The following is a 114212-nucleotide window of genomic DNA, read 5'->3' on the forward strand; positions in this document are numbered from 1 at the left end:
ACCGGGCGGCGGTCTGCCGCCCGGTGCCCCGCCGTCCGGGGTGTCCCGCTCGATCAGGCGGTGGGGGCCCCACCGCGACCGCGGCCACCGCGACGGCGGCGGCGCGGGGCGCCACCGGCCGGGGCCGCCGCCTGCTGGGCGGACCGGCGCGTCGGCTGGGCGGCCGGCTGCTTCGGCGCGCGCTGCGGCTGGGCGGGCGCGGTCGGCACCGGGGAGGTGGCCGGGTCCACCCAGGCCGCGCGCGGCCCGACGAGCCGCTCCACCACCGCGGCACCGGCGGCCGGGGCGGTGTCCGTCCAGCGCGGGGAGATCCCCGCCTGACGGGCCAGGGTGCGCACGTCGCCGCGCTGGTCGGGGGTGGCGACGGTGACGACGAGGCCCTCGGCACCGGCGCGGGCGGTGCGCCCGGAGCGGTGCAGGTACGCCTTGTGCTCGGTGGGCGGGTCGACGTGCACGACCAGGCCCACCTCGTCGACGTGGATGCCGCGCGCGGCGATGTCGGTGGCCACGAGCACCCGCACCGAGCCCTCGGAGAAGGCGCCGAGGTTGCGCTCACGGGCGTTCTGGCTGAGGTTGCCGTGCAGGTCCACGGCCGGGGTGCCGGCGGCGGTGAGCTGCTTGGCGAGCTTCTTCGCGCCGTGCTTGGTGCGGGTGAACAGCACCGTGCGGCCCTGGCCGGAGGCCAGCTCGCGCACCAGCGCCGCCTTGCCGTCGGCGCTGACCTCCAGCACGTGGTGCTCCATCGTGGACACCGGCGCCACGGCCGGGTCCACCGAGTGCGTCACCGGCTGGGACAGGTACCGCTTCACCAGGACGTCCACGCCGTTGTCCAGCGTCGCGGAGAACAGCAGGCGCTGGCCACCGGCCGGCGTGGTGTCCAGCAGGCGCTTGACGCCGGGCAGGAAGCCCAGGTCGGCCATGTGGTCGGCCTCGTCCAGGACGGTGACCTCCACCGCGTCCAGGCGGCAGTGGCCCTGGCGGATGAGGTCCTCCAGGCGGCCCGGGCAGGCGATGAGGACGTCGACGCCCTCCCGCAGGGCGTTGACCTGAGGGTTCTGCCCGACACCGCCGAAGACGACGGCGGTGCGCAGCCCGACGGCCTTCGCGAGCGGGGTCACGGTCGCGGAGACCTGGTTGGCCAGCTCGCGGGTGGGGACGAGCACCAGGGCGCGCGGGCGGGTGGTGCGGCGGGGGGTGCCGGAGGCGGCCAGCCGCGCCACCAGGGGCAGCGCGAAGGCGATGGTCTTGCCGCTGCCGGTGCGGCCGCGGCCCAGGACGTCGCGCCCGGCCAGGGAGTCCGGCAGCGTCGCGGACTGGATGGGGAAGGGGGCGGTGACGCCGTCGGCGGCGAGCACGGCCACCAGCGCGGCGGGCACGCCCAGCTCGGCGAAGGAGCGCTCGTCGGCGACCTGCCCGGCGGGCGGCGCGGCGGGAGCCGGCGCGTCGGGGGCGTCCGCGACGCGCGGCTGCGCGGCGTCGGTGCGCGGGACGGGCACCCCGCCGCCGCGGGCCCGGCGGCGCGCGGGGCGCTGGCCGGGCACCGAGGTGCTGGTGGTGGACGTGCGGGTGCCGCTGGGCGCGGTGGGGTTCAAGGAGTGCCTCTCGGGACGACGGGGGTCGGCCGTGGTGCCCGACCGCACCCGCCCGGGCGCCGGGGGCGCCGTGCGAGGGACCTGCGCGCTGCGGCGGCCCACCGGGCCGGCCGCGCGCTGAACACTCGACCGCGGGCGCGCCGACGGCGTCCCGCTACCTCCAGCGTAACCGGACGTGCGGGCGCGTTGTTCCTGCGCCCGGTCCCCCGGTCCGCAGCGAGGTCGCGGGCGGGGGCGGGCGGCGGCCGACGACCCGCACGGGCGACGGAGGACGCGCACCCCGGTGCCCCTGCTGGTGATGACAGGCTAACCTCACTCGTCGTGGCACCCGCGACGAGCCCGCCCACGGCCACGGCCGTCCCCACCGGCGGCACCTCCCCCCGGCGCCCCGGCCGCGCCAGGCGCACCGGCGCCCTGGTGCTGGCCGCGGCCCTGCTGGCCGTCGCCGTGCTGGCCAGCCTGGCCGTCGGCTCTCGCGACGTCCCCCTGGGCACCGTCCTGGACGCCCTGCGCGGGGTCGGCGAGTCCCAGGACACCCTCGTCGTGCGGGAGCTGCGGGTGCCGCGCACGCTGCTGGGCATCGCGGTGGGCGCCGCCCTCGGCCTGGCCGGCGCCCTCATGCAGGCGCTGACGCGCAACCCGCTGGCCGACCCCGGGCTGCTGGGGGTGAACTCCGGCGCCGCGGCGGCGATGGTCACCGCCGTGGGGGTGTTCGGCCTGACCTCCCGCCTGAGCGTGGTGTGGGCCGCCCTGCTGGGCGCCGCCGCGGTCTCGGTCGTGGTGTACGTGCTCGGCTCGGCCGGGCGCGGCGGGGCCACACCGGTGCGCCTGGCCCTGGCCGGCACCGCCGTCAGCGCCGCCCTGGGCGCGTACACCACCGCGCAGGTGCTGCTGGACCAGTCCACCTTCGACCGCTTCCGCTTCTGGCAGGTCGGCTCCCTCGCCGGGCACGACCTGGACGTCTTCTGGCAGATGCTGCCGTTCTTCGCCGTGGGCATCGCCCTGGCACTGTCGCAGGCGCGCTCGCTGAACGCCCTCGCCCTCGGTGTGGACTCCGGCCGCGCGCTGGGCGTGCGCGTGGGGCGCACCCGGGTGGTGACGGCGCTGGCCGTGACGCTCCTGTGCGGGGCCGCCACCGCCGCCGCCGGCCCGATCTGGTTCGTCGGCCTGGCCGTTCCGCACCTCGTGCGGGCCCTGACCGGTCCCGACCAGCGCTGGGTCCTGCCCCTGTCCGTCGTCCTGGCCCCCGCGCTGCTGCTGCTGGGCGACGTCGTCGGCCGCATCGTGGTCCGCCCCGGAGAACTGGAGGTCAGCATCGTGACCGCGCTGCTCGGCGCCCCCGTCCTCATCGCCCTGGTCCGCCGCCGTCGGCTGGCGCAGCTGTGAGCGCCTCCGCACCCGCGCGCGCGGGCACGCCGCCGCTGCCCGCCCCCGGGACCGGCGTCGCCGCCCGCGGTCGCCGCGGGCGCACCCTGCGCCTGGGGCGCCGCGGCGCGGTGAGCCTGCGCGTGGAGGGCCGCAGCCTGACGGTGTGCCTGGCGCTCACCGCGGTCGTCGCGGCGGTGTCCGCGCTCAGCATGACGACCGGCGACTACCCGATCGGCGTGCCGGGGGTGCTGCGCGCCCTCGTCGGGCGCGGCGAGGGCGCCGACGGGTTCATCGTCCTGGGGCTGCGGCTGCCGCGGCTGGTCACCGGGCTGCTCGTGGGCGTCGCGCTCGGCGTGGCGGGGGCCGTCTTCCAGCTCGTCACCCGCAACCCGCTGGGCAGCCCCGACGTCATCGGCTTCACCCACGGCGCCGTCAGCGGTGCGCTGGTCGTCCTGCTGGTCCTCGACGGCAGCGGCACCGACGTCGCGGTCGGCGCGGTCGCCGGCGGTTTCGCCAGCGCCCTGCTCGTGTACCTGCTCTCCCGCGGGGGCGGCGGCGTGCAGGGCTACCGCCTCATCCTCGTCGGCATCGGCACGAGCGCCGCGCTGCAGGCGGTGAACAGCTACCTGCTCACCCGCGCCGAGGTGGAGGCGGCCCAGGCGGCGCAGGTGTGGGTCACCGGCAGCCTCAACGGCCGCGGCTGGGAGCAGGCCACCCCCCTGGGTGCCGGGCTGCTCGTGCTGCTGCCCGTGCTGCTGCTGCTGAGCCGCGCGCTGGGGATGCTGGACCTCGGCGACGACGCCGCGCGCGCCCTGGGCGTGCGGGTGGACGGGGTGCGGGTGGCCGTGCTCCTGCTCGCCGTCACGCTCACCGCGCTGGCGGCGATGGCCGCCGGTCCCGTGGCGTTCGTGGCGCTGGCCGCCCCCCAGGTGGCCCGCCGCCTCACCGGGACGGTCGGTCCCGGGCTGGTGGCCGCGGGCCTGACGGGGGCGCTGCTCGTGGTGGTCAGCGACTTCGCCGCGCAGCGCCTGTTCGCCCCCACCCAGCTGCCCGTGGGCGTCGTCACCGGTGCCGTGGGCGGCGTCTACCTGGCGTACCTGCTCGTCGGGCAGTGGCGCCGCGGGCGCGGCTGACCGGCCCCGGGGGCGACCGCCCGACCGACGACCCGACCGACGACGCCAACGACGAGGAACGGCTGAGCAGTGGCGAAGCACGCGCGCACCACCCCCGGGGCCGGCCCCGGGACCCCCGGCGGCAACCGCCTGCGCGGGGAGGACCTGACCCTCGCCTACGGCGAGCGCACCATCGCCACCGGTCTGGGCATCGAGGTCCCCGACGGTTCCTTCACCGTCGTCATCGGCCCGAACGCCTGCGGCAAGTCCACCCTGCTGCGCGCGCTGGCGCGCATGCTCACCCCCGAGCGGGGTCACGTGTACCTGGACGGCTCGGTCATCCAGTCGATGCCGTCCAAGGAGGTCGCGCGCCGCCTGGGGCTGCTGCCGCAGACGGCGATCGCGCCGGACGGCATCACCGTCGCCGACCTGGTGGCCCGCGGTCGCTTCCCGCACCAGAAGCTGCTGCGCCAGTGGACCCGCGACGACGAGCGCGCCGTGGACGCGGCGATGGCCGCCACCCGGGTGCTCGAGCTCGCCGAGCGCGGCGTCGACGAGCTCTCCGGCGGTCAGCGCCAGCGCGTGTGGATCGCGATGGCCCTGGCGCAGGAGACGCCGCTGCTGCTGCTGGACGAGCCGACCACCTACCTCGACATCGCCCACCAGATCGAGGTCCTCGACCTGTGCGCGCAGCTGCACGAGGAGCAGGGCCGCACCCTCGTGGCGGTGCTGCACGACCTCAACCACGCCTGCCGCTACGCCACCCACCTGGTGGCGATGCGCGACGGGCGGGTGGTCGCCGAGGGCGAACCGGCCGGGATCGTCACGGCCGAGCTGGTCGAGGAGGTCTTCGGGCTGCCGTGCGTGGTGGTGCCCGACCCCGAGACGGGCACGCCCCTGGTGGTGCCGCGGGCGCGCGCGAGGCGCGGGCCGCGGGCCGCGGCGGTCTGAGGCCGCGGCACCGGGCGGCCGCGGAGCGGGCAGTAGCGTGGGCGACGTGCCCCCCGCCGTGCCGACCGCGCCGACCGCCGGACCACGGGGCCGCAAGCGCCTGGGGCTGGTGGTCCACCCCACCCGCGACGTGAGCTCGCACGTCGGCCTCGTCGTGGACTGGGCCCGCGGGCACGGTGACGAGGTCGTCGCCCTGCGCGCCGACGCCGGGCGCCTGGGTGGGCGCGGCGCGGACGTGGTGCTGGTCGGCGAGGAGGAGTTCGCCCGCACCGCCGACGCCGTGGTCAGCCTCGGCGGGGACGGCACGATGCTGGGGGCCCTGCGCCTGGTCGTGGGCCGCGGCATCCCCGTGCTGGGGGTGAACCTGGGGCACCTGGGCTTCCTGGTGGAGCTGGAGCCGCGGGAGCTGCCCGGGGCGCTGGAGCGCATCACGGCCGGCGACTTCACCGTCGAACCCCACCCGTGCCTGCGACTGCGCACGCCGGGGTGCGAGCGCGTCGCCTTCAACGACGTCGCGCTGGCCCGCACGCCCGGGCGCGGCACCGTGGTGGCGGCGCTGTCGGTGGCCGACCAGCGCATCGGCTACCTGCGCTGCGACGCCGTCGTCCTGGCCACCCCGACCGGCTCCACCGCCTACAGCTACGCGGCCGGCGGCCCCGTGGTCTCCCCCGGCGCCGACGCCCTCGTCGTCACGCCCGTGGCGCCCATGTCCGGCATCGGCCGGCCGATCGTGCTGGGCGTGGACGAGCCGGTGCGGCTGGAGCTGCTGGAGTCCTCCGGCCCGCCCGTGCTGGAGGTCGACGGCATCGCCTGCGGCGAGCTGGCCGTGGGCTCGGTGCTGGAGGTGCGCGCCGAGCGCGACGCGGGGCACGTCATCCGGCTGGACTCCGCCGGGCACGGCCGGCGCTCCCGGGTGAAGCTCAGCCTGCTCGACCTGCCGCTGCTGCCCGACGAGATGCTGGAGCTGGTGCCGCAGGCGATGCGGCGGCACGAGGCGGCGGGGCCGGACACCCCGCACCCGCACCAGCGCTGAGGCGCGCCGGGCCGAGGTGGGGGACGCGCCCACCGGGCTCGGCTCAGGGAGCGGTGGTCGCCTCGGCGACGATCTCCGCGCCCGCCCCCGCGGTGGCCGCGGGGTCGGCGACGACGGGGTCGGCGGCGACGACGTCGGAACCCTCGGCGCCACCGGTCCCCCCGGCCGCCTCCCCCGACCCGCTCGTGCTCGTCGCGGTGGACGTGGCGGTGGACGTCGCGGTGGACGTCGCGGTGGACGTGCTCGCCCGGCGGGTCGCCTCGTCCGTGGCGGAGGCGGTGGCCCCGTCCGTCGCGGTGCCGGTCGACGTCGCGGTGGCGGTGCCGGTCGCGGTGCCGGTGGCAGTAGCGGTGGCGGACGGACCGGTGGTGCTGCCGTCCGTGACCTGCGGCGCGGGGGTGGTGGGTTCCTGCGTCAACGAACCGCCCACGATGCTCGTGCTCACCTCGGACTCCCGGCCCTGGCGCTGCGCGGCGACGCTGCGGCCCTCGACGTGCTCGTAGGCGGCGATGCCGCCGACGGAGATCACGAAGGCGAGCACGCCGAGCAGCACCGCGTGCCGGAAGCCGAACCGCCGCGCGGACACGGGCGCGGGGACCGGCTCCGGCTCTGGCCCGTCGTCCGGGACCGGGGGGTCGGTGCGCTCGGGGTGCTCGTCCTGCGCCGCCGGCACCGGGGAGGGGCCGTGACGGCGCTCGTGGGCGCGGCGGGCGGTCTCGGCCAGCCGCTCCCGGCTGACCGTGAGGTAGTGGTTGTAGACGGCTGCCGCGGTGGAGGCCGCGATGCTGCCGACGGCCGCGCCGACCAGGGTGCTCACGGGGCCCAGGCTGCGCAGGCCGGCGATCAGGACCGCCGAGGTGGTCGCCGCCAGGGCGCCACCGGCGATCTGCAGCCAGTTGATCGTCAGGCGGTTCCGCTCAGGGGTCTGCTCGCTCATGCTGAGGTCATCGTCCCACCCCGCGGCGGTGCCCACCGCCACCGGTGGGCGCCGTCACGGGGAGGGTTCGTGGAGCCCCGGTGAGCGCCAGCGGTGGCCGCCCACCACCGCCTCGGCCACAGTGGCGCCATGACGATCCTCGTGCAGGACCTGAACCAGTGGAAGGGCGCCGCCGTCACCGACGTGACCGATCAGAAGATCGGGACCCTGGCGTCGGTGTACGTGGACGCCGCCACCGACGAGTGGCTGTTCGCCGCCGTGGAGACGGGGCTGGTGGGGTTCAAGAAGGTGGTGCTGGTGCCGCTGGACCAGGCGGCCGTGGGGCGCCACGACATCCGGGTGGCCTTCCCCAGGGAGACGGTGAAGGCCTCCCCGGAGTTCGGGACCGACGAGGAGCTGGGCCCCGACGACGAGCCGCGCCTGTACGCCCACTACGGCATGGCGTACTCCCCGGCGGACACGCCCAGCGGGCGCCGGCTGGCGCGCCGCTGAGCGTCCCGGGCCGGGCGGCTCCACCCGCGCCCCGCGCCGTCAGGCGCGGGCGCGCTGGGTGGCGTCGCGGACCTCCCCGACCAGCTCCTCGATGACGTCCTCGAGGAACACCACGCCGGTGACCGACCCGCCCGCGTCGACGACGCGGGCCAGGTGCGCCCCGGTGCGGCGCATCGAGGCCAGGGCGTCCTCGACCTCCTCACCGGCACCGAGGGTGCCGAGCTGGCGGATGCGCTTCTCCGGCACGGGCTGGGTGTAGCGCTCGTCGTCGGCGTAGAGCAGGTCCTTCAGGTGCAGGTAGCCGTGCAGGTCGCCGGCCGCGTCCAGGACGGGGAACCGGCTGAAGCCGGTGCGCGCGACCAGGGCCTCCACGTCCGCCGGGGTGGCGCCCACGGTGATGGTGCGCAGGTCCGCCAGGGGGACGGCGATCTCCCCGACGCTGCGGTCGGAGAACTCCAGCGCACCCGTGACCAGCCCGTTGGGGTCGCCCAGGGTCCCCTCGCGCTGGCTCTCGGCGACGATGGACTGCACCTCCTCGACGGTGAAGGCGCTGGCGACCTCGTCCTTGGGTTCCACGCCCGCCAGGCGCAGCACCGCGTTGGTCAGGCCGTTCAGGGCCCGGATGACGGGGCCGATCGCCCGGCCGATCGCCACCAGCGGCGGCGCCAGCAGCAGCACCGCGCGGTCCGGGCCGGCGATGCTGAGGTTCTTGGGGACCATCTCGCCGAGCACGACGTGCAGGTACACCACGACGGTCAGGGCGATGACCACCGCGACCGGGTGCACGAGGCCGTGCGGGACGTGCAGGGCCTCGAAGAGCGGTTCCAGCAGGTGAGCCAGGGCCGGTTCGGCGACGGCGCCCAGCCCCAGGGAGCACAGCGTCACCCCGAGCTGGCAGGTGGCGAGCATGAGGGAGACGTGCTCCATGGCGGCCAGCGCGGAGCGGGCGCGGGCGCTGGTGGGGGCCAGCGGCTCGATCTGGCTGCGCCGCGCGGAGAGGACCGCGAACTCGGCGCCGACGAAGAAGGCGTTGCCGAGCAGCAGCAGCACGCCGACCAGCAGGGACAGACCGGTGCTCACGCGCGGCCCCCCGTCGCAGCGGGAGCGACGTGGGCGCCGGAACCCGCGGGGCCCTCGTCGGTCGCGGGGGCGGAGACGGAGGCGGCGTGCGCGCCGGACTGCGCGGCGGCGGCGACCACCGCGGCGGCCTCCACCGTCGACAGGCGCGGGCGCAGGCGCAGGCGGTCCACGCGGCGGCCCTCCATGCGGGTCACGCGCAGCACGGCGCCCTCCACCTGCACCTCGTCGCCCACGAGCGGGATGCGGGCCAGGCGGCTCATGACGAAGCCTCCGAGGGTCTCGTACTCCGGGGCTTCGGGGACCTCCACGCCGGTGCGGTCGCGCACCTCGTCGGGACGGGCCAGGCCCGGCACGGTCCAGGAGCCGTCGCGGTGCTGGCGCAGCCCGCCGCGGTCGCGGTCGTGCTCGTCGGAGACGTCGCCGACGATCTCCTCGACGAGGTCCTCCAGGGTGACGACGCCGGCGGTGCCGCCGTACTCGTCGAGGACGAGGGCGAACTGCAGGCCCTTCTGCCGCAGCTGCAGCAGCAGCGGCTCCAGGCGCAGGGAGTCCGGCACGCGGCGCACGTCCTGCATGAGGGCCGCGGCGGGCACCTCGTGGCGGCGGTCGACGGGCACGGCGACGGCGGCCTTGACGTGCACGACGCCGCGCACGTCGTCGTCGTCGTCACCGGTGACGGGGAAGCGGGAGTGCCCGGTGCTGCGCGCCAGGACGATCACGTCGGCGGCGGTGTCGTCCAGGCGCACGGCCTCCATCCGCACCCGCGGGGTCATCACGTCGGCGGCGGTCTGGTCGCCGAAGACGAGGGTGCGGCTGAGCAGGTTGGCGGTGCCCTGGTCCAGGGTGCCCATGTCGGCGGAGCGGCGCACCAGCGAGGCCAGCTCGCGCGCGGAGCGGGCTCCGGACAGCTCCTCCTGGGGCTCGACCCCGATGGCGCGCAGGAACCGGTTGGCGCTGCCGTTCAGGACGGCGACCAGCGGGCCGGTGACCCAGGTGAAGCCGCGCTGCAGGGGCGCGGCGACGCCGGCGGTGGGCAGCGGCAGGCTCAGCGCGAGGTTCTTGGGGATCAGCTCGCCGACGACCATCGAGAAGGCCCCGGCGATGACGACGCTGGCGATGGCGGAGGTGGTCGCCGCCGCCCCCTCGGACAGTCCCGCGGCCGTCAGCGGCACGTCCAGCAGGGTCGCCAGCGAGGGCTCCATGAGGTAGCCCAGCAGCAGCGTGGTGAGGGTGATGCCGACCTGGGCGCCGGACAGCTGGGTGGACAGGGTCCGCAGCGCCGGCAGCACGGCGGCGGCGCGGCGGTCACCGCCCTCGGCGGCCCGCTCGACCGTCGAGCGGTCCAGGGTGACGAGGGAGAACTCGGCGGCGACGAACACGGCCGTGCCGAGGGTGAGCAGGACCCCGACGAGCAGGAGGAGCCACTCGGTCAGCACGGGGGCTCCACGGGCGACGACGGACGGGGGTGGGGAGGGGGGCCGCTGCGCGGCCCGGGAGATGAGTCCATGGCGCCTGGATTCTACGAGGACGGGGCCCGGACGCGCCCGCGCGAGCCGGGCCCCGCGCGCCGCGCGCGGGGCCCGGCCGCCGCTCAGCGGGGGCCGAAGTCGGCCTTGCGCAGGGTGGCGTGCACGCCGACCGTGCGGTCCACGACCTGCGAGGCGTGGAAGTCGCCCGCCGCGCTGAGGTAGGCGTACGCCACCGGCCCCGGCAGGCCCAGGTCCTCGGTGAGGAAGGACATGGCGTTGCGGACCGCCACGCGCATCGCCTCGCCCAGGTCGGTGCCGTTGCCGCCGCCCTCGGGGCCGTCGGGGTCCGACAGCCCCACGGGGATCCAGTGCTCGGGGGTCTCGGCGAACGGGTACTCCCCCGCGATGCGCGGGGCGCCGTCACCGGGTCGCACCACGCTCAGGCGCACGGTGGCGCGCAGCGAGCCCTCCATCGCGGTCAGCGCCACCTCGCCGTGCCCCTGGGCCATGTGCGGGTCGCCGACGAAGAACATGGCGCCGGGCACCTGCACCGGCAGGTAGAGGGTGGAGCCGACGACGAGGTCCTTGACGTCCATGTTGCCGCCCGCGACGGTCGGCGGCACGGAGTCGACCAGCGCGGAGGTGTCGCGGGCCACGCCCATCATCCCGAGGAACGGCGCCAGCGGGAAGCGCGGTCCCGCGGTCCCCGGCATCACCCCGACGAGGTCGCCGCCGGAGGTCGCCACGGGGGTGAAGACGCTGACGTTGCCGCCGGCGTTGAAGTACTGCGCCAGGGCGGGGTCGTCCTGCCAGGCGCCGGGCAGCTCGTCGGGCAGCGCGCCCTTGCCGTGCCGGTTGGAGATCACGCCGTAGGGCACGCGCAGCGCCAGGTCGAGCACCTCGACCTTGAGCACGTCACCGGGCTCGGCACCGGTGACGGCGACGGGGCGGCTGACGACGTGCGGTCCGGGGCCGTCGTGCGGGACGCGGGCGGCGATCTCCACGGCGTCGTCCAGGACGTCGTGCTCGTCCACCCCGAAGGAGGTGAAGTAGCCCAGCGGGTCCTGGCCCTGGTCCTCCAGGACGCCCTCGTGGGAGACGGTGTCGAGGGTGACGACGGTGCCGGAGCGGACGACGGCGACGGGTTCGGTGTCCCGGTTGGGCAGCCGGCCCCAGAGGACGTTCCCGGCGGTGGAGGGCACGTACGTGCCGCGGCGGGGGCCCCGGCCGCGCTGCAGGGTGCGCAGCGCGCCGGTGCCGGGGCTCGCGGTGGCGGCACCAGCGGTGGACAGGGCGGCGGGGACGGTGGACAGGCCGGCCGCGGCGACCAGGAGGGAACGGCGGCGGGGGTGCTGGGTGGTCACGGGTGCACTGCACCAACGGCGCGTTCCGCGCGGGTTTCCCGTCCGTTCCGCCCACGTGACGCGCCGTTTCGCGCACGTGACGAGGTGCTCACCGGTGCGCGGCTGGGAGGAGAGTTCAGAAGAGGGTGTCGCCCGAGAGGAAGGTGACGAGCGGGTCCACGCACCGGCGCGCCGCCCGCAGCAGCGAGTCGTGCCCGCACCCGCCGGCCACCAGGGCAGTCGCCGACGGCACGGCCGCCGCGAACTCGGTCGCCGCCACCCGGAAGTACCCGGGGCTGCGCTCGCCCGTGAGCAGCAGGGCCCGCGCGGGCAGGCCGGCGTAGGCGTCGACCGGGGAGTCCAGCTGCAGGCCCGCGCGGGTCTCCCGCAGCACCTGCGGCAGCCGCGCGGCGGTCGAGCGCCCCCACCCGGTGCGGGCCAGCACCCCGCCGACGAGCCGCTGCACCCGCTCGGAGCGGCCGGCGGCGGTCAGGCCCAGGGAGCCGGCGCGCAGGTGCCGGTCCAGGTGGGCCAGCGCCAGGTCCGGTGAGCCGGTCGCCAGCGCCCGCGCGGCCTGCTCCAGCGCCTCCTCCGGCACCGTGCCGTCCAGCGGCAGCACCGCGTCGTAGACGGCCACCCGGTCGATGCGGCGCTCCAGCAGCCCGCCGGTGGCGAGCAGCGCCACCAGGCCGCCGAGGCCGTGCCCGAGCACCCGGCGTGCGCCGGTGGCGGCCAGGACCGCCCCGAGCAGGGCGACGTCGTCGGCCACGGCGTAGCGCGTGCCCGGCTTCCCGGCCGCTTCCCGGTCGTAGCGGTGCACGGTGAAGCGGGTGCCCAGCTTCTCGGCGAGCCGGGCGTGGTCGGCCGCCGGGCGGGCGCCGTGCACGAGGACGAGACCCGGCCCGGCGCCACCGGTGGTGAGCTCGACGGGTGAACCGTCCGCGCGGCGCACCCCCTCGAGGATCACCGCGCCGCCCCCCGGCGCCGCCGGGCAGCGCGCACCGTCCCGCTCACCGGCCGGTCACCAGCCCGCGGGCAGCGGACGGCCCTCCTCGTACCCCGCCGGGGACTGCAGGCCCACCACGGCGCGCTCGGCGAACTCCGCGACCGTGCGCGCACCGACGTAGGTGAACGAGGAGCGCACCCCGGAGGTGATCTGGTCGATGAGGTCCTCCACGCCGGGCCGGGCGGGGTCCAGGTGCATGCGCGAGGAGGAGATGCCCTCCTCGAACAGGCCCTTGCGGGCGCGCTGGAACGGGGAGTCGGCGCGGGTGCGGGCGGCCACCGCGCGGGCGGAGGCCATGCCGAAGCTCTCCTTGTAGGGGCGCCCGTCGGCGTCCACCGCGAGGTCGCCGGGGCTCTCGTGGGTGCCGGCGAACCACGAGCCGACCATCACCTGGCTGGCGCCGGCGGCCAGGGCGAGCGCGACGTCGCGCGGGTGGCGCACCCCGCCGTCGGCCCACACGTGCGCGCCGAGCTCGCGGGCGGCGGCCGCGCACTCCAGCACCGCGGAGAACTGCGGGCGGCCCACGCCGGTCATCATCCGGGTGGTGCACATCGCGCCCGGGCCCACGCCGACCTTGACGATGTCGGCGCCGGCCGCCACGAGGTCGCGCACGCCCTCGGCGGTGACGACGTTGCCGGCCGCGACGGGCACCTGCGGGTCCAGGCCGCGCACCGCGGCCAGCGCCTCGAGCATCTTCTCCTGGTGGCCGTGGGCGGTGTCCACGACGAGGGTGTCCACGCCCGCCTCCAGCAGCGCCTTCGCGGTGCCGGCGACGTCGCCGTTGATGCCCACCGCGGCGGCCACGCGCAGCCGGCCGGCGGCGTCCAGGGCCGGGGCGTAGACGGTGGAGCGCAGCGCGCCCGTGCGGGTCAGCGCCCCGGCGAGCACCGGGCCGTCGCCGTGGTCGCGCACCACGGGGGCGAAGCGGTGCCGGGCGGTGTGCAGGACGTCGAAGGCGGCCTGCAGCCCGTCGCGCTCGACGGCGTCGGCGTCGAGCGTCACCGGCGAGCCGCTCATGACGGAGGCGACCTGCGTGAAGCGGTCCACGCCGGCGCAGTCGGCGGACGTGACCACGCCGAGCACGTGCCGCTCGTCGTCGACGACGACCGCGGCGCCGTGGGCGCGCTTGGGCAGCAGGTTCAGGGCGTCGTGCACGGTGTCGGTGGGGTGCAGGACCACGGGCGTCTCGAAGACGGGGTGGCACCCCTTGACCCGGGCGACGACGTCGGCGACGACGTCGACGGGGATGTCCTGCGGCAGGACGGCCAGGCCGCCGCGGCGGGCGACGGTCTCGGCCATGCGGCGGCCGGAGACCGCGGTCATGTTCGCCACGACGAGCGGGACGGTGGTGCCGGTGCCGTCGGCGGAGGCGAGGTCCACGTCCAGGCGGGAGGCGACCGAGGACCGCCCCGGCGCCAGGAAGACGTCGTTGTAGGTCAGGTCGTGGGCGGGCACCTGCCCGGTGATGAAGCGCACCGACCCAGGGTAGGCGCGCGACGGCCCCGGTCGGATCGGGTGGAGGGCTCGTGCACGCCGCCCGCGCCCGGGCCGGGCCCCGGCGCCAGCACCTACCCTCGGGGACCATGAGCACGGGCCCCTCCCCCGCCGGCGGCGCCGCGGGCGCACCCACCCCCTCCCGCACGGCCGTCGTCGTCGAGGACGAGCCGACCATCGCCGACGCCGTGGCGCGGCGCCTGCGCGCGGAGGGCTACACCGTCGAGACGGCCGGGGACGGCCCCGGCGGCGTGGAGCTGTGCGAGCGCCTCGACCCGGACGTGGTGGTGCTGGACGTCATGCTCCCGGGCTTCGACGGCCTGGAGGTGTGCCGGCGGGTGCAGGCCTCGCGCCCCGTGCCGGTCCTGATGCTCACCGCGCGCGACGACGAGACGGACAAGCTCGTCGGCCTGGGCGTGGGCGCCGACGACTACATGACCAAGCCGTTCTCCATGCGCGAGCTCGTCGCCCGGGTGAACGCCCTGGTGCGGCGGGTGGAGCGGGCCCGCCAGCTCGTGGGCACCCCCGCCGCGTCGGGCACGCTCACCTTCCCCGTCGAGGGCGGCGAGCTGGTGGTGGACCGCGACCAGCGCCGGGTGCGCCGCTCCGGGGCGGAGGTGCACCTGACGCCGACCGAGTTCGACCTGCTGGTGTGCCTGGCCGCTTCGCCGCGCACCGTGCTGACGCGCGAGAAGCTGCTGGAGGAGGTGTGGGACTGGGCCGACGCCTCGGGCACCCGCACCGTGGACAGCCACGTCAAGGCGCTGCGGCGCAAGCTGGGCGCGGACCTGGTGCGCACCGTGCACGGCGTGGGCTACGCGTTCGAACCCGGGGACCCGCCCGCCGGCCGGGAGGCCCCGTGAGCGGCGGCGAGCGCGGCGCGGGGCCGGCCGAGCACGCCGGCTCGGGGCTGACGGGCCCCATCCCGCTGACCGGCGCCGCCCGCGACGCGCGGGTGCGGGCGCGGCAGAGCGTGCACGGCGACGCCGGGCGCACCGCGGTCCGCCCGACCTCCCGACGCGCGTGGCCCGACGTGCGCCCCCTGGACCCCGTGCACTCCCTGAAGACGAAGCTGGCGCTGCTGGTGGCGGCGTCGGTGACGGTGGCCTCGCTGCTGGTGTGGGCGGGGCTGCGGCTGGACGCGCTGCGCGTCGGGCCCCGCTACACCCTCCCGCTGGCCATCGTGATCACCCTGGTGTTCACGCAGCTGCTGGCGCGCGGCATGACGTCCCCGTTGCGGGAGATGACGGCGGCGGCGCGCGCCATGGCCACCGGCGACTACTCCCGGCGGGTGCGCTCGACCAGCAGCGACGAGGTCGGGGAGCTGGCCGACGCCTTCAACCGGATGGCGCAGGACCTGGAGGCCGTGGACCGCGAGCGCCGCGAGCTGGTCGCGAACGTCAGCCACGAGCTGCGCACGCCGGTCTCGGCCCTGCACGCGGTGATGGAGAACCTCGTCGACGGCGTCACCGAGCCGGACCACGAGACGCTGAGCACGGCGCTGGCGCAGACGGAGCGGCTGGGCCGGCTGGTCGAGCAGCTGCTGGACCTGTCACGGCTGGACGCCGGGGCGGTCTCGCTGGACCGCGAGGAGCTGGCGCTGGAGCCGTTCCTGGGGCAGGCGACGCGCGCGATGTCGATGACGGGCCGCGACGTGCGCTACGTGCTGGACGTGGACCCGGCGGGCCTGTCGGTGGAGGTGGACTCCGCGCGGCTGCACCAGGTGGTGGCGAACCTGCTGGACAACGCCTCGCGGCACTCCCCGGCCGGCGGCACGGTGACGGTGTCGGCGCGCGCGGCGGGGCCCGTGGTGCGCATCAGCGTGCAGGACGAGGGCCCGGGCATCGCCGACACCGACCGCGAGCGGGTGTTCGAGCGCTTCCAGCGCGGCAGCGCGCGCACCGACGGCGGCACCGGCCTGGGCCTGGCGATCGCGCGCTGGGCGGTCCAGCTGCACGGCGGCACGATCCGGGTGGGGCCGACGCCGCCGCAGGGCGGGTGCCGCATCGACGTGCACCTGCCGCGCGAGGTGCCGCCGGGGCGCTGAGCGCGGCGGTGCGCAGGCGCGCCGCGACGCCGCGGGGCGCGGGATGCCGTGGGGCGCGGGATAAGGTGGCGGTGCGCCCGCGTAGCCCGACATCGAGGAAGAAGGCGACAACGCCGTGCCTCAGCAGCCCTCGCCCCACGAGGACAAGCTCGCCACGTTCGGCCCGAACGAGTGGCTCGTCGACGAGCTGTACGAGCAGTACCTGAAGGACAAGCACTCCGTCGACGAAGCGTGGTGGGACTTCTTCGCCGACTACACCCCCGCGGAGAACCCGGCGGGGTCCACCACCGCCGCGCCGGCGGCGAACGGCTCGGCCAACGGCTCGACCGGTACCGCGTCCGCGAGCAACGGCTCCGCGAGCAACGGCTCCGCCGGCCAGGCTCCGGCGGCGGCGGTGCGCGAGCCCGCACGACCCTCCGCCCCGGCCCCGGTCGGCAAGACCGACGGCCCCGCCCCGGCGCCCGGCGGTGCCCCGGCGGCGGTGCCGACCGGCGGCGGCTCCGCGTCCACGGCCTCCGGCGCGCGGGCCACGACGCCCCCGCCCGCACCCGTCGCCCCCTCGCCCGCCGCGGCGCCCGCGAAGAGCCCCGCGAAGGGCCCCGCGAAGAGCTCGGTGCGGGCGGCGTTCCCCGAGCAGGACGTGGTGGAGAAGCTGCGCGGCCCGGCCGCGCGCGTGGTGACGAACATGGAGGAGTCGCTCGAGGTCCCCACGGCCACGAGCGTGCGGGCCGTCCCGGCGAAGCTGCTGGTGGACAACCGCATCGTCATCAACAACCACCTCAAGCGGGCCCGCGGCGGCAAGGTCTCCTTCACGCACCTCATCGGCTACGCCCTCGTCGAGGCGCTGGGGCAGATGCCGTCGATGAACGCGGCGTACGCGCTGGACGAGAAGGGCAAGCCCGCGGTCCTGCACCCGGCGCACGTCAACCTCGGCATCGCGATCGACCTGCCGAAGCCGGACGGCTCGCGCCAGCTCATGGTGCCGGCGGTCAAGGAGTGCGAGGGCAAGGACTTCGCGGAGTTCTGGGCCGCCTACGAGGACGTCGTGCGCCGCGCCCGCGCCGGCAAGCTCACCGCGGACGACTTCGCGGGCACCACGATCAGCCTGACCAACCCCGGCACGATCGGCACGGTGCACTCGGTGCCGCGCCTGGTGAAGGGCCAGGGCGCGATCATCGGCGTGGGCGCGATGGAGTACCCGGCGGAGTACCAGGGCGCCAGCGAGGAGACCCTGACCCGCCTGGCGGTCAGCAAGGTCATCACGCTGACGTCCACCTACGACCACCGGATCATCCAGGGCGCCGGCTCCGGCGAGTTCCTGCGGATCGTGCACAGCAAGCTGCTGGGCGAGGACGGGTTCTACGACCGCGTCTTCCAGGCGCTGCACATCCCGTACCAGCCGATCCGCTGGACCGCCGACATCTCGGTCTCCCACGACGACCAGATCAACAAGACCGCCCGGGTGGTGGAGCTCATCCACGCCTACCGGGTGCGCGGTCACCTCATGGCGGACACCGACCCGCTGGAGTACCGCCAGCGGGTCCACCCCGACCTGGAGATCGAGTCGCACGGCCTGACGCTGTGGGACCTGGACCGCGAGTTCCCCACCGGCGGCTTCGGCGGCAAGGCGCACATGAAGCTGCGCGACGTGCTGGGCGTGCTGCGCGACTCCTACTGCCGCACCGTCGGCATCGAGTACATGCACATCCAGGACCCGGAGCAGCGCCGCTGGATCCAGGACCGGGTGGAGCGCCCGTACGCCAAGCCCAGCGCCGCCGAGCAGCTGCGCGTCCTGCGCCGCCTGAACGCCGCGGAGGCGTTCGAGACGTTCCTGCAGACGAAGTACGTCGGGCAGAAGCGCTTCTCGCTGGAGGGCGGGGAGTCCGTCATCGCCCTGCTGGACGCGCTGCTCTCGCGCGCGGCCACGGCGGGCCTGGACGAGGTGTGCCTGGGCATGGCCCACCGCGGCCGCCTGAACGTGCTGACGAACATCGCCGGCAAGAGCTACAGCCAGGTGTTCCGCGAGTTCGAGGGCGTGCAGGACCCCCGCACCGTGCAGGGCTCCGGCGACGTGAAGTACCACCTGGGCACCGAGGGCACCTTCACCGGCGAGGACGGTGAGCGCACGAAGGTCTACGTCGCGGCGAACCCCTCGCACCTGGAGGCCGTCGACCCCGTCCTGGAGGGCGTGGCGCGCGCCAAGCAGGACCGCCTCAACATGGCGGGCGCGTCCTTCCCGGTGCTGCCGGTCCTGCTGCACGGCGACGCGGCGTTCGCCGGGCAGGGCGTGGTGGCCGAGACGCTGAACCTGTCGCAGCTGCGCGGGTACCGCACCGGCGGCACGGTCCACGTGGTCATCAACAACCAGGTCGGTTTCACCACCGCGCCGGCCTCGGCGCGCTCGTCGGTGTACGCCACCGACGTCGGCCGGATGATCCAGGCGCCGATCTTCCACGTGAACGGCGACGACCCCGAGGCGTGCGTGCGGGTGGCGCAGCTCGCCTTCGAGTTCCGCCAGACGTTCGACAAGGACGTCATCATCGACATGGTCTGCTACCGCCGCCGCGGCCACAACGAGGGCGACGACCCCTCGATGACCCAGCCGCTGATGTACAACCTCATCGAGAAGAAGCGCAGCGTCCGCAAGAGCTACACCGAGCAGCTCATCGGCCGCGGCGACATCTCGGTCGAGGACGCGGAGGAGGCGCTGCGCGACTACTCCGCGCAGCTGGAGCGCGCGTTCGCCGAGACCCGCGAGTCCAGCCCGGACAGCACCGGCGACGGGCGCGGCGGGCTGGAGCGCCCCAGCGCGCAGGAGGCCGACGACCAGGCCCCCCTGACCACCCGCCCCACGGCCGTGGACGTGTCGGTGCTGCAGCACATCGCGCAGGTGCAGGCCAACCCGCCGGAGGGCTTCACGGTCCACCCCAAGCTGCGCCAGCTGCTGGACAAGCGCCTGCAGATGACGCGCGAGGGCGGCGTGGACTGGGGCTGGGGCGAGCTGCTGGCCTTCGGCTCGCTGCTGATGGAGGGCACGCCGGTGCGCCTGGCGGGGCAGGACTCCCGCCGCGGCACGTTCGTCTCGCGGCACGCGGTCCTGACCGACCGGGTGACCGGCGACGAGTGGACGCCGCTGCTGTACCTGGGCCGCGAGGGCGCCGAGCAGGCGAAGTTCTGGATCTACGACTCGTTGCTGAGCGAGTACGCGGCCATGGGCTTCGAGTACGGGTACTCCGTGGAGCGCCCGGACGCCCTGGTGCTGTGGGAGGCGCAGTTCGGCGACTTCTTCAACGGCGCGCAGACCGTCATCGACGAGTTCATCGCCGCCGGTGAGCAGAAGTGGGGCCAGCGCTCCTCGGTGGTGCTGCTGCTGCCGCACGGCTACGAGGGCCAGGGCCCGGACCACTCCTCGGGGCGCATCGAGCGCTTCCTGCAGCTGTGCGCGGAGGACAACATGACGGTCGCCGTGCCCTCGACGCCCGCCAGCTACTTCCACCTGCTGCGCCGGCAGGCGTACGCCCGCCCGCGCCGGCCGCTCATCGTCTTCACCCCGAAGTCGATGCTGCGCCTGAAGGCCGCGCAGTCGGCGGTGGAGGACTTCACCACCGGCACCTTCCGCGAGGTCATCGGCGACGAGGGCGGGCTGGACCCGAAGTCGGTCGACCGCGTCCTGCTGTGCAGCGGCAAGGTCTACTGGGACCTCGTGGCCGAGCGCACCAAGCGCGGCGACACCCGCACCGCGGTGGTGCGGGTCGAGCAGCTCGCCCCGCTGCCGGTGGACGCCCTGCTGGAGGTGGCCGCCACCTACCCGGACGCCGAGCTGGTGTGGGTGCAGGAGGAACCGGCCAACCAGGGCGGCTGGCAGCACGTGGCGATGAACCTGTTCGCCTCGGGCACCCGCCTGCGCCGCGTCTCGCGCCCGGCGTCGGCCTCGCCGGCGGCGGGCTCGGCCAAGCGCCACCAGGCCGAGCAGCAGCAGATCGTGGCGGAGGCCTTCGACCGCTGACGCCCGCCGGGGACCGCGCACGACGCCCCCGCCGCCCGCCCCGGGCGGCGGGGGCGTCGTCGTACGCTGGGCCGGAGCGGAGGAGGTGGACCACGTGGCGGTGACGACACCGGAGGCCGGTCGCCCGGTCTCCTGGGACGAGTACGACGCGCTGCCGGAGGACCCTCGTGTGGAGTACGTCGACGGGCACCTGCTCGTGGGCCCGAGCCCGACGCGGTGGCACCAGGAGCTGTGCATCGACCTGCTCACGGCCCTGCGCGCCGCGCTGCCGCCCACGCACGGGGTCATCACGGCGTGGGAGTGGCGGACGGGGACGGATGCGTTCACCCCCGACGTCATGGTCTACGACACCGCCGCCGCGACCGACGAGCGCCGCTTCACCGGCACCCCCGCGCTGTGCGTGGAGGTCCTGTCCACCAACCGCCGCGACGACCTGCTCCTGAAGATGACGAAGTACGCCGCGGCCGGCCTGCCCCGCTACTGGATCGTCGACCCGCGCGAGCGCACGCTGAGCACGTTCGCGCTCGACGACGGCGCCTTCCGCCCCACCCACGTGCTGCGCCCGGCCGACGGCGCGGTGGAGCTGGACCTGGGCGTGGCCCGCCTGCGGCTGGACGTCGCGGCACTGCTGGCCCCGTAGGCGCACTACCCTGGCTCGCGCACTCCCCCACCGACGACAGGAGCACCACACCCGTGCGCGAGGACCAGCTGTGAACGGCCGCTACGACGTGCGGGTGTGCCTGGTGGGCGACGAGTTCGTGACCGGCGTGGGCGACCCGCGCGCCCTGGGCTGGGTGGGCCGGGTCTCGGCGCGCACCCCCCGCGAGGACCGCGACATCACCCTGTACCCGCTGGGCGTGCCGGGCGAGACCACGACCGACCTCAACGCCCGCTGGCGCGACGAGACCACCCGCCGCTTCGCCGGCGGCGACGAGCACCGCCTCGTGGTGGGCCTGGGCCACGCGGACCTGGACGCCGGCACCACCCTGGCGCGCAGCCGGCTGAACCTGGCCAACGTGCTGGACGAGTGCGAGGCGCGCGGGCTGCCGACCCTCGTGGTGGGGCCCACCCCCGTGGCCGACGAGGACCGCAACGACCGCATCGGCGACCTCGCCGACGCCTTCGCCGACGTGTGCGCGCGCCGGCGCGTCGTCTACGTCGACACGTTCTCCCCGCTGGCCGAGCACGAGGACTGGTACGCCGACCTCGCCGCCGGTGACGGCGTGCACCCGGGCCAGGCCGGGTACGGGCTGCTGGCGTGGCTGGTGCTGCACAGCGGCTGGTACGACTGGCTGGGCGTGCCGCAGCCCTGATGCCGCACGGGCGGCGCCGCGTCACAGCACGCGGCGCCAGTAGCGCTCCGGGGCGTCGAGGAAGAAGCGCCACTCGCGGACCAGGTCGAGCTCCTCCCACTCCACGGCGGTGATCCCGCGCTCGTCGAGCTGGAGCACGTTCGCGCCGGGCACCGCGGTCAGCAGCGGTGAGTGCGTCGCGCACAGCACCTGCCGGCCCTCGGCGGCCGCCGCGGCCAGCGAGGCCCCCAGCAGCAGCTGGTTGTCGAACGACAGCGCCGACTCCGGCTCGTCGAGCAGCAGCACCGCGGCCTCGCACACCCAGCGGCTGCGCAGCAGCACCTCGGCGAACCCCTCGCCGTGGCTGAGGTGGTGCAGGGGGTGCGGCCGGGGTGGCCCGTCCCCGGTGCCGGTGGTGTCCTCCAGGTAGGTGTAGAAGCGGTGCGCGGTCTCCGCGCGCAGCAGGAACGCCGCGGCTCGCCGCCCCGGTGAGCGCACGGCGCGCAACCGGGCGGCCAGTCCGGAGCGGTCGCTGCCCCGGCCGCGATCGGCGCCGGCCCGGTGGGCGGCGGACCCGCCCTCGGGGTGCACGCCCAGCAGCTCCGCGACGGCCTCCACGACGGTGGACTTCCCGGTGCCGTTCGCTCCCACGAGGAAGGTGACCCCTGCGGGCAGGTCCAGCCCCTCGGTGAGCAGCTGCGCCACCGCGGGGACGCGGTCCGGCCACGCAGCGGGGTCCACGGTGGCGTCCGGGTGACGTTCCAGGCGGCGCAGGGGCCGCGGACCCGTTGGCATGGGTCAACATTGCCGGATGCCCGGTCCCGACGCAGCCTCCCCCGCTCTCCTGCTCGGTCCGCTGCTGCGCCACGTCGACGGCACCCGGGCCACGGTGTGGGTGGAGCTGGACGCGCCGGCGACGGTGGTCGTGGAGGTGGACCTGCCCGACGGCGGCACCGCCACCGGCACCACCTGCACGTTCACCCTGCACGGGCACCACTTCGCCCTGGCGGTGGTCGAGGGCCTGCCACCGGGCCGTCGCCTGCCGTACCGCGTCCTGGCCGGCGGCGAGCGCCTGTGGCCCCCGCTGGACCCGGCGTGGTCCTGGCCGGCCAGCGAGGTCCGCACGCCCGCCGAGGGTGCTGCGCTGCGCCTGGCGTTCGGCTCCTGCCGGCGCGCCGGGGACGACGGCGCCGAGTCGCTGCGCCTGGTGGGTCCCGACGCCCTGAGCGCGCTGGCGCACCGGATGCGCGACGAGCACGCCGCGGAGGACCGCTGGCCGGACCTGCTGCTGTTCGTCGGCGACCAGGTGTACGCCGACGACCCCACCCCGGCGATCGTGGAGCGGCTGCGCGAGCGGCACCGCGACCGCGCCGACGGTTCCGGCGAGGTCCGCGACGAGATCGGCGACTTCGAGGAGTACACCTGGCTCTACCACGAGACGTGGGGGCCGGAGGCGGTGCGCTGGCTGCTGTCCACGGTGCCGACGTGCATGCTGCTGGACGACCACGACCTGCGCGACGACTGGAACACCTCCGACGTCTGGCGCCGGCGGGTGAGCGCGCAGCCGTGGTGGCGCGACAGGGTGGCGGGCGCGTTCGCCAGCTACTGGGTGTACCAGCACCTGGGCAACCTCTCCCCCGACGAGCTCGCCGGTGAGGAGCTCCTCGCCCGGCTGCGCGCGAGCGGGGACGACACCGAGCGCGACCGGCTCGTCGACGAGTTCGCCCTGCGCGCGGACGCGGACCCGGCCAGCGCGCGGTGGAGCTTCTCCCGCGACCTGGGCGCCGCGCGCCTGGTGGCGGTGGACTCGCGCTGCGCGCGCCGCCTCGAGCCGGGCGCGCGGCGCATCACCGACGAGGCGGAGTGGGCGTGGGTGCGCGAGCAGGCGCTGGGCGCTCCCGCGCCGCACCCGCGAGCCGAGCCGCCGCGGCACCTGCTGCTGGCCACGACGCTGCCGGCCTTCCTGCTGCACGCCGTCCACCACGCCGAGGGCTTCGACGAGGCCGTCGCCGACGGGGTGTGGGGGCGGCGCGCGGCCGGCTGGGCCGAGCGGTTGCGCCAGGGCGCCGACCTGGAGCACTGGGCGGCGTTCCGGGCCTCGTTCGGCGAGCTGGTGCAGCTGCTGCGCGAGGTGTGCGGCGCTGAGCGCCCGCCGGCGAGCGTGCTGGTGCTGTCCGGCGACGTGCACTGCAGCTACACCGCACGGGTGCGGGTGGGGGTGCCGCGGGCCGGGGCGGCCCTCGGCGCGGGTGCGGGCACGGTGGTGCACCAGCTGGTGATGTCGCCGTTCCGCAACCCGCTGCAGCGTTCCGTGAAGGTCGCCAACCGGGTCCTGGACTCCGCGCCGGCGCGGGCGCTGACCCGCGCGCTGGCCCTGGCCGCCGGGGTGCGCGAGCCCGACGTGTCCTGGCGCGTGGAGAACGGGCCGTGGTTCGGCAACGGCGTGATGACCGTGGTGCTGGACCCCGACGGCGGTGCGGCGGTGGAGGTGGAGCACGCGGTCCAGCGCGGGGCCCGCCCGCGGCTGCGGCGCACGCTGCGCGAGGAGCTGAGCACGCCGCGGCACCCCCGTGTGACATCTGCGTAACGACCACCGCCCGGGGGCACCGGTGTGCGCGAGCTGTCCGCGGCGTGGTCCACACTGTCCTGGCTCACCACGAACCCGGAGGTACCCCGTGCTGCTCCGCACCCCCCGCAAGTCCTTCCTCGGCGTCGTCGGCACGTTCGCCGTCGGCGCCCTGGCCCTGGCCGGGTGCGGGTCCGACTCGCTGTCCGGCAGCGCGGGCACCGCCTCGTCCTCGGCGCCCGCCGCGGCGGCCGAGGTCGCCGCCGACCCGGCGCTGACCGCGATGCTGCCGCAGTCCGTGCAGGACTCCGGCGTGCTGCGGGTGGGCACCAACGCCGAGTACGCGCCCAACGAGTTCGTGCGCGACGGCGAGGTCGTCGGCATGGACGTCGACCTCATGGACGCCGTGGCGGCCAAGCTGGGCGTGGAGGCGGAGTACCAGAACGCCGGGTTCGACACCCTCATCACGGGCGTGCAGGGCAACCGCTACGACGCCGCGATCTCCTCGTTCACCGTGAACGCCGAGCGGCTGGAGCAGGTGAACATGGTCCAGTACTTCAACGCCGGCACCCAGTGGGCGGTGCGCGAGGGCAACCCCGACGGCATCGACCCGGAGAGCGCCTGCGGGGTGAGCGTGGCCGTGCAGAACGGCACCGTGCAGGCCGACGTGGACCTGCCCGCCCGCCAGCAGGCGTGCGCCGACGCCGGGCAGCCCGCCGTCGACGTGGTGCCCTTCGACTCCCAGCAGGACGCCACCGCCGCCCTCGTGCAGGGCCGCGTGCAGGCGGTGGTGGCCGACTCCCCCGTCGTGGCGTACGCGGTGCAGCAGAGCGAGGGCCTCGAGCTGCTGGGCGAGATCTACGACGCCGCCCCGTACGGGGTCGTCGTGCCGCTGGAGCAGACGCAGACCGCCGAGGCGATCTCGCAGGCGCTGCACGCCCTCGCCGAGGAGGGCGCCTACGAGGCCGCCCTCGAGGCGTGGGGCGCGCAGGACGGCGCCGTGGACGAGTTCCCGGTGAACCCGGCCCCGTGAGCCCGCAGGACTCCGTCGAGGACGCCCGCCCCGGGCGCATCGACGCGGTGGAGGTCCGCCACCCGTGGCGGTGGGTGGCGCTGGCGGTCATCGCGGTGCTCGTCGCGATGCTCGCCCACCTGCTGGTGACCAGCCCGGCGTTCGACTGGGCGTTCACCCTGGAGGTGATGAACCAGACGGCGGTCATCCGCGGCCTGCTGCTCGGCACCCTGCTGATGACGGTGCTCGCCATGGTCATCGCTGTCGTCGTCGGAGTCCTGATGGCCGTCGCCCGGCTCTCGGACAACCCGCTGCTGTCCGGGGCGGCGTGGGTGTACACCTGGTTCTTCCGCTCGGTCCCCCGGTACGTGCTGCTGTTCCTGACCGGCAGCCTGGGCGCCCTGTTCGCCGGGGGGCTCTCGCTGGGCGTGCCGTTCGACTTCCTGCTCACCGACGCCTTCGGCACGCCGGAGCTGCGGTTCCTCAGCGTGGACCAGGCCACCGTGTACGCGTGGCTGGGCGGCTACGCCGGTGGCGTCCTGGCGCTGGGGCTGTCCGAGGCCGCGTACATGGCGGAGATCGCCCGCGCCGGCCTGCTCAGCGTCGACCGCGGCCAGCACGAGGCCGCCGCCGCACTGGGCATGACGAAGCGCCAGGTGATGCGCCGGGTCGTGCTGCCGCAGGCGATGCGCGTCATCGTCCCCCCGACGGGCAACGAGGTCATCGCGATGGTCAAGGACACCTCGCTGCTGAGCGCCCTGCCGGTGACCGTGGAGCTCTTCTACCAGGTCACGCAGATCAGCGGCCGCACCTACCAGGTGCTGCCCGCGCTGGCCGCGGCGGTGATCTACTACCTCCTGCTGACCAGCGTGCTCATGGTCGGGCAGCACTTCCTGGAGCGGCGCTTCGGCCGCGGGTTCGGCGGCGGCGCCGCCCGGCCCGCCGCAGCCGGCGTCGCCGTGGGCCCGGGGGCGCAGAAGTGAGCGCGCCCGAGGTCCAGGTGCCCCGCGTCCAGGCGCCCCTGGTCCGGGCGGTCAACGTCCACAAGTCCTTCGGGCACGTGGAGGTGCTGCGCGGCGTCGACCTGGACGTCCACGCCGGTGAGGTCGTGTGCCTGCTGGGGCCCTCCGGCTCGGGCAAGACGACGTTCCTGCGCTGCATCAACGCCCTGGAACGCATCGACGGCGGCCGCATCCGGGTGGACGGCGACCTCATCGGCCTGGAGGAGCGCGGCGGCCGGCTGCACCGCCTGACCGACGAGCGCCTGGCGCGGCAGCGCCGCGACATCGGCATGGTGTTCCAGCGGTTCAACCTGTTCCCGCACATGACGGCCCTGCAGAACGTCGTGGAGGCGCCCGTGCGCGTGCGCGGCGTCGCCAGGGCGCAGGCGCGCGAGGAGGCGCTGGCGCTGCTGGAGCGGGTGGGCCTGGCCGACCGGGTGCACAACTACCCCGCGCAGCTGTCCGGCGGGCAGCAGCAGCGGGTGGCGATCGCCCGCGCGCTGGCCATGCGGCCCAAGCTCATGCTCTTCGACGAGCCGACCTCCGCGCTGGACCCCGAGCTCGTCGGGGAGGTGCTGGCGGTCATGCGCGAACTGGCCGCGGACGGCACCACGATGATCGTGGTGACCCACGAGGTGCAGTTCGCGCGCGAGGTCGCCGACCAGGTGGTGTTCATGGACGGCGGGGTCGTCGTCGAGCGCGGCACCCCCGCCGACGTCATCGGCGCCCCCCGCCACGAGCGCACCCGCGCGTTCCTGTCGCGGGTGCGCGAAGGGGGCTGACACCGCCGCCCTCAGCGGCTCACAGGGTGAAGGTGCTCACCGCCGCGCGCAGTTCCTGCGCCGCGCCGGAGACCTCGTCGGCCGCCGCCTGCGTCGCGCCGGCGTCGGCGGTCGTGCGGGCCGCCGCCGAGGCGATGCCGGAGATGTTGTCGGTGATCTCGGCGGAGCCGTTGGAGACCTCGGTGACGTTGCGGACCATCTCGCTGGTCGTGGCGGACTGCTCCTCCACCGCGGCGGCGATGGTGGCCTGCAACCCGTCGATGCGGGCGATGACCTCGGTGATCCCACTGATCGCCGACGCCGCCGACGCCGCGTCCGCCTGCGTCGCGTTCACCCGGCCGACGATCTCCTCGGTGGCCCGCGCGGTCTGCTGCGCCAATTCCTTGACCTCGCCGGCGACCACGGCGAAACCCTTGCCCATCTCCCCCGCGCGGGCGGCCTCGATGGTCGCGTTCAGGGCCAGCAGGTTCGTCTGCTCGGCGATGGAGGTGATGAGCTTGACGACGTCGCCGATCTCGCGGGAGGACACCGACAGCCGCTCGATGGTGGCGCGGGCGTCCTCCGCGGAGGCGACCGCGGCGGAGGCGACCTGCGAGGCGTCGGCGGTGGAGGAGGCGATCTCGCGGATCGCCGCGCTCATCTCGTCCCCGGCTGCGGCCACCGTGCTGACGTTGGCGGCGATGTCGCTGGAGGCCAGCAGCACGACGTCCGCCTGCGCGGAGGACTCCCCCGCTCCCGCCGACAGGCGCTGAGCGACCTCGCCGAGGCTGCCGGAGGCGTTCTGCAGGCCCGTCACGCTGTGCCCGATGGCGCGGATGGTGGTGGAGACCTGGTCCAGGGCGGTGTTCAGCGCCTGCGCGGTCTGGCCGACCTCATCGCGGCTGCTGACCTGCACGCGCTCGTCCAGGCGCCCGGCGGCCAGCGCCTCGGCGACGCGGCGGGTGCGGCCCAGGGGGCCGGCGATCGAGCGGGAGATGACGACGGCCAGTGCCGCACCCAGCGCCACGGCGAGCGCCGTCACGCCGATCAGCAGCGCCCGGGCGCGCTCGTAGGCGGCTGCACCGGCGGCGGCGGCCTCGTCGGCCACCCGCGTGGCGGTGTCCTGGACGACGCCGAGGGTGTCGCCGGTGGAACCGTGGGCGATGCCGCCCTCGGCCACGGGGACGGACTCGTCGTTGCGGGTGGTCATGAACCGCACCTGGTCACCGGTCATCGCGATGTCGACGAGGACGGCGGTGCCGGACGCGTACTCCGCCAGGGCGGCGTCGACCGCCTCGAGCTGGTCGGCGGGGACCTGCGGGTCGCTGGCCTTGTAGGCGTCCCAGGAGTCCAGGAGAGCCGCCTGGTCCTCCTCGAAGGTCGCCTTCGCATCGGCGGTGGGCACCAGGGCGAGGGCGAAGAGGCCCTTGGTGGCGCGCTGGGAGGCGGTGGCCACCTCGCCGAGGGCCTGCTGCCCGGCGACGCTCTCGGCGCTCATCACCCGCAGCCGCTCCTGGGCGTGCGAGAGCTGCACGAGGCCGACGGCGGCCACCGTCAGCAGCAGCAGGCAGACGACGCCGATGCTGCTGACGATCTTGGTGCTGACCTTGAGGTCGAGCAGGAACCGCGGCACGTCGTCTCCTCGGGCTGGAACGGTGACGCGCTCGCCGGCAGTGGTGGCGCTCACACCTCATCGGCCTGCGCGTCCTCGTCCTGAACGCTTCCGCGGAGGGGTCTCGGGACGTGCGCCCGGTGCGCCGGCCCGTCCGGCTCAGCGCGAGCAGTGCCGCCGGCGCGGCGGGCGGGTCAGGACCGCTCCGCCCACCCCGGCGCGACCTCAGGCAGCTGACCGGTCCGCAGCACCTCGGCCGCCACGTCGCGCAGCTTGCGGTTGGTGTGCTGCGACACCTGCCGCAGGTCGGCCAGGGCCTGCTCGCGGGTGGTCTTGCGCAGGGCCATGAGGACCCCCACGGCGGCACCGATGTCCCGGTTGGAGGCGACGGCCTCCTCCAGGTTCACCGCCCGCTGCCGGTGCGCGAACGCGGACACGCCCGCGGCTCCCACCGCCAGGACGACGTCGGCCAGGGCGCGGCGCTCACCGTCGAAGGCCCCCGGGGAACCCGCGTACAGGTTCAGTCCGGCGGACCACTCCAGGTCCTCGTCCGGCACCAGCGGCGAGGACAGGACGCTGCCGATGCCGAGGGTGGCGAACCGCTGCACCACCCCGGGCCAGCGCTGCTCGGCCGAGACGTCGGCCACGTGCAGCTGCCGGCCGGTGGCGATGGCCTCCAGGCAGGGGCCGGTGCCGGCGGCGTACTGGACCTCGTCGGCGCGCCGGGGCACCGCGCCGGCACCGGCCACGGTGGTGCTGCGCGGACCGCGGCGCACGGTGACGGTGCCGCCGAGCAGGCCGGGCACCGCCTCCAGGGCCGCTCGCACGACGGCGTCGCAGGCGTCGGGGAGCTGGTGGGCGCCGTCCACGGCGGTGCGCAACCGGTGCACGACGCCGGCGAGGGCGACGACGGCTTCACGGGGAGTCGCCGGGTCGCTCACCGACGTCACTGCGGGCCTCCTACCGACCGTGGCAGAGGCTCTTGCTTGAACCGTGTGCTCTGAGACTAGTGGATCGGGACACCCGCCCGGCACGCAGCACCACGGCCCTCAGGCCGGTCCGCCGCCCGTCCCCGGTGGCGCCACCACGAGCTCCCCGGAGCGCGCCCGCGACACGCACGGCATGACGAACCCCTCGCGCTCGGCCTCGGTCAGCACGAGGTCGCGGTGCTCCGCCTCGCCACCGACCAGCCGCAACCGGCACGTCCCGCAGGTGCCGGAGGCGCAGGAGGCGTCCACGGCGATCCCGGCGCGTCCCAGCGCCGCCAGCAGCGTGGTGTCCGCCCCCACCTCCACGCGGGCCCCCGTCGGCGCCCACACCGCGGTGAAGGGCTCGCGGCGCCCGCCCAGGGGGTCCACGCCGGCGAAGTCCTCCACGTGCACGCGACTGGGCCGCCAGTGCACCGTCAGGGCCAGGACCTCCTGCACGAGCTCGCTCGGCCCGCAGCAGTACACGCGGGCGTCGTCGTCGGGTTCGGCCAGGTGCGGCCACAGGTCCAGCCGTCCGTGCACGGAGCTGTGGTGCAGCACCGTGCCGTCGGCGGAGAACTCGTCGAGGAACGCCGTCTCCCGCGGGCTGCGCGTCAGGTACAGCACGGTGACGTCGGCGCCGCCGCGGGCGCGCAGCTCGCCCACCATCGAGCGCACGGGCGTGATGCCGATGCCGCCGGCGATGAACAGGTAGCGCTTCGCGCGGCGCAGCGGGAAGGCGTTGGCGGGCTCTGACACGGCCAGCTCGTCACCGACGGCGACGTCGTCGTGCATGCTCACCGACCCGCCGCGGCCGGCGGCGTCGCGGCGCACGCACAGCACGTACCGCTGCGGGGCGCGCGAGCCGGGCTCGACGAGGCTGTAGCTGCGCCGGTGCCCGGCGGGGGTGCTCACCGCGACGTGCGCACCGCTGCGGTACCCGGGCAGCGCGCCGCCGGCGGGGTCGAGCAGGACGAAGCGGCGCACCGACGCGGTGAGGTCCTCCGTCTCCGCGACCCGCAGGCGCAGGTCCTCAGGCACGCAGCTCACCCCCCACGGCCAGCGTGCCGCCGGTGAGGACCCGCACGTAGAACCCCATGAGCTCGTGGCCGAAGCAGCGCGACAGCAGCTGCGGCACGGGCAGGTCGCGTCGCCCGGTGCCCGGCTCCACCTCGGTGGCGGCGCAGCGCACCGTGGGCTGCTCCCCGCGCACCCGCACCCCGTCGAGGGTGAACTCGGCCCCCACCAGGTCCAGCTCGGCGAAGGCGGGCAGGCCGTCGACGTGGACGTTGGCGCGGAAGCGCAGCGGGTCCACCGGTGCGCCGGCGCGCCGCTCCAGCTCGCGCACCGAGGCCAGGTTCAGCACCGAGACCAGCTCCATCGCCTCGTCGCCGCCGGGGGCGGTGTCGGTGAAGCGCCGGCCCTCCTCGTGCGCCCACACCGGCAGCACGCCCGCCGGCAGGTCCAGGACCCGCGCGAACAGCTCCAGGACCCGCTGCACGCCCTCCCCGGTGCGCAGGTCCGCGCGCAGCACCTCGTGCTCGCGCACCGCGACGGTGAAGGCCCCCGTGCCGGTGTCCAGGTGGGTGCGCAGCCCTGCCAGCCGGGCCTCGTCGACGAGCACGAAGAACTGCCGCTTGGAGATGCCGCGGCGCACGCCCGGCGCGTACTCGCCACCGGGGCGGGCCAGGGCGAAGGCGCGGTCGAAGGGGAACGCCCGCCCCGCGCTCAGCTCCACCTCGCGCAGCGGCTGCGGGCTCAGGCCCTTGACCGGGTACACGTGCAGCGCCTCCACCCGGCCGACCGCGCCGCCCCCCGCCACCTGCCCGCTCGTCACGGCGCCACGGTAGCGAGCGGGTGCGCTCCCGCCGCGCCCCGGCTGCGCGCGGCGCCCCGACCACTACCCTGCTCACCGTGACGAGCCCCCTGAGCACGGCGAGTGAGAAGACGGCCGGCGAGAAGCGGGTCCTGGTCGCGGCCCTGGAGCGGCAGCGCCAGGCCGTGCTGTGGAAGCTGGAGGACCTCGACGACGAGCGGCTGCGCCGGCCCCTGGTGCCCTCGGGCACCTCGCTGCTGGGCATCGCCAAGCACCTGGCCTCCGTCGAGAACGGCTGGTTCGGGCGCACGTTCGGGCGGGCGAACGAGGAGGTGCCCGACCAGGCCCTGGCCGAGGACCCGCACGCGGAGTGGCGCGTCCACCCGTGGGAGACCACCGAGGGCGTGCTCGCCTACTACGCGCGGGCGCGCGCCGCCTCGGACGCGGTGGTCTCCGAGCTGAAGCTCACCGACCGCGGCACCACCCGCGACGGCGACGCGGTCTCGCTGCGCTGGGTGCTGGTGCACATGACCGAGGAGACCGCCCGGCACGCCGGGCACGCCGACGTCCTGCGCGAGCTGCTCGACGGCCGCACCGGGGACCGCCCCGGCGCCTGAGCCGCCCGCACCCGGGCGGTGGCCCCGGCGCACTTCCCCACGGACGGGGACGAAGGTCCCTGCCCCGGCTGCCGATGGGAGTGCGTGGCCCCTCGTCTGCGCTCCCTGCGCTCCCAGCTCCTGGTCCCCGGTGTCGGGGCCGTCGTCGTCACCGCCGGTCTGCTCAGCGCGCTGAGCGCCTGGCAGGTGGGCGACCTCGCCGACGCCACCTCCGGCGACGTGCGCGCGATGTCCGAGCAGTCGCTGCGCGACGCCGGCGGGCAGGTGCTGACCACGGTCGCGACCCAGTCCGCCGCCGTGCAGTCGCAGCTGGACGGCGACCTGCGCGCCACCGACGAGCGCCTGCTGGCGCTGGGTGCGCCGCGCCTGGCCGGCAGCACCACCTGGACCGCCACGAACCAGGTCACCAAGGAGCCCGTGCAGGTCACCGTGCCGCAGCTGCTGTTCGGGGACACCTCGCTGGGCCAGGTGACCGACCCCGCCCAGACCGTGCCGGCGGTGGACGCCGTGGCCGCGCTGACCGGCGCCCCGGTCACCGTGTTCCAGCGCGTCAACGAGGCCGGCGACATGCTGCGGGTGGCGACGACCGTGGTCGGCGCGAACGGGAAGCGCAACATCGGCACGTACATCCCCGCCGTCAAGGAGGACGGCAGCCCCACCCCGGTGGTGGCCTCGCTGCTGGCCGGGGAGACGTACCACGGCACCGCCGTCGTCGCCGACGAGCCGTACGTCACCGTGTACGAGCCGCTGCTCATCGACGGCGAGGTCGCCGGCGCGGTGTTCGTGGGCCTGCCGCAGGCGGACGTCACCACGGACCTGCGCGCCCGGCTCGCCGAGGCGACCGTGGGCCGCACCGGCCAGTACGCCGTCTTCTCCAGCGCCGCCGCCTCGCGCGGCACCGCCGTGGTCGCCCCCGAGGGCGCCGCCGACGGCGACGCGATGCTGCAGGCCCGGGACGCGGACGGCGAGCCCTACGTGGAGCGGCTGCTGGAGCTGGCCGCGGACCTGCCCGACGGCGGGTTCACCACCACCACCGTCGAGCTGCCCTCCGGCCCGCAGACCGTGGGCGTCTCCCGCTACGCCGCCTACGACTGGGTGGTGACCAGCTGGCTGCCCGAGGCGGACACCGCGGCGGTCACCGACCGCATCCAGGACGAGCGCGCCGCCCTGGTGCGCGACAACGTCCTGGCCGGGCTGGGGATCGCGGCCGTCCTCGGCGTGCTGATCGCCGTGCTGGCCCGGGGCCTGGTGGGCCGCATCGAGCGGCTGACGGGCGTGCTGCGCCGCGTCGCCGCGCGGGACCTGTCCGTGGGCGCGACCGCCGACGAGCGCACCGACGAGATCGGCGAGATGGGCCGCGCCCTGGACGACGCGGTGGCCGGCATGCGCGAGGCCGTCACGGCGATGAGCCGCGGCGCCGGGCGGTTGAGCGGGACCGCCGCCTCCCTGCAGGGCGCCAGCGCGCAGCTGGCCGACGCGGCCGAGAGCACCGCCACGGACATCACGCAGGTCGCCGGGGACGCCGGCGGCGTCTCCGAGGGCGTGCGCGACGTCGCCGAGGCCGTGGAGCAGCTGCGCGCGGCGGCCGACGAGGTCTCCTCCACCACCAGCGGCGTCACGGTCGTGGCGGGCGAGGCCGTGCAGCTGGCGCAGGCCGCCACGGGCACCGTGGAGCGCCTGGGCGGCTCCTCCCAGCAGATCGCCGACGTGCTGCGCACCATCACCGCGATCGCCGGGCAGACGAACCTGCTGGCCCTGAACGCCACCATCGAGGCGGCGCGCGCCGGCGAGGCCGGCTCCGGGTTCGCCGTGGTGGCCGAGGAGGTCAAGGAGCTGGCCCGCCAGACCGCCCAGGCCACCGAGGAGATCGCCCCCACGCTGACGGCCGTGCAGGCCGAGGCGGCCGCCGTGCGCGCGGACATCGACTCCATCTCCCGCACCATCGCGCACATCGACGCCCAGCAGGCGACGATCGCCTCCGCGGTGGCGCAGCAGCTGGCCACGACCACCTCGATCGGCGCCACCCTGCACAGCGCCGCCGCCAGCTCCGGCGGGATCGCCGGGGCGCTGTCGGTCGCGGCGGGCTCCGTGGCCGGCACCACCGCGCAGGTCGGCTCGGTGCGCGAGGCGGTCTCGGAGCTGGGGCAGGTCGCCGAGGACCTGGAGGCGGTCACCCGCCGGTTCACCCTCTGAGCGCCCTGCGCGGGGGTCGGCGCGAGGGCCGGTGCAGGACCGGCGGGCGGCCGCTCACCCCCGCAGCCCGGCGCGCCGGGCCGCGACGGGCACGTCCTGGCGCGGCACCCGGTGCCGGCGCCGGTCCAGCTCCAGGGTGAGGGCGTACCCGTAGACGGTCAGCGCCGTCAGCACCCACAGCCACAGGCACACCGCGACGGCACCGCCCACGTGCGTGTAACCGCCGAACGGCGAGCCGAGGTCCACGGGGATGGCGAGGAAGAGCACGAACCCCTGCAGGAACCCGGAGACGAACGCCCCGGTGGCGTAGGCGCCCCACAGCGTCGCCCACCAGCCGGCGCGCACCGGCCCCAGCACCCGGTACACGTACACCAGCACCGGGGAGACCACGAGCCAGTCCACGTTGAGGGCGACGTACACCGCCAGCGCCGTGCGGGCGGTGCCGGTGCCGAACCAGCCGGCCAGGAACGGGGCCACCTCCAGCACCGCGAGGAAGCCCACCGGCGCTAACAGCAGCAGCGGAGCCGCGCGCAGGCGCACCCGCCACGCCCCGGCGCGCCCGCGCACCGGTTCGGGGGCCGGCTCGGGGAAGCGGACGCTGACCCGGGTGAAGCCGCGGCGCAGGCCCTCCCCGTACACGGTGGCGGGGACCAGCGCGAACAGGACCGACCACCAGCCGACGTCCACCCCGGTGCGCACCAGGTCCTGCACCACGCGACCGGCGCCCTGCGCCGTGGGCAGGGCCTGCGCGACGGCGTCGCCGAGCTCGACCACGCGCTCCGGGCCCAGCGCCACGGCCAGCAGGCGCACCGCCACGACCAGCGAGGGCACCAGCGCCACGGCGGCGTAGAAGGTGACCCCCGCGGACACCAGGAAGAGGTCGTGACCGTGCAGGCGGGTGCGCACGTCGGCGAGCAGCGAGCGCAGCCGCGAGACGCGGCCGGCCTCGGCGGTGCGGTTCACACGCCCACCGGGGCGCTCTGCGCGGGCAGGTGCACGGACGCCCGGGTCGGGGGCGGCGGGGGCGTGGCGCGCGGGGCCCGGGCACCGCGGTAGGCGCGGCGGTAGGCGGTCGGCGTGGTGCCCACCAGGCGCAGGAAGTGCTGGCGCAGCATCGCCGCCGAGGAGAAGCCGCAGCGGCGGGCCACCTCGTCGACGCTCTCGTCGCCGTCCTCCAGCAGCAGCCGCGCGGCCCCGACGCGCTGCTCCAGCAGCCAGCGGTGCGGGGTGACGCCCGTCTCGGCGCGGAAGCGGCGCGCGAAGGTGCGCGGGGACATCGCGGCCGCGCGCGCCCAGCCGGCGATGTCGACGTCCTGGTCCAGGTGGGCGGCGGCCCAGGTCAGGGCCCGCTGCAGGGACTCGTCGGCGCAGGGGCGCACCGGCGCCTCGACGTACTGCGCCTGCCCGCCGTCGCGGTGCGGGGGCACGACCATGCGCCGGGCGATCGCGGTGGCCACCGCGCTGCCGTGGGCCTCGCGCACCAGGTGCAGGCACAGGTCGATGCCGGCGGAGGTGCCGGCGCTGGTGGCGATGGGCCCGTCCTGCACGTACAGCACGTCGGGGACGACTTGCACGGCGGGGAACTCGCGGGCCAGCTGCGCGGCGTAGCGGTGGTGGGTGGTGGCGCGCCGGCCGTCGAGGTACCCGCCGCGGGCCAGGGTGAAGGCGCCGCTGCACAGGCTGGCGACGGTGGCCCCGCGGGCGAGGGCGGCGTCCAGGTGCGGGGCCAGGACGGCCACGTCCGGGCCGCGCAGCGCCCGCGAGGGGCCGATGAGGACCAGGTCGGCGTCGTCGACCCGGTCCAGGCCGTGCTCGGGGACCAGGGTGAAGCCCTGCGCGGAGCGCACCGGGGCCCCGCCGGGCGAGCACACCGCGAAGTCGAAGGCGGGCACGCCCTCGTCGGTGCGGTCGATGCCGAAGACCTCGCAGCCGATGGCGAACTCGAAGGTCGAGAAGGCCTCGCCGACGACCACGGCGATCGAGCGCAGGAGGGGCACGGGGGCAGTCTGCCAGCGCCGGGCGAGGTTGGCAGGATGGCGACGAACATCGGCAGGACTGCCACTCGGCGCACGCGGCGCACCGCGCCACGCTCAGCGCATGACCTTCTCCGACTGGTTCTGGCTCGCCGTCCTCGTCGTCCCCCCGCTGCTGGGCCCGCTGGCGTGGGCAGGCCGGCCGGGCACCCGCGCCCCGCTGGAGTGGAACCTCAGGCCAGCAGCCCGAGGCGCCGCAGCTCGACCCCGAGGTCGTGCGGGTTCGTGGCAGCCTGCTGGGCGTCCTCCAGCGTGACCACGCCGTCGCGCACCAGCGCCACGAGGTGCTGGTCGAAGGTCTGCATCTGGTAGTAGGAGCCCTCGCGGATCAGGTCGGTGATGTGGTGGGTCTTGTCCGGGTCCGCGATGGCGTCGGCGATGCGCCCGGTGTTCACGCAGATCTCCATCACCACGCACCGCCCGCGCCCGTCCGCGCGGGGCACCAGCCGCTGGCACACGATGCCGCGCAGCGAACCCGCCAGCGCCAGGCGCACCTGCTTCTGCTCGTGCGGGGGGAAGAAGTCGATGATGCGCGAGATCGTCTCCGCCGCGTCGATGGTGTGCAGCGTCGACATGACGAAGTGACCGGTCTCCGCCGCCGACAGGGCGGCCTTGACCGTCTCCGTGTCGCGCATCTCCCCCACGAGGATGACGTCGGGGTCCTGGCGCATCGCCGCGCGCAGCGCCGTGGTGAAGTCGGCGGTGTCCAGGCGCACCTCGCGCTGGCTGATGATCGAGCGGTTGTCGTCGTGCAGGATCTCGATGGGGTCTTCGATCGTCACGACGTGGCTCTCGCGGACGTTGTTGATGTGGTCGATCATCCCGGCCAGCGTCGTCGTCTTGCCCGAGCCGGTCGGGCCGGTGACCAGCAGCAGCCCGCGGTGCTCCAGCGCCAGCTGCTCCAGCACAGGCGGCACCCCCAGCCCCGACAGCGGCACCGCCTTGGCCGCCACCCGCCGCAGCACCAGGCCCACCGACCCGCGCTGGCGGAAGGCGTTGACGCGGAAGCGCCCGCCGCCGCCGGGCAGGCTGTGCGCGAAGTCGGCCTCGCTGGTGCGGGCGAACTCCTCCACCAGGTCCGGGCGCAGGATCTGCCGCAGCATCTCCTCGGTGTCGTCCGGCGTCAGCGCCGGGGCCTGCAGCTGGCGCAGCCGGCCGTCGATGCGCACCCGCGGGGGGGAACCCGCCTTGCAGTGCAGGTCCGAGCCGCGCAGCTCCACCAGCGCCCGCAGGTAGGGGGTGATGAGGGGCTCGGTGCCGCCGTGGGCCACCCGTCCCGCGGGGAGCACCGGGGTCTGCGCGATCGTCACCCCGGCGGCATCGGGACGACGGACCGCCACCTTGAGCACTCCTCACCCCGTGGGAGCATGGACGCCGGAGATGTCGACAGGGAGGAGCAGCTCATGAGCAAGCGTGGCCGCAAGCGCCGCTCGCGCAAGAGCAACGGCGCGAACCACGGCAAGCGCCCCAACGCCTGAGCACAGGCGCACGAGAGGCCCCGGACCAGCAGGTCCGGGGCCTCTCGTCGTGGGTGGCTCGGGCGGGCTCAGCGCACCGACGCGCTGACCTCGGTGATCTGCACGAGGATCCGCGCGCGCAGCTGCGTCGGCGCCGTCTCGCACGGGCACCCGTCCCGGATGACCCGCTTGAGCTGCTCGTCCTCGGCGAGTTGCGCCACGCAGCTGGCGCACTCCAGCAGGTGCGCCTTCAGCCGCTCGCAGTCGAGATCGGCCATCTCCCCGTCGAGGTACTCGAACGCCCGCTCGAGGACCTCGCGGCACTCCTGCTTCAGCGGCGGCCCGCCCGCGGCGGTGACGCGCTCCGGCTCCCGGGGGGTGCTCACGAGGCCCCCTCCGCCTGCCGCACGGCCCCCGACACGCCCCGGCCCACCGCGTAGTCGCGCAGCATCTCGCGCAGCAGGCGACGGCCCCGGTGCAGGCGCGACATCACGGTCCCGATGGGGGTGCCCATGATCTCGGCGATCTCCTTGTAGGCGAAGCCCTCCACGTCGGCGAGGTACACCGCCATGCGGAAGTCCTCCGGGACCTGCTGCAGGGCCCGCTTGACGTCCGAGTCCGGCAGGTGGTCCAGCGCCTCGGTCTCCGCCGAGCGCAGGCCCGTGGACTGGTGCGACTCCGCCCGCGCCAGCTGCCAGTCCTCGATCTCGTCGGAGTGGGACTGCTGCGGCTCGCGCTGCTTCTTGCGGTACGTGTTGATGTAGGTGTTCGTGAGGATCCGGTACAGCCAGGCCTTGAGGTTCGTGCCCGGGGCGTACTGGTGGAACGCGCCGTACGCCTTGGCGAAGGCGTCCTGGACGAGGTCCTCGGCGTCCGCGGGGTTGCGCGTCATGCGCAGCGCCGCGGAGTAGAGCTGGTCGAGGAAGGGCAGAGCGTCGCGCTCGAAGCGCGCCGCGCGCTCGTCGGCGGTCTCCTCCGAGGGTGCCCTCGAGGTCTGTTCGGTCATCGGCACCGAGCCTAGGCCCTCGCCGCGCCGCGCGCTCAGCGCACCCGGCGCGCTCGCGGGACGCCGCCCGGGACGCCTGCCCGGCGGTCCCACCGCCGCGCGGGACGCGGTGCGAGCACCGGTCTTCTCAGCCACAACCATGACCGCCACAACGCCCGCCGGACGGGCACCATTCCGGCGCCGGTGCACGGCCGGGGGCGCCCCTCAGGCACCCGGCGGTGGCACCGGGTGCCTGCTCAGGGCCGTGGCGGCCCGCTCGCGCGCCAGCGCCTCCAGCAGCGCGGCGACGTCCTCGGCCTCGTCGAGGGTGGGGTCCAGCCAGGCGTCGCGCAGGTCGCGCGGCACGACCAGCGGCACCGGCCCGGACAGCCCGTCCGGGCCCGGCCCGGCGGCGGTGGTCACGACCGCGAAGCTCACCAGCCACCGCGCGGGGTCGCCGGGCGCCCTCGCCGGGTCCTGCCAGAACTCGTACACGCCCGCCAGCGACAGCACCGAGCCGTCGGCGGCGGAGACCGCGAGCGGCCGCGCGCCGGTCTCGTCGCCGGCCGGCCGCTGGTGCCAGGCGTCCACCGGGACCAGGCAGCGGCGGGCCAGGGCCGCCGGCGCGGACGACGGCTCGCGCAGCAGCGTCTCGGCGCGCACGTGCGCGGCGGCCGGGCCGCCGGAGGCGTCCCGCGCCCCCGGGGGCACCAGGCCCCAGCTCAGGGCGCGCAGCGACCGGGCCGGCGGGGCGTCCGGCTCACCCCTGCGGAAGCGTTCCAGGACCACCGGGGGCCGGGCGCCGGGGACGACGTCCGCCCGGAGCGCGGCACCGCCGGGGTCGAGGGCCTGCTCCTCCACCTCGAACTCCGCGACCAGCTCCTCGACGTCCCGCCGCAGCAGGTACCCGTTGACCACGCGCCACACCCTGGCACGCGCCGCCGACAGCACCCCGGCACGACCCCCGGCGGGTGCGCCCGGAGCGCCGGTGCGGTAGGCAACTCCCATGACTCTGGTGCGACGTGTGGCCCGACCGATGCTCGCCGCGGTCTTCATCAAGACCGGCATCGACCAGGTGCGCAGGGCGCCCGACCTGGCGCCGGCCGCCGAGCCGGTGGCCGAGCGGCTCGCCGGCCCGCTGCACCTGCCGCAGGACCCGGTGCTGCTGGTGCGCCTGAACGGCGCCGCCATGGCCGGGGCCGGCGTGCTCTTCGGGCTGGGCCGGGCACCGCGCCTGTCCGCCGCGGTGCTGGCCGCCACCGCCGCCCCCACCGCCTACGTGGCCCACCCGTTCTGGACGGAGAAGGACCGGGCCGTGCGCTCGGAGGTCCTGGGCGACTTCCTCAAGGACGTCGGCCTGCTGGGCGCGGCGCTGCTGGCCGCCGTGGACACCGCCGGCAAGCCGGGCGTGCTGTGGCGCGCCGGGCGCGCCGGTCGCGACGCGAAGCGGCTGGCCGCGCACGCCGCCGAGTCCGGCCGCAAGGACCTCGCGCTCGTGGCCGCCAAGGCGGGCTGACCCGCGCCCCGCTCCCCCGACGGCCCCGGGCTCGAGGCCGTCGGGGGGTCGAGGACCGTCGGGGGGTGCTGCGAGGATGCGGGCGTGAGCCCGACGACAGCCGACGCCGTCCCCCCGTCACGACCCGGCCGGTCCGCGCCCGAGCTGTGGCCCGCCCCCCGCGCGGCCGGCCCGCTGGACGCCGTGGTGCCCGTGCCCGGCTCGAAGTCGCTGACGAACCGCTACCTCGTGGTGGCCGCGCTCGCCGAGCGGCCGTCCCTGCTGCGCGCGCCCCTCATCTCGCGCGACACCACCCTGATGGCCGACGGCCTGCGCGCCCTGGGTGCGGACGTCGTCGAGGGCGGCCACGGCGCCGAGGGTGTGGAGGCCGGCGACTGGCTGGTGCGCCCCGGGCCCGTCACCGGCGGCGCCCGCGTGGACTGCGGCCTGGCCGGCACCGTCATGCGATTCCTGCCGCCGGTGGCGGCGCTGGCCGAGCAGCCGGTGGAGTTCGACGGCGACGCCCGCGCCCGCGAGCGCCCGATGGGTGCGGTGCTGGACGGGCTGCGCCAGCTCGGCGCCGTCGTGGAGGACGGCGGCCGGGGCCTGCTGCCGTTCACGGTGCGCGGGCCGGCCGGTGGGCTGCGCGGCGGGCCGGTGCGCATCGACGCCTCCGGCTCCAGCCAGTTCGTCTCGGCCCTGCTGCTGGTGGGCGCGCGCTGCCGCGAAGGGCTGGAGGTCGTCCACGACGGCCCGGAGCTGCCCAGCGCCCCGCACGTGCGGATGACGGTGGAGGTGCTGCGCGACGCCGGCGTGCTCGTGGACGACGCCACCCCCGGCCGCTGGGCCGTGGAACCCGGCGAGGTCAACGCCCTGGACGTGCAGGTCGAGCCGGACCTGTCCAACGCCGGCCCGTTCCTGGCCGCGGCGGCCGCGGCGGGCGGCCGGGTGCGGGTGCCGGGGTGGCCGCAGTCCACCACCCAGGCCGGTGACCTGCTGCGCGACGTCCTGGACCAGATGGGCGCCGAGGTGTCCCTGGACCGCGACGGCCTGCTGGTGCGGGGCACCGGGGAGCTGTACGGGCTGGACCTGGACCTGCACGAGGCCGGTGAGCTGGCCCCGGTGATCACGGCGCTGGCGGCGCTGGCGTCCACCCCCACGCGGCTGCGCGGCATCGCGCACCTGCGCGGGCACGAGACCGACCGCCTGGCGGCCCTGGTCACCGAGGTCAACGCCCTGGGCGGGGACGCCGAGGAGACCGCGGACGGGCTGCTGATCCGCCCGCGCCCCCTGCACGGCGGGGTGTTCCGCACCTACGCCGACCACCGGATGGCCACGGCGGGGGCCGTGATCGGCCTGGCCGTGGACGGCGTGCTCGTGGAGGACGTCGCCACGACGGGCAAGACGCTGCCGGACTTCCCCGGCATGTGGACGGCCATGCTGCGGGGCGAGTGAGGCGGTGGGGCCGCAGTGAGCGAGCGCCGCCGCCGCTACGACGAGGACGACGTCCGGGTCCGCCCGAACCCGCGCGGGTCGCGCCCGCGCACCAAGGAGCGTCCCGCGCACGCCGACGCGGTGCCGGCCCTGGTGGTGGCCGTGGACCGGGGCCGCTCCACGTGCCTGGCCGAGCCGGGCACGCCCGCCGAGCGGACGGTCACGGCGATGCGCGCGCGGGAGCTGGGCCGCACCGGCGTCGTGGTGGGCGACCGGGTGGGCCTGGTGGGCGACACCTCCGGGCGCACCGACACCCTGGCGCGCATCGTGCGCATCGACGAGCGCCGCACGGTGCTGCGCCGCACCGCCGACGACACCGACCCGGTGGAGCGCGTGGTGGTGGCCAACGCCGACCAGCTCGTGGTGGTGACGGCCGTGGCCGACCCCGAACCGCGCGCCCGGATGGTGGACCGCTGCCTGGTCGCGGCGTACGTGGCGGGCATGCGCCCGCTGCTGTGCCTGACCAAGGGCGACCTGCGCCCGGCGCAGGAGGTGCTGAGCACGTGGGCGCCGCTGGGCCTGGACGCGGTGGTGACCTCCCGCGGCCCCGGCGGGGAGCTGGTGGGGCTGGAGGACGTGCTGGAGCGGCTGCGCGGGCGCACCAGCGTGCTGGTGGGGCACTCCGGAGTGGGCAAGTCCACGCTGGTCAACGCCCTGGTGCCGGACGCCGGGCGCGCCACCGGGCACGTCAACGCCGTCACCGGCCGCGGCCGGCACACCTCCACCTCGATGGCGGCGCTGGCGCTGCCCGGCGGGGACGGCTGGGTGGTCGACACCCCCGGCGTGCGCTCCTTCGGGCTGGCGCACGTGGACCCCGAGGCGGTGCTGCACGCCTTCCCGGACCTGGCCCCCGGGGAGGAGCAGTGCCCGCGCGGGTGCACGCACGACGAGGACGAGTGCGCCCTGGACGAGTGGGTCGCCTCCGGGCGCGCGGGCACCGCGGGCCCGGCGCGGCTGGCCTCGTTCCGGCGGCTGCTGGCCGCGCGGCGGGGCGAGGAGCGCGAGGACGAGCGGCCGCGCGAGCGGGACCGCGACCACGGGCACGACCGGGACTGATCCGCACCGTCACGGGCAGACGGTGGTGCGGACCGCCTCGACCAGCTGCGCGGCCTGCTCCTCGGTCAGCCCCTCCACCCCGCCGCCGCTGAAGCGGCGCTGGACGTCGGAGACGACGGTCGCGGGGTCCTCGCCCTCGCTGAGGTCCAGGCACACGCTGTCGGCCCGACGCGCCAGCGCGTCGCGGTTCTCGGTGAACCGGGGGTCGATCCCGACGGCCAGCTCCACGAGGCGGTCGAGCTGCTCGGCGCTGGGGGAGGTCAGGGCCGGCTGCGGGGGCTCCGGGACGCTCGGCGCCGGCGCGCTCGACGCGGCGCGGGACAGCGACGCCGTCGCCGCGGGCGCCCGGCCGGCGCCGGTGGCGCAGCCGCTGACGAGGACCGCGGTGAGCACGGGCACCAGCGGCACGACGATGACGGGCAGTGGACGGGGCACGGGACCTCCAGGGGCTGCGGCGCCCGGCCGGTGCCGGGCCCTCAGAGCAGCGTGGCCCAGTAGTCCCAGAACGCGACGCCGACCAGGGCGGCGATCGCCGCGATCGTCAGCACGGTGAGCAGCACCCGGTAGTCCACGACCGCGCGCGCCACGCCCCGCAGGGGCCGCGGCACCGGCAGCAGGCCGCGGTCCAGGCCGTCGGCCAGCGAGACCCAGAAGGTGGCGGTCACCACCACCCACACGACCATGCAGTACGGGCACAGGGCGTGGATGGTGAACAGGGCTGCCACGACCAGCCAGCCGACGAAGACCATCCCCAGCGCCAGTCCCGCCAGCAGAGCGCGCTCCACCCACCGCGGCAGCACCGTGCCCGACAGCAGCAGCGCCCCCAGCGTCGCGGTGACGGCGAAGGCGGCGATGCCGAGCAGCGGGTTGGGGAAGCCGAACAGCTCCGCCTGGGGGCTGGTCATCACCGTCCCGCAGGAGATGAAGGGGTTGAGGTCGCAGCTGGGCCGGTAACCGGGGTCGGCGGCCAGGCGGAACCGGTCGACGGTGAGGACCATCGAGGCCAGGAGGCCGATCGCACCGCCCAGGAGGAGCAACAGGCCTCGGGCGCGCGGTGACACCGGCAGGTGCGACAGGTGCTGCTCGTCGTCGTGCTCGCGCTCCCGGTCGTGGTCGTCGTCGTGCCCGTGCTGCCGCGTCGCCGCCGTGGTGCCGGCCATCGCTCCTCCGTGATCGTCCGTGCGTGCTCGTCGGGTCGGCGCCCGGCCGGTGCCGGGCGTCCTCACAGCATCCTCGGCGCACCTGGGAGCGCGCTGGACGGGCCGGAGGTCCCGGCCCGTCGCCCGGAGCGGCAGCGGGGTCGGGGTCGAGGTCGGCGATAGGTTCGGCCCGTGCCCCCCACCTCCTCCTCCCCCGCGCCGTCCTCGGCGACCCGGCCCCGCTACGACGACGACCTGCGCCTGGCGCACGTGATCGCCGACCAGGTGGACGGCGTCACGATGGACCGCTTCCGGGCGCTGGACCTGGCGGTGGAGACCAAGCCGGACCTGACGCCGGTCACCGACGCCGACCGCACCGCCGAGGAGCTGATCCGCTCCTCGCTCAAGCGCACCCGCCCGCGCGACGCGGTGCTCGGCGAGGAGTTCGGCCTGGTGGGGCACGGGCCGAGGCAGTGGGTGGTGGACCCGATCGACGGCACGAAGAACTTCGTGCGGGGGGTGCCGGTGTGGGCGACCCTCATCGCCCTGCTGGACGACGGTGAGCCCGTGGTGGGTCTGGTCTCGGCCCCGGCGCTGCAGCGACGCTGGTGGGCGGCGACGGGATCGGGCGCCTGGACGGGGCGCAGCCTGTCGACGGCGACGCGCATCTCCGTCAGCGGCGTCACCGACCTCGCCGACGCCTCCTTCGCGTACTCCTCGATCAGCGGCTGGGAGGAGACCGGCAGCCTGGAGGGCTTCCTGCAGCTGTCGCGCATGGTGTGGCGCACCCGCGGCTTCGGCGACTTCTGGTCGTACATGCTGCTGGCGGAGGGTGCGGTGGACATCGCCGCCGAGCCGGAGCTGGCGCTGCACGACATGGCCGCGCTGGTGCCGATCGTGACCGAGGCCGGGGGCCGCTTCACCTCCCGCGCCGGCGTGGACGGCCCGCACGGCGGGAACGCGGTGGTCACCAACGGGCACCTGCACACCGCGGCCCTGGAGCACCTGGGCCTGCCCGAGCAGCCGCCCGCGCCGTGAGCGCCCCGGCGGTGGTCCTCGACCCGCGCGAGCGCCGGCTGATCGTCTGGGAGGTCGTGGCGGTCTTCGCCGTGTCCCTGGGGATGAGCGGGGTGCGGGCGCTGGTGCGGTTCATCGGGCTGGTGACGGCGCCGGAGGCGCTGAACGCGCAGACGTCGACGGTGCTGGGCAGCTACGCCCCGGACCGGCCGTGGCTGGACCTGGCGCTGCAGCTGGTCTCGGTGGCCTCAGGGCTGGCGCCGGTGCTGCTGGTGGCGTACCTGCTGGCGCGCGGCGGGGAGTCGCTGCGCACGCTGGGGGTGGACGGGCGCCGGCCGGGCCGGGACCTGCTGGGCGGGGTGGGCCTGGCGGCGCTGATCGGCGGCTGCGGGCTGGTGCTGTACGTCGGCGCCCGCGCGGCGGGCCTGAACACGAACGTGGCGGCGTCGGCGTTGCCGGACGTGTGGTGGGCGGTGCCGATCTCCGTGCTGGCGGCCGCGGAGAACGGGATCCTCGAGGAGGTGCTGGTCGCCGGGTACCTGCTGCACCGGCTCTCCCAGCTGGGGGTGCGCTGGCTGCCGGCGCTGGTGATCAGCGCCGTGCTGCGCGGTTCGTACCACCTGTACCAGGGGCTGGGCGGCTTCATCGGCAACGTGGCGATGGGCCTGGTGTTCGGCTGGGTGTACCAGCGGTGGGGGCGGGCGATGCCCCTGGTGATCGCGCACACCCTGATCGACGTGGCCGCCTTCATCGGGTACGCGCTGCTGGTGGGGAAGGTGAGCTGGCTGCCGGGGTGAGCACCCGGTCACCTTCCGCAGCGACGTGTGCTCCGGACAGGGGACGGTTCGTGGAGGCTTCGTGCGGATGAGCACGGCGGCCGCCGGGCGACGCGCTGCCGCACTGCCGTCGGCGGCGCCCTGACCTAGCGTGGAACGGGTCCACCGGACATCGACGTCCTCCGTGCCCGATCCGCAGGAGCCGCCCGCAGTGCCCTCGTCGCTCAGCTCAGCCCTCCCCTCGATCAGCCACTCCGTGTGGCTGACCCTCGCCGTGGCCGCCGCCTCGGCCGCCGTCGCCGTCCTGGTCGGCGAGCTGGCGGCGTTCGCGGTGCGCCGACTGGGCCACCGCCGCCCGATCCTCGTCACGCTCGGCTGCCGGGTCCGCCGGCCGCTGGCGGGACTGCTGGCGATCGTCGCGGTGCTCGTCTCGCTGAACATCTACACCGGCGAGGCGGACTGGCGGCCACCCACGTTCTTCGTGCTGAAGCTGATGACGGTGGCGTTCGTGGCGTGGCTGGCGGTGGTGGCCGCCAACGCGGTGCAGGACGTCGTGCTGCGCCGCTACCCGATCGACGTGGAGGACAACCGGCGCGCGCGTCAACGGCGCACGCAGGTCACCCTCCTGAAGCGGGTCGTGGTCGCGCTCATCGTCGTGGTCGCCGCCGCGTCGATGCTGCTGACCATCCCGGGCGCCCGGGCCGCGGGCGCGAGCGTGCTCGCCTCGGCCGGTCTGCTGTCGGTGGTGGCCGGCCTGGCGGCGCAGACGTCGCTGGCGAACGTGTTCGCCGGCCTGCAGATCGCCTTCACGGACGGCCTGCGCGTCGACGACGTCGTCGTCATCGAGGGCGAGTGGGGCAACGTCGAGGACATCACCCTGACGTACGTGGTGGTGCGGGTGTGGGACCAGCGCCGGCTGATCCTGCCGTCCACGTACTTCACGACCACCCCGTTCGAGAACTGGACCCGCAACTCCGCCGACGTCATCGGCACCGTCGAGTTCGACGTGGACTGGCGCGTGCCGGTGGACCGGCTGCGGGCGCACGCCGAGCGGTTCGTGCACGAGCACCCGCTGTGGAACGGCAAGGCCTTCGGCCTGCAGGTGCTGGACGCGACGAACTCGTTCGTGCGGGTCCGGGCGCTGGTGAGCGCGAACTCCGGCGGGCAGCTCTTCGACCTGCGCTGCGCGGTGCGCGAGGAGGTCGTGGGGTTCCTGCAGCGCGAGCACCCGCAGGCGCTGCCGAGGGTCCGCATCAGCTCGGCCGACGCCGCGGGCGGCGGTGCGGGTGGGAACGCGCACGACGGCGCGGGCCTGCCGCGGCAGGGGTCCCGCGGGGCCGGGCGGGACAGCGTGCACGACCCCGCGCCCGGGCTGGACGGCGTGAGCACCGAGCCCGGCGCCCGGCGCCGCTGACGACGCGGTCGCAGGGCCCGTCGGAGGCGTTCCGGCGCCCCCGCTCGTTGTGGTGCAGCTCACTCCCTCAGGGGTGGCGTTCCCGGTCAAGGCGAGGTAGTTCGCGGGACGAAGAACAGGCACGTGCCCCTCGACGCCCTGATCTCCTCGCTCGGTCTGCTCGCCGCCGCCATCGGCATCGCCACCGGTGTCCCCCAGATCCTCCGCCTGCTGCGCTCCCCCGACGCCAGCGGCCTGTCCTTCTCCTCCTCGGTGCTCGGGATGCTCGGCGCCGGCACCTGGCTGACCTACGGCCTGCTGCTGATGGACCCCGCCCAGCTGGTGGGCAACGTCCCCGGCCTGGGGTGCGCCGCGGTCACCGTCGTGCTGGCCGCCCGCCGCCTGGGCCTGCCGCTGCGGCACGCCGGCACCGCCGTCGCGGCGTGGGTGCCGATCGTCGCCGCGGCGCAGCTCCTCGGCGGCGCCACGCTCGTCGGCGCGCTGGCCACGGCGGTCTCCCTGGTGCGGATGGTGCCGCAGGTGCGCACCGCCTTCGGCAGCGGCTCGCTGGCCGGCCTGGCGCCCGGCACGTTCGTCCTGACGCAGTTGTCCGCGACGCTGTGGACCGTGTACGGCGCGGCGACCGGGCAGCCGTCCGTCGTGGTCTGCTCGGTCGTCTCCGCGGTGCTGGCCGGCGTGGTGCTCTCGCGCCGCCTGCCGCCGCGCCACGTGGTGCGGGCCCTGCACGCGGGCCGCCTCGGGCTGCCGGGTCAGCTGCTGGTGCGCCCGCTGGTGGCGCTGGCCCGCCCGGGGGTGGCGCTGGCCGCCTGAGCCGCGACCGGTCCGCCACCGGGCCGGGCCCGCGCCGGAGTGGCACGCTGCGCCGGTGACGGGTCACGCGGACGCGGAGCGGCAGCTCGACCGCGCCGAGCGCCTGCAGCGGGCGGTGGCGCGCGACGGCCCGGCGTGCGTGTGGTGCGGCCGGGAGCTGAGCGGCCTGGTGCGGGCGACGACCGACCACCTGGTGCCCCGGGTCCAGGGCGGGCCGTCGTGGCTGGAGAACGAGGTGGCGGCGTGCCGGCGCTGCAACGGCGAGCGCGGGCACGCCTCCCCGGTGGACTGGCTGCTGGAGTGCCGCGCTCGCGGCTGGCCGGCGGACCCGGCCTGGCTGCGCCGGCGGCTGGAGGAGCTGGACGCGGCCGTCGCCGCCCGCGGTGGTCAGCGCCGCGCGCGCCCGTACGTGCAGGCGCAGCTGCGCCGGGTGCGCCGCCTGGCCGGGACGGCCTGAGCGACGCACCCGGCGGGGTTCAGCGCAGGAACCACTGCCCCGGTTCGGCGAGGCGCTCGACGTCGTCCGGGCCCCAGGTGCCCTCCGCGTACGGCAGCACCTCGGGGCGCTCGTTCGAGAACCGCTCGATCGCCCGCCACGCCGCGCGCAGGCCGTCGACGCCGGTGAACAGCGAACGGTCGCCGGTCAGGACGTGGTCGATGAGGTGCGCGTACGGCAGCGCCGGCTCGGTGCCCTCGAACCGGTCCAGGGCCAGGCTCGCGGTGCCGCGCACCGTGCCGCCGGCCACGCCGGGCCGGCGCACCGCGGTGCCCACGTCCAGGGAGCCGCCCTCCAGCAGCGAGAAGCTGATGACGGCCGGCTCGCCGCCGGGCTCCTGGCCCGCGTACGGCCCGTCGGCGGGGGGCTTGAGGACCAGGGTGATGCGCTGCTCGTCCGCGGCCATCTTCTTGCCGCTGCGCAGCAGGAACGGCACGCCGTCCCAGCGCTCGTCGTCGATCCACAGCCGCGCGGCGGCCAGGGTGTCGGTCGTGGAGCCGTCCGCGACGCCGTCGATGTCGACGTAACCCTCGAACTGCCCGAGCACCACCTCGCCGGGGTCCAGCTCGCGGAAGCGCTGCAGCGCGGCGTCCCGGGCGGCCTGCACGGTCTCGGGGCGCAGGTCGGCGGGCGGTTCCATCGCGACGGTCGCGGCGAGCTGGAACAGGTGGGTGACGATCATGTCGAGGAAGGCGCCGGTGGCGTCGTAGAAGTCGGCGCGCTGGGCGACGTCGAGGGTCTCGGCGATGTCGATCTGCACCTGGGCGACGTGCTCGCGGTTCCATATCCCCGCCAGCCACGGGTTCGCCAGGCGGGCGTGGATGAGGTCCTGGGCGGCCTCGAACGCGAGGAAGTGGTCGATGCGGAAGACCTGCTCCTCGGCGAAGACGCGCTGCACCTCGGCGTCCAGCTCCTCGAAGCTCGCCAGCGACGTGCCGTACGGCTTCTCGTAGACGACGCGGGCTCCGGCGGCCAGGCCGTGCGCGTCGAACGCCTTCGTGACGTCGAGGAACGCGCCCGGCGGGATCGCCAGGTAGTGCACGAGCTGCACCTCGTCCTCAGCGGCGCCGAGCTGCTCGCGGGCCTCGGCCAGCACGTCGAGCAGGGTGCCGGGGTCGTCGGCGCCGAATCCGCCGCTGGCGAAGAGCAGGTGCTCGGCGAAGTCGTCCCAGGGGCCCTCGGACGGCTGCGGGCCGAACTCCTCCAGCGCCTCCTTGATGTACTGCCGGAACTCGTCGTGGGTCTTCTCGCCGCGGCTGCTGCCGACGATCCGCCACTGCTGGGGCAGCCGCCCCAGGGCGGCGAGCTGGAAGAACGCGGGCATCACCAGCCGGCGCGACAGGTCGCCCGTCGCCCCGAACATCACGAACACCGTGGGCTTCTCGCCGCGCTGAGCCTGCTGGGACTGCTGCTGGGACTGCGCTGTCTCGGTCACGGGGCAGACGGTATTGCCCGCGGCGCCGCGGCGCAGAGTAGGGTGCGGATCGTGACCACCACGACGACCTCCGTGCGCCCGGGCCGCCGCCCGCGCGCGCTGAGCGGTGCGTGGTGGTGGGTGTCGGCGGTCGCCTGACGCTCCCACGTCCCGGTGGCCGCCTCGTCGAGGAGGCCCACCACCCGGGACGACCCCCTCGACGGCCGGCCGCGCCAGCCCCACCGAGGAGGAACCCCCCGTGCCGCACCACGACCCCGCCGCGCTCGTCGACGAGCTGCTGCGCGGCGACGCGCCGTTCGCGCTGCTGCGCCGCCTGGACCCCCGCACCGGCGAGCCCGGACCCGTGGAGGTGCTGCGCGGGCCGGTGAGCACCGTCGAGCACCTCGCCGACGTCCCCCTGCCCGCCGGGGCGCCCGGCTCCACGAGCCTCGACGCCCTGGCCCTGGTGCCGTTCCGGCAGCTGCGCGAGCGCGGTTTCGAGGTCCACGACGACGGCACGCCCCTGCAGGTGCTGCGCGTCGAGCACGCCGAGGAGCTGGGCCTGGAGGACGCGCTGCGCGTGCTGCCCGACGCGGAGGTGCCGCTGCGCGACGTCGCGCCCGACCTGTCCGACGACGACTACGCCGCCGTGGTGCGCCGCATCATCGACGACGAGATCTCCCAGGGCTCGGGGGCGAACTTCGTCATCCGCCGCGACGTGGACGGCGTGATCGACGGCTTCACCGCGACCACCGCGCTGAGCCTGTTCCGCCGCCTGCTGGTGGCCGAGCAGGGCGCCTACTGGACGTTCGTGGTGCACGTGCCCGGCGAGGACGGGACCAGCCGGACCCTCGTGGGCGCGAGCCCCGAGGTGCACGTGCGGATGGCCCGCGGCGAGGTCGTCATGAACCCCATCTCCGGCACCTACCGGTACCCGGTGACCGGCCCGGACGCCGACGGCCTGGTGGAGTTCCTCGCCGACCCCAAGGAGGTCGAGGAGCTGTTCATGGTGGTCGACGAGGAGCTGAAGATGATGTGCTCCGTCGGCGACCTGGGCGGCACCGTGCACGGCCCGTACCTGCGGGAGATGGCGAACCTCGCGCACACCGAGTTCGAACTGCGCGGGCGCTCCACGCTGGACGCGCGGGAGGTGCTGCGGCAGACCATGTTCGCCGCCACCGTGACCGGCAGCCCGCTGCAGAGCGCGTGCCGGGTCATCAAGCGGTTCGAGCCGTCCGGGCGCGCCTACTACGCCGGGGCGCTGGCGCTGCTGGGTCGCGACGGCGACGGCGCGCAGACGCTGGACTCCCCCATCCTCATCCGCACCGCGGACGTGCGCACCGACGCGGCCGGCACCGGCCGGGTCCGCGTCTCGGTGGGCGCGACGCTGGTGCGCGGCTCCACCCCCGAGGGCGAGGTCGCCGAGACGCACGCGAAGTCGGCCGGCGTGCTGCGCGCCCTGGGGGCCCTGCCGCCGCTGCCGCGCCGCGAGGACGCCGGTCCGGGAGCGCCCGCGCGGCGGGTGCCGCTGGTGGCCGACCCCCGGGTGGTGACCCTGCTGGCCTCCCGCCGCGACCGCCTGGCGAGGTTCTGGCTGGAACCGCAGCGGCAGCCGCAGGGTGCGCCGCTGGGCGAGGCGCTGGTGGTGGACGCCGAGGACACGTTCACCGCGATGCTGGTGCACCTGCTGGCCTCGGCCGGCCTGCGGGCGCGCGTGCTGCGGTACGACGACGCGGACCTGGACGCGGCGCTGGCCGCGCACCGCGGCCTGGTCGTGCTCGGCCCCGGACCCGGCGACCCCGAGGACGCCACCGATCCGCGCATCGCCCGCCTGCGGGAGCTGGCCCGCGACCTGAGCGCCTCGGCGCGCGACGGCGGCAACCCGCTGCTGGGGGTGTGCCTGGGCCACCAGCTGCTCGCCGGCACGCTCGGCCTGCCGCTGCGCCGCAAGGACGCCCCGCACCAGGGCACCCAGCTGGAGGTGGACCTGTTCGGCCGGCGCGCCACCGTGGGGTTCTACAACTCCTTCACCGCGCGGGTGGACGAGGCGGCCGCGGCCCGCCTCGCCGCGCAGGGCACCGAGGTGTCCACCGGGCCCGCCGACGAGGTGGTGGCGCTGCGCGGTGCGGGCTTCGCGGGCATCCAGTTCCACCCCGAGTCCGTGCTGACGCTGGAGGGCCCGGACCTGCTGCGCACGGTGGTGCAGCCGCTCGTCGGCGGCTGACCGGGCCCCGTCCGGCGTCCACGCCGCGCCCGGCGCGCCTCCTCGCCCCGGCCCCGCACCCCCGGCACCGTGGTCGTGCACCCCCGGGAGCGGCCCGGGGCCGAGACGCGCCGGGCGCGACGGGAGCGACGTGGACGACTGCTGGCACACCTTCAGCCCGCACGACCGCCGGCGGGCTGCGACCACGGGCACCGCCCACCCGCACGCGCAGGTGCTCTCCGCCTGCCTGGACTGCGGGCGCGTCGTGGACCTGCTGACCCCGCTGCCCAGCCCGCAGGGCGCCGCGCTGTTCGACCTGGCCGAGCCGCCCCGCTGAAACCACCCGATGGGCGGCGGCGAGGCGCCCCGGACACGACGAAGGCCCCGGACCGAGTGGTCCGGGGCCTTCACCTCCTGCGTAGCGGGGACAGGATTTGAACCTGCGACCTCTGGGTTATGAGCCCAGCGAGCTACCGAGCTGCTCCACCCCGCGTCGGTGAGTCCAGGTTACGACACCGCGACCGCTGTGCCAAATCGGGGTGACGAGCCGGGCCCGGCGGCGCGCGAGCAGGAACGACGAAGGCCCCGGACCGTGTGGTCCGGGGCCTTCACCTTCTGCGTAGCGGGGACAGGATTTGAACCTGCGACCTCTGGGTTATGAGCCCAGCGAGCTACCGAGCTGCTCCACCCCGCGTCGGTGAGACCAGGTTACGTCACTGCGCACGAGAGACCAAATCGCGGGAACGCCGGGCCGGGGCGGCGCTGCCGCCCCGGCCCGGCGCCGGGTCCTCCCGCTCAGGACGCCGCCGTCTCCGCGGGCTGAGCCGCACCGGCGGACGAGGCCGCCGCCCCGGTGGCCGCGAGCGCCTCCTGCGCCGCCGTGGCCGACTCCACCGCCACCCGCAGCCGCTCCTGCGCCTCGCCGTACGCCGCGAAGTCCTGCTCCGCCAGCGCCGCCGCCGAGTCCTGGATGGCGGAGCGCGCCTGCTGCAGGGCCGCCTGCAGCTGGGCCTGCGGGTCGCCGCTCACCGGCACCGAGGGGGCCGGGGACGGGTCGGTCGTCGGCTCCGGCGACGACCCGCCGTCCTGCGCGGGCGTCTCGTCGACGGGCGCGACGCCCTCGTCGCCGGCGGTCGCGCCGGAGTCACCGCCGAACACGTCGTCCAGCGCCTCGTCCAGCGTGTCGGCGATGGCGATCTGGTCGCCGAACACCGCCACCACCTTGCGCAGCTGGGGGAAGGAGTTCTCCCCGGTGCTGCGGGCGTAGATCGGCTCCACGTACAGCAGCCCGCCACCCACCGGCAGGGTCAGCAGGTTGCCGTAGATGACCTCCGAGCCCTGCCCGAGGCTCAGCAGGCGCACCTGCTCGGCCACCGCCGCGTTCGACTGGATGTCGTTCTGGATCTGCACCGGGCCGGCGATGACCGACGACTGCGGCAGCTCCAGCAGCCGGATGGTGCCGTAGCTGTCGCTCTTCTCGCCGTCCGTGGCGCCCGCGTCGGAGTCCACCGCCGCGAAGCCGGTGATGATCTGGCTGCTGGACCCCTGGTTGTTGGAGGTCGGCACGTACGTCGTCGTCAGGCTGAACGCCGCCTCCTCCTGACCGGGCATCTCCAGGGTCAGGTAGTACGGCGGCTGCGCCGGGCGCTGCTGCCCCTGAGCCACCTCGGAGGTCGGGTCGGCCGGCACCTCCCAGAAGTCCTGGCCGGTGAGGAAGGAGCGCGGGTCGGTGACGTGGTACCGCGCCAGCACCTCGCGCTGCACCTTGAACATGTCCTGCGGGTAGCGCAGGTGGGCCATCAGGGAACCGTCGACCTCCGACAGCGGCTCCACCGCACCGGGGAACGCCCCCATCCACGCCTGCAGCACCGGGTCGGTGTCGTCCCAGGCGTAGAGCGTCACCTCGCCGGAGTAGGCGTCCACGGTCGCCTTGACCGAGTTGCGCACGTAGTTGACCGTGCGGTCCTGCAGCGCCTGCACGCTCTGCGTCTGCGTGAGGGAGTCGAGCGTGACCTCGCCGAGGCGCGTCGTGGACGAGTACGGGAAGGAGGCCGAGGTGGTGTACGCGTCCAGGATCCACAGCACGCGGCCGTCCACGACCGCCGGGTAGGCGTCGCCGTCCAGCGTCAGCCACGGGGCGACCTTCTCGACGCGCTCGCGCGGGGTGCGGTCGTACAGGATCTTGGAGTCCGCCTCGACCTGGTCGGACAGCAGGATGTTCTGGTCGGCGAACTTCAGCGCGTACACCGCCTTGCGCAGCAGCCCGCCCACCGGCACACCGCCCTCACCGGTGTAGGTGGTGCGGGCGTACCCCTCCGGGGAGTTGTCCGGGTAGTCGATCTCGACGGGGGTGTCGCTGCCGCCGACGATCGAGTAGTCGTCGGTCTGCTCGCCGAAGTAGATGCGCGGCTCGTACTCGCCCAGCAGGCCCGTGGAGGGGATGTTGGACTCGAAGTACGACGGGCGCCCGTCCGGGGCGCGCTCGTTGCCGCGCGCGGCGACCACGCCGTAGCCGTGGGTGTAGACGGTGTGCAGGTTGACCCAGGTGCGCTGCGACTCGCTCAGGCCCTCGAGGTTCAGCTCGCGGGCGGCGATCACGGTGTCCTGGGTGCCGCCGGCCAGCGGGTAGCGGTCCACGTCCAGCGGGTCGGGGAAGGCGTAGTAGTTGCGCTGACCCTGCGTCTGGCGGAACGCGGTGGACACGACGTTGGGGTCCAGCAGCCGGATGCCGGGGATGGTCTCGGCGTCCTCGCGCAGCTGCCCGGCGGTCACCGTGGTGTCCGGCTGGTACTCGCTGACCTCCGTGTCGGCCAGGTCGTAGGCGTCGCGCGTGGCCTCGATGTTCCTGCCGACGTACTCCGCCTCCAGCGCCTGCCGGTTCGGGGTGACCTGGAAGCGCTGAACCGCCCAGGGGTAGATGCCGCCCACGGCGATCGCGCTGACCACCAGCAGCCCCGTGCCGATGGCCGGCAGCCGCCAGGAGGCGCCCGCGGCCGCGGCCACGAACAGCAGCGCCACGACCACCGCGACGATCGCCAGGATCGCCCGGGCCGGCAGCACCGCGTGCACGTCGGTGTAGGAGGGCCCCACGACGTCCGCGATGCGGATGTTGTCCGACTCGCTGACCATGACCTGGTAGCGGTCCAGCCAGTAGCCGGCACCGCGCAGCACCAGGAACAGCGCCGCCAGCACCGCCAGGTGGATCCGGGCCTCGCGCGTGGTGCGCGGGCCGCCGCCGGCCAGCCGCAGGCCCCCGTACAGGTAGTGGGTCGCCAGCGCCGCCAGCCCCGCCAGCACCACCGCCGCCGACAGGAAGCTCACCAGGAAGCTCAGCCACGGCAGGGTGAAGACGTAGAAGCCCTGGTCCAGCCCGAACTGCGCGTCCCGCTCCCCGAAGGAGGTGCGGTTCACCCACAGCAGCAGCGTCTCCCAGCGGCTCATCGCCACCGACCCGCCGAACAGGGCCGCGGCCACCGACAGCACCACCACGACCAGGCGCCGCAGCGGCTCCAGCGACTCGCGGTAGCGGTCCAGACCGGCCTGCTCGGTGGAGATGGGCGCGTAGACCGGCCGCGTGCGGTACCCCAGCACCAGCGAGACGGCGACCGCGCCGCCGAGCAGCAGGGCACCGGCCGCGAACAGGGCCAGCTGCAGCCACAGCTTCGTGGTGAAGGTGGACAGGAAGCCCAGCTGGTCGAACCACCACACGTCGGTGGCGATGCGGGCGCCGATCACGACGGCCACGACCAGCGCGGCCAGGACGAGCACCGTGGGCAGGGCGGCACCGCGACGTCGGCGTCGCAGCACCGGCCGGGCGGGACGGCGGGGAGGGAAGCTCACGAGGAGGGAACGTACAAGCCGCCGCCCGGGTGCCCGTGACCGCGGATCGTGACACCACCGTTGCCACCGGTGACCCGTCGGCCGTTCGACCCGGCGCCCGGGAAGGGCGTTCCCGAGGCGCCCCCCGACGGGGGGACAGCCCGTGCGGGACGCGCGCGCGCTCGCCGGGCGCCGCGCCGGGCGTGCCACCATCGGGGCCGTGAACGAGCTGCACCCGACCACCACGCCCACGCCGGCCTCCAGCTCCCTGTGGCGCACCGTCGCCGAGGTCGAGCGCTACGTGGCCGCCGACGGCTGGGGAGCGCCGCTGCGCCTGTTCGCCCTCGTGCGCACCGCCGACGCCCTGGCCCGCGACCCGCACCTGGCCCGGCGCCTGCCCGAGAACGTCGTGGCCGAGGCGCACGCCGACCCCGGCCACCTGACGTCCGTGGAGCAGGACGGCCTGCCCGACGTCGCCGACCTCGACGAGCTGCTCGGCCAGCTCGCCTGGCCCCCCGGCGTCGACGGCGCCGCCCTGGTCGTCGAGCGCCTCCTGGTGCCGCCGGACGCCGAGGCCGAGGTGCGCGCCGCCACTCCCGCCGACGACGAGCAGGCCCGCGCCGCAGCCCTGGCCGCCCACCCCCTGGCCGAGGAGGTGCGCATCGCGGTGGGGGTGCTGCGCGGCGGCGGGCACGAGTGCGCCGTGCGCTCGCGCTCGAAGGACTCCGACGGCGAGGTCGCCACCGGCGCCGACCTCGTGCCGGGCCTCGTCAGCGCCCTGCAGGCGACCCTGCAGGGGTGAGGGCCGGGCCCGCGGGGTGACGGACCCCCCGCCGGGGCCGCCCGCCCGGGCCGTTCAGCCGGCAGCCGCGACCTGCGCGCACGTCGCCACCTCGTCGCCGCGGCCGTCACCGATCGCCTCCACCGCGGTGCGGGCCTCGTGCAGCGTGGCGACCCCCACCACCGTGATGCCGTCCGGGACCGCGCCGGCGACCTCACCGCACTCCCGGGCGGGGGCCAGGAACCACGTCGCCCCCGCCCGGGCCGCGCCGATCACCTTCTGCCGCAACCCGCCGATCGGCAGGACGGTGCCGTCCACCGCGATCGCCCCCGTGCCGGCGACGTGCTCACCGCCCGTCAGCGCGCCGGGGGTGAGCAGGTCCACGACGGCCAGCGCGAACACCGTGCCGGCGCTGGGGCCGCCGATGTCCTCGATGGCGATGTCCACCTCGACCGGGGAGTCGTACTCCACGTCGGGCACCACGCCCAGGAGCGTCTCGCCCTCCGGGGCGTAGGTGCGCGTGGTCACCTCCAGCGGCTCACCGGAACGGGTGATGCCCAGGCTGACCTCGGCCCCGGCGGGCAGCGCACCCACCGCCGCCTTCAGGGCCTCGAAGTCCGCCACCGGCGCGCCGTCCACCGACTCGATCACGTCCCCCGGGCGCAGCACCCCGGCCGCCGGGGCCGCCGCGGCGACCTCCTGCACGCGGCGCGTGGTCGTCGCGTCCACGTCGATGCCCAGCTCGGTCAGGGCGGCGACCTGGGCGGCCTCCTGCGAGGACGCCATCTCCGCGGCGCTGAGCGCGTCGGCCTCCTCCTGCGTGGTGCGGGGGGCGTAGTAGAGCTCGCGCGGCACCACGGAGACCTGCGGGTCGCGCCAGGCCAGCAGCACCTCCCACAGCGACTGCTCCAGGCCCGGCCCCCCCCGCAACGACACCGTGGTCAGGTCCAGGCGGCCCTCCGTGGGGTACGTGGGCGCCCCCGACACCTCCACCAGCGCCTGCTCCCCGCTCCCCCGCCCGTCGTCCTGGGCGTCGTCCTGCTCCGGCTCGGTCAGCACGTCGAGCACCGGGCCGGGGCTGAGGCTCACGTACGGGACGTCGAGCACGCCCACCAGGGCGACGAGCGCGACCGCGCAGAACGAGGAGGCCGCCAGGAGCACGCCGCGCGGGGAGGTCGACCGCCGCTGCCGGTCGCCGCCGGCGGGCTCGGCACCGGTCCCGCGGGAGGACTCGTGCGCGGGGTCCTGCGCGGGCGGCGTCGCTGGCGGCACCCGAGCACCCTACGGCCCCGCCCCGGGGGCGTTCGCCCGCAGCGATCGGCCGCCCCGTCGGGGCCCGCGGCGGAACCGCACCGGGCGGCCGCTCGTCGCTCCACGAGCGGGAGGGCCAGAATGGGTCCGCACCCGGCGGACGATGCGGAGGATCACCGTGGACCAGCGAGGCGACGAGGAGCCCCAGGGCCCCGAGGACGACCGCGACCGAGACCCCCGCGAGAGCGGGGACGGCACGCCCGGAGACGACACCGAGCGGAGCGCGGGCGGCCAGCCCGGTTTCCGCCCCTCGGGCACCCCGGGCAAGCAGCCCGGGCAGGGTGGTGGTGGCGGCAACCCGCTGGAGGACCTGCTGGGCCCGCTGCTGGGCGGGCTGGGCGGCGCCGGTGGGCTGGGCGGCGGTGGGCAGGGCGGTTTCCCCGGGCTGCCCGGCGGCTTCCCCGGCGGGATCCCCGGCCTGGGCGACGGGCCGCTCGACCCCGCGCTCATGGGGCAGGTCCTGGCGCAGCTGCAGAAGTTCCTGTCCACGCCCGGCGACGCCCCGGTCAACTGGGACGTCGCGCACGACCTGGCCCGCCAGGCGGCCGCCGGGGCCGGCGACCCCACCCCCGGCGCCGCCGAGCGCCGAGCTGTCGAGGACGCGCTGCGGGTGGCCGACCTGTGGCTGGACGGCGTGACGGACGTCGAGCAGGCCCCCACCACCGCCGAGGCCTGGAGCCGCGCCGAGTGGGTGGAGCGGACCATGCCGGTGTGGCGCCAGCTCGTGGAGCCCGTCGCGGCGAACGTGGCCGACGCCATGGGCCAGGCGATGACCTCGCAGGCACCGCCGGAGATGGCCGCGATGCTCGGCTCGGCCGGGGCGATGCTGCGCCAGGTCGGCGGCGGCGTCTTCGGCATGCAGGTCGGGCAGGCCATCGGCACGCTCGCCGGTGAGGTGCTCAGCACCACCGACATCGGGCTGCCGCTGGCGCCCAGCGGGCGCGCCGCGCTGCTGCCCGCCGGGGTGAGCGCCTTCGCCGAAGGGCTGGAGGTGCCCCTGGACGAGGTGCGCCGCTACCTGGCGCTGCGCGAGGCCGCCCACCAGCGCCTGTTCGCCCACGTGCCGTGGCTGCGCGGTCACCTGCTGGGCAGCGTCGAGTCGTTCGCCCGCGGCATCTCCGTCGACGCCGACCGGATCGCCGAGGCGGCCCGCTCGGTGGACCCGGCGAACCCGGAGTCGCTGCAGGAGGCGCTCGGCTCGGGCATCTTCGAGCCGGAGAGCACCCCGGCGCAGAAGGCCGCCCTGGCCCGGCTGGAGACGGCGCTGGCCCTCGTGGAGGGCTGGGTGGACCACGTCAGCGACGAGGCCGCAGGGCGCGTGCTGCCCCACTCGGCAGCGCTGCGCGAGACGGTGCGCCGGCGCCGGGCGACCGGCGGGCCCGCCGAGCACGCCTTCGCGGTGCTGGTCGGCCTGGAGCTGCGCCCGCGGCGCGCGCGCGAGGCGACGGCCCTGTGGGAGCAGCTGCTGGCCCGGGGCGGGGCCGCGGCCCGCGACGCCGTGTGGGACCACCCCGACATGCTGCCGACCACCGAGGACCTCGACGACGTCGCGGCGTTCGTGGAGCGCCGCCTCAGCGGCGGGCAGCGGCAGGACGAGGACGCGATGGACGCCGCGCTGCGCGACCTGCTGGACGGGGGCGGCCGGGGGACGGCCGGCCAGGACGGTCCCGACGACCGGGGCGAGCCCGGCGGCGACGCGGGTGACGGCGATCCCGGCTCGCAGGGCCCGGCGCGCTGAGGGCACCCGGCGCTCCCGCCCGCAGCGCTCAGCCGGTGCTGCGGGCGGGGTCGGGTGTGCCCTCGCCGGCCGTCTCGCCCCGCGCGGGGCGGGTGAGCTGCTCGGCCGGCGCGTCGTCGGCCTCGGCCTCGGGGTCGCGACCGGCGACGTGGTCCAGGCCCGCCAGGAAGCCGCGGGCGCGCTCGGTGCGCGGGTAGGACTCCAGCAGCGCCCAGAACGCCCGTGAGTGCGTGGGCACGAGCAGGTGGGCCAGCTCGTGCAGCAGCACGTAGTCCAGCACCCAGCCGGGCACCCCCTGCAGCCGGGTGGACAGCCGGATGCTGGCGTCGGCGGGGGTGCACGAGCCCCAGCGGTGCTGCTGGTTGTCGACCCACGTCACCGACGCCGGCCGCGCCAGGTCGTCCAGGTGGCGGTGCGAGAGCTCCCGCGCCCGCTCCAGCAGGTCGTCCTCGGCCGGGTTGCGGCGCCGGTCGGCCGCGTCCAGGCGGGAGACCATGCGCTCGACCCACTCGCGCTCCTCGGCCCGGGAGAAGCGGGCCGGGATGAGGACGACCGTGCGCTCGCCGTCGCGGTAGGCGGAGACGGTGCGCGAGCGCCGTCGGCTGCGCCGCACGTCCACGAGCGGACCGGTGCCCGTGGCCGGCGCGGCGCCGCCGGTGACCGTGACCACGGCGCCGCCGGCTGGCCCCGCCTGGTCGGCCCTCATCCGGGCAAGGTACCGTGCGCGCCCCGCGCTGGGGAGGGGTTCGCCCCCACCGCGGTCTCCGGCGCGCCCCGGTGGCCCGCTGGGGGCACGATGCCCTGACGGCCGCCGGAGAGCCCGGTGGCCGGCGAGGTGATCAGGAGGCGCACCGTGGCCGACGAGACCTACCAGGGCGAGTTCTACTGCGTGAAGTGCAAGGAGAAGCGCCAGGCCGAGGGCCGGGTCGTGGAGACCAACGGCCGCCGCATGGCCAAGGGCCAGTGCCCGGTCTGCGGCACGAACCTCAACCGCATCCTCGGCAAGGCCTCCTGAGCGCCTCCGCCCCAGCGGGCCCGCCCTGACGGGCGCACACCGCTGAGCGCACCCGCCGGGCCCGGGGCTGTGGACGGCGCGGGCCGGGTGCGGCGGCGCTGCGGCAGGGTGTGCGCGTGCCCGCTCCCGCCCCCAGCAGCCGCTCGACCCTGCCCCTCGCCCGCCGCCCCGGCGGCCGGTTGCAGATCGGGTCCTCACCGCGCAGCGGCAGCGTCGCCGGTCCCTTCGCCGAGGCGGACCTGACGTCCCTGCTGGCTCCCGGGGGCGCCGGGCCGTCCGAGCGCCGGGCGCAGCGGGTGCTCGACGACCTCGTGGCGGTCGGCGCGGTCCCGGCCGGGCGGGTCCGCTCGGGTGCCGACGGGCTCGCCGCGGCACCGGGCACCGCGGGCTGGGCGGCGGACGCGGTGGCGTGGTCGTCCTACGACCCGAGCGGGCCGGTCGCGGTGCAGCGCCTGGCCGGGCGGCGCTCGGCCGTGGTCGCCGTCGTGGGCTGCGGGCGCACCGGGGCGGGCCTGCTGTCGCTGCTGGCGGCCGCGGGCGTGGGCGGGTTGCTGGCGCAGGACGCGGCGCCGGTCGCGGCCGGCGACACCGGCCCGGCGGGCCCCCGCCCCGAGGAGCTGGGCCTGCCGCGCGGGCCGGTGGCGCTGCGCCGGGCGCGCCGCGTCGCCGGGCGGGTGCACCCGGCGGCGTCCGCCCGCGCGGACGAGCCGGCGCGGGCGGACCTGGTCGTCCTCGTGGACCACCACGCCGCGGACGCGGTCGCCGCCGACGGGCTGGTGGCGGAGGGGGTCCCCCACCTGTCGGTGGTGCTGCGCGACACCGACGCGCTCGTGGGGCCGCTGGTGCTGCCCGGCACGACACCGTGCCTGCGGTGCCTGGACCTGCACCGCACCGACGCCGACCCCGGCTGGCCCGGGGTGCGGGACCGGTTCGTGCGCGGCACCGGCGGGACGGTGGAGGAGACGGCGACGGCCTCGGCGCTGGCGGGGCTGGCGGCCCTGCAGGTCCTGGCGCACCTGGACGGCGGCAGGGCCGCCTCGACGGGGGCGACGCTGGAGCTCCTGCTGCCCGAGGGGGTGGTGCAGCAGCGCCCGTGGGCTCCGCACCCGCAGTGCGGTTGCGTGGACCTGCCCGTGACCACCGCGCCGACGGACCGCCCGCCCGCGCCCCGCTGAGGTCAGCGGGGCGCGGGCGGGCTGGTGACCGGGTTCACGCGGTCGCGGCCCTGCCCGCATCGGCGCCGGCACCGGTCGTCACGGCGGCGACGGCCAGCTCGGCCCGCGCGGCGAGCCGCTCGGCGCGGCGCACGGCGACCTCCGCGCGCCGGCGCGCCCGCAGCGCCCGCACCAGGCGCGCGCGCTCGGCGGTGCGCTGCGCCTCGGCGAGGCGTTCGCGGAACAGGACTTCCTCGGCGTACGGCACTTCGTCCCTCCTGGACATCGGGGGTCCTCCCGGGGTGATCGGGCCGGGTGGTCGAGCTGGGGTGGTCGGGCGGTTCACGCGGCGACCGGGTGCTTGCGGGGGCGTCCGCGCGGGCGCTTGCGCGGGACGACGACGCCGGCGAGCACGAGCTGCCCGCCCCACACGCCCCACGGCTCGCCGCGCTCCAGGGCGCCCGCGAGGCAGGCGGCGCGCAGCGGGCAGTCGGCGCACAGCGCCTTGGCCAGCTCCACGTCGGCCGGCGACTCGGCGAACCAGAGCTCGGAGTCGTGGCGTCGGCAGGGCAGGGGGTCGGTCGCGTGGCGGCGCTGCACGCCGCTCACCTCCTTCTGGCGGTTCGGCTGCCCGGCGGGCTGCGGGCGGTGGGGGCCGGCGCTGGCGCCGGTACGGGTGCGGTCGGTCGCGGTGCTGGCGGTGGTGGCGGTGGTGCGCACGGTCATCTCTCTGGGTTCTCTGCGAGGCGGTGGTACTGCCGGGAGGAGAGCCCGCAGACGCAGAAAGGCCGCGGACCCGAGGTGTCGGGGTCCGCGGCCAGGAGAGCGCCGGTCTGGTGGCTAGACCGGTGGACTCGTGAGCGTGGTCCCCGAGGACGGGACGGTGGAACGGGCGCCGAAGACGGCGGAGGAGCGCTTGCCGCCGAGGACGCGGTACTCGTCCGCGGCACCGCGCAGGCGCGCGGCGGGGGCGTCCAGGCGCACTCCACCCGTCATCTGGACCGGGGTGGAGGCGTGGCTGCGCCCCCAGGCGAGGGCGGAACGGCGCAGGGCAGCGGGCGTCGCGTCGCACGCGGTGCGCGTGCCGACGTTCGCGATCGTGGTGGTGTCCATCGGTGCTGCCCTCCTCCCCGCTCTGCGCGGTGTGATGCGCTTCACGCGCTGTCGTGATTCGACTCTAGGGGTACCCGGCCGGGCGCCACAACGCCTTTTTCCGCCGAGAGCGGAACGAACCCGCCCGGGGACATCGAGAGCCATGGAACCTGTTGCACCGCAACAACTCACCCCGAGGATCCCCCGCCTCACCCGGTGGTCAGGACCGCCAGGACGTCCTCGCCGTACTTCTCCAGCTTCGAGGGCCCCACCCCCGGGATGCGCGCCAGCGCGTCGGTGTCGGCCGGCATCGCCTCGGCGATCGCGGTGAGCGTGGCGTCGGTGAACACCACGTACGCCGGTACCGACGCCGCCCGGCTCGTGCTCGCGCGCCACTCGCGCAGCCGCTCGAACACCGCCTCGTCGTAGCTGGAGGGGCAGTCCGCGCAGCGCCCCAGCTTGCGCTCCACCGCGGCCGTCAGCGACGCCCCGCACACCCGGCACTGCACCGGGCCGGACCGCTTCGCCGAGCGCGGTGACGCAGAACGGGCGCGCGGCGCCCCACCGGCGGCCTCGGGCCGCAAGTTGTCCAGGAACCGCGAGGGCTTGCGGCTGGCGCGCCCGCCGGGGGTGCGGGAGTTGGCCCAGGAGACGTGCACGGCCTCGCGGGCGCGGGTGACGCCCACGTACAGCAGCCGGCGCTCCTCCTCCACCTCGTCGGGGGTCTCGGCGAAGGAGATCGGCAGCAGCCCCTCGCTGACCCCGACCAGGTGCACGACGTCCCACTCCAGGCCCTTGGCGGCGTGGAACGACGCCAGCGTCACCCCGTCCACCGTGGGCGCGTGCTGGGCCGAGGCGCGCTCGATGAGCTCCTCCACCAGGTCGGCCAGCTGCGCACCGGGCCGGGTGACCGCCAGCTCGTCGGCCAGCACCACCAGCGCCTGCAGCGACTCCCACCGCTCGCGCACCGACCCCGCCGCGCTGGGCGCGCGCTCCGCCCAGCCCGCCGACGTCAGCACCGCGCGCACCTCCGCGCCGAGGTCGTGGCCGGGCAGCGCCGCGCGCGTGGCCCCGCGCAGCAGCACGATCGCGTCGCGGACCTCCTTGCGCGAGAAGAACCGCTCCCCGCCGCGCACGACGTAGCCGACGCCCGCGTCGGCCAGCGCCGACTCCAGCGCCTGCGACTGCCCGTTGGTGCGGAACAGCACGGCGACGTCCTTCGCGCTGCGGCCGGCACGCACCTCCGCGGCGATGCGGGCGGCCACGCCGGAGGCCTCGGCGACGTCGTCGTCGTAGGCGGTGAAGGTCGGCGCCGGGCCGGAGGGGCGCTGCGCGATCAGCTCCAGGCGGGCGCGGGCGTGCCGGCCGGAGGCCATCGACAGCACCGAGTTCGCCAGCTGCACGACCTCCGGGGTGGAGCGGTAGTCGCGCACCAGGCGCACGACCTTCGCGCCCGGGTGCCGGCGCGGGAAGTCCAGCAGGTGCTCGGGGGTCGCCCCGGCGAAGGAGTAGATCGTCTGGCTGGCGTCGCCCACGACGCACAGGTCCTCGCGCTCGCCCAGCCACAGGTCCAGCAGCCGCTGCTGCAGGGGGGAGACGTCCTGGTACTCGTCCACCACGAAGTGGCGGTACTGCTGGCGCACGGTGGCCGCCACGTCCGGGCGCTCGTCGAGGATGCCGGCCGTCAGCAGCAGGACGTCCTCGAAGTCGATGACGGCGCGGTCGGTCTTGACCTCCTCGTAGGTGCGCACCACCCGCGCCACCGTCGGCAGGTCCAGCCCGCCGGGCTCGCCGCGGCCGGCGCGGGTGGCCGCCGCCACGTAGTCGTCGGCGTCCACGAGCATGACCTTGGTCCACTCCACCTCGGCGGCGAGGTCGCGCACCCGCGCGCGGTCGGAGGACAGCCGCAGCCGGTTGCAGGCGTCGGCCACCAGGGGGGCCTTGTGCTCGGCGAGGTTCGGCAGGGTGCCGCCGATCGCCTGCGGCCAGAAGAACTGCAACTGGCGCAGCGCGGCGGCGTGGAAGGTCCGCGCCTGCACGCCCGCCACGCCCAGGTCCCGCAGCCGGGTGCGCATCTCCCCCGCGGCGCGGGCCGTGAAGGTCACCGCCAGCACCCGGTTGGGCACGTAGGCGCCCGAGTGCACGCCGTAGGCGATGCGGTGCGTGATGGCCCGCGTCTTGCCCGTGCCCGCACCGGCGAGCACGCACACGGGGCCGTCCAGGGTCGTCGCGACCTGGCGCTGCTCGGGGTCCAGGCCCTCGAGCACGGAGTCGGCGGACACGGCGGCGGGGCGGAGGTCGGGTGCGGTCGTCATGGCGGGGACATCCTCTCAAGCGCCGCAGACGCCCGGGGCACGAGCGGGCCGCCGGCTGTGGACGCGACGGCGGGAAGAGAGCCGGTGCCTCCCCGGTTGCAGCCCGCGGAGCGGGAACGACCCGCGCGGAGGAGGAGCAGCAGTGTCGACGATCGAGGCACCGGCCGCGGGCAGCGTGACCATGTTCACCACCACCTGGTGCGGGTACTGCCGCCGCCTGAAGTCCCAGATGGACCGCGAGGGCGTCAGCTACTCGGAGGTCAACATCGAGGAGGTCCCGGACGCGGCCGAGTTCGTCATGCAGGTCAACGGCGGCAACCAGACCGTGCCGACCCTGCTCTTCCCCGACGGCACCGCCGCCACCAACCCCTCCCTCGCCGAGGTGAAGGCCCGCCTGGGCGCCTGAGCGTGAGCACCACCCACCGGCCCACCGGTCCCGCGCAGTTCGCGGGGCGGTGGGCCGCGTCGCTGCCGGCCGGCGCGCGCGTCGGCGTGGACGGCGCCGTGGACGCCGACACCGCCTGGTACGCCCGGCACCTCGCCGACGCGCTGCGCGCGCAGGCCCGCCCCGTGCTCGTCACCACGTGGAGCGGCTTCTGGCGGCCACGCTCGCTGCGCCTGGAGCGCGGCCGCGACGACCCCGACGCGTTCCACGACGACTGGCTCGACGTCGCCGGCCTGCACCGGGAGGTGCTGACGCCCCTGGGGGAGCCGACGGGGCGCCGGTGGGTGCCGTCGCTGTACGACCCGGCCACCGACCGCGCCTCCCGCGCCCCGCGCGAGGAGGTGCCCGACGACGCCGTGCTCGTCCTGGCCGGCCCCTTCCTGCTGCGCGAGGACCTGCGGCACGGCTTCGACGCCGTGCTGCACCTGAGCACCTCCGACGCGGCGGTGCGCCGGCGGGTGGACGCCGCCGACACCGAGCGGGTCCTCGGCGGCTGGCACCGCTACCTGGCGGAGTCCGGGCCCGTCGATCGGGCCGACGCGGTGCTGCGCTGCGAGGACCCGCGCCACCCCGCCGAGCTCGTGCGCGGCTAGGCCGGCTCGTGCGGATCACGGCGTGAAGCGCTCGGTCCTGCCGGCGGTCTCAAGGGGTCAACGCAACACTTCCTTGATCAAGGTGAGGGGAAGGGGCTGTCGTGCCGCACGGGGACTTCGAGAAGCTGACACCGTTGATGATCGAGGCGCTGTGGCAACGTCTGGGCACCGGCATGGCCGCCAAGCCCGCCGCCAGGGCGCTGGGGTTGGGCATGAGCACGGTGCGCTCCTACCTGATCCGCTGCGGCGGCATCCGCCCCGCCCCTCGAGCGCGTGGTGCGGGCAAGCTGAGCTTGGCCGAACGGGAGGAGATCTCCCGCGGACTGGCCGCTGGGGACTCGTTGCGCGCGATCGCCCGCCGCCTGGGGCGGGCACCGTCGACGATCAGCCGGGAAGTCGCAGCCAACGGCGGTCGGCGCCGCTACCGGGCGCTGAGGGCGGATGAGCGGGCGTGGGCGAAGGCGAGCCGCCCCAAGCGGTGCAAGCTCGCCGTCAGCGAGCGGTTGGCTCACCTGGTGGCGGCCAAGCTGCTCAAGCGGTGGTCGCCGCAGCAGATCGCCGGCTGGCTCAAGACCGCCTTCCCCGACGATGAAGGCATGCAGGTCAGCCACGAGAGCATCTACCGCACGCTCTTCGTCCAGACCCGTGGAGCGCTGCGCAAGGAGCTGACGCAGTACCTGCGCACCGGCCGGGTCCTGCGCCGCCCGAAGGGTGCTCGCCTGCCGGATGGGCGCGGGGCCCGGCCGGGGACGGTGCACACTCCGAACGCCCCGCCGAGGCAGAGGACCGTGCCGTTCCCGGGCACTGGGAAGGTGATCTGGTCTTCGGCAAGGGCATGAGTCCGGTCGCGACGCTGGTGGAGCGCTCGACGCGCTTCGTGATGCTGGTGGCTCTGCCGGAAGGACATCACCGCGCCGACGCCGTTGCTGACGCGCTCAGCGCGGCGGTGAGCACGCTGCCGTCTCACCTGGCGAAGTCGCTGACCTGGGACCTGGGGCACGAGATGGCTCAGCATGCCCGCTTCAGCGCGACCACGGGCATGCAGGTGTACTTCTGCGACCCGAAGTCGCCCTGGCAACGCGGGTCCAATGAGAACACCAACGGGCTGCTGCGCCAGTACCTACCGCGCAGCTTGGACTTCCGAACGCTGACGCAGGCGGACTTCGATGCCATCGCTGCTGAGCTGAACGAACGGCCTCGACAGACCCTCGGTTTTCGGTCACCCTCGCAGGTGCTGGCGGAGGTGTTGCGCTGACCGCCTGAGCCCGCACCGATGACCGCGCGTTCGGGCGAGGGGGGCAACGAGCAGCCGCAGCCACGCCCTGCTCCGACTTCGACGCGAGGTGCCCGATGACACGCTCGGCCAGTGGAGAAGTTCTACCGCCCCGTCGCCCTGCGGATCTGCGCCGAGCGGGGTGAGCAAGATCCGCTCTGGGACGACGACCCCGACCACACGGAGCCGGTGAACCCGGCCGAACTCGGTGCAGCGGCGAGCTCGCCGAGCAGCCTCGGGCAGGGAACGAGCGCTTCAACGCTCTGGCGTGGACCGACTACCGCTGGCTCGATGCCGACGAGGAAGGAGCCCGGCAGCAGGAAGGCCTGCGCTTGGCCCACCCGCTGCAGAACGAGCTACCCGGTGTCGGGATCAGCTACGGCCAGATCAGCCACGGCCACGACGGTGACGACTGGCCCCTGCGGCAGCGCCGGGGGCGGTGACACCAGTGCCCGACGCACGGTCACTGCCCACTGCCGGCCCCTGAGTAACGTCGCTCTCCGATGCACCCGTCCCACCATCGGGTCACAGCACAGCGATGTCCACGACTACCAGGGCCACCGCCACCACGGCGAGCACCATGCTCACCACTCGCACCGCACGGCTCTGCTCCCCCCCGGGCAGCATCAGCTCCGCCCCAACCAGGAGGAGGATGCAGCCCGTCACCACGTCACGCGTGTTGCTCGCCTTCACGAACAACACGACCGCGAGGAACACGATCACGACGCCGACGCAGGTCCTGAAACCGAAGCGCTCCTGCATGGCGGGAGAGGCCTTCTGGTCCTGCTCAGCGCTCATCCCCGGATGCTTGCAGACTTCGACGGCGGTGACGACGACCTTCCGGTCACCCCGCTGACCAGGACGTCGCCGACGCTCGGACATGCCGAGCAGCCGGTGCGGGTCTTTCAACGCCGATGCTGATCATTCAATCGAACGGCCGATGCCCCCGCCTGCGACCACCCGGAAAGGTCGACGATGTGGAGGCGTTCGCCACCACGACGACCTCAACCGGATCGCAAGCCGGACACCGAGCCGACCACCGAGGAGACGCGGTGCTCTCCCTCGTCCTGCCGATCCTCGGCATGGCCGCCCTCGACAGCCTCAACCCCTCGGCGATCGCCGTCACCCTGCTGCTGATCCTGCGCGCCACCGACCACCGCGACCACAGCACCCACCCCGCCCGTCTCGTCCTGCCCTACGTGGCCGGCATCCTCCTCACGATGCTCACCGGCGGTGCCCTGCTGCTCCTGGGCCTGGACGCCGCTCTCAGTGCGGTGCAGGAGTCGATCTCCCAACGCACCACCTACGCCATCCGCCTGACCGTCGGCGCCGTCCTGCTCCTCATCGGGACCCTGACGCCCACCCGATCCCGGCGCCCACCCCGCACGAACGGCGCCACCACCGCCTCCCCGGTACGGCTGCTGCTGCTGGGCCTGGCCGTCACCGTCGTCGAACTGCCCACTGCCGTGCCCTACCTGGCCGCTCTGAGCCTGATCGGCAGCTCCGACCTGACCCCGATCCGGTGGGTCCCGCTGCTGGTGGGCTACAACGTCGTGGTCGTCCTGCCCCCGCTGGTCCTGCTGGTCGCCAGTCGCCTGGCCGGGGCGCGGTTCCAGGCCCGGGCCCACCGCCGATCGCAGTCCCTGACACGCTCTGGACGCGGCCTGGTCCTCACCCTGGCCTTCGTGGTGGGTCTGTACCTGACCGCGGACGCGGCGTACTACTTCGACTTCTTCGGGCTGGTCGACGTCCCGCAACCCCACCCGGCGAGGCAGGGCTGAGCGTGACCGGCCGCTCAGTGCGCTGCTGATCAGCTACCGGACGGAGGTGACCACCTCACGGTCATCCCGCTGTCACGCAGCAGCGGGTCCAGGCGTCAGGCAGGACGCGCCCGATGGTGCGCGCCAGCGCGTAGGCGAGGGTGGCGACCTTCCACCCGCTGCGCTCACCGAAGCGGTAGTCCGCAGCCGGCACCAACCGCTGCGCCAGGTCCGGGCGCTGGTGGGCGAGGTAGCGCCGCGCTCTGCCCGCGTGCGTGGGCGCGGAGGCGATCGTGATGCTGCCCGCTTGCTCGAGCTGGCCCAGGCAGTGCTGCACGTTCTGCCAGGTGCTGCGCGCGTCCTCCTCCAGCTCGATGCGCTCTGCCGGCACCCCGAGCACGTCTCGGGCGTGGCTGGCCATGACGCGTGCCTCGCTGGGCTCACCGGGGGCGCCGGTGCGCCCGCCGGTGAAGAGCAGCCGGCCGTGCACCGGGTGCATCGAGCGCACCGCGATGTCGGTGCGCCAGCGCTGCACCGGGTGCAGCTGCCCGCCGGGGCGGCTGGGGCTGCCGAGCACGAGCACCACCTGCGGGCCCGGCACCGGCCGGGCACCGCCCTCGGGGCCCTGGCCCCAGCCGCGACGGGAGGCGTGCCACTGCACCAGCTCGGCGATCAGCACCACCGCCGCGGGCAGGGCCGCAGCAGATGACGCGGCGGCCACCGGAAGTGACAGGCGCAGCGAGCGAGGCACATGACGAGCATCCGGTCAGGCGTCGCCGTCAGCGGGGGCGACACGCACGGTCATCCCGCGATGAGGGTCGCTCTCGTCACCGGCCTCACAGAGCCAGGTGCAGCCGCAAGGCGTCGTCGAGGGCGTCCAGCGCCTCGAACGGCAACCGCCCCAACGCCGGCCCCAGCCGGTCCACCGAGACGGCGCGGACCTGCTCGGCCTGGGCCTTGGAGTCGACGTGCAGTCCGGTGTCCTGAGCGGTGAGCAGGACCTGGAAGGGGAACACCCTGGCGGTGTTGCTGGTCACCGGGACCACGGTGATCACGCCCCGGCCCAAGCGTTCGGCGGCCGCGTTGGCCCGGTCGTTGCTGACCACGACCGCGGGCCGGCGCTTGCTCGCCCCACTGCCCTGAACGGGATCGAAGTCGACGAGGCGGACTTCTCCGCGGCGCATCAGCGCAGTCCGTCAGCGGTGGCGCCTTCCCACACCTCACGCTCCCCGGAGTCGTCCCAGTCCTTCCAGGCGGCGGCGTAGTCCTGTTCCAGCTGCTGGTGGGTCAGGGCCCGGATGGCCCGCTGGACCGCTGCGGACCGAGACGGCAGACCGGCCTCGCGGACGTGCTCGTCGAGGGCGGCGACGTCGGCTTCGGACAGGCTGATGCTGAGCTTCACGAGCCGATGCCACTGAAGTAGCAACGCTGATGCCACCGTCCGGTCGTCCCGCGATGAGCGGATACCCGACCAGCGAGTAGCACAAGTGCTACCGTAGTGCCATGACCACCGTCGGGCTTCGCGAACTCCGCCAGCAGGCATCCGACCTCGTTCGCCGCGTCGAAGCCGGCGAAGAGATCACCATCACGGTCGCCGGCCGGGCCAGCGCCCGCCTGGTACCAGCGAACGCACGTTCGTGGCGTTCCTGGTCCGACGTCGAAGAACTGTTCGCCGGACCGAGCGACCCGACCTGGGAGCAGGACCGGGAGTTGATCGACACCGAGACCACCGATCCGTGGGCGCGGCGGTGAGAGCCGTCCTGGACACCAGCGTCGTCATCGCCACCGACATCGCTCCCCTGCCCGGCGAACTGGCCATCAGCACAGCGACCCTGGCCGAGCTGCACTTCGGCGTGCTCGTGACCACCGACACCGCAGTCCGCGCCGAACGCCTGCGACGGCTGTCCATCCTGCAGCGACGCTTCGATGCGCTACCCCTCGACGAGGCCGTGGCCGCGAGCTACGGCCAGCTCGCCGCCGCCGTCGCCGCCGCGGGCCGCCGACCACGGGCCCGGACGATGGACCTCCTCATCGCCGCCACCGCCCACGCTCACGACGCCCGCCTCTACACCCGCAACGCGGCCGACCTGGAGGGAGCAGACGACCTCCTCGAGGTCGTCACCGTCTGAATCCCCACGTGCAGCCGCGCGGTCTAGGCCCAGGCGTCGTCGCCGGGCACCGGCAGCGGGCCGCCGAACCACGCCTCGATGAGGTGGCGGGCGATCGAGACCGACGGTGGCGGCAGCACCCGGCCCGCGCGCACCTCCTCCGCCAGTTCCTCGCGGCTGAACCAGCGCGCCAGGGCGATCTCCTCGCCGTCGACCCGGATGTCCGTGGTGACGGCGCGCGCGGCGAACCCCACCATGAGCGAGGCGGGGAACGGCCACGGCTGGCTGCCCAGGTAGCGCACGTCCTCCGGGTCGGCACCGACGACGATGCCGGCCTCCTCCAGCACCTCCCGGCGCACCGTGTCCTCGAAGCACTCCCCCGGCTCCACGAACCCCGCCAGCACCGAGTACCTGTTCGCCGGCCACACCGGCTGGTGCCCCAGCAGCAGCCGGTCGTCCGGGCTGATCACCGCCATGATCACCGCGGCGTCGGTGCGGGGGAAGTGCTCCTTGCCGCCCGGCTCGGCCCGCACCCACCCCGCGGTCGTCACCGTCAGCGGCTCACCGGTGCGCGGCGAGAAGCGGGTCACCGCGTGCCAGTTGCCCATCGAGACCGCCTCGGTGAGCAGGCCGGCGTCCCGGTCGCCGAGGACGTCACCCACCTCCCGCAGGCCCCGCCACTCCTCACCGCCGGCGGAACCGTCGGCGACCTCGGGCTCGGCGTCCGCGGAGACCACCGCCACGAACTCCTCCCGCCCGTCGGTGCCCAGGTACAGCACGAGGTCCTCCGGGCCGGGTACCGGCACCTCGCCCGGAGCACGCAGCACCAGCTCCAGGCCCTGCACGGTGCGCACCACCGGGGCCCGGCCGGCGTGCACCCGCAGCACCCGGGTGGCGGGCGCCGCCCACAGCCGCTCCAGCAGGCCGGGGTCCGTGCGGCGCGCGCCGGCGCGGTCCAGCCGCTGGCGGGACAGGGCCAGGTCGCGCAGCGGCGGCGCCGGCAGCGCCACCCCGCGGGACCCGCTCGGCTCGGACGGGGCGGCGCCGACGGCGTGGTTCGTCACCGCTCCACCCTACGGAGCGCACCGCGCTCTACCGTTGCCCCGTGCCCCCCCGCTCGCCGCAGGTCCTCGCAGCCCTCGCCACCGCCGCCGTGCCCGGCCTCGAGGTCGTGGCCGCGGGGCCGGCGCAGGACGACGGCGCCGACTTCGACGCCGCCGTCGTCGTGGACGCCGCCCACCGCCGCTTCACGGTGCGGGCCCCGCGCCGGCCCGCTGCCGCCGCCGCGCTGGACGCGGAGCTGGAGCTGCTGTCCGGGCTGCACGAGCCGCTGCCGTTCGCGGTGCCCCGCGCCGCCGGCACGGTGGTGCTGGGCGAGGGCGGGCGCTGCGTGGTCACCCCCGAGCTGCCCGGCAGCCCCCTGCACCCGGAGGACCTGCGCCCCGGCCCCGGCCTGGCGCGCTCGGTGGGCACCGGGCTGGCCGCGCTGCACCAGATCGACGTCGCCGTCTTCGCCGACGCCGGCGTGCCCGTGTACGACGCCGAGGAGTACCGGCGCCGGCGCCTGTCCGAGCTGGACCGCGCCGCCGCCACCGGCCACGTCCCACCGCGGCTGCTGACGCGCTGGGAGGTGCTCATGGAGGACGTGGCGCGCTGGCGCTTCGCCGCGACCCCCGTGCACGGCGACCTCGTCGGCGAGCACGTGCGCACCGACGGCGAGGCCCTCACCGGCATCACCGGCTGGGTGGACGCCAAGGTCGCCGACCCCGCCGACGACTTCGCCTGGCTGGCCGTGGGCGCCGACCCCGACGCGCTGGAGTCGGTGCTGGAGGCGTACGCCCACGCCCGCCACGACCCCCTGGACCCCGACCTGCTGCTGCGCGCCCGCCTGGCCGGGGAGCTGGCGCTGACCCGCTGGCTGCTGGTGGGCCTGCGCACCGAGGACGAGGAGATCGTCGAGGACGCCCGGCGGATGCTCGACGACCTCGACGCCCACGCCGACGCCGTGCCGCTGGGGGTCTGAGCTGCCCGGGCGCGCGGCGCGGCCCCTGCGGCTGGCGTCGGTCAACGCCGCCTCCGGGCGGGACCTGGCCACCGGGCGCGTCGACGCCGACCGGCTCGCCGCCGCCGTGGCGGCGCTGGGCGCCGACGTCGTGGCCGTGCAGGAGGTCGACCACCTGCTGCCCCGCAGCGGGGGCACCGACCAGACCGCGGTGCTGGCGCGCGCCTGCGGCGTCACGCGCGGCGGGGCGCGCTTCGCCGCCACCGTGCACGGCACCCCCGGCTCCCCCGACACGTTCCGCCCCGCCGACGAGACCGTGCCGGGTGAGCCCTCCTACGGCGTGGCGCTGCTGACGCGCCTGCCGGTGCTGCAGTGGCGCGAGCTGCGGATGGCCGCCAGCGCGGCCCGGCTGCCGCTGGTGCTGCCGCCCGGCGCGGGCAGGCGGCTGCGCCTGGTGCCGGACGAGCCGCGCGCGGTCGTGGCCGCCGTCGTCGACGCCCGCGCCCCCGGCGAGCAGGCTCCGCGCCCGGTCACCGTGCTGGGCACCCACCTGTCCTTCTCACCGGTGCGCGCCCTGGGCCAGCTGCGCGAGCTGCGGCGCTGGGCGGTCGACCTGCCCCGGCCGCTGGTGCTGCTGGGCGACCTGAACCTGCCGCCCGGCGTGGTGGGCCGCGCCCTGCCGTGGCGGCCGCTGGTGGCCGGGGCGACGTTCCCGGCGCCGTCACCGCGCGTGCAGCTGGACCACGCCCTCGGCGACGGCCTGGGCGCCGCGGTCGGCGGCGGGCGCGTGGAGCGCGTCGGCGGCAGCGACCACCGCGCGGTCGTCGTGGACCTGCGGCTGTGAGGTGACGGCCGCGAGCCGGCACCTGCGCGGTGGCGCGGGGGCGGGCCTCAGACCTCCCGGTCCGTCACCGGCACCGAGGTCACCAGCGCCTCGAGGTCCCCGGCGCCGAACAGGTCCACCGGGCGCACCGTCTCGCCCGTGGAGGCGTAGAAGAAGGCCGCGCTGACGTCCTCCAGCGGCACCCCGTGCCAGCGCGACCACGCCAGGCGGTACACGGCCAGCTGCACGTCCCGGGCCCGGGCCGCCTCGCCGACCGGCGGGCGGCCGGTCTTCCAGTCCACGACGTCCCAGCGCACCCGCCCGTCCGGGCCGGTGCTGCGGAACACGGCGTCGATGCGACCGCGCACCGCGATCCCCGCCACGGGCGTCTCCACCGACACCTCCACCGCGACCGGGTCGCGCTCGGCCCACTCGCTGTCCAGGTAGTGCCGCTGCAGCGCCGCCAGCTCGCGGTCGTCCGCGGCGTCCTCGTCGGCCGCGCCGGGCAGGTCCGTCAGGTCCAGCAGTGCGCTGGCGGTGAAGCGGTGCTCCAGCCAGGCGTGGAAGGCGGTGCCGCGACGGGTCGCCGGCCGCGGCGGCTGCGGCACCGGGCGGCGCAGCTGCAGGGCCAGCGCGTCGGGGTCCTGCGCCAGCGCCACCAGCCGGGACGCCGACAGGTGCGCCGGCAGCAGCACCCCGCCGGCACCGCCCGCCGCGGTGCGCTCGCTCAGCAGCAGGTGCACCTGCTGCGCCCAGCCGGCGGCCTCCTCGTCCGGCGCCGGCGGCGGCGGCGCACCGGCCACCTCGCGCACCGCCCGGGCCCCCTGCAGCACCTCCGCCCGGCGCGGCGCGAGCGGGTCGACCGGCCACACCGCGCGCTGGGGCGTCGCCGTGCGCGGATTGGGCTCGCCCTCCTGCGGCGCGGGCACCGGCGGCAGGCTCACCACGCCCGGCAGGCCCGGGCCCTGCAGCACCTCGGTGAGGAACCGGGACGGGCGGCGCGGTGCGGTGGCGTCGTCCCAGTGGGCGCCGCTGAGCAGCAGCTCCTCCTTGGCGCGGGTGAACGCCACGTACGCCAGCCGCCGCTCCTCGGCCATCTCGTGCTCGCCGCACGCCTCGCGGAAGCGCACGCGCTCGACGTCCAGCTCCTTCTGCGTGGCGGCACCGTCCAGGTCCAGCTCCGGCAGGTGCGAACGGTCCCCGCGCAGCGGGTACGGCAGCACGCCCAGGCCGCTCAGCCAGCCCGACGACGTCTCCGCGCCGGCGGGGAAGACGCCCTCCACCAGACCCGGCACCGCCACGACGTCCCACTCCAGGCCCTTGCTGGCGTGCACCGTCAGCAGCTGCACCGCGTCGGAGGAGACGTCCACCGCACCCGGTTCCAGGCCGCGCTCGCGCGACTGCGCGGCCGCCAGCCAGGACAGGAACCCGCCCAGGCCGGGGCGCTGCGCGCTCATCGAGAACGACGCGGCCGCGTCGGCGAGGGCGTCGAGGTTGGCCCGCTCGAACGCCGGGGAGCTGCCCGGGCGGGCGGCGACCTCCACGTCCAGCAGCAGGGCGCGCTCCACCTCGCCCACCAGCTCGGGCACCGGCACGTGCGTGCGGGTGCGCAGGTGGCGCAGCACCCCCGCCAGGCGGGCCAGCCGGGTGTGCGCGGCCGGTGACAGGCCCCGCCCGCCCGAGCCCCGCCACGACGGCGGGGGCAGCTCGTCCAGCGCCTCGACGAGGCTGGCGTCCTCCACCTCGTCGGGCAGGACCACCGCGGGGTCCGCGGCGGCCTCCCCGGCAGGCACGGGTCCCTCGGGAGCGTCGGGGGCGTCGCGGCCGCTGCGCAGCCGCTGCAGGTGCCGCGCCCACTCCCCCAGGGCCGCCAGGTCGCGCGGACCCAGCCGCCAGCGGGCCCCCGTCAGCAGCCGGGCGAGCTGGTCGCCGCGGCCGGGGTCGTGCAGGACGTGCAGGGTCGAGACCACGTCGACGACCTCGGGGGTGGACAGCAGGCCGCCGAGGCCGACGACCTCCACCGGCAGCCCGGCCTCGCGCAGCGCCCGGTGCAGCACCGGGAACTGGCTGCGCTTGCGGCACAGGACCGCGGCGGTGCGGCGAGGCCGCGGCGAGGCGCCGGGCACCCGGCGCTGCACGGCCAGGCGCTCGGAGTCGGCGCGCCACACCTCGGCCAGCCGGGCGGCGACCTCCGCGGCCTCCTCCTCCACCGTCGCGGCGAACGCCGTGCGCACCCGGCCGGTGCCGGCGCCCGGGCGCGGGCGCAGCCGCACCACCGCGGCGTTCGCGCCCGCCCCGGCCGACAGGGGGTCGGCCACGACGTTGGCGACGGCGAGCACCGCCTCGTCGTTGCGCCAGCTCGTCGCCAGCGGCGCCACCCGAGCCGGGGAGTCGTCGGCGCGGCGGAACTGCGCCGGGAAGCTGGCGAGGTTGCCGGCGCTGGCGCCGCGCCACCCGTAGATCGACTGGTGCGGGTCGCCCACCGCCGTCACCGGGTGCGCGTCGCCGTACAGGGCGCGCAGCAGCGCCAGCTGCGCGTAGCTGGTGTCCTGGTACTCGTCCAGGAGCACCACGCGGTGCGCGGCGCGCTCGGTGGCCGCCACGGCCGGCACCTCCCGGGCCAGCCGGGCCGCCAGCTGGACCTGGTCGCCGAAGTCGAGCTGCTCGGCGTCGCGCTTGCGGCGGGCGTACTCGCGCAGCAGCGGCACGATCGAGCGCCGGGCCCGCTGCACCGCCAGGACCTTCGCGACCTCCGCGTACGGCTCCCCCGGCACGTGGACGCCCAGCTTCGCGACCGCCTTGTCGTCCCTGGGCAGCGCGCGCACTCGCGCCTCGAAGCCCTCGACGAAGCGCTCCAGGTCGCCGGGGTCCACCAGGTGCTCGGCGCACTCGCCGGACAGCTCCAGCAGCGCCGCGGTGAGCGTGGAGGGCGCCACCTCGACACCGGGCAGGTCCCCGCGCCAGGTCTCCACGACCTCCGCGGCCAGCTGCCACGCCCCCGCCTCGGACAGGACCGTGGACTGCGGCTCCACGCCCAGGCGCAGGCCGTGGTCGGTCACCAGCGACGCCGCGTACGCGTGGTACGTCGACACGACCGGCTCGCCGTCGCCCAGGCCGTCACCCGGTGCGCCGCCGGCCGGCCCACCACGGGCCGGGACGCCCAGCCCGTGCGCGCGCAGGGCGCGCAGCCGCTTGCGCACCCGCTCGGCCAGCTCCCCGGCGGCCTTGCGGGTGAAGGTCAGCCCCAGCACCTCCTCGGGGGCGACCAGGCCGTTGGCGACCAGCCACACCACCCGCGAGGACATCGTCTCGGTCTTGCCGGATCCGGCGCCGGCCACCACCAGCAGCGGCTCGACGGGCGCCTCGATGACGGCGACCTGCTCGGGCGTGGGGCGCGGGCGGCCCAGCCGCTCGGCGATCTCCTCCGCCCCCAGGCGCGGCACCGGCACCCCGGCCGCACCACCGGCGCTCGTGGTCGTGGTCACCGTCCGTCCTCCTCGCACACGCTGCGGCCCTCGTCCTGGGCGGGGCAGCTGTTGCGCACCGGGCAGGTGGAGCAGTGCGGTCCCACCACCGCCTCGAACACCGGCGCGGACATCCCCTCGGCGGTGCGGGCCACCAGGTCCGCCGCCCAGCGCGGGTCCTCGTCGGCCTCCAGGGGCTGCTGGCGCTGCACCCCGACCTTCTTCGTCGCGCTGCCCAGCTGCACCAGCGCCGCACCGCCCGTGCCCGCCAGCTCCGGGCCGAACGCGCCCTCGGCGGCGACGAGCTGGTAGACGCCCAGCTGCGGGTGCCGGGCCAGCTCCGCCTTCGACGGCGGCGTCCTGCCCGTCTTGAGGTCCACCACGACCGCGCGCCCCTCGGCGTCGCGCTCCAGGCGGTCCACCCGGCCGCGCACCCGCGCCCGGCCCACGACCACGTCGACGTCCTGCTCGACCGCCACCAGGGCCCGGCCCTCGGCGCGCACCTGCCGGTGGTACTCGGCCAGCTTCAGCAGGACCTGGTCCGCGCGGGCGCGCAGCCGCGAGGTCACCCAGCCGTCCGGCAGCCCCAGCGTGGGCCACAGCAGGTCCAGGCGGCGCTGCAGCTCGGCGGCGTCGGCCTCCGGCGCCTCGGCGGCGATGCGGTGCACGAGGTTGCCCAGCGACTGCGCCCCCGAGTCGCCCGGGCGGGCGCCGGAGGACTCCAGCAGCCAGCGCAGCCCGCACCGCTCGAACGACTCCACCCGCGAGGGCGAGACCGGGACCTGCTCGCCGTCCTCGCGCAGCGGGCCGTCGTCGGTCAGGTCGTCCACGCCGTACCAGTCGGCCGGGTCGGCGCCGGGCACGCCGGCCGCCGCCAGCTGCGCCAGGTGGGCGGCCGCGGACCGCCGCCGCTGCGGGGTCTCGGTGGCCGGCGGGGCGCACAGCACCTGGCGCAGGCGCGCCACCAGGGCGGGCAGCGACACCGCCCGGGGCACCTGCGCCAGGGGCCGCTCGCCCTCCTCGTCCACCGCGGCGTCCTCCTCGCCGCGCTCGCGCGCGGCGACGGCGCCGACGAGGTCCAGGAAGGCCGAGGGCCGCTCGTCCTCGGCGCGCACCGCCGTCACCACGAGCTCGTCGCGGGCCCTGGAGACCGCCACGTGGAACAGGCGCAGCTCGTCCTCCAGCACGGCCCGGCGCGCGCCGGGGCCGTCCGCGTCGCGGCCCTCGACGACGTCCACGAGGGCCTGCGCGCCCAGCACGGAGCCGCGCAGGCGCAGGTCCGGCCACACGCCCTCCTGCACCCCGGCGACGACCACGACGTCCCACTGCCGGCCCACCGCCCCCTGCGGGGTGGTCAGGGTCACCGCGCCGGTCTCGGGGGCGCGGTCGGCGAGGGTGTCCTCGGGGACCTCCGCGGACTGCATCTGCTCCAGGAACCGCCCGGCGCCGCCGGCGCCGGGGAAGCGGTCGACGTAGCGGCCGGCGGCTTCGAACAGGGCCAGCACGGCGTCCAGGTCGCGGTCGGCCCGGGCCGCCTCGGCGCGCGCCGAGGCGCCGCGGGCCAGGGCGGCGCGCTGCCAGCGCGGCCCCAGCCCGCTGGCCTCCCACAGCGCCCACAGGACCTGCTCGGCGTCGGCGCCGGGCGCGGTCGCGGCCGCCCGCCCGGCCTGCAGCACCGCGGCCAGCCGCTGGGCCGGGCGCAGCGCGGGGTCCTCGTCCGCCAGGAGCGCCACGTCGGCGGTGGCGGGGTCGTCCGCGCGGTGCGCGCCGGCGAGCACCCCGGCCAGCGCGGCGGCGAGGACGGCGTCGCTGGTGCGCCCGCCGCCCGCGGCGAGCTCGGCGCGGCGCAGGCACTGCCGCAACCGCCGCAGCGCCACCACGTCGGCACCGCCCAGCGGGGAGGTCACGAGGTCGCGGGCGAGCTCGACGGTGAGGCCGGCGGGGTGCAGCACGACCTCCATGGCGCTCAGCAGGGGGCGCACGGCGGGCTCGTCGCGCACCGGGACCTCCGCCAGCGGGACCGCCAGCGGCACCCCGGCCGCCGACAGCCCGCGGCGCAGCGCGGCCGTGTGGCCGGCCGAGCGCACCACGACGGCCATGGACGACCACGGCACGCCGTCCAGCAGGTGGCGGCGGCGCAGCCGCTGGGCGATCCAGGAGGCCTCCTGGGTGGGTGAGCCCAGCACGGCCACCTCCACGCCGCCGGGGGCCGGCCCCGCGCCGGGGAGGCGGCCGGGCAGCGCGGCGCGCTGCGGGGCGCCGCCCAGGGCGCCGATGCGGGTGGCCACCGCCGCGGTGACCGCGCGCACCAGCGGCTGCTGGCGGTGCGCGGTGCCCAGCACGACGGTCGGGGCGGGGCCGCCGTCGGCTGCCCGGAACCGCTCCGCCAGGGCCGAGGCCGCCCGGGCGTCCGCACCGCGGAAGCCCTGGGTCACCGAGTCGGGGTCGCTGACGAGGAGCAGGTCGCGCCCGCCCCCGGCCACCGCCTCCACCAGGCGCAGGCCCGCCTCGGACAGCTCGTGGGCGTCGTCGACGGCGACCAGCTGCCAGCGGTCGCGCTCGGCGGCCAGCAGGTCCGGCGAGGACAGCAGCTGCGCGACGGCCTCGTCGACGACGGACGCGGGGTCGTAGGCGTTGGCGCGGGCGGGGTCGAAGGCGGTCACGCCCACGTACTCCCGCAGCACCGACGCGGCCGCCGCCCACTCGGGGCGGCCGTGCTGCGCCCCCAGCTCGGCGAGGTCCTGCGGGCCCAGGCCGCGCTCGACGGCGCGCATCAGCAGGTCGCGCAGCTCGTTGCGGAAGCTGCGCAGTCCCCAGGCGTCGCGCGGGACGTCCGGCGGCCACTCGGGGGCGCGCACCGCCTCCAGCCGGCCGGCGGCGCGCAGGGCGTCCTCGAACGCGCCGGCGACGGAGTCGTCGACACCGGCGGCCGTGGCCTCCAGGTGACCGGCGAGCAGCTCGGCGAGGATGGAGTCCTGCTCGGCGCCGGAGATCAGGCGCGGCGGCGGGTCGCCCCGGCGGGCGTGCCCGACGCGCAGCAGGCCGAACGCGTACGACTGCGGCGTGCGCGCCGCGGGCTGGCCGAGGGTGCGCCGCAGCGCCAGGGAGAGCTCGTCGCGCAGCTCCCCCGCCTCGCGGCGGCTGGGAGCCAGCACCAGGACGCGGTCGGGGGCGATCCCGTCGCGCTCGACGCGGGCGGCCACCAGGGCGCGCAGCGTGGTGGTGCGCCCCGTGCCGGGCGCGCCCCGCAGGACCACCGGGCCGCTGCCCGGGCGGCCGGCGACGACGGCGCGCTGCGTGGCGTCCAGCTCCGGGTGCAGCAGGCCCTCGCGCGGTTCGCGGCGCAGCAGCGGCACCGGCGCGCGCCGCCGCGCCGCGCCGCCGCCGGGCCCGCTCCACCCGCCGGACGGCGCCCCGCCCCCCGCGTCCCCGCCCGCGTCCTCCGTCAGCACACCCGTCATGCCACCACACCCCTCCGACACGTCCCGGGGACCGGCGCGGGGCTCACGGGCCCTCGAACCCGGCGGCGTCCCAGCGGGCCGCCCCCAGGTCCACCCGCACCAGCACCGGGTCGGCGTCGTCGCGGCGCAGCGGCACCCCCTCGGCCCGCCACCGCTGCACCGCCCGCGGCGCCAGCGGCGGCGCCGCGCTGCCGTCGGCGCGCAGCACCCGCCACCACGGCACGTGCGAGCCGAACCGGCGCAGCACGTTCCCCACGAAGCGGGGCCCGCGGTCGCCGACCAGCTCGCCGACGTCGCCGTAGGTCAGCACGCGCCCCGCGGGGATCGCCTCGACGACCTCCAGGACCTCCTCCGCCCGCGCCGGCAGGGCCGGCGCGCCGCGAGCGCCCACCGCGGGCGTCAGGGGTTCGGCCAGGGGTTGGGCAGCGCGCCGTCCAGCCCCTTGGTCTGCTGCACCATCACGGGCGCGAGACGCCCGGCGCCGGGGTTCGGCTCGTGGCCGTGGCCCAGCAGGTGCCCGACCTCGTGGTTGACGAGGTACTGGCGGTACCCGGTCCGGTCCTCGCCGTAGTCGGCGATCGCCTCCACCCAGCGGTACCAGGTGAGCACCGCCGCGTCGCCCACCCGGCACGACAGGGTGCCCATGGTGCGCAGCGGCCGGCACAGCGCGGCGGAGGTGTCCGGCGTGGCGAGCACCAGGCGCAGCTCCGCCTCCCCGTCGGTGCGCTCGAAGCTCGTCGCGCCGCCGGCGCCCCAGCCGCGGGGGTCGTTGAGCACGCCGAGCGCGAAGCCGGCGAACGCGGCGGGGTCGAGCAGGCCGGCGCTCACGAGGTCGCGCTCGACCTCCACGCGCAGGGTGCGAACGCGCGCGGAGGGCGGTGCCGGCACCGAGCCGGGCACCACGTCGAGGACGCCACCGCCGCTCTGCGGGACCTGCCGCTGCAGCACCCCGGCCGCCACGTCCGCCTCGGTGAGCCCGGGCGGCAGAGCGGGGGTCGGCGTGGGCGTCGGCGTGGCCGTGGGCGTCGGGGCGGGCGGGCTGCCGGTGGTGGCCGCCGCTGCCGCGGGGGCGGGCCCGCCGGTGGCGTCCCGGGCACCGGTGCAGCCGGCCCCGGCGAGCACGGCGGCCCCGGCCAGCAGCAGACCCCGCCGGGAGGCCTGGTGGGAGGGCGGGCGTCGGTCGGAGAGCGGGCGTCCGGCGGGCACGCACCGAGCATGCCACCCGCCCGGCGGCGACGGCCCCGTCCGCTGGCGGCGAACTCGCCCCGCACCGGCGCGGCCGGTGCGCGCGGCTCCGACTAGCCTCGCGGGACGACCGCACCCCCGAGCACGGGCGGTGCCGGCCCGATCGACGACCCGGGAGGGACAGCGGTGGAGGTTCGGATCGGCGTGCAGAACGTGGCGCGCGAGCTGGTGTTCGAGTCGGCGCAGACCAGCGAGGAGATCACGTCCGCGGTCACCGCGGCGCTCAGCGAGGGCACCGTGCTGCAGCTGAAGGACGAGAAGGGCCGCACCCTCGTCGTGCCGGTGGCCTCGCTCGGCTACGTGGACGTCGGAGCTGCGGAGGTGCGCAAGGTCGGCTTCGGGCTGTCCTGACGCGACCGAGCCGGCGCCCTGCGCGGGCCTCGCGGCGACGGCGCCACCACGCCGCGGGCGCACTCCGGTGCGCCCGCGGCGTCGCCGTCGGTGGCCGACGGTTACCATGGTCGTGTTCAGGGTTGCCCGGTCGTCAGTAGCGATCGGCTGCCGACTGCCGCGACGCGGCCGCGCACCGCAGGACGAGCCCGTGACGGGACGCCGACGAACCTCTCGGAGTCCTCTGCCGCAGGGCGCCCGGTGCCCGGGCCGCCGCCGCCCCGCACGGGAGACGCATGACCGACGCAGCGGGGTCCACCACGACCCCCCAGACCACCGACACCACCGGCACGAGCCCCGCGGCCGAGCCCGCCGGCTTCGCCGCGCACGGCGTGGACGAGCGCATCGTCCGCGCCCTGACCGGCGCGGGCATCACCAGCCCGTTCCCCATCCAGGCGATGACGCTGCCCGTGGCGCTGTCGGGCCACGACATCATCGGCCAGGCCAAGACCGGCACGGGCAAGACCCTCGGCTTCGGCGTGCCGCTGCTGCAGCGCACCGCCGTCCCCGGCGACCCCGCGTACGACGCGCTGGCGGCACCGGGCAAGCCGCAGGCCCTCGTCGTGGTGCCCACGCGCGAGCTGGCCACCCAGGTCGCCGGCGACCTGACCACCGCGAGCCGCGTCCTGGGCACCCGCATCCTCACCGTCTACGGCGGCCGCGCCTACGAGCCGCAGATCGAGGCGCTCGCCAAGGGCGTCGACGTGGTCGTGGGCACCCCCGGCCGCCTGCTGGACCTGGCGCAGCAGAAGCACCTGGACCTCTCGCACGTCACCTGCGTCGTCCTCGACGAGGCCGACGAGATGCTGGACCTGGGTTTCCTGCCGGACGTGGAGCGCCTGCTGGGGCAGACGTCCCCCGCCCGCCAGACCATGCTCTTCTCCGCGACGATGCCCGGGGCCGTGGTGGCGCTGGGGCGCTCGTACATGCGCCAGCCCACCCACATCCGCGCGGTGGACCCCACCGACGACGGCGCCACCGTGGCCGCCATCACGCAGTTCGTGTACCGCACGCACGCGATGGACAAGGTCGAGGTGCTCGCCCGCCTGCTGCAGGCGGAGGGCCGAGGCCTGACGATCGTGTTCAGCCGCACCAAGCGCACCGCCGCGTCGGTGGCCGAGCAGCTCGCCGAGCGCGGCTTCGCCGCGGCCAGCATCCACGGCGACCTGGGCCAGGGCGCGCGCGAGCAGGCGCTGCGCGCGTTCCGCTCCGGCAAGGTCGACGTCCTGGTGGCCACCGACGTCGCCGCCCGGGGGATCGACGTCGAGGACGTCACACACGTCGTGAACTACCAGTGCCCCGAGGACGAGAAGACGTACCTGCACCGCATCGGGCGCACGGGGCGGGCCGGCAACACCGGCACGGCCGTCACGTTCGTGGACTGGGACGACCTGCCCCGCTGGGCGCTGGTCGACAAGGCCCTGAGCCTGGGCTTCGGGGAGCCGGCGGAGACGTACTCCAGCTCCCCGCACCTGTTCGAGGACCTCGGCATCCCGCAGGGCACGAAGGGCCGCCTGCCGCGCACCCAGCGCACCCGCGCCGGCCTGGAGGCCGAGCAGCTGGAGGACCTGGGCGAGGTCGGTGCCGCCAAGGGCCGCCGCCCGCGCAGCGGTGACAAGCCCCGCGAGGACCAGCCCCGCGAGGTGCGGGCAGGGCGGGGGCGCGGCGGCGACGCGCCCGAGGCGCCCGACGCCGGCACGGCCGACGCGGGGAGCACCGACGCGGGGAGCACCGGGAACACCGACGAGCAGCGGCCCCGGCGCAGCCGTCAGCGCCGGCGGACCCGCAGCGGTGGGGGCGGTGCCGCCGCCGCGGCCCAGGAGCCCGTCGCCCGGGAGGCCGCCGCACCGGCGGCCGGGGACCCCGGCGACGCGCCGGCCGAGGACGGCGTCCCGCGCCGCCGCCGGCGCACGCGCAGCCGCGCGTCGGCACCCGGTGACGCGGCCGCCGTGGCGGAGCCGGTGCCCGCCACCGACTGACCCCGAGCTGCGATCACGGCCCCACCCGCGCAGGGTGGGGCCGTGCCCGTTCGTCCCTCGACCTCGCTCCCGCAGGCCGGCGGGAGCCCCGTGGCGGTGTCCGCGACGCTGCACCGGGGCCCCGCTCTGGAGGTCGCGCTGCTGTCCGCCGGGCTCCTGGAGGAGCTGCACCCGCTCCTGCGGCAGTTGGCCGCCCACGACCCGCGGCCGCGCTGGCAGCGCGCCGCGGCCGCCGCGGCGCTGCTGCGCGCGGCGGGCACCGACCCGTGCCGGGCGATGGTGCTGGCGGCCCGCGAGCGCGCCGTGGACGGCGACGTGCACGTGCGCGCGGACGGCGCGGACCCCGACACCGCGGCGCTGCGGCACGCGCTGCGGGTGTCCAGCGTGCTGCGGGCCGCCGCCGCGGCCGGGCGCGCGCCGGCGCCGCGGGACGCGCAGCGCTACGTGGGCGAACAGCGCTCCAGCGCCGTGCTGCTGGGCGCCGAGCCCGACGACCTGCCCTGTTCCCTGGAGGAGGTCGAGGCGGACGTGGAGCGGGTGCGCCGCGACGCCACGGGGGCGCGCCCGGCCGGGGCGCTGAGCGCGGTGGGCGGACGGGCCCCCTCGGTCCGGCGGGTGCCGCTGCCGGGGCCGGGGGACGCGCCGGGGCCGTGGCGGCGGGCCGGTGAGCTGGCCGGGGCACTGCTGCCGGGGTGGGCGCGCGAGCTGTTCGTGCCGGTGCCCGGCGAGCTCGACGGGCCGCAGCTGCGCGAGGCCCTCTGCTCCCTGCCGTCGCTGGAGGCCGCGGCGGGGTTCAGGCCTCGCCCGTGACGAAGGCGCGGACCGCGTCGGCCACCAGCTGCACGGCGATGGCGGACAGCAGCAGACCCGCCACGCGCGTGACGAGCAGGACGCCGGAGTCGCCGAGCACGCGGTGCACGACCCCGGCGAAGCGCATCGCCAGGTAGAGGGTGACGTGCACGGCCAGCACCCCGGCGGCGATGGCGAGGTGGTCGTCCCAGCCGCGCGACTGCTGCACGTAGACCATGGTCGCCACGATGGCGCCGGGACCGGCCAGCAGGGGCGTGCCCAGGGGCACGAGGGCGACGTTGACGCCGACCGTGGAGGTGGGTTCGTCGCCCTTGCCGGTGAGCAGCTCCAGCGCGATGAGCAGCAGCAGCAGCCCACCGGCGGCCTGCAGCGCCGGCAGGCTGATGTGCAGGTAGTCCAGGATGCGCTGGCCGAACAGCGCGAAGGCGACGATCACGCCCAGGGCCACCAGGACGGCCTGGCGGGCGGCGCGCGAGCGCTCCGCGGTGGTGAAGGGCGCGGTGAGGCCGAGGAAGATCGGCACGGTCCCCAGCGGGTCCATGATCACGAAGAGGGTGACGAAGGTCTCCCCGAACAGCTGCCAGTTCACGAGCCGGGGACCTCGCCCGCGGCACGGTCAGCGCTCTCGGCGCGGACCGCACCGCCGGACCGTGAGCGCAGCTCCTGCAGCACGTCCGGGTCGGTGGTGTTCTCGCCCAGCAGGTTGCGCTTGCCCGTGCCGTGGTAGTCGCTGGAGCCGGTGACCAGCAGGCCCAGGGAGCGCGCCAGGGCGCGCAGGTGGCGGCGCTCGGCGTCGCTGTGGTCGCGGTGGTCGACCTCGAGGCCCACGAGGCCGGCGGCCACCATCTCCTCCACCTCGGCGTCGCCGACGCAGCTGCCGCGCTTGGAGGCGGCGGGGTGGGCCAGGACGGGCACGCCGCCCGCGGCGCGCACCAGGGTGATCGCCTCGAGGGGGTCGGGGGCGGTGTGCGGGACGAAGTAGGGGCTGCGCCCGGACAGCAGCGTCGCGAAGGCCTCGTCGCGGTCGGCGACGACCCCGGCGGCGACGAGGGCGTCGGCGATGTGCGGGCGGCCGATGGTGGCCTGGCCGTGCACGTGCGCGAGGACGTCCTCCCAGCGCAGGCCGGTGTCGGCGGTCATCCGCTCGACCATGGTGCGGGCGCGGGTGCGCCGGGAGGTGCGGGAGGCGTCGAGCATGCCCTCCAGCGCCGCCTGGGCGGGGTCGTGCCAGTACGAGAGCAGGTGCACCGACACGCCGTGCGCCAGGCAGCTGACCTCCATGCCGGGCACGACGCGCACGCCCAGCCGCTCGCCGGCACGCAGCGCCTCGGCCCAGCCGCTGGTGGTGTCGTGGTCGGTGAGGGCCACGACGTCCAGACCGGCCCGGGCGGCGGACTCGACGACCCCGGAGGGTGGTTCCGTGCCGTCGGAGGCGGTGGAGTGCGTGTGCAGGTCGATGCGCACCGGGCGAGCTTACCGGTGAGCGGGTCCGTCCCCCGCGGCGCTCAGGCCCACTGCACGCGCGGCGACATCGCCCCGCACGGCGCGTCCGGGACGGGGCGGCGCTCGCGCAGGTCGACGAGCTCGAGGTCGTCGAGCAGCGTGGCCCCGGCACTGGCGGGCCACAGCAGCGCCCACAGCCACACCCCGCCCGCCTCCCCCACCAGCACGGCCCGGTCCCCCTCCGCCGGCACCGGCCACAGGGGGGTGGCCGCCCCCGCGGCGTGCGCGCGCGCGGCGGGCGGGCCCGCGACGAGCCCGTCACCGGGGTCGACGTCGCCCCGCCCGGCCAGGTGCGCGCCCAGGCCGGTGCCGGGCTGCTCGGAGACCACGAGCAGCTCCGCCACCGAGGGGGCGGGGTGCGGGCCGTGGCGCTGGCCGTGGTGGGGGCCGCTGGCGGCGACGACGACGGCCTGCGCCGCGTGCCGCTCGTCGCGCACGCAGCGGGTGCCGGTGAGCAGCCAGCCGGGCGGCAGCGGCCACGGCAGCCACACCGGGACGTCGGAGTGGCGGGCGAGCCACTCCAGGTGGGCCGCGTCGGCGGGCTGCGCCGGCTGCAGGGGCACCACCTCGCCGTGGGCCGCGCAGGTGGCCGAGGAGTGCCAGATGCTGGGCGCCCGGACCGCCTCGTCGCAGCGGGGGCACCTCGCGGTACCGCTCATGCCTCACCGTCCTACGCTCCGCGCACGGCGTCAACCCAGGCGTCACTGTGCGTGATCAGCGCTCCGGGGGCGGACAGCCGGCGCCCGCCGGGGGATGATGGCCCGGTGACCGCCGCCGCGACCCAGTCGACCACCACGCCGGCCACCACCGCCGGCACCACCGCCGGGCAGGACCCGGGGCAGCCCGTGGGCGAGCTGCTCGACGCGCAGCACCCCGAGGGGCAGGAGACCGCCGCGCCCGCCGAGGACGCCGAGGACGCGAAGTCGCACCGCACGGTGCCCCGCTCGGCCGCCTTCCGCCGCTTCATCGCCCAGGGGTGGGGCCCGCGCCCGGCCGAGGACGACGAGCCCGCGGAGGCAGCCCCGTACGCCGCGCGCCGCCGCGAGGTGCTGTCCTCCCTCTTCCCCGGCGAGGTGCTCGTCGTGCCCGCGGGGCCGCTGGTGCGCCGCTCCAACGACTGCGACTACCGCTACCGGCCGCACTCGGCGTTCGCCCACCTGACCGGCCTGGGCACCGACCGCGAGGCCGACGCGGTGCTCGTGCTGCACCCGCGCGGCGCGGGCGGCGGTGACCTCGGCGGCGGCGAGCAGGGCGGTGACGGCGGCCACGAGGCCGTGCTGTACCTGCGCCCGCAGGGCAGCCGCGACTCCGAGGAGTTCTACGCGAACGCCCGCTACGGCGAGCTGTGGGTGGGCCCGCGCCCGAGCCTGGCCGCGCAGGAGGCCGTCACCGGCATCACGTGCCGCGACGTGGCCCTGCTGGCGGAGGAGCTCGGCACCTCGGCCGCCGCCGCGGGCACCGCGGGCCTGCGGGTGGTCGCCGACGCCGACCCCGCCGTCACGGCCCTGCTGGCGCCGCTGCGCACCGCGCCCGCCGAGCACGTGCGCGCCGCCGACGACGAGCTCGCCACCGCCCTGTCGGAGCTGCGGCTGGTCAAGGACGAGTGGGAGGTGCGCCAGCTGCGCGAGGCCGTGGCGGCCACCGTGCGCGGCTTCGAGGAGGTCGTGCGGGCGCTGCCGCGGGCCGTCGGGCACCCGCGCGGCGAGCGCGTGGTCGAGGCCGCCTTCGACGGCACCGCCCGCGTGGAGGGCAACGGCGTGGGCTACGAGACGATCTCCGCGGCCGGCGACCACGCCTGCACGCTGCACTGGATCCGCAACGACGGGCCGGTGCGCCCCGGGGACCTGCTGCTGCTGGACGCCGGGGTGGAGGCGGACTCCCTGTACACCGCCGACGTCACCCGCACCCTGCCGGTGCAGGGACGCTTCAGCGAGGCCCAGCGCCGCGTCTACCAGGCCGTCCTGGACGCCGCCGACGCCGCGTTCGCGGTCGCGAAGCCGGGGGTGCGCTTCCGCGAGGTCCACGAGGCCGCGATGCGCGTCATCGCCGACCGCCTCTCCGCGTGGGGGGTGCTGCCGGTGGACGCCGCCACCTCGCTGGAGCCGGAGGGGCAGTACCACCGCCGCTGGATGGCCCACGGCACCAGCCACCACCTGGGCCTGGACGTGCACGACTGCGCGCAGGCCCGGCGGGAGATGTACCTGGACGCCGAGCTGCGCCCCGGCATGGTGTTCACCATCGAGCCCGGCATCTACGTCAAGGCGGAGGACGAGCTGGCCCCGCCGGAGCTGCGCGGCATCGGCGTGCGCATCGAGGACGACGTCCTCGTCACCGCCGACGGCGTGGAGAACCTCTCCGCCGCCCTGCCCCGCGACCCGGACGCGGTCGAGGCGTGGATGGCCTCGCTGCGCGGCTGAGCGGACGGCCGCGCAGGTGCGGCGGAGCGGCTCAGCGGGCGGGGCCCTCGCCGGTGCCCTCCCGCTGGGCGTCCTCCTGGGCGCGCCGCTCGGCCTCCCGGCGGGCCCGGCGCTGCTCCTCGACCTTCTCCGCGTAGGTGGGGCCGGACAGGTCCGGTTCCGCCGGGGTCTGCTCCTGAGCCTCGCCCTCGGGACGCTGCCCGGCGGGCGGGGGCGGCGGTGCGGCGGGCCCCGTGCCGGGCTGCGGCGGCGGCATCCAGCCCTGCGGGGCGCCCGCGCGGGAGGAGGGGTCGGGCGCGCCCCACGGTCCCTGGCCGGCGGCGTGCGAGCCGGGCGCGGGCGGCGGGGCGCCCCAGGCGCCCTGCTGCGGGCCCGCGCCGCGGCCGAAGCCGTTGGGCAGCTTGGACAGCACCTGCCGCGCCTGGCCGGACATCTGCGGCATGCACAGCACGAGGTACTCGCCTGCGACGATCTGGCTGGCGGAGGTGAAGTCGCGGCGCCCGCCCGTCAGCGCGTAGGAGATGACGGCGAAGAGCATGCCGAACCCGGCGCCGATGAGCAGGCCGGTGAGCAGGCCCGCGGTGCCGCCGTTGCCGAACACCGAGAGCATCAACCCGATGAGCAGGCCGAACCACGCCCCCGAGGCCGCGCCCGCACCGGCCGCGCGCCCGTAGGTGAGCCGGCCCGTCACCCGCTCCACCATCTGCAGGTTGTTGCCCACGATGGTCACGTTCTGCACGGGGAAGTGCTCGTCGGAGAGGAAGTCCACGGCCCGCTGGGCCTCCGCGTACGTGGCGTAGCGGCCGATCGCCTCCCCCTGCGGCGGTGTGGGGGCGCTCAGGCGCTGCTGGCCACCCATGGGCCCGAGGTTGGACATGGCGACATCCTCACCGGTTCGACTGGTGCCGCCCGCACCGGGCGGGGGCGGGGGCGCTCGCGCCCCTCACCCGCCCCAACGCGCCCGGAGCGGTGATCGTGCCCGCGCCGGGCGCGCGGGTCGGGACGGGCTCAGGCGCTCTGGCGCTTGACGCCGGCGCGCTCGCCGGCCTTGCGGGTGGCCTGCACCTCGGTCTCGGCGCCCGCGGTGGACAGCTCGCCGCCGGCGGTCTCGAGGTGGGCGCGCACGAACCAGTGGTACTGCTCCAGCACACCGGTCTGGCTGGTGAGCAGGTCCTCGGTGACCGGGTCGATCTCACCGGCGGCCTCGATGGCGGAGCGGTGGTCCCTGATGACGCCCGCGTACACGAGGTCCAGCGCGCCGAGGTGCTCGATGGCGCCGGCGCGGCCGATGGAGTAGTCGTCCCAGTCGCGGTCGGCGACCAGCGCGGCGGGCGTGCCCACGGGCGAGGAGCCCAGGGTGGCGATGCGCTCGGCGACGGCGTCGGCCATCTCGCGCACGGCGTCCACCTGCGGGTCGAGCATCTGGTGCACGGCGATGAAGTGCGGCCCCACGACGTTCCAGTGCACGTGCTTGAGGGTCAGGTGCAGGTCGGTGAGGGCGTTGAGGCGGTTCTGCAGGATGGCCGCGACCTCGCCGCCCTGCTCGTTCGAGAGTCCGGGGACGGTGTAGAGGGGGTTCCCGGACGCCTTCAGCTTCTTGCTCTCCTTGGCCATGGCGCCACGGTAGGAGGGCACCGGCGCTCCCGCGCGCCGAGATCCGCCCGGCCCCGCGCACGCGGGGCCCTCTAGCCTGAGGCGCGTGACCGGTTCCCCCAAGCGCGTCTTCGCCGCCCGGCTGGCGGGCACGTCCGTGTTCGACCCGCAGGGCGACCAGGTGGGCCGGGTCCGCGACGTGGTGGGCGTGCTGCGCCCGCGCGGGCCGCAGCGGATCATCGGCCTGGTCGTGGAGGTCCCCGGCCGCCGCCGCGTCTTCGTGCCCATGACGCGCGTCACCAGCGTCGACACCGGGCAGGTCCTGACCACCGGCCTGGTGAACATGCGCCGCTTCGAGCAGCGCGGCACCGAGACCCTGCTGCTGGGCGAGCTGCTGGACCGGACCGTGCAGCTGACCGACGGCAGCGGGGTCGCGACCATCGAGGACGTCGGCCTCGAAGCGGTGCGCCCGCGCGACTGGCGGCTGACCGAGCTGTTCGTGCGCCGCGGCACCGCGCCGCGGGGGCTGTCCGGGCGGCTGCGCCGGCGCGGGGAGACCATGACGGTGGACGTGGGCGCCGTGGTGGGGCTGACCACCACCGAGCTGGACCAGGGCGCCACGAACCTGCTGGCCGCCTTCGAGGAGCTGCGCGCCACCGACCTGGCGGACGTCATCCACGAGCTGACCCCCAAGCGCCGCGTGGAGGTCGCCGCCGCGCTGGACGACGAGCGCCTGGCCGACGTGCTGGAGGAGCTGCCCGAGGACGACCAGGTGCAGATCCTCTCCGCCCTGGAGGGCGACCGCGCCGCGCACGTGCTGGAGGAGATGCAGCCCGACGACGCCGCGGACCTCCTCTCGGAGCTGCCGCCGGAGCAGGCCGAGCGGCTGCTGGCCCTGATGGAGCCGGACGACGCCGCACCGGTGCGCCGGCTGCTGGCCTACGACGAGCACACCGCCGGCGGCCTGATGACCTCCGACCCGGTGGTGCTGGCCCCGGACGCCACGGTGGCCGAGGCGCTGGCGCACGTGCGGCGCGTGGAGCTGACGGCTCCGCTGGCCTCGGCCGTCTACGTGTGCCGCCCGCCGCTGGAGACGCCCACCGGCCGCTACCTGGGCACCGCGCACCTGCAGCGGCTGCTGCGCGAGCCGCCCCAGACGCCGCTGGGGCAGGTCATCGACAAGGACGTGGAACCGCTGGACCCGGACGAGACGCTGCAGGGCGTCACCCGGCAGCTGGCCGCGTACAACCTGGTCTCGATGCCGGTGGTGGACGAGGACGGGCACCTGCTCGGCGCGGTGACGGCCGACGACGTGCTGGACCACCTGCTGCCGGACGACTGGCGCGACGCCGAGGAGGAGGTCTTCGAGGTGGGTCGTGGCTGAGCGCTCCCCGCGCCGCGAGCGCCAGCGCGCCGAGGCCGTGGGGCTGGACACCCCGCGCGAGGCGCGCCGGCAGCTGCTGGTGCGCCCGCAGGTGGACCCGGACGCCTTCGGGCGGGCCAGCGAGGCGTTCGCCCGGTTCATGGGCACGGGGCGCTTCCTCGTCTACATGACGGCGTTCGTCGCCCTGTGGCTGACGTGGAACACGCTCGCGCCCGAGAGCGCCCAGTTCGACCCGGAGGCGCTGAACTACACGCTGCTGACGCTCATCCTGTCGCTGCAGGCGTCCTACGCGGCACCGCTGATCCTGCTGGCGCAGAACCGCCAGGCCGACCGCGACCGCGTCCTGAACGAGCAGGACCGCGCCCGCGACGAGCGGGCCCTGGCCGACACCGAGTACCTCACGCGCGAGGTGGCGGCCCTGCGCATCGCGCTGCGCGACGTGGCCACCCGCGACTTCGTGCGCTCGGAGCTGCGCAGCGTGCTGGAGGAGCTGCGCGAGGAGGACGCCGAGCGGGACGGCCGGGAGCCGGGCAAGCGCAAGGGCGGCAAGAAGCGCAAGCGCGCCGGTGAGGGCGCAGAGGCGTCCGGTGCGGCGCGGGGCGCGGCCGGGGACGGCGCGCCCGCCGGGGAGCCCGCGGCGGACGACGCGGACGACGCGGCGGGTCCCCCCTCCAGCTGAGCCCCCGGCGTGCCGATGCACTGCCCGTGACGACTCTCGACGACGCCCGTTCCGGTGCGCCCGCGCCCGCGGGCCAGACCCGCAGGCGCCTCGGCGACGTGCTCGTCGAGAAGGGCCTGCTGCTGCCGGAGGACCTCGACCACGCGCTGAACGAGCAGCGCACCGGGGAGGGCCCGCGCCGGCGCCTGGGGCAGATCCTGGTCGACCTCGGCCTGGTCTCCGAGGCGGAGCTGGCGCTGTGCCTGGCGGACCTGCTGACCCTGGAGCACGTGGACCTGTCCAAGGTCAGCATCTCCCCGGACGTGGTGCGGCTGCTGCCGCGCGCGGTCGCCGAGCGCTGCCGCGTGCTGGTGCTGGACAAGACGCCCGAGTACCTGCTGGTGGCCGCCGCCGACCCCACCAACGTGCTGGCGCTGGACGACGTCAAGCTCTACACCCGCACCCCCGAGCTGCACGTCGTCGTGGCGGTGGACTCGCAGATCCGCGACCACCTGGCCCGCGCCTGGTCGCTGACCGAGGACACCTCGCAGGTCAGCCGCATGGTCGAGGAGGCCGGCGACGACGACGCCGAGGACGCGCTGGCGGCCCTGTCCGGCTCGGTCGACGACGACGCCCCCATCGTCAAGCTCGTCAACCGGATCCTGTCCGACGCGGTGCGGCTGCGCTGCTCCGACATCCACCTGGAGTCCCAGCGCGACCAGCTGCGGGTGCGCTTCCGCGTCGACGGCCTGCTGCGCGACGTGATGAGCGCGCCGAAGCGCGTGGCACCCAGCGTCATCAGCCGCATCAAGATCATCTCCGGTCTGGACATCTCCGAGCGCCGCGTGCCGCAGGACGGCCGCACCCGCGTGACCGTCGACGGCGCCGCGATCGACTGCCGCGTCTCGACGCTGCCGGCCCTGCACGGGGAGAAGGTCGTCATCCGGCTGCTCACCCGCGGCGACGACGTGCCCAGCCTGGAGTCGCTGGGCTTCGAGCCCGAGCAGCTGGACGTCTTCAGCCGGGCGCTGACCGTGCCGCAGGGCCTGGTGCTCATCACCGGCCCCACCGGCTCGGGCAAGACGAACACGCTGTACGCGGCCATCCACGCGACGATGAGCCCGGAGAAGAACATCATCACGCTGGAGGACCCCGTCGAGGTCCAGCTGCCGGGCATCACCCAGGTGCAGGTCAACACCAAGGTCGGCATGACCTTCTCCGCCGGCCTGCGCTCGGTGCTGCGCCAGGACCCCGACATCGTCCTCATCGGTGAGGTCCGCGACTCCGAGACCGCCGAGCTGGCGCTGAAGGCGTCCATGACCGGTCACCTCGTGCTGACCACCCTGCACACCAACTCCGCCGTCGGGGCGCTGACCCGCCTGGTGGACATGGGCGCCGCCCCGTTCCTGGTCGCCAGCTCGCTGACGGCCGCGATCGCGCAGCGCCTGGTGCGCAAGCCGTGCGACTCCTGCGCCGACGGGTACATCCCGGACGAGGACACCCTGGCGCTGCTCGGCCTGACGATCGAGGACATCCTCGACGCGACCCCGCTGCGCGGCACCGGCTGCCCCGACTGCGGCGGCACCGGCTACCGCGGGCGCACCGCCGTGTACGAGGTCCTCGACGTCACGCCCAGCGTCCGCAAGGTCCTCATGAGCACGCCGACGGAGTCGGCGCTGACCGAGGAGGCCGCCCGCATCGGCATGAGCACCCTGCGCACCTCCGCGCTGGCGAAGGCGATGCGCGGGGAGACGACCTTCGAGGAGGTCGTGCGCGTCACCGCCGGCTGAGCCCACCGGCTGGGCCCACCCGGCGCGGGACCCGCGGGGGGTGCCGCGCCGGGCGCGGACGTACCCTGGCGGCGTGCTGCCCACCCCCGACGCCGTCCGCACCGCGCTGGCCGCGGTAAACGACCCCGAGCTGCACCGGCCCATCACGGAGCTGGGCATGGTCGACCGCGTGGACGTGGGCGACGACGGTGTCGTGTCCGTGCGGGTCCTGCTGACGACCGCCGGCTGCCCCATGCGCGAGAGGCTGACCTCGGACGTGAGCGCGGCCGTGCGGGGCGTGGCGGGCGCGCGCGGCGTGCGGGTGGCCTTCGGGGAGATGACGCCCGAGCAGCGGGCCGAGCTGACGGTGAAGCTGCGCGGCACCACGCAGGCCGCACCCACCATCCGGTTCAACGAGCCGGGCAACCTGACGCGCGTCTACGCCGTCGCCTCCGGCAAGGGCGGGGTCGGCAAGTCCAGCGTGACGGTGAACCTGGCGGCGGCGATGGCCGCCGACGGGCTGCGGGTCGGCGTGCTGGACGCCGACGTGCACGGCTTCTCCGTGCCGCGCCTGCTGGGCGTCACCGGCCGTCCGACGAAGGTGGACTCGCTGATCCTGCCGCCCACCGGGCACGGGGTGCGCGTGATCTCCATCGGCATGTTCGTGCCGGGCAACGAGCCCGTGGCCTGGCGCGGGCCGATGCTGCACCGGGCGCTGCAGCAGTTCGCCTCCGAGGTGTTCTGGGGCGACCTGGACGTGCTGCTGCTGGACCTGCCGCCGGGCACCGGCGACATCGCCATCAGCGTGGGGCAGCTCCTGCCGGGCGCGGAGGTGCTCGTGGTGACCACGCCGCAGGCAGCGGCCGCCGAGGTCGCCGAGCGGGCCGGGGCGGTGGCGGCGCAGACGTCCCAGCGCGTGGTGGGCGTGGTGGAGAACATGAGCTGGCTCGAACTGCCGGACGGTCAGCGCATGGAGCTGTTCGGCTCCGGCGGCGGCGAGCGGGTGGCGGCCTCGCTGACCGAGCGGCTGGGCACCCCCGTGCCGCTGCTGGGCCAGGTCCCGATGGACGTGACGCTGCGCGAGGGCGGTGACGCGGGGGTGCCGGTGGTGCTCAGCGCGCCGGACTCCCCCGCCGCCGTGGCGCTGCGGGAGCTGGCTCGGGGCCTGGCCGTGCGGCCGCGGGGTCTGGCGGGCCGGCGGCTGGGCGTCAGCGTCGCCTGAGCGACCCCCGCCCGGGCGCTCCGGTGGAGCGCCCGGGAGCACGCCTCAGGTGGCGTCCTCGTCGTAGGGCGCGGCGGCCGGCGCGGGCTCCTTCTTCTTCAGGTCCACCCCATTGGCGGCGGACCCGCCGCTGGAGGAGCCGCCGGTGCCGTTGCGGGGCGCGGAGGCCGCGCGCGAACCGCTGTTCTTCTTCGGGGCCGGCTCGTCGTCCCAGACGTCGGAGAGCGCGTCGCGCACGATCCGCCGCGGGTCGTACTGGCGCGGGTCGAGCTTCTGCCAGTCGATGTCGTCGAACTCGGGGCCGAGCTCCTCGCGCATCTGGGCCTGCGCGCCCTTGGCGAAGCGGCGCACCGACTTCACCAGGTGGGCGAGCTGCTCGGCGTACTGGGGAAGCCGCTCCGGGCCGAGGATGACCAGGGCCACCACGAGGAGGACGACGAGCTCGCCGCCGTTGATGCCGAACACGTCGCGATCCTAACCGTCGGCTTCGAGCGTCACGGGCACCTCGAGGTCCTGACCACCCCTGCGGACGGTCAGCGTGACGGTGTCGCCGGGCTGGCGGGCGCGGATGTCCACGATGAGCTCGGCGGGTTCGGTGACCGGGCGGCCGTCGACGGCCAGCACGACGTCCCCGGGCAGCAGCCCCGCGCGGTCCCCGGGACCGCCGGCCTGCACCGCCCCGGGCTGGTCCAGGACCTGGACGCCCTCGCCGCGGTACTGGCTGTCCAGGGAGACCCGGATGACGGGGTGCACGGCACGGCCGGTCCGGATGAGCTGCTCGGCGGTGCGCCGGGCCTGCTCGGAGGGGATGGAGAAGCCGAGCCCGATGCTGCCGGCGCTGCCGCCGACGACGGGCACCGAGGCGATGGCGGAGTTGACGCCGACGACCTGGCCGCGGGCGTCGAGCAGCGGGCCGCCGGAGTTGCCGGGGTTGATCGCGGCGTCCGTCTGGATGGCCTGGATGTAGGAGGCCTCCCCCGCGCCGTCACCGCCGGCGCTCACCGGGCGGTTCAGCGCCGAGACGATGCCCTCGGTGACCGTGCCCTGCAGCCCCAGCGGAGCCCCCACCGCGACGACCCGGTCACCCACGACGACGCTGCCGGAGTCGCCCATCGTCAGCGCCCGCAGGCCGGAGCGCTCGACGCGCACGACGGCCAGGTCGTAGGAGGCGTCGGCGCCCACGAGCTCGCCGGGGGCCTGCGCACCGTCCTGGAACAGGACGGTCACGCCGTCGTCGTAGGCGCCCGCCACGACGTGGTTGTTGGTGAGCACGAACGCCGCGGAGCCGCCGTCCACGCCGGCGTCCAGGACGAAGCCGGACCCCGTCCCGGCTCCCGAGCTGCCCTGGACCTGCAGGGACACCACGCTGGGCAGGGCCGCGGCGGCGATGGCGGCCACGCTGCCCTCCGGCCGTTCGGTGGTGCCCGGGGCGGGCGCCGGCAGGGTGACGGAGGGGTACGTGCGCGCACCGTCCCAGCGCTCCTGCAGCAGGGCCCCGGCGAAGCCGCCGGTGACGCCGAGCAGCAGCACCGCCGAGCCCGCGCCGAGCAGGCGGGCGGCGCGCCCGTTGCCGCGGGGTGCCGGCGGCGGCCAGGGTGGCCCGGCGGGCGCCGGCCAGGACGGTTCCAGCTCGCCCGGCGGCGCGGGTTCCCCCCAGTCGGCGTCCGGCTGCGGGGGTCCGGCCCACGGGTCGCGGGGTGCGTCCGCGCCGGGGGTGCCGGTGCGCTGGTCCCGGTCCTCCGGCAGGGGCGGACCGCTCACGGGGCGGCCGGCGCGGTGGCCACCGCACCGGGCGCGGACGGGGTCGCCGGAGCCGGCTGGGACGCCGTGGGGGACGGGGTCGCCGGGGCGCTGGACGGGGTGGTGCGCAGTTCCGCCACCGGCGCGGGGCCGCTCGCGTGCTGCCCGCCGAGGACGAGGAACCCGGCGATGCCCACACCGAGCAGGGAGAAGGTGCCCGCCAGCGCCGCGGCCACGGGGCGCCGGCGGGCGCGGCGCCCGGGACGGGCCGGCGGGCGCAGCCGGCCGGCGGGGCGCAGCGCCTGCGGGCGGGTGGCGTCCGGGCGGCCGGGCGGGGCCGCACCGACGGCTGGGCGCGCGGGCACCGCCATCGGCCGGTCGCGCGGCGGCAGCGGGCCGGCGGGACCACCGATGTCCAGCAGCCGCACCAGCAGGTCACCGGACAGCTCCGGCTCGGGCAGGGCGCGCAGGCGGGCGCGGACGAGCCGCTCGGCCTCCACCGCCTCGGCGCACTCGCAGCAGGCGCGCACGTGCTCACCGGCGCGCAGCGCCGCGTCGGGGGCGAGCCGCCCGTCGACGAGCGGGCTGACCCGCGCGCCGAGGTGCGGTCCGCTCACGAGCGCTCCTCGCCCAGGGCCAGACGGGCGGGGGGCGCCGCGGGCGGCCGCGGGGCGCGGTGCGCCAGGGCGGTGCGCAGCTGGGCGCGACCGCGGTGGATGCGCGAGCGCACCGTGCCGAGCTTCACGCCGAGGGTGGCGGCGATCTCCTCGTAGGAGAGCCCCTCGATGTCGCACAGCACGACCACGGCGCGGAAGTCCGGCGGCAGGGAGTCCAGCGCGGCCTGCACGTCGTCGTCGAGGTTGCGGTGCTCGAAGGCCCGCTCGGGGCTCACGTCCGTGCTGGGCAGCTTCTCCCCGGCGTCCTCGGCCAGCGCGTCGAAGCGGATGCGCTGCTTGCGGCGGACCTGGTCGAGGAAGAGGTTGGTGGTGATGCGGTGCAGCCACCCCTCGAAGGTGCCCGGCTGGTAGCTGGACAGGGAGCGGAAGACGCGCACGAACACCTCCTGCGTGAGGTCCTCGGCGTCGTGGCGGTTGCCCGTCAGCCGGTAGGCCAGGCGGTACACCCTGCTGGAGTGGTCGCGCACGACCTCCTCCCACGTCGGTGGCGCCCACGTCGAGGCGGCGACCGGCGCCGGCTCGGCCGCCGGGGCACCGCCCGGGTCGTCTGGCACGGGGTTCCTCCTGGCACGGGCGGGGAAGGGAACCGCGAACGGCACCGCCACTGCTCCCATCGTCCCCCACTCCTCCCGCCGGGGCCACTCCCGGCCGTGTGATCCAGCCCATCGGCTCCACCGGTCCCAACGGGCGTCGTACGCGGCCGGTTCCCGCGTCACCCGTCCGGCGGTCCCCGGGCTGTGAGCGGACCGATGCACTAGGTTGCCGGGGTGCCCCCGCCCGCGAAGCAGCCCGCCAGCTGGGCCTACGCCGAGCAGTTCACCGCCGAGGACGAGGTGCTGCAGGACGCCCGGGCCCGCGCGGCCGAGCTGGGGTGCGAGCCGGTCTCGCCCGGGGTGGCGGCCGCGCTGACGGTCCTGGCGGCCACCGCGCGGGCCCGCACCGCGGTGGAGGTCGGCACGGGCACCGGCGTGTCCACGGTCAGCCTGCTGCGCGGGATGGCCCCCGACGGCGTGCTGACCACCATCGACGTGCACGGGGAGCGCCAGCGCGCCGCCCGCGAGGCGGTCGCCGACGCGGGGGTGCGCACCAACCGCGCGCGCATGATCCCCGGCCGGGCGCTGGAGGTGCTCCCGCGGCTGACCGACGCCGCCTACGACCTCGTCCTGCTCGACGGCGACGAGCGCGAGTACTCCGCCTACGTGGAGCAGGCGCAGCGGTTGCTGCGCCCGGGCGGGCTCCTGGTCGTCGACGACGCCCTGTGGCAGGGGCGGGTCGCCGACCCCGCCGCGCGCGACGCCTCCACGGTCGCGCTGCGCGAGGTCGGGCGGGTCCTGGCCGAGGACGAGCGCTGGGTCTCCGCGCTGCTGCCGGCCGGCGAGGGCCTGCTGCTGGGCGTCAAGCGCGCCTGAGGCGCCGGGCGCGCGGGCCGGCTCAGGCCAGCGACTCCAGCCAGCGCAGCAGCAACCGCGCCCCGAAGCCGGTGGCCCCGCGGTTGACCTCGTGCTCGGCGGCGTCGGCGCGGCCGGGCCCGGCGATGTCCAGGTGCGCCCACCGGCGCCCGCCGGTGAACGGCTGCAGGAACTGCGCGGCGAGGATCGTGCCGGCCCCCGAGCCGGGCGCGGTGGCGACCTGCCGGGCGTCGGCGACGTCCGAGCGCAGCAGCTCGGCGTACTCGGGCACCAGGGGCAGGCGCCAGACCCGCTCCCCCGAGGCCTGCGCCGCGGCCTCCAGCTGCGCCGCGAGGTCGTCGTCGGTGGCGAACAGCGCGGCGTGCCGCTTGCCCAGGGCCAGCGGGGCCGCGCCGGTGAGCGTGGCGACGTCCACGAGCACGTCCGGCTCCAGCGCGGCGTGGGCGTGGGCGAGGGCGTCGCCGAGCACCAGCCGCCCCTCGGCGTCGGTGTTGTTGACCTCGGTGGTGCGTCCGCCGTGGTGGCGGACCACGTCGCCGGGGCGGTACGAGGAGCCGCCGAAGGAGTTCTCGGCCAGCGCCAGCAGGCCGGTCACCCGCACGGGCAGCCGCAGCCTGGCGGCGGCGGCCACGACGGCCAGCACCACGGCCGCGCCCGTCATGTCGGTCTTCATCGACACCATCGACTCGCGCGGCTTCAGCGCCAGCCCGCCGGTGTCGTAGGTGATGCCCTTGCCGGCGAGGACGACGTGCGGGGCGCCTGCCGCGGCGCGCCCGCGCGGGCGGTGGCGGACCTCCACCAGGGCTGGCGGGGACGGCGACCCGCCGCCCACGGCCAGCAGCCCGCCGAAGCCCTCGCGCCGCAGCTGCGCCTCCTCGCGCACCCGCACCGCCAGGCCGTGCTCGGCGGCGGCGGCGCGGGCCTGCGCCACCACCCAGGCGGGGTCCTTGAGGTTGGAGGGGGTGGCCGCCAGGTCCCGGGCCAGGACGCTCGCCGCGGCCAGGGCCTCACCGCGGGCCACCGCGGCGGCGGGGACGTCGCCCACGAGGACCAGGCGGCGCTCGGCCGGCTCGTCCGCCGCCCGGGCCCCGGCGACGGGAGGGGCGTACGCGGCGAGCAGGAAGCCCTCGACGACGGCCCGCACGCCCTCGGCGCCCACGCCGTCGGCCAGGGTGGTGGCGACGTCCCCGGCGGTGCCCGCGGCACGGGCCAGCGCGGCCCCCGCCCGGCGCAGCTCGTCCGGGGAGGAGGCGCCGACGCCCAGCACCAGCAGCCGGCGGGGTGAACCCGCGGGCGCCGGCACGGGCAGGCGGGTGCTGCGGCCGGCCTCGCCGGAGACGTCCTCCGCCGCGCACAGGGCGGCCAGGTCGACGCCGTAGCGCACGGCGGCGTCGGCGGCGCCCGGGCGGGGCTGCACGCCGTCCTGCCCAGGTGCCACCGGCACGGCCAGGACGTCGCAACCGGTCAGGTCGGCCCCGGCCAGCGGACCGGGCACCACGTGCACGGACGGCGGGCTCCAGCGCCGCAGCTCGGGCTGCGCGGCACGCACGGGACCGGGGTGGGGAGTGCTCACGGGGCGTCCTGCCTGCTGTCGACGACGGGCCTTGCGACGGGTCCGCGGCGGGGCGCCGCGGGACGGGGCACGGCGGGACGGGCACCTCGCGGCGCCCGTCCCGCGGCCGCGCTCCTCAGCCCACGACCGAGGTGATGGCCTCCCCGAGGGCACCGGCCTCGTCGGGGGTCATCTCGACGACGAGACGGCCACCTCCTTCCAGCGGCATGCGCAGGACGATGCCGCGCCCCTCCTTGGTGACCTCCAGCGGACCGTCCCCGGTCCTCGGCTTCATGGCCGCCATCGGCGTGCGTCCTCTCTCGTGGTCCTCGTGCGCCCGCCGGTCGCGACCGGGTGCCGCGGCCGGGGTGTGTACCTCCATCATCCCCCACGGCACCCCGTGTCGTGCGCCCGGGCACACCGGGCGATCACCCGGACGGCCCGCGCGCGCCGTCACGGCGGCCAGTCCGCCGGCGGGGAGAACCGCCACAGCCAGGCCGTCCACACGACCTGCAGGGCCAGCGAGGCCAGGACCAAGGCGCCCAGCGCGCCGCGGCGGCGCGGGTGCAGGCCCACCAGGGCGCCCAGGGGGAACAGCAGGACGAGGTAGCGGAACAGGCTGGTGAACGGGTCCAGCACCAGCAGCAGGTACCCGACGTACGCCAGGCACCACGCGCGCAGGTCCGCGCCGAGGACGGCGGTGCGCCGGCCGAGCAGCCACGCGACGTACGCGACGACCGCGACCACGAGCAGCGCCGGGCCGGCGACGGCGCCCAGGACGTGCTGGGACACGTCCCACCAGGGCCGCAGCCAGACGACCTCGCCGCCGCTGCGCCAGGCGCCCATCGTGGCGGTGTAGGCGTCGGCACGGCCGGTGAGCAACCACGCCGCGGCCGGCCACAGCAGCCCGGCCGCCCCGGAGCACCCCAGCAGCACCAGGGCGCGCAGCGCCTCGCGCCCGCTCAGCACCGCCCCGCGGCGGCGCCCCGCCCGCGCGCGCAGCAGCAGGTGCACCACCACCACCGCCGACAGCGGCACCGCCACCGGGCGGGTCAGCCCCAGGGCCAGGGCCACGGCACCGGCCGGCAGGTACCGCTGGCGCTGCAGCAGCAGCAGGAACGCCACGAGCAGCGCCAGCGCGGGCCCCTCGGTGTACGGCACCTGCAGCACCACCGAGGGGGGCGAGACGCAGAGCAGCACCGCCGCGCTCCACGCCCCGCGCCGCGCCGCGCCCGCCGTGCAGCGCGCCGCCAGGGCCCAGTGCAGCAGGGCGCGCACGCCCACGGCCGCGGCGGCCCCCGCCACCAGGGAGACGAGGGACCCGGCCCACGCGAACGGCAGGCCGGTGGCCACCAGCAGCCGGGCCAGCAGCGGGGCCAGCGGGTAGAAGGCCAGCTCCGACTGCACGGGGTCGCCGTCGGCCCCCAGCGGCACCGCGTCCGGGTAGCCGTCCAGCGCGATGGAGCGGTACCAGGTGGCGTCCCACAGCACCAGCAGGTCCGCGTAGCCGGGGTCCTGCGGCGTCCAGGCGCTGGGCTCCTGGAAGCGCGCCACCTCGGCGAGCACGAACGCCGAGAACAGCCGCGCGAGCGCGTAGACGACCAGCACCCGCGCGGCGGCCGGCAGCCGCAGCCAGCGCAGCAGCAGCCGCTGCCCGGCCCACCGCTGCCGGACCCGCCACCGACGCACCCCGGGCCCGGCGGACCGCTCGGGCGCTGCGGCGCGGCGGACGGCGGGGCCCGGCGCGCTCACCGGCGCCCCTCCAGCTCGGGGCGGGCGGCGCGCAGCACCGCCTCGAAGGCGAGCCGGCCCAGCAGGGCGGGCAGCGGCCCGCCGAGGGTGGCCAGCAGCGCCAGCGCCCGCGGGCGCACCAGGATCCGCTCGGTCCACTCCACCCGGGTCCGCCCCGGCCCGTCCTCGCGCACGACGAGGTCGACGACCCCGCCGAGCACGGCGCCGACCTTGCGCACCCGCACGCGCCCCTCGCGACCGGGGGCGGGCGGGGTGCGCGAGACGACGACCATCTCGTCGTCGAGCACGAACGGGCCCAGCCGGCTGACACCGGCGAAGCGCTCCCCCGGCCGGCCCGGCGTGCCGCCGCGGCGCTGCACGGCGGTGGCCGGCACCCACGCGCTCTGCCGGGGCCAGTCGGTGAGCACGTCGAAGACGCTGCCCGGTTCGGCCCGCACGGCGGCGCGGGCGGTGAAGACGACCTCCCCCCGCCGCCGGTGCCTCAGTCCTCGGCGCTGCGCCACGCGGCGAGCTCCTCGTCGCGCTCGCGGATCTCCTCGCGCAGCCGGTCGAGGACGGCGTCGACCTCGTCCATCCGGTAGCCGCGCAGCGCCGTGGAGAAGCGCACCTCGTCCACGTCGGCGGCCAGCACCGGCCCCTCGGGCAGCCCGCGGAAGGGGCGGGTGCCGGTGGCCGGCCCGAGCGCACCGCTGACCCGGCCGGTGGCGACGGCGGCGACCGCGCCCACGGCGAGCAGGACCAGCACGAGCAGCACGAGCGTCACGGCCGCCCCCCGCCGGTCCCCCCGGGCAGGTCGCCGCGGCGCTCGCGGGGCAGGTCGCTGGGGTAGTCGGCGAAGGTGCCGACGATCTCCGAGCTGGGCAGCGACACCCGGTCGCGCGGGGCCAGCTCCAGGTGGTCCAGGGCCTCGGCGGGGTCGTCGGTCCAGTGCACGACCTCGAAGACGAGGGGGCGGGCGAAGCGCCGCTCGACGAGCCCCTCCAGCCAGGTGCGCAGGCCCGCGTAGTGCCCGTCCAGGTCCAGGACGGCCAGCGGCTTGGTGTGCAGGCCGATGGTGCGCGCCACCCAGATCTCGAAGAGCTCCTCCAGCGTGCCCAGCCCGCCGGGCAGCACGATGAAGGCGTCGGCGCGGGCGTCCATCTCCGCCTTGCGCTCGCGCATGTCCTCGGTGACGACGAGCTCGCTCAGCCCCTGCGGCGGCAGCTCCAGGTCCATGAGGGCCTTGGGCATGACCCCGGTGGTGCGGGCGCCGGCGGCGCGGGCGGCGGCCTCGGCCGCCCCCATGACGGAGGTCCCGCCGCCGCCGTAGACGAGGTCGTGGCCGCGCTCGCCGATGAGCCGGCCGACCTGCGCGGCGAGCTCGACGTGCCGGGCGTCGATGCCGCCGGAGGCGCTGCCGTACAGGCAGATGGTGCTCACCTCAGGCCACCTCCCCCGCGCCCAGCAGCCAGCCGCGCAGGACGTCCAGGCACCGCTCGAGCTCGTCCACCCGGCAGCGCTCGTCGTCGGCGTGGGCGGTGGCGTTGTCGCCGGGGCCGTAGTTCACCGCCGGCACGCCGAGGGCGGAGAAGCGGGCGACGTCCGTCCAGCCGAACTTCGGCAGCGGCTGCGTGCCGGTGCGGCGCACGAACTCCGCGGCGGCCGGCAGGTGCAGGCCGGGGCGCGCGCCGTCGGCGGCGTCGGTGACGCGCACGTCGAAGCCGTCGAAGACCTCCCGCACGTGCGCCTCGGCCTGCGCGGCCGAGAACGCCGGGGCGAAGCGGTGGTTGACCGTGACCGTGCAGCGGTCGGGGATCACGTTGCCGGCGATGCCGCCGCTGATGCCCACGGCGTTCAGGCCCTCGCGGAAGACCAGGCCCTCCACCTCCACCTCGCGCGGGACGTACTGCGCCAGGCGCGCCAGGACGGGGGCGGCGGCGTGGATCGCGTTGCTGCCGCGCCAGGCGCGGGCGGAGTGCGCCGCCCTGCCCGTGGTGGTGACCTCCGCGCGCAGGGTGCCGTTGCAGCCGCCCTCCACCACGGCCGAGGACGGCTCCAGCAGGACGGCGAAGTCGGCGGCGAGCGCCTGCGGGCTGTTGCGCGCCAGGCGGCCCAGGCCGTTGCGGGCGGCCTCGACCTCCTCGTGGTCGTAGAAGACGAAGGTGACGTCCCGCTGCGGGGCGCGGCCGGCGGCGAGCGCGGCGGCGGTCTCGCGGGCCAGCACCAGCTGCACGGCCACCCCGCCCTTCATGTCGCAGGTGCCGCGGCCGACGAGCACGTCGCCGTCGGCCGGGTGCCGCTCGCGGCGCACCGGCAGGTTGGGCGGGTCGGCCAGCGGCACGGTGTCCAGGTGCCCGGCCAGCAGCACCCGCTCGGCGCGGCCCAGCCGGGTGCGGGCCACGACGGCGTCGCCGTCGCGCAGCACCTCCAGGTGGCCGCCCGGGCCGGCGAAGGAGCGCAGGGCGGCCTCCACCGCGTCGGCCAGGGCGCGCTCGGCGCCGCTGACGGACTCGGTGTCGCACACCCGGCGGGTCAGCTCGACGACGTCGAGCGCGGGGTCGTCCAGGGCGGGCGCGGGGGCGTGCTGCACGGGGGCGCTCGGGCTCGTGGCGGCGGGCGTCGGGGTCACGTCCCGAACCCTAGGCGCTGCCGGGCCGCCGGGTAGGGTCGCGGTCGTGAGCGAGCAGACCGGCACCCCCACCGACCCCTCCGGCAGCACGGCCGCCTCCCGGCGCGCGTGGGGGCACGGGCTGGCGACGGTCACCGAGGACGGCACCGTCCTGGACGTCTGGTACCCGTTCCCGGCGCTGGGCGCGGCCTCGGCCGGCGAGGCCAGCTCCTACGGCGTGCCCGCCGAGCTCGCCTCCCTGGAGGACTCCGACCCGCACCGCCGGGTGCGCCAGCGGGTGGTGACCACGCGGATCGACCTGGACGCCCCGCCGGCGGACGCCGCCGACGCGTACCTGCGCCTGCACCTGCTCTCGCACCGCCTCGTCGCCCCGCACGGCCTGGAGGTGTCCGGGATCTTCGGCGTCCTGGCCAACGTGGTGTGGACGAACCACGGCCCGTGCGCGGTGGCCGACTTCGAGCGCACCCGCCTGGCGCTGCGCGCCAACGTCGGGCCGGTGACCGTCCTGGGCATCGACAAGTTCCCCCGCATGACCGACTACGTCACCCCCACCGGGGTGCGCATCGCCGACGCCGACCGCGTGCGGCTGGGCGCGCACCTGGCCCCGGGCACGACCGTCATGCACGAGGGGTTCGTGAACTTCAACGCCGGCACGCTGGGCACCTCGATGGTCGAGGGGCGCATCTCCGCGGGTGTCGTCGTGGGCGACGGCTCCGACGTCGGCGGCGGCGCCTCGATCATGGGCACCCTCTCCGGCGGCGGCAAGGAGGTCGTCTCCATCGGCCGGCGCACCCTGCTGGGGGCGAACTCCGGCACCGGCATCGCGCTGGGCGACGACTGCGTCGTGGAGGCCGGGACGTACGTGACGGCCGGCACGAAGGTCACCGTCCTGGACGAGGCCGGCGCCGCGCAGCGCACGGTCGCCGCACGCAGCCTCTCGGGCGCGTCCGGGCTGCTGTTCCGCCGCAACTCCGTCACCGGGGCCGTCGAGGCGCTGGCGCGGCGGGGCGTGCGGGTCGAGCTCAACTCCGCCCTGCACGCCAACTGACGGCGGTGCCCGTCCGGACTCCCGCGAGCCGCCGGCTGCCGCGCTCGGCGGCGGCGGCGAACCGCCGCGCCCGGCGCCTGCGGCCCCTGGTGGCCGCCGGGGCGACGCTGACCGTCCTGACCGCCGGTGCGGTGTGGCTGGTGCGCGACGAGGACGCCCCGGTGGTGCGCCAGCGCTGCACCGCGACGGTGGACGGGGAGTCCACGTCGCTGTCGCCCGAGCAGGCCGGGCACGCCGCCACGGTCGTGGGGATCGCGGTGCGCCGCGGGCTGCCGGCGCGCGCCGCGACCATCGGGATCGCCACCGTGATCCAGGAGTCGGGCCTGCGCAACCTCGACCACGGCGACCGCGACTCCCTGGGCCTGTTCCAGCAGCGCCCCTCGCAGGGCTGGGGGACGCCCGAACAGGTCCAGGACCCGGTGTTCGCCACGAACGCGTTCTACGACGCGCTGGTGGAGGTCGACGGCTACCGCGAGCTGGAGGTCACCGACGCCGCGCAGCGGGTGCAGCGCAGCGGTTTCCCGCTGGCGTACGGCGACCACGAGGCGGAGGCGCGCCTGGTGGCCTCGGCGCTGACCGGGTACACCCCGGCGGGTTTCACCTGCCGGTTGCGGCAGGCGGAACCGGACGCGCAGGTCGGCACGGACGACCAGCCCTCCCTGGCCGCGCAGCGCCTGCGCGAGGCGATGGGCACCGAGGCCGTGCAGGGTGAGCCGCGGCTGGTGCCCGGCACGAACGGCAAGGCGCTGGAGTACGCCCTGGACGGCGAGGACGCGTCCCGGCTGGCGTGGGCGGCGGCGGGGTGGGCGGTGGCGTCCGCCGTCGAGCACGCCGTGGTCGAGGTCAGCGTCGAGGGCAGCACGTGGCAGCGTGAGCGCTCGGGGCGCGGGTGGGTGCCGGCGGACACGGGCGTGCCCGCCGGCAGCGTGCGGGTGCGCGTCGCCTGACGCGCACCCGCGACGGGCTCAGCGGCCGGAGACGTCCAGGTAGTCGCGCGCGCCCTCGCCGACGTACACCTGGCGCGGGCGGCCGATCTTCGTGGCCGGGTCGTTGATCATCTCGCGCCACTGGGCGATCCAGCCGGGCAGGCGCCCCAGGGCGAACAGCACGGTGAACATCTTCGTCGGGAAACCCATCGCCTTGTAGATGAGCCCGGTGTAGAAGTCCACGTTCGGGTACAGCTTGCGCTCGACGAAGTAGTCGTCGGACAGCGCGATCTCCTCCAGGCGCATCGCGATGTCCAGGAGCTCGTCGCGCTTGCCCAGCTGGGACAGGACCTGGTCGGCGGTCTTCTTCACGATGGCCGCGCGCGGGTCGTAGTTCTTGTACACCCGGTGGCCGAAGCCCATCAGGCGCACGCCCTGCTCCTTGTTCTTCACGCGCGACACGAAGGTGTCGACGTCGTCGTCGGAGTCGCGGATGGACTCCAGCATGTCCAGGACCGCGGAGTTCGCACCGCCGTGCAGCGGGCCGGACAGGGCGTGGATGCCCGCCGAGACGGACGCGAAGAGGTTCGCCTGCCCGGAGCCGACGAGGCGGACGGTGGAGGTGGAGCAGTTCTGCTCGTGGTCGGCGTGCAGGACCAGCAGCTGGTCCAGGGCCCGCACCAGCACCGGGTCGATCTCGTAGGACTCGGCGGGGTTGCCGAAGGCCATGCGGGTGAAGTTCTCCACCAGGCCCAGGCGGTTGTCCGGGTACAGCAGCGGCTGGCCCAGGGACTTGCGGTGCGCGTACGCCGCGATGGTCGGCAGCTTCGCCATGAGGCGGATCGTGGACAGCTCCACCTGCTCGACGTCGAACGGGTTCAGGCTGTTGGGGTAGAAGGTCGACAGCGCGCTGACGGCGCTGGACAGCACCGGCATGGGGTGCGCGTCGCGGGGGAAGGCGTCGAAGAACCGCTTGAGGTCCTCGTGCAGCAGGGTGTGGCGCTGGATCCGCTCGGTGAACGCGGTGAGCTGCTCGGCGGTGGGCAGCTCGCCGTAGATCAGCAGGTAGCTGGTCTCGATGAACGACGACTTCTCCGCCAGCTGCTCGATCGGGTACCCGCGGTAGCGCAGGACGCCGGCGTCGCCGTCGATGTAGGTGATGGCCGAGGCGCAGGACGCGGTGTTGGTGAAGCCGGAGTCGAGGGTGACGAGCCCGGTCTCCTTGAGCAGGCTGGAGATGCCGAAGCCGGAGGCGCCCTCGGTGGCCCGCGTCACCGGGAGGTCGAGGTCGCCACCTGCGTGCTTCAGCGTCACGGAGTCCACCATGCGGCTGACCGTACCCGCCCGCGCGCGCCGCCCCCAACACCGGGGGCGGCGCCGCACGGGATGGTCTTCGTCACACCGTCTCCACGCCTCCTGCGCGCCTCGCGCGCACCCGCGCCCCGCTCAGCCGAGACCGGCCAGGCGCTGCGGGACCTGCGCGACGCGCTCGTCGGGAGCGGTGAGCGCCACCCGGACGTGCTGCGCGCCGGCCGGGCCGTAGAAGTCGCCGGGGGCGACCAGCACGCCGCGCCGGGCGAGCAGGTCCACCGTGTCCCGCGAGCCCTCCCCCCGGGTGCTCCACAGGTACAGGCCGGCGCCGGAGGCGTCCACGCGGAACCCGGCGCCCTCCAGCGCCCCGCGCAGCACCTCGCGGCGGGCGCGGTACCGCTCGCGCTGGGCGTCGACGTGGGCGTCGTCGGCCAGGGCCGCGGCCAGCGCGGCCTGCACCGGCCAGGGGACGATCATCCCGGCGTGCTTGCGCACCTCCAGCAGCTCGCGCACCAGGGCGGCGTCCCCGGCGGCGAACGCGGCGCGGTACCCGGCGAGGTTGGACTGCTTGGAGGTGGAGTACACCGCCAGCAGCCCGGTGCTGTCCCCGCCGGTGACGCGCGGGTCCAGCACCGAGGGCACCAGCCCGCCGCGGGAGGCGTCGTGGCGCTCGTCCCAGCCCAGCTCGGCGTAGCACTCGTCGCTGGCGACGACGGCGCCGTGCTCGCGCGCCCAGGCCACCAGGCGCGCCAGCTCGTCCACGTCCAGGACCGCGCCGGTGGGGTTCGACGGGGAGTTCAGCCACAGCAGCCGCACCCGGTGCCCGGCCCGGCGGGCCTGCTCCAGGGCGTCCACGCCCCCGCCGCCCAGGTCCACGGGCACGGGCGTCGCCCCGGCCAGGCGGGCGCCGACGTCGTACGTCGGGTACGCGACCGCCGGGTGGGCCACCGCGTCGCCGGCGCCCAGGCCCAGCAGGAACGGCAGCCAGGCCACCATCTCCTTGGACCCGACGGTGGGCAGCACACCGTCGGGGTCCAGGCCGGGCACGCCGCGGCGGCGGGCGAACCACGCCGCCACCGTCTCGCGCAGCGCCGGGGTGCCCCAGGTGAGCGGGTAGCCGGGGGCGTCGGCGGCCGCCCGCAGCGCCGCGGCCACCACCTCGGGGGTGGGGTCGACCGGGGTGCCGACGGAGAGGTCGACGATGCCGCCGGGGTGGCTCGCGGCCAGCGCCTTGGCGCCGGCCAGCGAGTCCCAGGGGAAGTCCGGCAGCGCCGCGCCGCGCCCGCGGCGCGCGACCGCCGGCGCGCTCAGTGCTCCCCGCCCTGCGGCGGCAGGGCGGCCACCACCGGGTGGTCGGCGTGGATCAGGCCCACCTTCGCCGCACCACCGGGCGAGCCGACGGTCTCGAAGAACTCGACGTTGGCCGCGGTGAACGCCGACCACTGCTCGGGCACGTCGTCCTCGTAGTAGATCGCCTCCACCGGGCACACCGGCTCGCAGGCGCCGCAGTCGACGCACTCGTCGGGCTGGATGTACAGCGAGCGCTCACCCTCGTAGATGCAGTCGACCGGGCACTCCTCGATGCAGGCCTTGTCCTTGAGGTCCACGCAGGGCTGTGCGATGACGTAGGTCACGGGTGTCCTCCTCCTCCGGCGCAACGGTCCGCCGGACGCGTCCTCCTAGTATCGCGGACGCCGGCGGTGCTCGCCGTCGGGGAGCGCGAGGGGGTCCGGTGGACGCGGTCGAGGGCGCGGCGGGGCTGGCGCACGTGCTGCGCGAGCACGAGCTGGTGGTGGGTGCGCGGGTGGTGCTGCGCCACCGCCTGCCCGACGGCTCCGCGAGCGACGCGCTGGGCGAGCTGGTCGCCGCGGACGGCGAGGCGCTGGTGGTGGCCACCCGTCGCGGCGAGGTGCGGGTGCGCCGCGGCGACGTGCTGGCGGGCAAGGCGGTGCCGCCGCCGCCGCGCCGGCGCGGGGCCCCGCACGAGGCGGTGGGCACCGACGAGCTGGAGGCCGTGGCGGCCGAGCACTGGCGCCCCGACGAGCGGGTGGACCTGGGCGGCTGGCGGCTGCGGGCGGCCGGCGGCTTCACCGGCCGGGCGAACTCCGCCCTGGCGGTCGGCTCACCGGGGGTGCCGCTGGGCGAGGCGGTGGCGGCGGTGGAGGACTTCTACGACCGGCGGGGGCTGGTGCCCCGGGTGGCCGTCCCGCACGCCGCGCAGGTCGGCCCGGGCGAGCCCGCCCTCGCGCGCGAGCTGGCCGGGCGCGGCTGGGCCGTGGACACGCCGACCCTGGTGATGACCGCGGCGCTGGCGGCGCTGCCCGCTGCGGCCGGGGTCCCGCTGCCGGCCGGGTGCTCGGTGGCGACCGCACCGGAGCCGGACGCCGCGTGGCTGGGGCGCTACCACCACCGCGGCACGACCGCGGTCCCGCCGGCCGGGCGCCGCGTGCTCCTGTCCGCCGACGCGCAGGTGTTCGTGCGCGTGCTCGACGGCGGTGGGACGGTCGCCGTGGCGCGCGGCTCGGCGAGCCCGGGCTGGGTGGGGCTGGCGGCCGTGGAGGTCGCCCCGTCCCACCGGCGGCGCGGCCTGGCCCGGCGGCTGCTGGCGGAGGTCGCCGACTGGGGCCGGGCGCGCGGCGCGGTCTCGGCGTTCCTGCAGGTGGCGCAGGCGAACACCGGTGCCCGCGCCCTGTACGGGGCCGCCGGCTTCTCGGTGCACCACGCGTACCACTACCGGGTGCGCCCCGGCTCCTGACGCCTCCCCGCGCTCGCGGGCGGCACGGGCCCGTCGGGCACGGGGGGTTCGTCGGGCACGCGCGGCGGCACCCGGTGGGGACCGGCCTCGGCGGGGCGGGGACGGTCCTGGGGGTGCAGGCGCACGGCGACGAGGGCCACGTCGTCCTCGGCGCGCTCGGGCAGCAGGCGCGCCAGGACGCCGTCGCACAGGTCGTCCAGGCTCGTCCCGGCCAGCTCGGTGATCGCCTCGCGCAGCCGCAGCAGGCCCTCGTCGTAGTCCTGCCCGCGCCGCTCCACCAGCCCGTCGGTGTACAGCAGGACCGTCGAGCCGCGGTCCAGCGCGACCTCCTCGTCGATGCGCGGCAGGTGCGGGGCGATGCCCAGCAGGAGGTCGTGCCGCAGGCCCGTCAGGGCGGTCACGGTGCCGTCGGGGGTCAGCAGCATCGGCGGGGGGTGCCCGGCGTTGGACCAGCGCAACCGGGTCACGCCGCGCTCGCGCTCGTCCAGGCTCTGCTCCAGGCGCGCCACCACGGCGGTGGCGGTCATCCCGACGGCCAGGCCCTCCATCGCCGCGTCCAGGCCGGACAGCACTGCTGCGGGGGCCTCGCCGCTGAAGTAGGCGATGCCGCGCAGCAGGGAACGCACCTGGCCCATCGCGGCGGTCGCGTCGATGTCGTGGCCCATGACGTCGCCGATGACCAGGACGGTGGCGCCGTCGCGCTGCAGGAACGCGTCGTACCAGTCGCCGCCGACCTGGGCGGCCCGCGCGGCGGGGCGGTAGCGCACCACGACCTGCAGGTGGTCCGGCTGCACCGGCGCGGTGAGCAGGCTGTGCTGCAGGCCCTCGGCGATGCGCTGCTGCTGGCCGTACAGGCGGGCGTTGTCCAGCGCCAGGCCCGCCCGGTCGGCGACCTCGCTGGCGGTCAGCAGGTCCTGGTCGCTGAAGGCGCCCGCAGCCGCGCCGCGCATCAGGGTCACCAGCCCCACGGTGCGCCCGCGCGCGCGCAGCGGCAGCACCTGCCCGCGCTCCGGGGCCAGCCGCAGCAGCAGGTCGCGCGCCTCCCCGCTGAGCAGGGCCGCGACGGCCTCCGTGGCGCCGGAGCGCACCAGGACGGGGCGGTGGGTGCGCAGCGCCCGGTGCACGAACGAGGAGGGTGAGCTGATCGAGCCCAGCCGGACCTCGCGGTAGCGCTGGACCACCGGGCGCATCGCCTCGTCCGCGTGCCAGGCCCCGATGTCGCGCAGGGCGCCGTGCTCGTCGACGAGGGTGACGAGGCACCAGTCCCCCAGCGCCGGCACCAGGTGCTGGGCGAGGCGGGCGACCGCCTCCTCGGTGTCCAGGGTCGCGCTGAGGTCCGCGCTGACCTGGGCCAGCAGCGCCAGGCGCCCGGCGGTGCGCTCGGCGGCCAGCTGCGCCTGCCGGGCCTCGCGCTGGGCGGCCTCGCTGGTGCGCAGCGCCTCCTGCGCCGCGGCCCGCTCGGCCTCGGCCTGCGCCTGCGCCGCCCGGCGGGCGGTGACGTCCAGGAAGTACACCGAGAGACCGTCCGGGTCCGGCCAGGCGCGCAGCTCGTACCAGCCGTCCAGGGGGGCGGGGTAGTGCGCCTCGAAGCTGACCGGTTCACCGGTCCGCACCGCCCGGCGGTACTCGGTCTCGAAGTCCGCCCCCACCGTGTCGGGGAACAGCTCCCACAGCACCCCGCCCAGCAGCTCCTCGCGCCGGCGGCCCAGCAGCCGCTCGGCCTCGGCGTTGACGTAGGTGAAGCGCCAGTCCCGGTCCAGGGAGTAGAACGCCGCGGACATCGACTCCAGCACCCGCGCGATGCGGGTGTCGTGCTCGTGCTCGCTGGTGGTGTCGTACACCGCCCCGAGCACGCGCACCGCCCGTCCGTCCGCACCGGCGAGGGCCTCGCCGCGGGCCTTGACCCAGCGGGTGCGCCCGTCGCGCAGGACCACCCGGTACTCCGCCTCGTACGCGCCGCACGTCCGTGCCGCCTCGGCGAGCGCCCGGCTCACCCGCGGCAGGTCCTCGGGGTGCACGACCTCGTTGAACGCCTCGATGGTGCCGTCGAAGTCGCTCTCCGCGTACCCGAACAGCTCCAGCACCTGGGCGTCCCAGGTCAGCTCGCCCGTGCGCAGGTCCCAGTCGAAACCGCCGACCCCGCCGGCGGCCACGGCCAGCTGCCAGCGCAGCCGGTCGCTCTCGTACTGCAGCGCCAGCGCCGACAGCTCCAGCTCGGCGACCGCGGCGACGGCCAGTTCCGTGAGCACCTCCACGTCGCCGGGTGCCCACTGCCGCGGCAGGGGGTCGAAGACGCACAGCGCGCCGACGACGTGGCCGTCGTGGCCGACCAGCGGCACGCCGAGGTAGGCGCCCACCGCGCCGCTGGTCACGGGCGGCAGCGCGGCGACCCGCGCGTCGGCGGCGGCGTCGACCACGACCAGCGGCTCCGCACCGGCGGCCGTCACCGTGCACAGCGACTCCACCAGCGGGCCGGTGCTCCCCAGCAGGGCGGGGTCCTGCCCCGCCAGTGCGCTGACGGTCTGCACGTCGGTCAGCAGCGAGACCTGCGAGGCCGGCGCCGACAGCAACCGCGCCGCCAGCTCGGCCAGCCGCTGCAGCGCCGGGTTCGCCGGTGCGCTCACGAGCCGTCGAGCGGCCTGGACCCTCTCGTCGGCCGGAGCACCGGTCCACGGGGCGTCCTCGCCGCCCGGCACGGCTGCTGCGACCACTGCACGCCCTCGACTCCAGCGCTGCACCACGTGCAGCTGCAC

Annotated in this window: 107 protein-coding genes, 2 tRNA genes and 1 pseudogene; 51 read left to right on the forward strand and 59 right to left on the reverse strand. The window is 76.3% G+C overall.

Translation table 11 applies throughout. The features are described from left to right. Window positions 1–53: 53 nt before the first annotated feature. Window positions 54–1592 carry a DEAD/DEAH box helicase gene (locus ACRYR9_RS01010; RefSeq protein ID WP_432498819.1) on the reverse strand — a complete coding sequence of 513 codons (1539 nt, stop codon included), beginning with the start codon at window positions 1590–1592 and terminating at the stop codon, window positions 54–56. A 321-nt stretch (window positions 1593–1913) separates the two neighbouring features. Between ACRYR9_RS01010 and ACRYR9_RS01015 the strand changes: the two genes are divergently transcribed. The 4 genes from ACRYR9_RS01015 (at window position 1914) to ACRYR9_RS01030 (ending at window position 6056) form a co-directional block, all read left to right on the forward strand. Then, window positions 1914–2978, forward strand: coding sequence for a FecCD family ABC transporter permease (locus ACRYR9_RS01015; protein ID WP_432498817.1), 1065 nt, complete (start codon window positions 1914–1916; stop codon window positions 2976–2978). Further along, window positions 2975–4093, forward strand: a complete 1119-nt coding sequence (locus ACRYR9_RS01020) for a FecCD family ABC transporter permease (RefSeq protein ID WP_432498815.1) — start codon at window positions 2975–2977, stop codon at window positions 4091–4093. Before ACRYR9_RS01015 ends, ACRYR9_RS01020 begins: the two co-directional genes overlap by 4 nt. 69 nt (window positions 4094–4162) lie before the next feature. After that, window positions 4163–5023: an ABC transporter ATP-binding protein gene (locus ACRYR9_RS01025; RefSeq protein ID WP_432498812.1), complete on the forward strand. Its 861-nt coding sequence runs from the start codon at window positions 4163–4165 to the stop codon at window positions 5021–5023. Window positions 5024–5069: 46 nt separating this feature from the next. Beyond that, entirely contained in the window at window positions 5070–6056 is a 987-nt protein-coding gene (locus tag ACRYR9_RS01030) for an NAD(+)/NADH kinase (RefSeq protein WP_432498809.1), read from the forward strand. 43 nt (window positions 6057–6099) lie between these two features. Here the strand turns inward: ACRYR9_RS01030 and ACRYR9_RS01035 are convergent, their stop codons facing one another. Beyond that, window positions 6100–6993, reverse strand: coding sequence for a hypothetical protein (locus ACRYR9_RS01035; protein ID WP_432498806.1), 894 nt, complete (start codon window positions 6991–6993; stop codon window positions 6100–6102). Window positions 6994–7122: 129 nt separating this feature from the next. On the opposite strand from ACRYR9_RS01035, the gene ACRYR9_RS01040 reads away from it, so the two are divergent. Further along, window positions 7123–7485 (forward strand): PRC-barrel domain-containing protein, encoded by a 363-nt coding sequence (locus ACRYR9_RS01040; RefSeq protein WP_432498803.1) that lies wholly within the window; start codon window positions 7123–7125, stop codon window positions 7483–7485. 39 nt (window positions 7486–7524) lie between these two features. Here ACRYR9_RS01040 and ACRYR9_RS01045 read toward each other — a convergent pair whose 3' ends face one another. From ACRYR9_RS01045 to ACRYR9_RS01065, 5 genes are all read right to left on the reverse strand, one after another. Continuing rightward, a complete protein-coding gene (locus tag ACRYR9_RS01045; protein ID WP_432498800.1) occupies window positions 7525–8565 on the reverse strand; it encodes a hemolysin family protein in 1041 nt (346 codons plus the stop codon). Then, the gene (locus ACRYR9_RS01050; RefSeq protein ID WP_432498822.1) at window positions 8562–9998 is read right to left on the reverse strand and encodes a hemolysin family protein; all 1437 of its coding nucleotides are present in this window, start codon (window positions 9996–9998) and stop codon (window positions 8562–8564) included. Before ACRYR9_RS01050 ends, ACRYR9_RS01045 begins: the two co-directional genes overlap by 4 nt. A 158-nt stretch (window positions 9999–10156) precedes the next feature. Then, on the reverse strand, window positions 10157–11398 hold the full coding sequence (locus ACRYR9_RS01055; protein ID WP_432495240.1) for an acetamidase/formamidase family protein: 1242 nt from the start codon (window positions 11396–11398) through the stop codon (window positions 10157–10159). Between the two features lie 115 nt (window positions 11399–11513). Then, window positions 11514–12344 carry an alpha/beta fold hydrolase gene (locus tag ACRYR9_RS01060; RefSeq protein ID WP_432495242.1) on the reverse strand — a complete coding sequence of 277 codons (831 nt, stop codon included), beginning with the start codon at window positions 12342–12344 and terminating at the stop codon, window positions 11514–11516. 54 nt (window positions 12345–12398) lie between these two features. Continuing rightward, a complete protein-coding gene (locus ACRYR9_RS01065) occupies window positions 12399–13859 on the reverse strand; it encodes a GuaB1 family IMP dehydrogenase-related protein (RefSeq protein WP_432495244.1) in 1461 nt (486 codons plus the stop codon). A 107-nt stretch (window positions 13860–13966) separates the two neighbouring features. On the opposite strand from ACRYR9_RS01065, the gene ACRYR9_RS01070 reads away from it, so the two are divergent. From ACRYR9_RS01070 to ACRYR9_RS01090, 5 genes are all read left to right on the forward strand, one after another. Then, window positions 13967–14740: a response regulator transcription factor gene (locus tag ACRYR9_RS01070; RefSeq protein WP_432495246.1), complete on the forward strand. Its 774-nt coding sequence runs from the start codon at window positions 13967–13969 to the stop codon at window positions 14738–14740. Then, complete coding sequence (locus ACRYR9_RS01075) at window positions 14737–15924, forward strand: sensor histidine kinase (protein WP_432495248.1); 1188 nt, start codon at window positions 14737–14739, stop codon at window positions 15922–15924. Before ACRYR9_RS01070 ends, ACRYR9_RS01075 begins: the two co-directional genes overlap by 4 nt. Window positions 15925–16039: 115 nt before the next feature. Further along, entirely contained in the window at window positions 16040–19930 is a 3891-nt protein-coding gene (locus ACRYR9_RS01080; RefSeq protein WP_432495250.1) for a multifunctional oxoglutarate decarboxylase/oxoglutarate dehydrogenase thiamine pyrophosphate-binding subunit/dihydrolipoyllysine-residue succinyltransferase subunit, read from the forward strand. A gap of 94 nt (window positions 19931–20024) precedes the next feature. Beyond that, entirely contained in the window at window positions 20025–20570 is a 546-nt protein-coding gene (locus ACRYR9_RS01085) for a Uma2 family endonuclease (RefSeq protein WP_432495252.1), read from the forward strand. 70 nt (window positions 20571–20640) lie between these two features. Beyond that, window positions 20641–21243, forward strand: a complete 603-nt coding sequence (locus ACRYR9_RS01090) for a GDSL-type esterase/lipase family protein (RefSeq protein WP_432495254.1) — start codon at window positions 20641–20643, stop codon at window positions 21241–21243. 21 nt (window positions 21244–21264) lie between these two features. Here ACRYR9_RS01090 and ACRYR9_RS01095 read toward each other — a convergent pair whose 3' ends face one another. Next, a complete protein-coding gene (locus tag ACRYR9_RS01095; RefSeq protein WP_432495256.1) occupies window positions 21265–22017 on the reverse strand; it encodes an AAA family ATPase in 753 nt (250 codons plus the stop codon). A gap of 16 nt (window positions 22018–22033) precedes the next feature. Here ACRYR9_RS01095 and ACRYR9_RS01100 point away from each other — a divergent pair, with 16 nt between their 5' ends. The 4 genes from ACRYR9_RS01100 to ACRYR9_RS01115 all read left to right on the forward strand — a co-directional run bounded on the left by ACRYR9_RS01100 (window position 22034) and on the right by ACRYR9_RS01115 (window position 26583). Then, complete coding sequence (locus ACRYR9_RS01100; RefSeq protein ID WP_432495258.1) at window positions 22034–23809, forward strand: DUF7800 domain-containing protein; 1776 nt, start codon at window positions 22034–22036, stop codon at window positions 23807–23809. A gap of 88 nt (window positions 23810–23897) precedes the next feature. Then, window positions 23898–24821: an ABC transporter substrate-binding protein gene (locus ACRYR9_RS01105; protein ID WP_432495260.1), complete on the forward strand. Its 924-nt coding sequence runs from the start codon at window positions 23898–23900 to the stop codon at window positions 24819–24821. Then, on the forward strand, window positions 24818–25783 hold the full coding sequence (locus tag ACRYR9_RS01110; RefSeq protein ID WP_432495262.1) for an amino acid ABC transporter permease: 966 nt from the start codon (window positions 24818–24820) through the stop codon (window positions 25781–25783). Before ACRYR9_RS01105 ends, ACRYR9_RS01110 begins: the two co-directional genes overlap by 4 nt. Next, window positions 25780–26583 carry an amino acid ABC transporter ATP-binding protein gene (locus tag ACRYR9_RS01115; protein WP_432495264.1) on the forward strand — a complete coding sequence of 268 codons (804 nt, stop codon included), beginning with the start codon at window positions 25780–25782 and terminating at the stop codon, window positions 26581–26583. The genes ACRYR9_RS01110 and ACRYR9_RS01115 overlap by 4 nt, the downstream gene beginning before the upstream one ends. Window positions 26584–26602: 19 nt before the next feature. Here ACRYR9_RS01115 and ACRYR9_RS01120 read toward each other — a convergent pair whose 3' ends face one another. From ACRYR9_RS01120 to ACRYR9_RS01135, 4 genes are all read right to left on the reverse strand, one after another. Then, window positions 26603–28249, reverse strand: coding sequence for a methyl-accepting chemotaxis protein (locus ACRYR9_RS01120; protein ID WP_432495266.1), 1647 nt, complete (start codon window positions 28247–28249; stop codon window positions 26603–26605). Between the two features lie 119 nt (window positions 28250–28368). Further along, window positions 28369–29124, reverse strand: coding sequence for a GAF and ANTAR domain-containing protein (locus tag ACRYR9_RS01125; RefSeq protein ID WP_432495268.1), 756 nt, complete (start codon window positions 29122–29124; stop codon window positions 28369–28371). Window positions 29125–29223: 99 nt separating this feature from the next. Then, window positions 29224–30183, reverse strand: coding sequence for a PDR/VanB family oxidoreductase (locus ACRYR9_RS01130; RefSeq protein WP_432495270.1), 960 nt, complete (start codon window positions 30181–30183; stop codon window positions 29224–29226). Further along, window positions 30176–30979, reverse strand: a complete 804-nt coding sequence (locus ACRYR9_RS01135; protein ID WP_432495272.1) for an MOSC domain-containing protein — start codon at window positions 30977–30979, stop codon at window positions 30176–30178. The genes ACRYR9_RS01130 and ACRYR9_RS01135 overlap by 8 nt, the downstream gene beginning before the upstream one ends. A gap of 77 nt (window positions 30980–31056) precedes the next feature. On the opposite strand from ACRYR9_RS01135, the gene ACRYR9_RS01140 reads away from it, so the two are divergent. Next, window positions 31057–31575 carry a DinB family protein gene (locus ACRYR9_RS01140; protein ID WP_432495274.1) on the forward strand — a complete coding sequence of 173 codons (519 nt, stop codon included), beginning with the start codon at window positions 31057–31059 and terminating at the stop codon, window positions 31573–31575. An 84-nt stretch (window positions 31576–31659) separates the two neighbouring features. Then, entirely contained in the window at window positions 31660–33768 is a 2109-nt protein-coding gene (locus tag ACRYR9_RS01145) for a methyl-accepting chemotaxis protein (protein ID WP_432495276.1), read from the forward strand. A 54-nt stretch (window positions 33769–33822) separates the two neighbouring features. Here the strand turns inward: ACRYR9_RS01145 and ACRYR9_RS01150 are convergent, their stop codons facing one another. The 3 genes from ACRYR9_RS01150 to ACRYR9_RS01160 all read right to left on the reverse strand — a co-directional run bounded on the left by ACRYR9_RS01150 (window position 33823) and on the right by ACRYR9_RS01160 (window position 37090). Beyond that, window positions 33823–34731: a YihY/virulence factor BrkB family protein gene (locus ACRYR9_RS01150; protein WP_432495278.1), complete on the reverse strand. Its 909-nt coding sequence runs from the start codon at window positions 34729–34731 to the stop codon at window positions 33823–33825. After that, on the reverse strand, window positions 34728–35765 hold the full coding sequence (locus ACRYR9_RS01155) for a GlxA family transcriptional regulator (protein WP_432495280.1): 1038 nt from the start codon (window positions 35763–35765) through the stop codon (window positions 34728–34730). Before ACRYR9_RS01155 ends, ACRYR9_RS01150 begins: the two co-directional genes overlap by 4 nt. A gap of 209 nt (window positions 35766–35974) precedes the next feature. Beyond that, on the reverse strand, window positions 35975–37090 hold the full coding sequence (locus tag ACRYR9_RS01160) for a type IV pilus twitching motility protein PilT (RefSeq protein ID WP_432495314.1): 1116 nt from the start codon (window positions 37088–37090) through the stop codon (window positions 35975–35977). A gap of 114 nt (window positions 37091–37204) precedes the next feature. Here ACRYR9_RS01160 and ACRYR9_RS01165 point away from each other — a divergent pair, with 114 nt between their 5' ends. Next, window positions 37205–37279 carry a 50S ribosomal protein bL37 gene (locus ACRYR9_RS01165; protein ID WP_432495316.1) on the forward strand — a complete coding sequence of 25 codons (75 nt, stop codon included), beginning with the start codon at window positions 37205–37207 and terminating at the stop codon, window positions 37277–37279. 68 nt (window positions 37280–37347) lie between these two features. Here ACRYR9_RS01165 and rsrA read toward each other — a convergent pair whose 3' ends face one another. The 3 genes from rsrA to ACRYR9_RS01180 all read right to left on the reverse strand — a co-directional run bounded on the left by rsrA (window position 37348) and on the right by ACRYR9_RS01180 (window position 39161). Then, the gene (gene rsrA, locus ACRYR9_RS01170; protein WP_432495282.1) at window positions 37348–37644 is read right to left on the reverse strand and encodes a mycothiol system anti-sigma-R factor; all 297 of its coding nucleotides are present in this window, start codon (window positions 37642–37644) and stop codon (window positions 37348–37350) included. After that, window positions 37641–38405, reverse strand: coding sequence for a sigma-70 family RNA polymerase sigma factor (locus tag ACRYR9_RS01175; RefSeq protein WP_432495284.1), 765 nt, complete (start codon window positions 38403–38405; stop codon window positions 37641–37643). The genes rsrA and ACRYR9_RS01175 overlap by 4 nt, the downstream gene beginning before the upstream one ends. 63 nt (window positions 38406–38468) lie before the next feature. Further along, window positions 38469–39161, reverse strand: coding sequence for an SOS response-associated peptidase (locus tag ACRYR9_RS01180; RefSeq protein WP_432495286.1), 693 nt, complete (start codon window positions 39159–39161; stop codon window positions 38469–38471). A gap of 88 nt (window positions 39162–39249) precedes the next feature. Here ACRYR9_RS01180 and ACRYR9_RS01185 point away from each other — a divergent pair, with 88 nt between their 5' ends. From ACRYR9_RS01185 to rsgA, 3 genes are all read left to right on the forward strand, one after another. Then, window positions 39250–39759 carry a DoxX family membrane protein gene (locus ACRYR9_RS01185; protein WP_432495288.1) on the forward strand — a complete coding sequence of 170 codons (510 nt, stop codon included), beginning with the start codon at window positions 39250–39252 and terminating at the stop codon, window positions 39757–39759. An 84-nt stretch (window positions 39760–39843) separates the two neighbouring features. Next, window positions 39844–41193, forward strand: coding sequence for a 3-phosphoshikimate 1-carboxyvinyltransferase (gene aroA, locus ACRYR9_RS01190; RefSeq protein WP_432495290.1), 1350 nt, complete (start codon window positions 39844–39846; stop codon window positions 41191–41193). Window positions 41194–41208: 15 nt separating this feature from the next. After that, window positions 41209–42288: a ribosome small subunit-dependent GTPase A gene (gene rsgA, locus ACRYR9_RS01195; protein WP_432495292.1), complete on the forward strand. Its 1080-nt coding sequence runs from the start codon at window positions 41209–41211 to the stop codon at window positions 42286–42288. Window positions 42289–42297: 9 nt separating this feature from the next. On the opposite strand, the gene ACRYR9_RS01200 is transcribed toward rsgA, so the two are convergent. Together ACRYR9_RS01200 and ACRYR9_RS01205 are read right to left on the reverse strand one after the other, a co-directional pair. Next, on the reverse strand, window positions 42298–42723 hold the full coding sequence (locus ACRYR9_RS01200) for a DUF732 domain-containing protein (protein ID WP_432495294.1): 426 nt from the start codon (window positions 42721–42723) through the stop codon (window positions 42298–42300). A gap of 41 nt (window positions 42724–42764) precedes the next feature. After that, a complete protein-coding gene (locus ACRYR9_RS01205) occupies window positions 42765–43448 on the reverse strand; it encodes a vitamin K epoxide reductase family protein (protein WP_432495296.1) in 684 nt (227 codons plus the stop codon). Window positions 43449–43619: 171 nt separating this feature from the next. Here ACRYR9_RS01205 and hisN point away from each other — a divergent pair, with 171 nt between their 5' ends. From hisN to ACRYR9_RS01230, 5 genes are all read left to right on the forward strand, one after another. Then, on the forward strand, window positions 43620–44465 hold the full coding sequence (gene hisN / locus ACRYR9_RS01210; RefSeq protein WP_432495298.1) for a histidinol-phosphatase: 846 nt from the start codon (window positions 43620–43622) through the stop codon (window positions 44463–44465). After that, window positions 44462–45241: a CPBP family intramembrane glutamic endopeptidase gene (locus ACRYR9_RS01215; RefSeq protein ID WP_432495300.1), complete on the forward strand. Its 780-nt coding sequence runs from the start codon at window positions 44462–44464 to the stop codon at window positions 45239–45241. Before hisN ends, ACRYR9_RS01215 begins: the two co-directional genes overlap by 4 nt. A 190-nt stretch (window positions 45242–45431) precedes the next feature. Then, window positions 45432–46634, forward strand: a complete 1203-nt coding sequence (locus ACRYR9_RS01220) for a mechanosensitive ion channel family protein (RefSeq protein WP_432495302.1) — start codon at window positions 45432–45434, stop codon at window positions 46632–46634. Window positions 46635–46757: 123 nt separating this feature from the next. Continuing rightward, window positions 46758–47444, forward strand: a complete 687-nt coding sequence (locus ACRYR9_RS01225) for a SemiSWEET family transporter (RefSeq protein ID WP_432495304.1) — start codon at window positions 46758–46760, stop codon at window positions 47442–47444. Window positions 47445–47499: 55 nt separating this feature from the next. Continuing rightward, window positions 47500–47901 (forward strand): HNH endonuclease, encoded by a 402-nt coding sequence (locus ACRYR9_RS01230; protein ID WP_432495306.1) that lies wholly within the window; start codon window positions 47500–47502, stop codon window positions 47899–47901. Between the two features lie 19 nt (window positions 47902–47920). Here the strand turns inward: ACRYR9_RS01230 and ACRYR9_RS01235 are convergent, their stop codons facing one another. Continuing rightward, window positions 47921–49375, reverse strand: coding sequence for a glucose-6-phosphate dehydrogenase (locus ACRYR9_RS01235; protein WP_432495308.1), 1455 nt, complete (start codon window positions 49373–49375; stop codon window positions 47921–47923). Window positions 49376–49613: 238 nt separating this feature from the next. Here ACRYR9_RS01235 and ACRYR9_RS01240 point away from each other — a divergent pair, with 238 nt between their 5' ends. Continuing rightward, window positions 49614–51578: an anthranilate synthase family protein gene (locus tag ACRYR9_RS01240; RefSeq protein ID WP_432495310.1), complete on the forward strand. Its 1965-nt coding sequence runs from the start codon at window positions 49614–49616 to the stop codon at window positions 51576–51578. A gap of 130 nt (window positions 51579–51708) precedes the next feature. Continuing rightward, on the forward strand, window positions 51709–51894 hold the full coding sequence (locus ACRYR9_RS01245) for a hypothetical protein (RefSeq protein ID WP_432495312.1): 186 nt from the start codon (window positions 51709–51711) through the stop codon (window positions 51892–51894). 82 nt (window positions 51895–51976) lie between these two features. Here the strand turns inward: ACRYR9_RS01245 and ACRYR9_RS01250 are convergent. The 3 genes from ACRYR9_RS01250 to ACRYR9_RS01260 form a co-directional block, all read right to left on the reverse strand. Further along, window positions 51977–52050 (reverse strand) — tRNA-Met (locus tag ACRYR9_RS01250). A gap of 127 nt (window positions 52051–52177) precedes the next feature. Further along, window positions 52178–52251 (reverse strand) — tRNA-Met (locus ACRYR9_RS01255). Window positions 52252–52352: 101 nt separating this feature from the next. After that, window positions 52353–55397, reverse strand: a complete 3045-nt coding sequence (locus ACRYR9_RS01260; protein WP_432497040.1) for a UPF0182 family membrane protein — start codon at window positions 55395–55397, stop codon at window positions 52353–52355. 199 nt (window positions 55398–55596) lie between these two features. Between ACRYR9_RS01260 and ACRYR9_RS01265 the strand changes: the two genes are divergently transcribed. After that, on the forward strand, window positions 55597–56178 hold the full coding sequence (locus ACRYR9_RS01265; RefSeq protein WP_432497038.1) for a PPA1309 family protein: 582 nt from the start codon (window positions 55597–55599) through the stop codon (window positions 56176–56178). A 54-nt stretch (window positions 56179–56232) separates the two neighbouring features. Here ACRYR9_RS01265 and ACRYR9_RS01270 read toward each other — a convergent pair whose 3' ends face one another. Continuing rightward, window positions 56233–57429, reverse strand: a complete 1197-nt coding sequence (locus ACRYR9_RS01270; protein ID WP_432497036.1) for a YlbL family protein — start codon at window positions 57427–57429, stop codon at window positions 56233–56235. Between the two features lie 157 nt (window positions 57430–57586). On the opposite strand from ACRYR9_RS01270, the gene ACRYR9_RS01275 reads away from it, so the two are divergent. Continuing rightward, a complete protein-coding gene (locus tag ACRYR9_RS01275; RefSeq protein ID WP_432497033.1) occupies window positions 57587–59206 on the forward strand; it encodes a zinc-dependent metalloprotease in 1620 nt (539 codons plus the stop codon). A gap of 28 nt (window positions 59207–59234) precedes the next feature. Here the strand turns inward: ACRYR9_RS01275 and ACRYR9_RS01280 are convergent, their stop codons facing one another. Then, the gene (locus ACRYR9_RS01280) at window positions 59235–59912 is read right to left on the reverse strand and encodes a M48 metallopeptidase family protein (RefSeq protein ID WP_432497031.1); all 678 of its coding nucleotides are present in this window, start codon (window positions 59910–59912) and stop codon (window positions 59235–59237) included. Window positions 59913–60059: 147 nt separating this feature from the next. Between ACRYR9_RS01280 and ACRYR9_RS01285 the strand changes: the two genes are divergently transcribed. Further along, window positions 60060–60221 (forward strand): DUF5679 domain-containing protein, encoded by a 162-nt coding sequence (locus ACRYR9_RS01285; RefSeq protein WP_432497029.1) that lies wholly within the window; start codon window positions 60060–60062, stop codon window positions 60219–60221. Between the two features lie 116 nt (window positions 60222–60337). Then, window positions 60338–61396 carry a ThiF family adenylyltransferase gene (locus tag ACRYR9_RS01290; protein ID WP_432497027.1) on the forward strand — a complete coding sequence of 353 codons (1059 nt, stop codon included), beginning with the start codon at window positions 60338–60340 and terminating at the stop codon, window positions 61394–61396. Between the two features lie 34 nt (window positions 61397–61430). Here the strand turns inward: ACRYR9_RS01290 and ACRYR9_RS01295 are convergent, their stop codons facing one another. The 4 genes from ACRYR9_RS01295 to ACRYR9_RS01310 form a co-directional block, all read right to left on the reverse strand. Then, the gene (locus ACRYR9_RS01295) at window positions 61431–61661 is read right to left on the reverse strand and encodes a hypothetical protein (protein WP_432497024.1); all 231 of its coding nucleotides are present in this window, start codon (window positions 61659–61661) and stop codon (window positions 61431–61433) included. A 56-nt stretch (window positions 61662–61717) separates the two neighbouring features. After that, window positions 61718–61984, reverse strand: a complete 267-nt coding sequence (locus tag ACRYR9_RS01300) for a WhiB family transcriptional regulator (protein ID WP_432497048.1) — start codon at window positions 61982–61984, stop codon at window positions 61718–61720. Between the two features lie 231 nt (window positions 61985–62215). Next, window positions 62216–62488 (reverse strand): hypothetical protein, encoded by a 273-nt coding sequence (locus tag ACRYR9_RS01305; protein ID WP_432497022.1) that lies wholly within the window; start codon window positions 62486–62488, stop codon window positions 62216–62218. A 188-nt stretch (window positions 62489–62676) separates the two neighbouring features. After that, window positions 62677–64782 (reverse strand): ATP-dependent DNA helicase UvrD2, encoded by a 2106-nt coding sequence (locus ACRYR9_RS01310; RefSeq protein ID WP_432497020.1) that lies wholly within the window; start codon window positions 64780–64782, stop codon window positions 62677–62679. 181 nt (window positions 64783–64963) lie between these two features. On the opposite strand from ACRYR9_RS01310, the gene ACRYR9_RS01315 reads away from it, so the two are divergent. From ACRYR9_RS01315 to ACRYR9_RS01325, 3 genes and pseudogenes are all read left to right on the forward strand, one after another. After that, window positions 64964–65188, forward strand: coding sequence for a mycoredoxin (locus tag ACRYR9_RS01315; protein ID WP_432497046.1), 225 nt, complete (start codon window positions 64964–64966; stop codon window positions 65186–65188). Between the two features lie 2 nt (window positions 65189–65190). Then, window positions 65191–65820 (forward strand): nucleoside/nucleotide kinase family protein, encoded by a 630-nt coding sequence (locus ACRYR9_RS01320; RefSeq protein ID WP_432497017.1) that lies wholly within the window; start codon window positions 65191–65193, stop codon window positions 65818–65820. 137 nt (window positions 65821–65957) lie between these two features. Further along, window positions 65958–67075 (forward strand): annotated as a pseudogene (locus ACRYR9_RS01325) (IS30 family transposase). A gap of 543 nt (window positions 67076–67618) precedes the next feature. Here ACRYR9_RS01325 and ACRYR9_RS01330 read toward each other — a convergent pair. Continuing rightward, window positions 67619–67891: a hypothetical protein gene (locus ACRYR9_RS01330; protein WP_432497014.1), complete on the reverse strand. Its 273-nt coding sequence runs from the start codon at window positions 67889–67891 to the stop codon at window positions 67619–67621. A 254-nt stretch (window positions 67892–68145) separates the two neighbouring features. Here ACRYR9_RS01330 and ACRYR9_RS01335 point away from each other — a divergent pair, with 254 nt between their 5' ends. Then, window positions 68146–68874, forward strand: coding sequence for a GAP family protein (locus ACRYR9_RS01335; RefSeq protein WP_432497011.1), 729 nt, complete (start codon window positions 68146–68148; stop codon window positions 68872–68874). 61 nt (window positions 68875–68935) lie between these two features. On the opposite strand, the gene ACRYR9_RS01340 is transcribed toward ACRYR9_RS01335, so the two are convergent. The 3 genes from ACRYR9_RS01340 to ACRYR9_RS01350 form a co-directional block, all read right to left on the reverse strand. After that, window positions 68936–69604 (reverse strand): YdcF family protein, encoded by a 669-nt coding sequence (locus tag ACRYR9_RS01340; RefSeq protein ID WP_432497009.1) that lies wholly within the window; start codon window positions 69602–69604, stop codon window positions 68936–68938. Between the two features lie 85 nt (window positions 69605–69689). Continuing rightward, window positions 69690–70037 carry a type II toxin-antitoxin system PemK/MazF family toxin gene (locus tag ACRYR9_RS01345; protein ID WP_432497005.1) on the reverse strand — a complete coding sequence of 116 codons (348 nt, stop codon included), beginning with the start codon at window positions 70035–70037 and terminating at the stop codon, window positions 69690–69692. Beyond that, entirely contained in the window at window positions 70037–70255 is a 219-nt protein-coding gene (locus ACRYR9_RS01350) for a ribbon-helix-helix domain-containing protein (protein ID WP_432482842.1), read from the reverse strand. Before ACRYR9_RS01350 ends, ACRYR9_RS01345 begins: the two co-directional genes overlap by 1 nt. Window positions 70256–70356: 101 nt before the next feature. On the opposite strand from ACRYR9_RS01350, the gene ACRYR9_RS01355 reads away from it, so the two are divergent. Next, window positions 70357–70605 (forward strand): type II toxin-antitoxin system Phd/YefM family antitoxin, encoded by a 249-nt coding sequence (locus tag ACRYR9_RS01355; RefSeq protein ID WP_432497002.1) that lies wholly within the window; start codon window positions 70357–70359, stop codon window positions 70603–70605. Next, the gene (locus ACRYR9_RS01360; RefSeq protein WP_432496998.1) at window positions 70602–70982 is read left to right on the forward strand and encodes a PIN domain-containing protein; all 381 of its coding nucleotides are present in this window, start codon (window positions 70602–70604) and stop codon (window positions 70980–70982) included. Before ACRYR9_RS01355 ends, ACRYR9_RS01360 begins: the two co-directional genes overlap by 4 nt. A gap of 23 nt (window positions 70983–71005) precedes the next feature. Here the strand turns inward: ACRYR9_RS01360 and nudC are convergent, their stop codons facing one another. Continuing rightward, complete coding sequence (gene nudC, locus ACRYR9_RS01365; RefSeq protein WP_432496996.1) at window positions 71006–72025, reverse strand: NAD(+) diphosphatase; 1020 nt, start codon at window positions 72023–72025, stop codon at window positions 71006–71008. 41 nt (window positions 72026–72066) lie between these two features. On the opposite strand from nudC, the gene ACRYR9_RS01370 reads away from it, so the two are divergent. Beyond that, a complete protein-coding gene (locus tag ACRYR9_RS01370) occupies window positions 72067–72984 on the forward strand; it encodes a phosphotransferase (RefSeq protein WP_432496993.1) in 918 nt (305 codons plus the stop codon). Window positions 72985–73048: 64 nt separating this feature from the next. Beyond that, a complete protein-coding gene (locus tag ACRYR9_RS01375) occupies window positions 73049–73807 on the forward strand; it encodes an endonuclease/exonuclease/phosphatase family protein (protein ID WP_432529009.1) in 759 nt (252 codons plus the stop codon). Window positions 73808–73854: 47 nt separating this feature from the next. Here ACRYR9_RS01375 and ACRYR9_RS01380 read toward each other — a convergent pair whose 3' ends face one another. The 4 genes from ACRYR9_RS01380 to ACRYR9_RS01395 are packed head-to-tail and all read right to left on the reverse strand — an operon-like array spanning window position 73855 to window position 81917. Beyond that, window positions 73855–77271: an ATP-dependent helicase gene (locus tag ACRYR9_RS01380; protein ID WP_432496990.1), complete on the reverse strand. Its 3417-nt coding sequence runs from the start codon at window positions 77269–77271 to the stop codon at window positions 73855–73857. Continuing rightward, entirely contained in the window at window positions 77268–80711 is a 3444-nt protein-coding gene (locus ACRYR9_RS01385) for an ATP-dependent helicase (protein WP_432528945.1), read from the reverse strand. Before ACRYR9_RS01385 ends, ACRYR9_RS01380 begins: the two co-directional genes overlap by 4 nt. Window positions 80712–80754: 43 nt before the next feature. After that, on the reverse strand, window positions 80755–81102 hold the full coding sequence (locus ACRYR9_RS01390) for an MGMT family protein (protein WP_432496658.1): 348 nt from the start codon (window positions 81100–81102) through the stop codon (window positions 80755–80757). A gap of 8 nt (window positions 81103–81110) precedes the next feature. Further along, entirely contained in the window at window positions 81111–81917 is an 807-nt protein-coding gene (locus tag ACRYR9_RS01395) for a DUF3152 domain-containing protein (RefSeq protein ID WP_432496656.1), read from the reverse strand. A 165-nt stretch (window positions 81918–82082) separates the two neighbouring features. Between ACRYR9_RS01395 and ACRYR9_RS01400 the strand changes: the two genes are divergently transcribed. The 3 genes from ACRYR9_RS01400 to ACRYR9_RS01410 all read left to right on the forward strand — a co-directional run bounded on the left by ACRYR9_RS01400 (window position 82083) and on the right by ACRYR9_RS01410 (window position 85135). Further along, on the forward strand, window positions 82083–82307 hold the full coding sequence (locus tag ACRYR9_RS01400) for a DUF3107 domain-containing protein (RefSeq protein ID WP_432496653.1): 225 nt from the start codon (window positions 82083–82085) through the stop codon (window positions 82305–82307). Between the two features lie 275 nt (window positions 82308–82582). Beyond that, a complete protein-coding gene (locus tag ACRYR9_RS01405) occupies window positions 82583–84325 on the forward strand; it encodes a DEAD/DEAH box helicase (protein ID WP_432496650.1) in 1743 nt (580 codons plus the stop codon). Window positions 84326–84367: 42 nt separating this feature from the next. Further along, window positions 84368–85135 (forward strand): oxygenase MpaB family protein, encoded by a 768-nt coding sequence (locus ACRYR9_RS01410; protein ID WP_432496648.1) that lies wholly within the window; start codon window positions 84368–84370, stop codon window positions 85133–85135. Here ACRYR9_RS01410 and ACRYR9_RS01415 read toward each other — a convergent pair. The 3 genes from ACRYR9_RS01415 to ACRYR9_RS01425 are packed head-to-tail and all read right to left on the reverse strand — an operon-like array spanning window position 85119 to window position 87297. Continuing rightward, window positions 85119–85724, reverse strand: a complete 606-nt coding sequence (locus ACRYR9_RS01415) for a MarC family protein (RefSeq protein ID WP_432486113.1) — start codon at window positions 85722–85724, stop codon at window positions 85119–85121. The two genes, ACRYR9_RS01410 and ACRYR9_RS01415, sit on opposite strands and share 17 nt — an antisense overlap. Further along, on the reverse strand, window positions 85721–86599 hold the full coding sequence (locus ACRYR9_RS01420; RefSeq protein ID WP_432496645.1) for a PHP domain-containing protein: 879 nt from the start codon (window positions 86597–86599) through the stop codon (window positions 85721–85723). Before ACRYR9_RS01420 ends, ACRYR9_RS01415 begins: the two co-directional genes overlap by 4 nt. Before the next feature lie 41 nt (window positions 86600–86640). Next, window positions 86641–87297, reverse strand: a complete 657-nt coding sequence (locus ACRYR9_RS01425) for a DUF6758 family protein (protein WP_432496642.1) — start codon at window positions 87295–87297, stop codon at window positions 86641–86643. A 186-nt stretch (window positions 87298–87483) separates the two neighbouring features. On the opposite strand from ACRYR9_RS01425, the gene ACRYR9_RS01430 reads away from it, so the two are divergent. Next, window positions 87484–89055 carry an aminopeptidase P family protein gene (locus ACRYR9_RS01430; RefSeq protein ID WP_432496668.1) on the forward strand — a complete coding sequence of 524 codons (1572 nt, stop codon included), beginning with the start codon at window positions 87484–87486 and terminating at the stop codon, window positions 89053–89055. 31 nt (window positions 89056–89086) lie between these two features. On the opposite strand, the gene ACRYR9_RS01435 is transcribed toward ACRYR9_RS01430, so the two are convergent. Together ACRYR9_RS01435 and ACRYR9_RS01440 are read right to left on the reverse strand one after the other, a co-directional pair. After that, the gene (locus tag ACRYR9_RS01435; protein WP_432496639.1) at window positions 89087–89932 is read right to left on the reverse strand and encodes a YflT domain-containing protein; all 846 of its coding nucleotides are present in this window, start codon (window positions 89930–89932) and stop codon (window positions 89087–89089) included. A 131-nt stretch (window positions 89933–90063) separates the two neighbouring features. Beyond that, window positions 90064–90669 (reverse strand): Dps family protein, encoded by a 606-nt coding sequence (locus tag ACRYR9_RS01440; RefSeq protein WP_432496636.1) that lies wholly within the window; start codon window positions 90667–90669, stop codon window positions 90064–90066. A gap of 85 nt (window positions 90670–90754) precedes the next feature. Between ACRYR9_RS01440 and ACRYR9_RS01445 the strand changes: the two genes are divergently transcribed. The 4 genes from ACRYR9_RS01445 (at window position 90755) to ACRYR9_RS01460 (ending at window position 95681) form a co-directional block, all read left to right on the forward strand. After that, on the forward strand, window positions 90755–92032 hold the full coding sequence (locus tag ACRYR9_RS01445; protein WP_432496633.1) for a magnesium transporter MgtE N-terminal domain-containing protein: 1278 nt from the start codon (window positions 90755–90757) through the stop codon (window positions 92030–92032). After that, complete coding sequence (locus ACRYR9_RS01450; protein WP_432496631.1) at window positions 92025–92711, forward strand: DUF1003 domain-containing protein; 687 nt, start codon at window positions 92025–92027, stop codon at window positions 92709–92711. Before ACRYR9_RS01445 ends, ACRYR9_RS01450 begins: the two co-directional genes overlap by 8 nt. A 26-nt stretch (window positions 92712–92737) precedes the next feature. Further along, window positions 92738–94480 (forward strand): GspE/PulE family protein, encoded by a 1743-nt coding sequence (locus ACRYR9_RS01455; RefSeq protein WP_432496629.1) that lies wholly within the window; start codon window positions 92738–92740, stop codon window positions 94478–94480. Between the two features lie 76 nt (window positions 94481–94556). Further along, on the forward strand, window positions 94557–95681 hold the full coding sequence (locus ACRYR9_RS01460) for an Mrp/NBP35 family ATP-binding protein (protein WP_432496666.1): 1125 nt from the start codon (window positions 94557–94559) through the stop codon (window positions 95679–95681). A 45-nt stretch (window positions 95682–95726) separates the two neighbouring features. On the opposite strand, the gene ACRYR9_RS01465 is transcribed toward ACRYR9_RS01460, so the two are convergent. From ACRYR9_RS01465 to sigE, 4 genes are read right to left on the reverse strand one after another with little or no spacing between them, the layout of a single operon-like run. Then, entirely contained in the window at window positions 95727–96146 is a 420-nt protein-coding gene (locus ACRYR9_RS01465) for a twin-arginine translocase TatA/TatE family subunit (protein ID WP_432496626.1), read from the reverse strand. A 9-nt stretch (window positions 96147–96155) separates the two neighbouring features. Beyond that, a complete protein-coding gene (locus tag ACRYR9_RS01470) occupies window positions 96156–97442 on the reverse strand; it encodes a S1C family serine protease (RefSeq protein ID WP_432496623.1) in 1287 nt (428 codons plus the stop codon). Continuing rightward, on the reverse strand, window positions 97439–98038 hold the full coding sequence (locus tag ACRYR9_RS01475; RefSeq protein WP_432496621.1) for an anti-sigma factor family protein: 600 nt from the start codon (window positions 98036–98038) through the stop codon (window positions 97439–97441). The genes ACRYR9_RS01470 and ACRYR9_RS01475 overlap by 4 nt, the downstream gene beginning before the upstream one ends. After that, a complete protein-coding gene (gene sigE / locus ACRYR9_RS01480) occupies window positions 98035–98712 on the reverse strand; it encodes an RNA polymerase sigma factor SigE (protein WP_432496619.1) in 678 nt (225 codons plus the stop codon). Before sigE ends, ACRYR9_RS01475 begins: the two co-directional genes overlap by 4 nt. 153 nt (window positions 98713–98865) lie before the next feature. Here sigE and ACRYR9_RS01485 point away from each other — a divergent pair, with 153 nt between their 5' ends. Further along, complete coding sequence (locus ACRYR9_RS01485; protein WP_432496617.1) at window positions 98866–99507, forward strand: O-methyltransferase; 642 nt, start codon at window positions 98866–98868, stop codon at window positions 99505–99507. Between the two features lie 22 nt (window positions 99508–99529). Here ACRYR9_RS01485 and ACRYR9_RS01490 read toward each other — a convergent pair whose 3' ends face one another. From ACRYR9_RS01490 to dapE, 7 genes are all read right to left on the reverse strand, one after another. Continuing rightward, complete coding sequence (locus tag ACRYR9_RS01490) at window positions 99530–101080, reverse strand: leucyl aminopeptidase family protein (RefSeq protein WP_432496614.1); 1551 nt, start codon at window positions 101078–101080, stop codon at window positions 99530–99532. A gap of 115 nt (window positions 101081–101195) precedes the next feature. Beyond that, on the reverse strand, window positions 101196–101363 hold the full coding sequence (locus tag ACRYR9_RS01495) for a DUF3117 domain-containing protein (RefSeq protein ID WP_166611043.1): 168 nt from the start codon (window positions 101361–101363) through the stop codon (window positions 101196–101198). 149 nt (window positions 101364–101512) lie between these two features. Beyond that, window positions 101513–102811 carry a hypothetical protein gene (locus ACRYR9_RS01500; protein WP_432496611.1) on the reverse strand — a complete coding sequence of 433 codons (1299 nt, stop codon included), beginning with the start codon at window positions 102809–102811 and terminating at the stop codon, window positions 101513–101515. Further along, window positions 102808–103314, reverse strand: a complete 507-nt coding sequence (locus tag ACRYR9_RS01505; RefSeq protein WP_432496608.1) for an SRPBCC family protein — start codon at window positions 103312–103314, stop codon at window positions 102808–102810. Before ACRYR9_RS01505 ends, ACRYR9_RS01500 begins: the two co-directional genes overlap by 4 nt. Further along, on the reverse strand, window positions 103293–103574 hold the full coding sequence (locus tag ACRYR9_RS01510; protein WP_432496604.1) for a DivIVA domain-containing protein: 282 nt from the start codon (window positions 103572–103574) through the stop codon (window positions 103293–103295). Before ACRYR9_RS01510 ends, ACRYR9_RS01505 begins: the two co-directional genes overlap by 22 nt. Next, on the reverse strand, window positions 103571–104230 hold the full coding sequence (locus ACRYR9_RS01515; RefSeq protein WP_432496602.1) for an LOG family protein: 660 nt from the start codon (window positions 104228–104230) through the stop codon (window positions 103571–103573). Before ACRYR9_RS01515 ends, ACRYR9_RS01510 begins: the two co-directional genes overlap by 4 nt. Before the next feature lies 1 nt (window position 104231). After that, on the reverse strand, window positions 104232–105380 hold the full coding sequence (dapE, locus tag ACRYR9_RS01520; RefSeq protein ID WP_432496663.1) for a succinyl-diaminopimelate desuccinylase: 1149 nt from the start codon (window positions 105378–105380) through the stop codon (window positions 104232–104234). 85 nt (window positions 105381–105465) lie between these two features. On the opposite strand from dapE, the gene dapD reads away from it, so the two are divergent. Both dapD and ACRYR9_RS01530 read left to right on the forward strand, forming a co-directional pair. After that, window positions 105466–106467 (forward strand): 2,3,4,5-tetrahydropyridine-2,6-dicarboxylate N-succinyltransferase, encoded by a 1002-nt coding sequence (gene dapD / locus ACRYR9_RS01525; RefSeq protein WP_432496600.1) that lies wholly within the window; start codon window positions 105466–105468, stop codon window positions 106465–106467. Between the two features lie 5 nt (window positions 106468–106472). After that, window positions 106473–107414, forward strand: coding sequence for a hypothetical protein (locus ACRYR9_RS01530; RefSeq protein ID WP_432509630.1), 942 nt, complete (start codon window positions 106473–106475; stop codon window positions 107412–107414). Window positions 107415–107432: 18 nt separating this feature from the next. On the opposite strand, the gene ACRYR9_RS01535 is transcribed toward ACRYR9_RS01530, so the two are convergent. The 3 genes from ACRYR9_RS01535 to fdxA form a co-directional block, all read right to left on the reverse strand. After that, window positions 107433–108719, reverse strand: a complete 1287-nt coding sequence (locus tag ACRYR9_RS01535) for a citrate synthase (protein WP_432491974.1) — start codon at window positions 108717–108719, stop codon at window positions 107433–107435. 120 nt (window positions 108720–108839) lie between these two features. Then, on the reverse strand, window positions 108840–110015 hold the full coding sequence (gene dapC / locus ACRYR9_RS01540; RefSeq protein WP_432491996.1) for a succinyldiaminopimelate transaminase: 1176 nt from the start codon (window positions 110013–110015) through the stop codon (window positions 108840–108842). Beyond that, window positions 110012–110338, reverse strand: coding sequence for a ferredoxin (fdxA, locus tag ACRYR9_RS01545; protein WP_432491972.1), 327 nt, complete (start codon window positions 110336–110338; stop codon window positions 110012–110014). Before fdxA ends, dapC begins: the two co-directional genes overlap by 4 nt. A 98-nt stretch (window positions 110339–110436) precedes the next feature. Here fdxA and ACRYR9_RS01550 point away from each other — a divergent pair, with 98 nt between their 5' ends. Then, window positions 110437–111459 (forward strand): GNAT family N-acetyltransferase, encoded by a 1023-nt coding sequence (locus ACRYR9_RS01550; protein ID WP_432491970.1) that lies wholly within the window; start codon window positions 110437–110439, stop codon window positions 111457–111459. On the opposite strand, the gene ACRYR9_RS01555 is transcribed toward ACRYR9_RS01550, so the two are convergent. Continuing rightward, entirely contained in the window at window positions 111435–114170 is a 2736-nt protein-coding gene (locus ACRYR9_RS01555; RefSeq protein WP_432491968.1) for a SpoIIE family protein phosphatase, read from the reverse strand. The genes ACRYR9_RS01550 and ACRYR9_RS01555 overlap by 25 nt on opposite strands. Window positions 114171–114212: the final 42 nt, after the last annotated feature.

This window comes from Kineococcus auxinigenes (genome assembly GCF_050871525.1).
Classification (GTDB): Bacteria; Actinomycetota; Actinomycetes; order Actinomycetales; family Kineococcaceae; genus Kineococcus.

Bases quoted from the DNA above. Each gene is read 5' to 3' on its own strand.
- ACRYR9_RS01425 (WP_432496642.1), bottom strand. From the start codon at position 87,297: ATGAGCGGTACCGCGAGGTGCCCCCGCTGCGACGAGGCGGTCCGGGCG.
- ACRYR9_RS01305 (WP_432497022.1), bottom strand. From the start codon at position 62,488: ATGGACACCACCACGATCGCGAACGTCGGCACGCGCACCGCGTGCGAC.
- ACRYR9_RS01040 (WP_432498803.1), top strand. From the start codon at position 7,123: ATGACGATCCTCGTGCAGGACCTGAACCAGTGGAAGGGCGCCGCCGTC.
- ACRYR9_RS01330 (WP_432497014.1), bottom strand. From the start codon at position 67,891: ATGAGCGCTGAGCAGGACCAGAAGGCCTCTCCCGCCATGCAGGAGCGC.
- ACRYR9_RS01345 (WP_432497005.1), bottom strand. From the start codon at position 70,037: ATGCGCCGCGGAGAAGTCCGCCTCGTCGACTTCGATCCCGTTCAGGGC.
- ACRYR9_RS01440 (WP_432496636.1), bottom strand. From the start codon at position 90,669: ATGGCCAAGGAGAGCAAGAAGCTGAAGGCGTCCGGGAACCCCCTCTAC.
- sigE (WP_432496619.1), bottom strand. From the start codon at position 98,712: ATGGGAGCAGTGGCGGTGCCGTTCGCGGTTCCCTTCCCCGCCCGTGCC.
- ACRYR9_RS01385 (WP_432528945.1), bottom strand. From the start codon at position 80,711: ATGACGGGTGTGCTGACGGAGGACGCGGGCGGGGACGCGGGGGGCGGG.
- ACRYR9_RS01295 (WP_432497024.1), bottom strand. From the start codon at position 61,661: ATGTCCAGGAGGGACGAAGTGCCGTACGCCGAGGAAGTCCTGTTCCGC.
- ACRYR9_RS01100 (WP_432495258.1), top strand. From the start codon at position 22,034: ATGCCCGGTCCCGACGCAGCCTCCCCCGCTCTCCTGCTCGGTCCGCTG.
- ACRYR9_RS01535 (WP_432491974.1), bottom strand. From the start codon at position 108,719: ATGGTGGACTCCGTGACGCTGAAGCACGCAGGTGGCGACCTCGACCTC.
- ACRYR9_RS01185 (WP_432495288.1), top strand. From the start codon at position 39,250: ATGACTCTGGTGCGACGTGTGGCCCGACCGATGCTCGCCGCGGTCTTC.
- ACRYR9_RS01095 (WP_432495256.1), bottom strand. From the start codon at position 22,017: ATGCCAACGGGTCCGCGGCCCCTGCGCCGCCTGGAACGTCACCCGGAC.
- ACRYR9_RS01355 (WP_432497002.1), top strand. From the start codon at position 70,357: ATGACCACCGTCGGGCTTCGCGAACTCCGCCAGCAGGCATCCGACCTC.
- ACRYR9_RS01315 (WP_432497046.1), top strand. From the start codon at position 64,964: ATGTTCACCACCACCTGGTGCGGGTACTGCCGCCGCCTGAAGTCCCAG.
- ACRYR9_RS01205 (WP_432495296.1), bottom strand. From the start codon at position 43,448: ATGGCCGGCACCACGGCGGCGACGCGGCAGCACGGGCACGACGACGAC.
- ACRYR9_RS01435 (WP_432496639.1), bottom strand. From the start codon at position 89,932: ATGTCCAACCTCGGGCCCATGGGTGGCCAGCAGCGCCTGAGCGCCCCC.
- ACRYR9_RS01280 (WP_432497031.1), bottom strand. From the start codon at position 59,912: ATGAGGGCCGACCAGGCGGGGCCAGCCGGCGGCGCCGTGGTCACGGTC.
- ACRYR9_RS01405 (WP_432496650.1), top strand. From the start codon at position 82,583: ATGACCGACGCAGCGGGGTCCACCACGACCCCCCAGACCACCGACACC.
- ACRYR9_RS01070 (WP_432495246.1), top strand. From the start codon at position 13,967: ATGAGCACGGGCCCCTCCCCCGCCGGCGGCGCCGCGGGCGCACCCACC.
- ACRYR9_RS01495 (WP_166611043.1), bottom strand. From the start codon at position 101,363: ATGGCGGCCATGAAGCCGAGGACCGGGGACGGTCCGCTGGAGGTCACC.
- ACRYR9_RS01175 (WP_432495284.1), bottom strand. From the start codon at position 38,405: ATGGTTGTGGCTGAGAAGACCGGTGCTCGCACCGCGTCCCGCGCGGCG.
- ACRYR9_RS01310 (WP_432497020.1), bottom strand. From the start codon at position 64,782: ATGACGACCGCACCCGACCTCCGCCCCGCCGCCGTGTCCGCCGACTCC.
- ACRYR9_RS01035 (WP_432498806.1), bottom strand. From the start codon at position 6,993: ATGAGCGAGCAGACCCCTGAGCGGAACCGCCTGACGATCAACTGGCTG.